This window comes from Anaerobacillus sp. QJM3NY_17, assembly GCF_056173665.1.
The window spans coordinates 3796346-3911688 of record NZ_CM149685.1; the positions used below are offsets into that span (position 1 = coordinate 3796346).

General features: G+C 40.8%; 103 protein-coding genes (2 of these 103 running past the window's edge). 29 read left to right on the forward strand and 74 right to left on the reverse strand.

Translation table 11 applies throughout. The features are described from left to right. Positions 1–928 carry the 5' portion of a serine hydrolase domain-containing protein gene (locus AC0VYV_RS19525; protein ID WP_475374132.1) on the reverse strand. It extends 749 nt beyond the left edge of the window, so only the first 928 of its 1677 coding nucleotides appear in the window; it begins with the start codon at positions 926–928; its stop codon lies off the left edge, out of view. Positions 929–1385: 457 nt separating this feature from the next. On the opposite strand from AC0VYV_RS19525, the gene AC0VYV_RS19530 reads away from it, so the two are divergent. The 3 genes from AC0VYV_RS19530 (at position 1386) to AC0VYV_RS19540 (ending at position 4444) form a co-directional block, all read left to right on the forward strand. Further along, positions 1386–2399 carry a tripartite tricarboxylate transporter substrate binding protein gene (locus AC0VYV_RS19530; protein WP_475374133.1) on the forward strand — a complete coding sequence of 338 codons (1014 nt, stop codon included), beginning with the start codon at positions 1386–1388 and terminating at the stop codon, positions 2397–2399. 62 nt (positions 2400–2461) lie between these two features. Further along, entirely contained in the window at positions 2462–2911 is a 450-nt protein-coding gene (locus AC0VYV_RS19535) for a tripartite tricarboxylate transporter TctB family protein (protein ID WP_475374134.1), read from the forward strand. A 15-nt stretch (positions 2912–2926) separates the two neighbouring features. Further along, the gene (locus AC0VYV_RS19540) at positions 2927–4444 is read left to right on the forward strand and encodes a tripartite tricarboxylate transporter permease (RefSeq protein ID WP_475374135.1); all 1518 of its coding nucleotides are present in this window, start codon (positions 2927–2929) and stop codon (positions 4442–4444) included. Between the two features lie 57 nt (positions 4445–4501). On the opposite strand, the gene AC0VYV_RS19545 is transcribed toward AC0VYV_RS19540, so the two are convergent. From AC0VYV_RS19545 to AC0VYV_RS19645, 21 genes are all read right to left on the reverse strand, one after another. Then, a complete protein-coding gene (locus tag AC0VYV_RS19545) occupies positions 4502–5200 on the reverse strand; it encodes a response regulator (RefSeq protein WP_475374136.1) in 699 nt (232 codons plus the stop codon). Continuing rightward, a complete protein-coding gene (locus AC0VYV_RS19550; RefSeq protein ID WP_475374137.1) occupies positions 5193–6800 on the reverse strand; it encodes an ATP-binding protein in 1608 nt (535 codons plus the stop codon). Before AC0VYV_RS19550 ends, AC0VYV_RS19545 begins: the two co-directional genes overlap by 8 nt. A gap of 139 nt (positions 6801–6939) precedes the next feature. Further along, the gene (locus AC0VYV_RS19555; protein ID WP_475374138.1) at positions 6940–7866 is read right to left on the reverse strand and encodes a nucleoside hydrolase; all 927 of its coding nucleotides are present in this window, start codon (positions 7864–7866) and stop codon (positions 6940–6942) included. Positions 7867–7942: 76 nt separating this feature from the next. Next, complete coding sequence (locus AC0VYV_RS19560) at positions 7943–9223, reverse strand: serine hydrolase (protein ID WP_475365942.1); 1281 nt, start codon at positions 9221–9223, stop codon at positions 7943–7945. A gap of 12 nt (positions 9224–9235) precedes the next feature. Continuing rightward, positions 9236–10423 carry a phosphopentomutase gene (locus AC0VYV_RS19565; RefSeq protein ID WP_475365943.1) on the reverse strand — a complete coding sequence of 396 codons (1188 nt, stop codon included), beginning with the start codon at positions 10421–10423 and terminating at the stop codon, positions 9236–9238. 2 nt (positions 10424–10425) lie between these two features. Beyond that, positions 10426–11580 carry a YhfX family PLP-dependent enzyme gene (locus AC0VYV_RS19570; protein WP_475365944.1) on the reverse strand — a complete coding sequence of 385 codons (1155 nt, stop codon included), beginning with the start codon at positions 11578–11580 and terminating at the stop codon, positions 10426–10428. Between the two features lie 49 nt (positions 11581–11629). Next, a complete protein-coding gene (locus AC0VYV_RS19575; RefSeq protein WP_303534964.1) occupies positions 11630–12724 on the reverse strand; it encodes an aminotransferase class V-fold PLP-dependent enzyme in 1095 nt (364 codons plus the stop codon). 2 nt (positions 12725–12726) lie between these two features. Further along, positions 12727–13644, reverse strand: coding sequence for a phosphotriesterase family protein (locus AC0VYV_RS19580; protein ID WP_475374139.1), 918 nt, complete (start codon positions 13642–13644; stop codon positions 12727–12729). A 14-nt stretch (positions 13645–13658) separates the two neighbouring features. Further along, complete coding sequence (locus tag AC0VYV_RS19585; RefSeq protein ID WP_475374140.1) at positions 13659–14954, reverse strand: YhfT family protein; 1296 nt, start codon at positions 14952–14954, stop codon at positions 13659–13661. 20 nt (positions 14955–14974) lie between these two features. After that, positions 14975–15334, reverse strand: a complete 360-nt coding sequence (locus AC0VYV_RS19590; protein WP_226615500.1) for a DUF2620 domain-containing protein — start codon at positions 15332–15334, stop codon at positions 14975–14977. 13 nt (positions 15335–15347) lie between these two features. Next, positions 15348–15710 carry a PRD domain-containing protein gene (locus AC0VYV_RS19595; RefSeq protein ID WP_283153507.1) on the reverse strand — a complete coding sequence of 121 codons (363 nt, stop codon included), beginning with the start codon at positions 15708–15710 and terminating at the stop codon, positions 15348–15350. A gap of 67 nt (positions 15711–15777) precedes the next feature. Continuing rightward, on the reverse strand, positions 15778–16710 hold the full coding sequence (gene yhfZ, locus AC0VYV_RS19600) for a GntR family transcriptional regulator YhfZ (RefSeq protein WP_475368032.1): 933 nt from the start codon (positions 16708–16710) through the stop codon (positions 15778–15780). Positions 16711–16998: 288 nt separating this feature from the next. Continuing rightward, positions 16999–18288 carry a TRAP transporter large permease gene (locus AC0VYV_RS19605; RefSeq protein ID WP_475374141.1) on the reverse strand — a complete coding sequence of 430 codons (1290 nt, stop codon included), beginning with the start codon at positions 18286–18288 and terminating at the stop codon, positions 16999–17001. After that, entirely contained in the window at positions 18285–18764 is a 480-nt protein-coding gene (locus AC0VYV_RS19610) for a TRAP transporter small permease (RefSeq protein WP_194218612.1), read from the reverse strand. The genes AC0VYV_RS19605 and AC0VYV_RS19610 overlap by 4 nt, the downstream gene beginning before the upstream one ends. A gap of 85 nt (positions 18765–18849) precedes the next feature. Next, positions 18850–19872, reverse strand: a complete 1023-nt coding sequence (locus tag AC0VYV_RS19615) for a TRAP transporter substrate-binding protein (protein WP_475374142.1) — start codon at positions 19870–19872, stop codon at positions 18850–18852. A 13-nt stretch (positions 19873–19885) separates the two neighbouring features. Continuing rightward, a complete protein-coding gene (locus AC0VYV_RS19620) occupies positions 19886–20551 on the reverse strand; it encodes a bifunctional 4-hydroxy-2-oxoglutarate aldolase/2-dehydro-3-deoxy-phosphogluconate aldolase (RefSeq protein WP_475374143.1) in 666 nt (221 codons plus the stop codon). Between the two features lie 11 nt (positions 20552–20562). Further along, positions 20563–21117: a 6-phospho-3-hexuloisomerase gene (gene hxlB, locus AC0VYV_RS19625; protein WP_475374144.1), complete on the reverse strand. Its 555-nt coding sequence runs from the start codon at positions 21115–21117 to the stop codon at positions 20563–20565. After that, positions 21089–21619 carry an orotidine 5'-phosphate decarboxylase / HUMPS family protein gene (locus AC0VYV_RS19630; protein WP_475374145.1) on the reverse strand — a complete coding sequence of 177 codons (531 nt, stop codon included), beginning with the start codon at positions 21617–21619 and terminating at the stop codon, positions 21089–21091. Before AC0VYV_RS19630 ends, hxlB begins: the two co-directional genes overlap by 29 nt. 125 nt (positions 21620–21744) lie before the next feature. After that, positions 21745–22701, reverse strand: coding sequence for a sugar kinase (locus AC0VYV_RS19635; protein ID WP_475374146.1), 957 nt, complete (start codon positions 22699–22701; stop codon positions 21745–21747). An 18-nt stretch (positions 22702–22719) separates the two neighbouring features. Then, on the reverse strand, positions 22720–23727 hold the full coding sequence (locus tag AC0VYV_RS19640; RefSeq protein WP_475365953.1) for a LacI family DNA-binding transcriptional regulator: 1008 nt from the start codon (positions 23725–23727) through the stop codon (positions 22720–22722). 204 nt (positions 23728–23931) lie between these two features. Then, positions 23932–24738 carry a histidinol-phosphatase gene (locus AC0VYV_RS19645; RefSeq protein ID WP_430243307.1) on the reverse strand — a complete coding sequence of 269 codons (807 nt, stop codon included), beginning with the start codon at positions 24736–24738 and terminating at the stop codon, positions 23932–23934. A 225-nt stretch (positions 24739–24963) separates the two neighbouring features. On the opposite strand from AC0VYV_RS19645, the gene AC0VYV_RS19650 reads away from it, so the two are divergent. The 4 genes from AC0VYV_RS19650 (at position 24964) to AC0VYV_RS19665 (ending at position 28964) form a co-directional block, all read left to right on the forward strand. After that, entirely contained in the window at positions 24964–25926 is a 963-nt protein-coding gene (locus AC0VYV_RS19650; protein WP_475365955.1) for a sugar kinase, read from the forward strand. Positions 25927–25939: 13 nt separating this feature from the next. Then, the gene (locus AC0VYV_RS19655; protein ID WP_283153496.1) at positions 25940–26599 is read left to right on the forward strand and encodes a bifunctional 4-hydroxy-2-oxoglutarate aldolase/2-dehydro-3-deoxy-phosphogluconate aldolase; all 660 of its coding nucleotides are present in this window, start codon (positions 25940–25942) and stop codon (positions 26597–26599) included. A 42-nt stretch (positions 26600–26641) separates the two neighbouring features. After that, entirely contained in the window at positions 26642–27403 is a 762-nt protein-coding gene (locus tag AC0VYV_RS19660; RefSeq protein ID WP_194218603.1) for an IclR family transcriptional regulator, read from the forward strand. Positions 27404–27608: 205 nt separating this feature from the next. After that, on the forward strand, positions 27609–28964 hold the full coding sequence (locus AC0VYV_RS19665; RefSeq protein WP_475374147.1) for a glucoamylase family protein: 1356 nt from the start codon (positions 27609–27611) through the stop codon (positions 28962–28964). 80 nt (positions 28965–29044) lie between these two features. On the opposite strand, the gene AC0VYV_RS19670 is transcribed toward AC0VYV_RS19665, so the two are convergent. Next, positions 29045–32350 (reverse strand): GH36-type glycosyl hydrolase domain-containing protein, encoded by a 3306-nt coding sequence (locus AC0VYV_RS19670; RefSeq protein ID WP_475374904.1) that lies wholly within the window; start codon positions 32348–32350, stop codon positions 29045–29047. A gap of 21 nt (positions 32351–32371) precedes the next feature. Further along, complete coding sequence (bglX, locus tag AC0VYV_RS19675; RefSeq protein WP_475368036.1) at positions 32372–34534, reverse strand: beta-glucosidase BglX; 2163 nt, start codon at positions 34532–34534, stop codon at positions 32372–32374. A gap of 278 nt (positions 34535–34812) precedes the next feature. Between bglX and AC0VYV_RS19680 the strand changes: the two genes are divergently transcribed. The 5 genes from AC0VYV_RS19680 to AC0VYV_RS19700 all read left to right on the forward strand — a co-directional run bounded on the left by AC0VYV_RS19680 (position 34813) and on the right by AC0VYV_RS19700 (position 40222). Further along, entirely contained in the window at positions 34813–36054 is a 1242-nt protein-coding gene (locus AC0VYV_RS19680) for a sugar ABC transporter substrate-binding protein (protein WP_475374148.1), read from the forward strand. A gap of 80 nt (positions 36055–36134) precedes the next feature. After that, on the forward strand, positions 36135–37034 hold the full coding sequence (locus AC0VYV_RS19685) for a carbohydrate ABC transporter permease (RefSeq protein WP_242057221.1): 900 nt from the start codon (positions 36135–36137) through the stop codon (positions 37032–37034). A gap of 23 nt (positions 37035–37057) precedes the next feature. Then, a complete protein-coding gene (locus AC0VYV_RS19690) occupies positions 37058–37888 on the forward strand; it encodes a carbohydrate ABC transporter permease (RefSeq protein WP_303534977.1) in 831 nt (276 codons plus the stop codon). A gap of 110 nt (positions 37889–37998) precedes the next feature. Continuing rightward, a complete protein-coding gene (locus AC0VYV_RS19695; RefSeq protein ID WP_475368038.1) occupies positions 37999–38991 on the forward strand; it encodes a LacI family DNA-binding transcriptional regulator in 993 nt (330 codons plus the stop codon). Positions 38992–39328: 337 nt separating this feature from the next. After that, the gene (locus AC0VYV_RS19700) at positions 39329–40222 is read left to right on the forward strand and encodes a glycerophosphodiester phosphodiesterase (RefSeq protein WP_475374905.1); all 894 of its coding nucleotides are present in this window, start codon (positions 39329–39331) and stop codon (positions 40220–40222) included. 50 nt (positions 40223–40272) lie between these two features. On the opposite strand, the gene AC0VYV_RS19705 is transcribed toward AC0VYV_RS19700, so the two are convergent. Continuing rightward, entirely contained in the window at positions 40273–41238 is a 966-nt protein-coding gene (locus AC0VYV_RS19705) for an ankyrin repeat domain-containing protein (RefSeq protein ID WP_475374149.1), read from the reverse strand. 154 nt (positions 41239–41392) lie between these two features. Here AC0VYV_RS19705 and AC0VYV_RS19710 point away from each other — a divergent pair, with 154 nt between their 5' ends. Next, positions 41393–41869, forward strand: a complete 477-nt coding sequence (locus AC0VYV_RS19710; RefSeq protein ID WP_194218595.1) for a hypothetical protein — start codon at positions 41393–41395, stop codon at positions 41867–41869. A 72-nt stretch (positions 41870–41941) separates the two neighbouring features. Here the strand turns inward: AC0VYV_RS19710 and AC0VYV_RS19715 are convergent, their stop codons facing one another. Beyond that, positions 41942–42583: an REP-associated tyrosine transposase gene (locus AC0VYV_RS19715; RefSeq protein WP_404683449.1), complete on the reverse strand. Its 642-nt coding sequence runs from the start codon at positions 42581–42583 to the stop codon at positions 41942–41944. 210 nt (positions 42584–42793) lie between these two features. Here AC0VYV_RS19715 and AC0VYV_RS19720 point away from each other — a divergent pair, with 210 nt between their 5' ends. Then, positions 42794–43747 carry a polysaccharide deacetylase family protein gene (locus AC0VYV_RS19720; RefSeq protein ID WP_475374150.1) on the forward strand — a complete coding sequence of 318 codons (954 nt, stop codon included), beginning with the start codon at positions 42794–42796 and terminating at the stop codon, positions 43745–43747. A gap of 98 nt (positions 43748–43845) precedes the next feature. Here AC0VYV_RS19720 and AC0VYV_RS19725 read toward each other — a convergent pair whose 3' ends face one another. Continuing rightward, entirely contained in the window at positions 43846–44805 is a 960-nt protein-coding gene (locus tag AC0VYV_RS19725) for a 2-hydroxyacid dehydrogenase (protein WP_475365963.1), read from the reverse strand. A gap of 167 nt (positions 44806–44972) precedes the next feature. Between AC0VYV_RS19725 and AC0VYV_RS19730 the strand changes: the two genes are divergently transcribed. After that, positions 44973–45404, forward strand: coding sequence for an acyl-CoA thioesterase (locus AC0VYV_RS19730; RefSeq protein WP_303534985.1), 432 nt, complete (start codon positions 44973–44975; stop codon positions 45402–45404). Positions 45405–45550: 146 nt separating this feature from the next. Beyond that, positions 45551–46887, forward strand: a protein-coding gene (locus tag AC0VYV_RS19735) for an IS3 family transposase (RefSeq protein ID WP_430241928.1) whose coding sequence is annotated in 2 segments (ribosomal slippage) — positions 45551–45935 and positions 45935–46887 — 1338 coding nt in all. Because the reading frame shifts where the segments join, the coding sequence is not laid out codon by codon here. A gap of 130 nt (positions 46888–47017) precedes the next feature. On the opposite strand, the gene AC0VYV_RS19740 is transcribed toward AC0VYV_RS19735, so the two are convergent. From AC0VYV_RS19740 to AC0VYV_RS19760, 5 genes are all read right to left on the reverse strand, one after another. Next, on the reverse strand, positions 47018–48256 hold the full coding sequence (locus AC0VYV_RS19740) for a Zn-dependent hydrolase (protein WP_430243286.1): 1239 nt from the start codon (positions 48254–48256) through the stop codon (positions 47018–47020). A gap of 365 nt (positions 48257–48621) precedes the next feature. Further along, positions 48622–48714, reverse strand: a complete 93-nt coding sequence (locus tag AC0VYV_RS19745) for a putative holin-like toxin (protein WP_242057220.1) — start codon at positions 48712–48714, stop codon at positions 48622–48624. Between the two features lie 195 nt (positions 48715–48909). Beyond that, positions 48910–50283, reverse strand: a complete 1374-nt coding sequence (locus tag AC0VYV_RS19750; protein WP_475374151.1) for a M28 family peptidase — start codon at positions 50281–50283, stop codon at positions 48910–48912. A gap of 389 nt (positions 50284–50672) precedes the next feature. Beyond that, complete coding sequence (panF, locus tag AC0VYV_RS19755) at positions 50673–52139, reverse strand: sodium/pantothenate symporter (RefSeq protein WP_475374152.1); 1467 nt, start codon at positions 52137–52139, stop codon at positions 50673–50675. After that, positions 52136–52420 carry a YhdT family protein gene (locus AC0VYV_RS19760; protein ID WP_427391179.1) on the reverse strand — a complete coding sequence of 95 codons (285 nt, stop codon included), beginning with the start codon at positions 52418–52420 and terminating at the stop codon, positions 52136–52138. The genes panF and AC0VYV_RS19760 overlap by 4 nt, the downstream gene beginning before the upstream one ends. 616 nt (positions 52421–53036) lie before the next feature. Here AC0VYV_RS19760 and AC0VYV_RS19765 point away from each other — a divergent pair. Beyond that, positions 53037–54065, forward strand: a complete 1029-nt coding sequence (locus AC0VYV_RS19765) for a glycosyltransferase (protein ID WP_475368043.1) — start codon at positions 53037–53039, stop codon at positions 54063–54065. 31 nt (positions 54066–54096) lie between these two features. Continuing rightward, on the forward strand, positions 54097–54702 hold the full coding sequence (locus AC0VYV_RS19770; RefSeq protein WP_475368044.1) for a polysaccharide deacetylase family protein: 606 nt from the start codon (positions 54097–54099) through the stop codon (positions 54700–54702). Between the two features lie 62 nt (positions 54703–54764). Here the strand turns inward: AC0VYV_RS19770 and AC0VYV_RS19775 are convergent, their stop codons facing one another. The 4 genes from AC0VYV_RS19775 to AC0VYV_RS19790 all read right to left on the reverse strand — a co-directional run bounded on the left by AC0VYV_RS19775 (position 54765) and on the right by AC0VYV_RS19790 (position 57958). Beyond that, positions 54765–55439, reverse strand: a complete 675-nt coding sequence (locus AC0VYV_RS19775) for an MgtC/SapB family protein (RefSeq protein WP_283153480.1) — start codon at positions 55437–55439, stop codon at positions 54765–54767. A 173-nt stretch (positions 55440–55612) separates the two neighbouring features. Further along, entirely contained in the window at positions 55613–56287 is a 675-nt protein-coding gene (locus AC0VYV_RS19780) for an MgtC/SapB family protein (RefSeq protein ID WP_194218586.1), read from the reverse strand. 174 nt (positions 56288–56461) lie between these two features. Then, positions 56462–57274 (reverse strand): YitT family protein, encoded by an 813-nt coding sequence (locus AC0VYV_RS19785; protein WP_194219568.1) that lies wholly within the window; start codon positions 57272–57274, stop codon positions 56462–56464. A 348-nt stretch (positions 57275–57622) separates the two neighbouring features. Further along, positions 57623–57958 (reverse strand): hypothetical protein, encoded by a 336-nt coding sequence (locus AC0VYV_RS19790; protein ID WP_475368045.1) that lies wholly within the window; start codon positions 57956–57958, stop codon positions 57623–57625. A gap of 314 nt (positions 57959–58272) precedes the next feature. Here AC0VYV_RS19790 and asnB point away from each other — a divergent pair, with 314 nt between their 5' ends. Both asnB and AC0VYV_RS19800 read left to right on the forward strand, forming a co-directional pair. Beyond that, positions 58273–60093, forward strand: a complete 1821-nt coding sequence (asnB, locus tag AC0VYV_RS19795; RefSeq protein ID WP_475374153.1) for an asparagine synthase (glutamine-hydrolyzing) — start codon at positions 58273–58275, stop codon at positions 60091–60093. Between the two features lie 303 nt (positions 60094–60396). Beyond that, a complete protein-coding gene (locus AC0VYV_RS19800; protein ID WP_194218583.1) occupies positions 60397–61818 on the forward strand; it encodes a peptide MFS transporter in 1422 nt (473 codons plus the stop codon). Between the two features lie 120 nt (positions 61819–61938). On the opposite strand, the gene AC0VYV_RS19805 is transcribed toward AC0VYV_RS19800, so the two are convergent. Together AC0VYV_RS19805 and AC0VYV_RS19810 are read right to left on the reverse strand one after the other, a co-directional pair. Then, the gene (locus AC0VYV_RS19805; RefSeq protein WP_430243270.1) at positions 61939–62673 is read right to left on the reverse strand and encodes a GntR family transcriptional regulator; all 735 of its coding nucleotides are present in this window, start codon (positions 62671–62673) and stop codon (positions 61939–61941) included. A 163-nt stretch (positions 62674–62836) separates the two neighbouring features. Beyond that, positions 62837–64327, reverse strand: a complete 1491-nt coding sequence (locus AC0VYV_RS19810; protein ID WP_475374154.1) for a plasmid pRiA4b ORF-3 family protein — start codon at positions 64325–64327, stop codon at positions 62837–62839. A gap of 158 nt (positions 64328–64485) precedes the next feature. On the opposite strand from AC0VYV_RS19810, the gene AC0VYV_RS19815 reads away from it, so the two are divergent. Beyond that, complete coding sequence (locus AC0VYV_RS19815; RefSeq protein WP_475374155.1) at positions 64486–65208, forward strand: zinc ribbon domain-containing protein; 723 nt, start codon at positions 64486–64488, stop codon at positions 65206–65208. 118 nt (positions 65209–65326) lie between these two features. On the opposite strand, the gene AC0VYV_RS19820 is transcribed toward AC0VYV_RS19815, so the two are convergent. The 6 genes from AC0VYV_RS19820 to AC0VYV_RS19845 form a co-directional block, all read right to left on the reverse strand. After that, positions 65327–66490, reverse strand: a complete 1164-nt coding sequence (locus tag AC0VYV_RS19820) for an FAD-dependent oxidoreductase (RefSeq protein ID WP_475368050.1) — start codon at positions 66488–66490, stop codon at positions 65327–65329. A gap of 11 nt (positions 66491–66501) precedes the next feature. Continuing rightward, complete coding sequence (locus tag AC0VYV_RS19825) at positions 66502–67104, reverse strand: TetR/AcrR family transcriptional regulator (protein WP_475368051.1); 603 nt, start codon at positions 67102–67104, stop codon at positions 66502–66504. Between the two features lie 247 nt (positions 67105–67351). Then, the gene (locus AC0VYV_RS19830) at positions 67352–67882 is read right to left on the reverse strand and encodes a chromate transporter (protein ID WP_159785525.1); all 531 of its coding nucleotides are present in this window, start codon (positions 67880–67882) and stop codon (positions 67352–67354) included. Then, complete coding sequence (locus AC0VYV_RS19835; protein ID WP_475368052.1) at positions 67879–68460, reverse strand: chromate transporter; 582 nt, start codon at positions 68458–68460, stop codon at positions 67879–67881. The genes AC0VYV_RS19830 and AC0VYV_RS19835 overlap by 4 nt, the downstream gene beginning before the upstream one ends. 32 nt (positions 68461–68492) lie before the next feature. Continuing rightward, positions 68493–70103, reverse strand: a complete 1611-nt coding sequence (locus tag AC0VYV_RS19840) for a gamma-glutamyltransferase family protein (RefSeq protein WP_475368053.1) — start codon at positions 70101–70103, stop codon at positions 68493–68495. 205 nt (positions 70104–70308) lie between these two features. Then, the gene (locus tag AC0VYV_RS19845) at positions 70309–71424 is read right to left on the reverse strand and encodes an NAD(P)/FAD-dependent oxidoreductase (protein ID WP_475368054.1); all 1116 of its coding nucleotides are present in this window, start codon (positions 71422–71424) and stop codon (positions 70309–70311) included. A 183-nt stretch (positions 71425–71607) separates the two neighbouring features. On the opposite strand from AC0VYV_RS19845, the gene AC0VYV_RS19850 reads away from it, so the two are divergent. Both AC0VYV_RS19850 and AC0VYV_RS19855 read left to right on the forward strand, forming a co-directional pair. Then, entirely contained in the window at positions 71608–72258 is a 651-nt protein-coding gene (locus AC0VYV_RS19850) for a cyclase family protein (protein ID WP_475368055.1), read from the forward strand. 117 nt (positions 72259–72375) lie between these two features. Next, entirely contained in the window at positions 72376–73026 is a 651-nt protein-coding gene (locus AC0VYV_RS19855; protein ID WP_475374156.1) for a DUF1796 family putative cysteine peptidase, read from the forward strand. Between the two features lie 111 nt (positions 73027–73137). On the opposite strand, the gene AC0VYV_RS19860 is transcribed toward AC0VYV_RS19855, so the two are convergent. Together AC0VYV_RS19860 and AC0VYV_RS19865 are read right to left on the reverse strand one after the other, a co-directional pair. After that, positions 73138–73506: a hypothetical protein gene (locus AC0VYV_RS19860; protein ID WP_475368057.1), complete on the reverse strand. Its 369-nt coding sequence runs from the start codon at positions 73504–73506 to the stop codon at positions 73138–73140. Between the two features lie 211 nt (positions 73507–73717). Then, positions 73718–74533: an alpha/beta fold hydrolase gene (locus AC0VYV_RS19865; RefSeq protein ID WP_475372985.1), complete on the reverse strand. Its 816-nt coding sequence runs from the start codon at positions 74531–74533 to the stop codon at positions 73718–73720. 290 nt (positions 74534–74823) lie between these two features. Between AC0VYV_RS19865 and paaK the strand changes: the two genes are divergently transcribed. Continuing rightward, on the forward strand, positions 74824–76164 hold the full coding sequence (gene paaK / locus AC0VYV_RS19870; RefSeq protein ID WP_475372986.1) for a phenylacetate--CoA ligase PaaK: 1341 nt from the start codon (positions 74824–74826) through the stop codon (positions 76162–76164). Positions 76165–76271: 107 nt separating this feature from the next. On the opposite strand, the gene AC0VYV_RS19875 is transcribed toward paaK, so the two are convergent. The 19 genes from AC0VYV_RS19875 to AC0VYV_RS19965 form a co-directional block, all read right to left on the reverse strand. After that, a complete protein-coding gene (locus AC0VYV_RS19875) occupies positions 76272–77315 on the reverse strand; it encodes a Gfo/Idh/MocA family protein (RefSeq protein ID WP_475372987.1) in 1044 nt (347 codons plus the stop codon). A 3-nt stretch (positions 77316–77318) separates the two neighbouring features. Further along, positions 77319–78422 carry a Gfo/Idh/MocA family protein gene (locus AC0VYV_RS19880; RefSeq protein WP_475372988.1) on the reverse strand — a complete coding sequence of 368 codons (1104 nt, stop codon included), beginning with the start codon at positions 78420–78422 and terminating at the stop codon, positions 77319–77321. A 25-nt stretch (positions 78423–78447) separates the two neighbouring features. Beyond that, positions 78448–79269, reverse strand: a complete 822-nt coding sequence (locus AC0VYV_RS19885; RefSeq protein WP_283153465.1) for a carbohydrate ABC transporter permease — start codon at positions 79267–79269, stop codon at positions 78448–78450. Beyond that, on the reverse strand, positions 79269–80207 hold the full coding sequence (locus tag AC0VYV_RS19890; RefSeq protein WP_475368062.1) for a carbohydrate ABC transporter permease: 939 nt from the start codon (positions 80205–80207) through the stop codon (positions 79269–79271). Before AC0VYV_RS19890 ends, AC0VYV_RS19885 begins: the two co-directional genes overlap by 1 nt. 55 nt (positions 80208–80262) lie before the next feature. Continuing rightward, positions 80263–81543, reverse strand: coding sequence for an extracellular solute-binding protein (locus AC0VYV_RS19895; RefSeq protein WP_475374157.1), 1281 nt, complete (start codon positions 81541–81543; stop codon positions 80263–80265). A gap of 42 nt (positions 81544–81585) precedes the next feature. After that, positions 81586–82341 carry a sugar phosphate isomerase/epimerase family protein gene (locus tag AC0VYV_RS19900; RefSeq protein ID WP_475374158.1) on the reverse strand — a complete coding sequence of 252 codons (756 nt, stop codon included), beginning with the start codon at positions 82339–82341 and terminating at the stop codon, positions 81586–81588. Between the two features lie 201 nt (positions 82342–82542). Further along, positions 82543–83547, reverse strand: a complete 1005-nt coding sequence (locus tag AC0VYV_RS19905) for a LacI family DNA-binding transcriptional regulator (RefSeq protein ID WP_475374159.1) — start codon at positions 83545–83547, stop codon at positions 82543–82545. A 302-nt stretch (positions 83548–83849) separates the two neighbouring features. Then, positions 83850–86798, reverse strand: a complete 2949-nt coding sequence (locus AC0VYV_RS19910; RefSeq protein WP_475374160.1) for a CDP-glycerol glycerophosphotransferase family protein — start codon at positions 86796–86798, stop codon at positions 83850–83852. A 394-nt stretch (positions 86799–87192) separates the two neighbouring features. After that, positions 87193–88251 (reverse strand): acyltransferase family protein, encoded by a 1059-nt coding sequence (locus tag AC0VYV_RS19915; RefSeq protein ID WP_475374161.1) that lies wholly within the window; start codon positions 88249–88251, stop codon positions 87193–87195. Between the two features lie 216 nt (positions 88252–88467). Further along, complete coding sequence (locus AC0VYV_RS19920; protein ID WP_475374162.1) at positions 88468–89706, reverse strand: multidrug effflux MFS transporter; 1239 nt, start codon at positions 89704–89706, stop codon at positions 88468–88470. A 214-nt stretch (positions 89707–89920) separates the two neighbouring features. Beyond that, the gene (locus AC0VYV_RS19925) at positions 89921–90175 is read right to left on the reverse strand and encodes a hypothetical protein (protein ID WP_475374163.1); all 255 of its coding nucleotides are present in this window, start codon (positions 90173–90175) and stop codon (positions 89921–89923) included. A gap of 167 nt (positions 90176–90342) precedes the next feature. Further along, positions 90343–91428, reverse strand: coding sequence for a plasmid pRiA4b ORF-3 family protein (locus tag AC0VYV_RS19930; RefSeq protein ID WP_475374164.1), 1086 nt, complete (start codon positions 91426–91428; stop codon positions 90343–90345). A gap of 239 nt (positions 91429–91667) precedes the next feature. Next, positions 91668–91859: a hypothetical protein gene (locus AC0VYV_RS19935; RefSeq protein WP_475374165.1), complete on the reverse strand. Its 192-nt coding sequence runs from the start codon at positions 91857–91859 to the stop codon at positions 91668–91670. A gap of 24 nt (positions 91860–91883) precedes the next feature. Further along, on the reverse strand, positions 91884–92420 hold the full coding sequence (locus tag AC0VYV_RS19940; RefSeq protein WP_475374166.1) for a DUF6241 domain-containing protein: 537 nt from the start codon (positions 92418–92420) through the stop codon (positions 91884–91886). Positions 92421–92435: 15 nt separating this feature from the next. Beyond that, on the reverse strand, positions 92436–93386 hold the full coding sequence (locus AC0VYV_RS19945; RefSeq protein ID WP_430243226.1) for a hypothetical protein: 951 nt from the start codon (positions 93384–93386) through the stop codon (positions 92436–92438). Continuing rightward, positions 93387–93914 (reverse strand): sigma-70 family RNA polymerase sigma factor, encoded by a 528-nt coding sequence (locus AC0VYV_RS19950; protein ID WP_475374167.1) that lies wholly within the window; start codon positions 93912–93914, stop codon positions 93387–93389. It abuts the gene before it with no gap. A 261-nt stretch (positions 93915–94175) separates the two neighbouring features. Further along, the gene (locus tag AC0VYV_RS19955; RefSeq protein WP_475372993.1) at positions 94176–95441 is read right to left on the reverse strand and encodes a LysM peptidoglycan-binding domain-containing protein; all 1266 of its coding nucleotides are present in this window, start codon (positions 95439–95441) and stop codon (positions 94176–94178) included. Positions 95442–95567: 126 nt separating this feature from the next. Next, positions 95568–97019 carry a cell wall-binding repeat-containing protein gene (locus AC0VYV_RS19960; RefSeq protein WP_475366000.1) on the reverse strand — a complete coding sequence of 484 codons (1452 nt, stop codon included), beginning with the start codon at positions 97017–97019 and terminating at the stop codon, positions 95568–95570. A 240-nt stretch (positions 97020–97259) separates the two neighbouring features. Next, positions 97260–98912, reverse strand: a complete 1653-nt coding sequence (locus AC0VYV_RS19965) for an alpha-keto acid decarboxylase family protein (protein ID WP_475367527.1) — start codon at positions 98910–98912, stop codon at positions 97260–97262. 166 nt (positions 98913–99078) lie between these two features. On the opposite strand from AC0VYV_RS19965, the gene AC0VYV_RS19970 reads away from it, so the two are divergent. Beyond that, on the forward strand, positions 99079–99564 hold the full coding sequence (locus AC0VYV_RS19970) for a MarR family winged helix-turn-helix transcriptional regulator (protein ID WP_475366001.1): 486 nt from the start codon (positions 99079–99081) through the stop codon (positions 99562–99564). Between the two features lie 118 nt (positions 99565–99682). Here the strand turns inward: AC0VYV_RS19970 and AC0VYV_RS19975 are convergent, their stop codons facing one another. After that, entirely contained in the window at positions 99683–100585 is a 903-nt protein-coding gene (locus AC0VYV_RS19975) for a DUF1672 family protein (protein ID WP_371017714.1), read from the reverse strand. Between the two features lie 119 nt (positions 100586–100704). On the opposite strand from AC0VYV_RS19975, the gene AC0VYV_RS19980 reads away from it, so the two are divergent. The 4 genes from AC0VYV_RS19980 (at position 100705) to AC0VYV_RS19995 (ending at position 104576) form a co-directional block, all read left to right on the forward strand. Continuing rightward, positions 100705–101370: a hypothetical protein gene (locus AC0VYV_RS19980; RefSeq protein WP_475366002.1), complete on the forward strand. Its 666-nt coding sequence runs from the start codon at positions 100705–100707 to the stop codon at positions 101368–101370. 388 nt (positions 101371–101758) lie between these two features. After that, positions 101759–102358, forward strand: a complete 600-nt coding sequence (locus tag AC0VYV_RS19985) for a hypothetical protein (RefSeq protein ID WP_194218544.1) — start codon at positions 101759–101761, stop codon at positions 102356–102358. Between the two features lie 4 nt (positions 102359–102362). Further along, positions 102363–104213: a DUF6792 domain-containing protein gene (locus AC0VYV_RS19990; protein WP_475366003.1), complete on the forward strand. Its 1851-nt coding sequence runs from the start codon at positions 102363–102365 to the stop codon at positions 104211–104213. A 24-nt stretch (positions 104214–104237) separates the two neighbouring features. Next, positions 104238–104576 (forward strand): hypothetical protein, encoded by a 339-nt coding sequence (locus AC0VYV_RS19995; RefSeq protein WP_475366004.1) that lies wholly within the window; start codon positions 104238–104240, stop codon positions 104574–104576. 64 nt (positions 104577–104640) lie between these two features. Here AC0VYV_RS19995 and AC0VYV_RS20000 read toward each other — a convergent pair whose 3' ends face one another. From AC0VYV_RS20000 to AC0VYV_RS20035, 8 genes are all read right to left on the reverse strand, one after another. Then, positions 104641–105357 carry a MurR/RpiR family transcriptional regulator gene (locus AC0VYV_RS20000; RefSeq protein ID WP_475366005.1) on the reverse strand — a complete coding sequence of 239 codons (717 nt, stop codon included), beginning with the start codon at positions 105355–105357 and terminating at the stop codon, positions 104641–104643. Between the two features lie 323 nt (positions 105358–105680). Then, a complete protein-coding gene (locus AC0VYV_RS20005; RefSeq protein WP_283153449.1) occupies positions 105681–106979 on the reverse strand; it encodes an MFS transporter in 1299 nt (432 codons plus the stop codon). 16 nt (positions 106980–106995) lie between these two features. Continuing rightward, positions 106996–108429: an FGGY-family carbohydrate kinase gene (locus tag AC0VYV_RS20010; RefSeq protein ID WP_475366006.1), complete on the reverse strand. Its 1434-nt coding sequence runs from the start codon at positions 108427–108429 to the stop codon at positions 106996–106998. Between the two features lie 10 nt (positions 108430–108439). Next, positions 108440–109912: an FAD-binding oxidoreductase gene (locus tag AC0VYV_RS20015; RefSeq protein WP_475366007.1), complete on the reverse strand. Its 1473-nt coding sequence runs from the start codon at positions 109910–109912 to the stop codon at positions 108440–108442. A 39-nt stretch (positions 109913–109951) separates the two neighbouring features. Next, a complete protein-coding gene (locus AC0VYV_RS20020) occupies positions 109952–110746 on the reverse strand; it encodes an SDR family oxidoreductase (protein ID WP_475367528.1) in 795 nt (264 codons plus the stop codon). 280 nt (positions 110747–111026) lie between these two features. Continuing rightward, on the reverse strand, positions 111027–112079 hold the full coding sequence (locus AC0VYV_RS20025; protein WP_475366008.1) for a M14 family metallopeptidase: 1053 nt from the start codon (positions 112077–112079) through the stop codon (positions 111027–111029). Positions 112080–112147: 68 nt separating this feature from the next. Continuing rightward, positions 112148–113335, reverse strand: a complete 1188-nt coding sequence (locus AC0VYV_RS20030) for a M14 family zinc carboxypeptidase (RefSeq protein ID WP_475366009.1) — start codon at positions 113333–113335, stop codon at positions 112148–112150. Between the two features lie 486 nt (positions 113336–113821). Further along, on the reverse strand, positions 113822–115343 hold the 3' portion of the coding sequence (locus tag AC0VYV_RS20035; protein WP_475366010.1) for a DUF2207 domain-containing protein. It continues 110 nt past the right edge of the window; only the last 1522 of its 1632 coding nucleotides appear in the window; its start codon lies off the right edge, out of view; its stop codon occupies positions 113822–113824.

Below are 115343 nucleotides of genomic sequence, written 5' to 3' on the forward strand. Positions count from 1 at the left end.
CATGACCAGCGACTCCGTCCAATGACCAGGCACTCTCATCATGAACTTCCCCCCAGACAAGCCCTCTGTTCGTCCATGGCTGGTATTCCGTAGCCGCAATTCGTTCCTTTAATTCAGCAGGAGGATTGTACATCGTATCCTTCATATCAAGCGGATTGGTGATTTCTTTTTTTACATATTCATCTAGACGTATCCCAGACAATCGTTCAATGAGAGCACCGAGTGTAATCATGTTAAGATCGCTGTATGTATACTCACTCCCCGGCTCTGATTGAAGTGGATAGTTAAAAACATACTCCAGGCGATCTTCTCGATCGCCTTCGATCGTATAGAGTGGAATCCATGGTTTGAATCCCGATGTATGTGTCATCAGTTGTTCGATGGTAACGCTTTCCTTTCCGTTGGCTGCAAATTCCGGAATATACTTCGCTACCGGATCATCCAACTTAAATTCCCCATCTTCATAGAGCGTCATTGCCGCCGTTGTTGTGAAAAGTTTGCTAATTGAGGCAAGATCAAAAATGGTTTCCTTACTCATCGGAATTGGGATGTTCATTTCAGTAAACTCATCATCTGTGTATTGCGCAGCATAACCGTAAGCTTCTTCCTTTACGATATGTCCTCTTCTCGCTACAAACGCAACCGCGCCAGGCATAACCTGTTCATCGATGGCGCCTTCAATCAAATCATCAATCTCATTAAGTGGTTCTTCTCGCATTCCGGCCCCTTTGACTGAACCAGGATGCAGCACAGGCGATGTCGGTCCAGGATTGTCCCACGAAAAAGTTGGATGACTTTTACTTTGACTCATGTTGATCTTACCCGCTTTCTCAATCGTTGGACCAGGTGCAGCCAAACCAGATCCAGGAGCTAAAAGTGACGTACCAAGCGCGGTGGTCAAAAGCAGTGACAGCGTTTTTCTTTTCATAGTGCCCTCCCCATTGTTATTGAATACAAGTAATAACGAGCTACCTCCTCAATGAAACAAAATAACATTCAGAATATTCTATTCAAATCGTAACCTCTTCCTTTATAGTCGTCTATACCACTTAAGTCATAGATAAGAGAAAAACACCCTGATTTATCTATCTTTATACCCGGGTCATTGGAATGATTTTGGAGTTTTATACCGTTTTATTTATTTTATTTCTGTAGCTTTATTTCAGAATATGAGTGTATACGTTAAATAAACGTTTGTTTAGTAGCGGTATATTAGGTGGTGCCTGTCACTTGCGAACTCATAATCTTTCATAAACTTTATGAACATAATGTACAAAATGAAACAAACCTTTCTTATTTCCCTTTTCTTAATCTAACTAAAATAATCAGGTATATTGTTGGTAGTTAATCTGTAAGCGATTACATTAAGGGGAGAGGTTATCACTATGAGACGAAAAATGAACTTGTTCATGTCCCTTTTGTTGGGGAGCGTTCTTCTATTGAGCGCTTGTGGAAGTAATGAAAGTGCGGGAAATTCTTCAGGCGATAATGGTGAATGGAGTCCAGATAAACCCATCGAAATGATTGCGCCGGCTGGAGCTGGGGGTGGTTGGGATACAACTGCTCGAACAATCTCAAAAGTAATGGAGAAGGAAAATATTATCGATAAACGTATGGCTGTTGCCAATAAACCAGGTGGTGGAGGTGCTGTTGGTTGGTCTTATGTCGATAAGAAAGGTGGCGATCATACACTTTTCATCACATCACCCCCGATTTTATTTGTTCCATTAAACGGACAATCCGAGCTTGGACACAATGATTTCACACCAATTGCGGGTGTAATTGCGGACTATACAGCTTTTGTTGTACCTGCTAATTCGCCATACGATAGTATGAATGATCTTGTTGATGCACTAAAAGAAGATCCAACCTCTGTGTCAGTTGTGGGAGATTCTTCTCCAGGAAGCATGGATCACATGGCATTCGTTAAAGCCGTAAAAGCCGGTGGTGTTGATATTAAGCAACTGAAATATGTTTCTGCTCAGGATGGTAGCGGAATGAGCATGCTGCTTGGGAATAAAGTAGATGTCTACTCAACAGGTCTCGCAGAAGCAACGGAACAGGCACGTGCTGGTAAAGTGAAAGTTCTTGCTATAACTTCACCTGAGCCACTTGAAGGCGAAACAGTATCCGAATTTCCAACGCTAAAAGAACAAGGGATCGATGACGAATTCATCGTTTGGAGAGGCATTATGGGACCAAAAGATATGTCGGCAGAAGCAGCTACATTCTATGAGCAAGCTGTCAAAGACATGATGGAGACGGATGAATGGAAAACACAGCGTGACAATTTTGGATGGAATGATAACTTTATGTCCGGTGAGGAATTTCAAGAATTTCTGGATCAAGAATACGAAACGATGGAAGAATTGATGAACGAAGTTGGTTTAGCAAAATAAGGATAGAGCGAAAGGTCAGTTCACGCTGACCTTTCATATTTATTAAAGGCAGGTGACTCGTCATGCTAGCAAGTGTTGAACGTAAAGTAGCCATTGTTTTATTGCTTATTTCCATTTTATATCTCTTCCTTAGTTTTGAGCTGCCAGCTTTTCCATACGCCATCGTAGATGCCGACGCACTACCGAAAGGACTGGGATTTTTACTCGCAGCGCTCTCGATCTTACTATTCATTCTGAACCCTACTGAAGATCGAAAAAAAAGTGACATTAAAAAAGATGAAGTGCTCATGTTACTGGCCGTTTCTGGCCTTATCTTTGTCTATATTCTCTTATTTGAGCTCCTAGGATTTGTGATTGTCACAATCTTATTCCTACTCGTTACGTCACGTATGCTTGGTTATACAAAATGGAAAACATTGATTGCTGTTTCAATCGGCTTTACGCTTGTCCTTTATTTTTCATTTAACTATTTACTTCAAATCTATTTACCGCAAGGCCTACTTCCCTTTTAGAAAGGAGGAAAGATGATGGACACTATTTCGAATATGTTATATGGCTTTCAGGTTGTCTTAACCTTCCAGAACATCCTTTTTGTTTTTATTGGCGTTCTTGCTGGCACACTAATCGGGATGCTCCCTGGACTGGGTCCTATCTCAGCGATCGCCATTATGATTCCTTTAAGCTATGGCATGGATCCAGCTTCAGCCCTTATTCTTATGGCAGGAGTTTACTATGGTGCCGTCTTCGGAGGATCTACCTCATCCATTTTATTAAATGCACCGGGTATATCAGGAACTGTCGCCACCTCCTTTGACGGTTACCCGCTCGCAAAACAAGGTAAGGCTGGTAAAGCACTCGCTATTGCTGCTATTTCATCTTTCGCTGGTGGTACCGTGAGTGTTGTTGCCCTTATGCTAGTTGCTCCTCTAATGGCTAGCTTTGCCGTCTCATTCGGTCCGACTGAGTATTTCGCCCTTATGTTGCTTGGTTTAACAGCGATTGCAAGCTTGTCCGAAGGCTCAACTGTGAAGGCGTTAATCTCTGCAACGATCGGTTTAATCATTGCTACAATTGGAGTTGACCAGCAAACAGGAACACAGCGTTTTACTTTTGGTAATCCGAACCTTCTTGAAGGAATCGACTTTTTAATCATTGCCCTAGGACTTTTCGCGCTTGCTGAGGTTTGCTCGCTAATTTTGTCCCGAAAATCAAAAATGATGGACGGTAACTCCAATGTTGGCTCATTGAAAATCACGAGGCAAGAAGCAAAAGAAATCTCTGGTCCGATCGCTCGTCATTCTGTGCTCGGATTTATTCTTGGCGTGCTACCAGGCGCTGGTGCAACTATTGCTTCCTTCATGTCCTATATCACAGAGAAGAAAATTTCTAAGGATCCTTCGTCTTTCGGAAAAGGAAATATCAAAGGACTCGCTGCCCCAGAAACATCTAATAACGCCGCAACGAGCGGGGCTTTCGTTCCCCTGTTAACGCTTGGTATCCCAGGCTCTGGCACAACCGCTGTATTGCTTGGTGCCCTCCTCGTTGTCGGTGTACAACCAGGTCCGTTAATGCTGACCGATCATCCGGACGTATTTTGGGGAGTGATTGCTAGTATGTATCTTGGCAACCTTTTCTTGCTAGTTTTAAATCTGCCGCTTATTCCGTTTATCGCCCGGATTCTTTACATTCCAAAAGCGCTACTAATCTCACTTGTTATTATCTTCTGTATGATTGGGGTTTATGGAGTGAGCTTCAGCACTTTTGACCTTTATCTCTTACTAGCATTTGGAGTGATAGGTTTTATAATGAGACTTCTTAACTTTCCAGCAGCACCGCTCATTCTCGCCTTTATTCTAGGAGGAATGATGGAGCAATCATTTAGACAGGCGCTAACGATATCAAATGGGAGTTATGTGACGTTTTTCGATAGTACAGTAACCGTCGTCCTCCTCATTCTGTCACTTCTTTCTCTTACGCTACCTATTATAAAGAGCAAGCTCAGTAAAAAAACAGCAGAAGAGGAAAAGGAACATTTAGCATCATGAAAAAAGCCGCTTCTAAAGTGAGATCTCCTTATGAGCTTCCACTTGAAGCGGCCCTTTTCACCTTTCATTCTTTACGGAATGATAGCGTCGTTCAGGACGACCCACTGTTCCATATGACAAGTCAGCATCCACCTGTCTAAGTGAAACCATGTATTCCAAATATCTTCTCGCTGTTGTTCTGCTACACCCCATCTCACTTCCGACTTCTTCAGCCGTCATGCCTTGAGGCGTGTGGCATAAAAGTACTTCTGTCAGCTTCGATAACGTTAAGGGATCAATTCCTTTTGGAGCGACTTGAGTCGCGACCGTTTCACCCGTTCCTTGTCTTGTAAATAAATGATCCACTTCCTCCTGGCTAACAACCTTCTGATGATTCATTCTTCCTCTCGTTTGTTTGAATTTTTCTAGAGTTTGCTTAAAGCGATCGAAGATAACCGGTTTAATAATGTAATCAATTGCCCCTCCACGCATTGCTTCCTGAACCGCCTCGATTTCTTTCGCAGCAGTAATCATCATCACATCTGTTTCTTTATAATTTTTACGGATGTGCCAAAGTAAGTGAAGTCCGCTTTCTTCAGGAAAAAAGATATCTAGGAGCACAAGGTCTGGCTCTACTATTTCTAGAAGTTCCTTCCCTTCCGTAATGCTTGAAGCAACTCCTATAACTACATATCCCGGTACATTTTCAGTAAATTTCTGATTGATTCTAGCAATTCGATGATCATCTTCTACAATTAACACTTCAATATCAGACATTCGTTTGTTCCCCCTTAGGAATCACAACTGTGAACGCAGCTCCACCGTAACGACTTGTTGATATGGTGACATACCCTCCAAGATATTCGAGTGCATTTTTCACGAGAGAAAGTCCGATTCCTCGATCTTGCCCCTCTTTATTACTAACTCCTCGCTCAAAAATCTGTTCCAATTCCTCTTCATGCACGCCATTACCGGAGTCTTCTATTTCAAAAATCAAATCTCTCCCAATGTCCGTCATAAATAAATGGACCACTCTTTCTTCATCTTGCTTTTCAAGAACAGCATCCATCGCATTATCAATTAAGTTCCCAACGATCGTTACAATCTTTTCTTGCTCCATCCGCTCAGGAAAGTCACTCATACTACTTTCCTCATCAATTAAAAATTGAATATGAAGCTCATGAGCCCTGTTATACTTCCCTAAAAGCAGAGCTGAAATAATTGGATTTGGCACAGCTTTCACCAAAAGCTGTACAACCTCCTGATAACCAATCGCTTCCTTATGTATTAATTCAATCGCCTCATCGTATGCTCCTAACTGAATTAATCCTAAAATGGTATATAGTTTATTGGCATACTCATGCGTTTGAGAGCGAAGAACTTTCGCATAGCTTTGAACTTGAGAGAGCTCTCGTGATAAAGCCTCAATTTCTGTTTTCCTTCTAAAGCTCGAAACAGCTCCTGTAATTTCACCTTTTTGAATGATAGGAATCCGATTTACAATCACATGATTATGACCGATGATGATTTCCTGATCATACTCTGACTCTCCAGACCGTAGTACTTCTGGCATTCTTGTGTTTGGGAGAACAGAGACGATGTCTTCTCCTTCTAAATTTTCATCTGCCTTTCTATTTAGCATACGATGAGCTTCTTGATTAGCAAGGGTAATCTCTCCCTTCGCATCAACCGCAATAATCCCTTCCCTGATCGTTTGAAGAATCGTATTTCGCTCCAGAAACATAGCCCCAATTTCTGATGGTTCGAGACCAAAAATGGACTTCTTCACATTCTTCGCGATAAAAAAACCACCTGCTAAACCAAGTAACAAAATTGTGCCTATTAAACTCATAACCTTTAATTCAAATTGATCTACTTTCTGTTCAATATCCTCCGTTAAAAAACCAACAGAAACGATACCGATAATGGCACCATCATCAAAAATAGGTGTTTTTCCTCTAAGTGAGGACCCAAGCGATCCTTCTGCTTTAGAAACATACGATTCTCCTTCTACTAAAGCCTGCTGGCTATCGCCACCAACCATATGTTTACCAATGCGATCAAGTAACGGATGAGCTACCCGAATACCATCCTTATCTCCTACTACAATAAACTCCGCTCCTGTTTTAGAACGAAGATCCTCTGCGATTGGCTGAATAGTATCGGATGGATGATTCGACTTCATCGCATTGATTACGGCCGGCATCATGGCCACTGACTGAGCGACATTGAGCGCCCGTTCTCCCATCTGTTCTTCAACACTTGTCGAATATAAACTGGTAAAAATCAAACCAAGAATAAGCAATACTGTAAATAATAGTCCCAATATCATTAAAGATAATTTCGTTTGAAGAGAAATTGTTTTCAGTCTATGCATACGCTTACACTTCCTGACTGAATTGTCTTACTATTATTCTAACGATGACTGGAGATTAGCACAAGAGGAGGTAATAGTGGTTCGTGGTGCCTGTCACTCGCGAATTCGTGAGTGACAGGCACCACGAATTCCGCCCTTCTCACTTCAACGCATTAATCAACAATCCCCAAAACTTCTCTTGATTAATGCCATGCGCAAACTTCACATTCGGCTTTCTTCTCGTCACATGCAGACGATCAACGCACGTTGTACCGTATGTAAATTCTCCTTTTGTCTCAATATCCACTCGAACCGTCTCGAATTCAAAAATCGATTCATCAATTAAATACGCTATCGTGCAGGCATCGTGAATGGGAGCTCCTTCAAAACTAAAAACCTCTTTATACGTTTTCGTGAAGAATACAAGAAGATCCCCCACAAATTTCGAAACATTCGTGCCAATAGAAGAAATCTCCTGAAGAATCGCTGGCGTTGTAATCGCCTGATGCGTAACGTCTAGACCAAACATTGTCACAGGCACTCCACTGTTAAAAACAACATCCGCCGCTTCGGCATCGACATAAATATTAAATTCCGCCGTAGGTGTCCAATTCCCAAACGTCCCTCCCCCCATCAGTACAATTTCACGAATCTTTCCAACGATCGCAGGTTCCTTTTCAATCGCTAAAGCGATATTCGTGAGGGGACCTGTCGGAACTAGCGTGATCTCTCCATCAGAAGCTATCAATCTCTCAATGATAAAATCGACAGCATGCTGATCGATCATCATTTTCTTTGGAACTTCCGGAAGCTCTGGTCCATCAAGACCAGAATCTCCATGAATGTCTGGTGCGAATTCACGCGTTTTAACTAGTGGCTGCTCAGCTCCACGAGCAACTGGCACGTCGAGCCCTATGAAATCACATACTTTTAACGCATTAAGCGTTGTCTTCTCAACATCTACGTTCCCCGCTACCGTCGTAATGCCTTCAATCTGAATATGATCACTAGAAGCTGCAAGAATAATCGAAATCGCATCATCATGGCCTGGATCACAATCTAAAATCACTTTTCTCTTTTCCCTCATTCAGCATCTCTCCTCGTTGTTAAAATAGAAGAACCCTGAGCACCTCCAAGAAAGGAAGCTAATCAGGGTTGAGTTATTATTGAATAGACTCGTATACGATATTCGCGATATGTTTCGAAAGTCCTCCAGTGCTTGGATAGGATCCAGATTCGAGAGGGCCGTTATTTTGTTTATTAGTTAACACAATAATTTGGAGATCATTAGATGGGTCAAAGATCACTTGGGTCCCTGTAAAACCTGTATGCCCAAAAGTCGCTTCTGAATGTTTGTCACCCATGTACCAGCTCTTGTCGAGTTCCCATCCATAGCCCTGTCCAAAACGCTGTGGGGTTGTGAAGTCTTCAATAACCTCCTGATCATATAGCTTCACTTTACCGTAACTCCCACCATTCAACATCGCCTGTCCAAGTACGGCAAGATCTCGTGCCGTGGAGAACAAGCCAGCGTGTCCAGCTATACCTTCGTTTGCATAAAAACTATTACCGTCATTAACTTCTCCAACAAGTGTTTCAGTTCGCCACCTTCCAAAATCCTCAGCTCGCTCAGGAACGTTGTAGCCGAAATCAGGATCATCCACCATTTTATATTCAAAAGGATTCCCCCATGAGGTGGCTGCGATTTTATCATCAAGGTGATCTAAAGGAGTAAACATCGTATCTTTCATTTTCAATGGCTCATAAATATTTTTCTGAAGATAATCATCAAGCTTCTCTCCGCTTATTTCCTCAATGATAAACCCTAGCGTCATAAAACTAAAATCACTATAGCGACGATCTGTACCGGTTTCGTATTCGAGTGGAAGTGCATTAATATAGTTTAGAACTTCTTCCGAATTCTTAGCATGAAAATAAGTCGGCTGCCAAGGAGTTAAGCCAGAGGTATGTGTTAAAAGGTCTGCGATTGTAATATCGTCCTTACCATTAGAAGCAAAATTAGGAATATATTTTGCTACTCGATCATTTACTGATAATTCCCCATCACTGACAAGCTTCATAATTCCTTGCGTTGTTCCCATTACTTTAGTTAAAGAGGCAAGGTCAAACATTGTTTTCTTTTTCATTTTCCTTGGTCTTTCTAATAGATTTCCCATATCATATTTTTGTGCATCTCCATAGGCAGACTCTTTTACGACTTTACCACTTTTAGCCACAAGTACCACTGCTCCAGGAGTTATATCATTACTTATAGCTTCTTGTACTACGTCATCAATTTCCTCAAGTGTAGTAGCATTCATTCCAGCACTCTTCGGACTACCATGACTCAGCTTCTCTCCGTTGGCAGTAGCTGAAGCTGTGGAAAAGACAGAGATATTCAACAGCAGAACCACGATCGGTATTATAAAAATTCGTTTCTTCATATATACTCCTCCTTAGTTTTTGAGGATTTGATTAAGAAAGCTAGTACCTGCTTCAGTGGATTCAATACGAAAATAATCACTCAAGGTTGCCCCTATATCTGCCATAGTATTTCTTGTCCCAATCGATACTGGCTTCACTTTAGGACCAGTAACCATAAGAGGAGTATACTCTCTTGTATGTTTTGAGTGTCCGATCGTAGGGTCATTCCCATGATCGGCCGTTACTATTAAAATATCATCTTCTTTAAGTAGAGGAATAAAATTCTCCAGCCAATCATCTACTTCTTCAAGAAGTGATGCATACCAATTCGTATCTTCTGCATGACCAGCAAGGTCCGTTTCTTGTACATTTACTAGAAAAGCCCCATGCTTTTCTTTACTAAATGCTTCTTTTAGTTGTTGAAGCACCTCCGCTGTATTCACAATAGAATAAGCCAAATGCTTTCCTTCGAGTACATCTGCCGTTTTCCCAATTCGATAAACTGGAATTTTAGATTCAGCTAGGGTCTGGAATTGTCTTTGTACGTTAACACCATATCCCAGGTGACGAACTTGATAGTCTGGCCCATACAAGCCTGCTTTAGGGCTATCAATTCCCCACTGCCCCGCTTCCCCTTTTTTTACTACTGATAGAAGTCGCTCGACCGAAGTGTGAGGACCGCCTAATGTAATAACTCGACTTGTATCAACGACTTTCCTTACAACGCTTCCTACTTTAAGCGCATACTCAAACGAAACCTTTGTCAGGTCTGCCGTAACATTAATAATATTTCCAGGGGTTGATTCAATGTTATCTGCAACAATGATTGCATCGTCAATTAACAATATTGGCAAATCTTTAAAAGGATAAGTTACTTTGAAATTTTCCCTTAGTAGACTCGTAGCTATATTCTTATGAACGTCTTTCATCAATCGTTTGGCAGGACGTTTCGGAAGACTTCCTACAATCTCTTGGTGTCCCATATAAGTATCAGCTCCGTAGTGTGCGAGTCGTGCTTTTCCGTAAGCTCCTTTTGGTGTTCCGGTTTCATCTACAAGTTGATTAAGTCCAAGCGAATACATGGTGGGAATGGCCATCGGTACTTTTTTTCGAATATGCTCGTACGTATTTGCTATGCAGTCCCCTGGCTCAAAATCTGCACAGTCATCCATTGCTCCAATCCCAAAACTATCGAGAACGAGCACTACGATACGTCCCATCGTTAACCTCTCCTTTCAAAATGTACAATTTCTGGAACACCATCATGTAACCCACGAACAAGGGCAACATTTGCCCTTGTTACAAACACTTGCGTCCGAAAAGCATATATTGCCGTATCACCGATAGATACTCTTGAGTCACGTTCAAGTCTTCCATAGTAATCAATGTACTCAGAATTTAAAGGCTTGCCTTTTAAAAATGTATCAAAAATACGTTCAGGGGAGCTTCCGACGTAAGCGCCTGTCATATTTCCCCTTTCATAAAACCCTCCTCCAATCACATAAAAATTCTCCTCGTCTTCATGAGAGACTTCAGATACATAGATAATAGCAGGATCCTCAGGAAGAGTTCGAACCGCATGAAGTGGGGTAGTCCCTGTTAGAGCATGTCCAGGTTCCCCATGTGTAACCCCGGCTTTTTTTAGCATTGGAATCGTTTCTGTACTTGTTGCACTTGGACCATTTACCTGACGAATGCGAAATCCCGATGCTTCAAGTATTGCTTTTGCCGAAAGTATTGTTTTCAGGTTTTCTGTAAATAATAGCTCCTTACGTTCTTTGTCCATTAGCAATAACGGAAATGAAGTAACGCCCATTACTTCGATTCCTTTCAGCTGCTTTAGCTCTGAAATAAAACCTTGAAGCTCCTCTACCTGAAATCCTCCCCACTGTCCAGGATAAATCGTGTCTGATGAATTGATTACTCGCAGAATGACCTCCTGTTTTTTTCCCAGTTTCATAGCTGCATCTGATACTTGTCTTGCTCGCTCAATCGAAAAAACCGTCACAACTTCTGGATCGAAACTAAGAACCTCATCCCACTGATGTTTCCCAGGTTGGACAAGATGACCCACGTTACCAATACTGACACCGGAATGATATAGTCGGTAAGCTTCTTCAAATTCAACGGCAACAGCTTTTTCAATTCCATGTTCCGCAATCCAATTCCCGAGATCGCCTATACGACCAAGCTGCTTACTCATAAAATACAATGTGAAATCATTCTCTTTAGCAGCTTGCGCCATTCTTCTGACATTGTGGGCTATTGTGTCAAGGTCGAGAACATACGTATTGGGAGGAATAAGCCCAGATTGGTGAAGTTTTACTCCCGCTTTAATGAGTTCTGGATTTCTCTTCTTTGTAAGTGAAAGAAACAATGTAGTAGCCTCCTAAACAACAGCGTATAGATTATGTCTTGATGTATACTTACTCTCCTCGCAATGATTCTCGAAGAATACGAATAACAGTCTCTGCTCCAGCCTTCATAGGGTTAATCCGTAAACCATATTCAAGTAATGCGGGTGTACTTTCGAGGAAACTACCAGAAACTCGATAAATCATTGGAACAAGTTCAAAACGTGATTCTGCTCCAATTGGATATGTTGCTGCTCCAAAGGCCTTACTTCGCTCGATTACTTCACGGGCAACTGGCTCTTTCAGTTCAACAATGACATTCTTTGATTGAGAGTTTGTAATATATGCCTCTTTTACTCCATACACTTCACCTTTATTTAACAAGTCACATAGAACTTCAACTTGCTGACTCTGAATAGCTAATGAGACAGGTGCAAAAGGTAGGGATCGAAGTAACTCCATCGCTTCTGGTCCCTGAACTTGACTGCCTCCAGAATAATTTCGCTGTTGAATTGTTTTAATGGCGCTCTTCCCTATCACTACTCCAATTCCTTCAGGTCCAAGTAGCTTAAATCCGGAAAAAGTGGAATAATCAGCGCCAGCCTCTACACCAATTCCATGCATTTTCAATGCACAATAATTATCATCAACAACTACAATCATTTCAGGGTTGATCGTCTTAACTAACTTAATCACTTCTTTAAGACGATAAGTGTCGATTGGTTGCTGCCTTGCATGTTGGATATAGAAAACCTTTGCTTCTGAATGAGGAAGACTTTGTTTAATAGCATCTAAATCATTGAAATTCACTTCTTCCGTTCGTAACCCAAGCATTCGGATCGTTTCTTTAGTCGTCATATAAATAGGTGCAGTGTGAATAATCATAGATTCTCCCGGTTCAAGGAGGGCACTTAAGAGAGATCGAATTGCACCGGTACCCGATCCTCGTACAAGTACTGCCTGATCACCTCCAAAAATACTAGCAAGAACGTTCTCAACTTTCGCAGTTGTTCTAGGTCGTTTATAGATCGGATGCACACCGCGATCGCCATCATGGAACATTTCATTGTCTTTAAATTCCTTTGTGATATAATCCACAATTTCAAATTGTTTATTTGTTGCTTCTGCAAGTGACATCTGAGGTATAACAGATTCCTGGTGTTTCAATGTTATGCAATCCCCTTTCGACTGAAAGCATGAGCAGGATTATCGATTAACATCATTCTGATATCCTCATCAGACAAGCCTGCTTCTTTTAAACGAGGAACAAATTCATTGAGAACATAGTCATATCCAATACCTCCGTGCTTATGCCAATGTGACTTTCTAGTTAAATCAGCTGATAATAAAATCTGCGCACCATATCCTCTTTCAAATAGATGACAAATTGTATGAATTCGCTCTTCATCAGGTCGATAATTAATTTTTCCAATCGTATCAAATCCTACAAATGCCCCTGCTTCCACAACAGAAAGTACTCGTTCATCATCTTGATTAAGGTCTTGATGCCCCACAATCAATTGGTTCATTGGCAATCCAAGGGCAGAATAAAGTTCAACTTGCTCGACTCCCATCGTTCCGAGCGTTGTATGTGTGGTGAGCGGAAGCCCCGTTTCCATTGCTGCGATTCCCGCACCAGTTAAGAGCTCTTCTTCAATAGGCTTGATTTCATAGTGACTGCTCCCTATTTCTCCAATAACGCCAGGATAAACGTCTGTTCCTTCAATTCCATTCTTTATTTCATCAATCATGTATTGTGCAAACTGATCGCGATTCCACTCAGTCGCTTGGTTTGGAAGGAATGGGTCTTTGTAAAAACCGGTACTTGCGATCAAATGCACTCCTGTCGTTTCGCTTAACTTTCTAAGGAGACTTGCATTTCGACCCATTCCGTCATTCGTAACTTCTATCATCGCCTGCCCACCTGAAGCTTTAAAATAGTGAAGTTCTTCTTCCATTCCGCCTATATCGTCAAGAATAGTGTCAGGATCATTTTTAATTCGTGATAAATCAATACAAAGATGTTCATGAGCGGAACAAATCCCGAGCTCAGTAGGAGCAATTGGTCCTCTAACCGTTTGAATCATCTTATCTCCTCCTTCTACTGTGGTATTTGCATGAGGCCAAGTACGACAAGAACATTCGCCAAGATACCAACTGCTATTGCGCCAATCGGTCCTACTGCCATTCGCACAATTGGACGGCCTGCAATCTCATTTAACAAATAGAACCCTGCAATGATAAAAAATCCAAGCCCTGGAGCAATAGCATTAGCTGCGTTTGCACCACCAATTAAAAGAGCCACTTCTAAAATTCGACTCATCGCTGTACGAATATTTTCTCCTGATTGTCGAACTCCAGGATATTTGTCAAGGAAACGTGCAATCTGACTCAATAACATAACCTCAAGAAAAACAGTAACAATACCAAGGATAGCCGCAACCCATACATTAGGAACAAGCAACCCTACAACGAAAATGATTGTAAACCCAACTGGACTATACACACCTGTTGCAATCGCCGTACTAGCAACAAGTGGGATGAATCCCAGCGCTCGGGCTCCAGCAGCGATGGCAGCATCTGTTACTTTTCCGTCTGCGATTAAATTTAATGATATCGGATCTCCAGCCATAATCAGAAGGTTCGTAGCCGCAGCAATCAGCCCCCCCATAATCATGAAATAAATTACATGCTTTTTAATGCGATTCACTCTCTCGCTAAAAACCGAAGCAAGATCAATACTGCTACCTTCTCCTTCAGGTTTTTGGCGCACAGCATATGTAATTAAGAAAATCATTCCAGTAATGAGAGCCATTCCTTCTTGATTTAACGTAACCGTCGTATCACCAAAAGCCATGGCACCGCTTTCATTTAACCATACAGCTAATTGCCGAATAATGGCTGATGTGATAAATGTCAGAACACCTTTTTTAACACTGAATTGCAACGCCACTGCTAGAGCTGGAAATGCCATAAAGGTGACAACAACTGGGGATCCCACTTGCCCCATCGCATCTAAGAAATTCAATGGTAGTTTTTCAAATAAGGTGACAAATCCTTCTAGTCCAACTAACAAACCTGCACCATATGCGCCACCAACAATTGCCGCAACAGGCGTACCCCATTTATTTCGCGGGGTAATTAATCCAATGATATCTGTTCCAAGCAGAATGCTATGGATAAGGATAATACTCGCAGTAATGGTAAAAGGAATCCCAAAACCAACTACAAGTCCAAAACTCATAGCAAAGGCCGTTAAACCAAGCTCTTTACGTCCCATTCGCCCTTCAGTATTTTCAGGTACAATTGGCCGTAAGCCGTCATTAAACACAGCTAAATTTAAATTTGCAAGAACAGCTGCCATAGCCCCGATCAAGATGACGAGAACCATTTCCATTTGACGAACCCCCTTCTAAATTAAAGTGCTTTAATTGCTCTCATAATCATTGGAACGACTGTTTCCATATGATCAGCAGTAAAACCAAATGCTTTCTTTCCGTCCTTAACAGCCTGTTGAATTTTCTCTTCACTCGGTTTTCTTCCTGGCATTGAAACAGTTTCACAGCTTGGTTTTCCAATAATAGCAATCGCCATCGCTAACGCACCTCCACCACCAGTGTGACACGCTCCAACATAGTATTCTGCCTGACCTGTTTTCACTGCCATTGCCGCTTCTACATCTGATTTAATAGAAGTTTCCACTCCATTTGGTCCATGTTCCTTCACTAGGGCTTCGACTTCCTTTTTATCTACCTGTCCACCAATAACAATTTTCATGAAAAATCTCCTCCTATTTCATTTCTTTAAAAATAGATACATAGTGCATTTTTAAAAAAGCGATCTCAGATTTTGGAATTTCATCACCCCAATTGGATTTAAGCCAATTAATCTCTCTATTCGCTAGATCAATTTGCTCAGATTTCTCTATTTCTGAAAAAAGCTCTTCCGGTGGGCCATCGACTGATTCACCGCGGGACATACGCGTTAAGGCTGATGCAAGATGAGTAACGAGCATTTCTACTTTATTTTGAGGAAGCGGCCTTTGCGTATGGGCACTTAATCTTTGCACCGCTTCCTCAGCGATAGTTGATGCTTCCTCACTAATCACATCGCCAGCTTTCAGAATATCTAGTCGTTCCTTAATCGTTGTCATAAAAACCACCCTCCAATATACAGGATTTAGTATATTAAAATCATAAGGATTCAAAATGGAATCCCGCCTAATATCGAGGATAAATTTCCCCCTTTTCTACTCGAACTTGTAGCTCCTTGACGTTAAATACTGACAGGTCGAGTAGTGCATCTCTAAGTTCTATCCTCTCCCTATTTAAGAGCATAGTTGCCTCATTCACCTTCCGACTTAGTTCCTGAGCTTTTATCGAACGAAACGATCCTTTGCCCATTCCTTCAGAATGAATAATTTCATCCTTATTCCAAACTGCTGCATCAATTTCATTGTTCTTAAGCATCTCCATCATCTGCATGTAGTTCACTTCAATTAGCTGAACATCAATACCTTCTATTTCATACTCCGTTAGAAGATGCTGATCAGCTGAAGAATAATCAATACCTACCCGCATGCCGTTTTGAATACGCTCTGTTTTAGAGTCTGAAAAAAAGATTTCATGTCCGGAAACATATGAGTTATTTCCAAATGTTTTTGCCATTTCGATACGAGCGTCATTCCGAACAGCAAGCTCAGCCGCATGCCTTGAAACAATCACAAAATCATATCTTCCAGCTTTCAATGCCTCTATTCTATTCGATGAGCCTCTCATGAAAGCCAAATTAAAAGGTATTTTCATCATTTCAAGCACCTGAACTAAACCAGTAGCAAGGCCTTCATATTTTCGCGAATATGGTAAAGGCATTGCCCCCATAACAGAACCAAGTCCTGCAATATCCCAAAGCAGTTCTCGATCCGTTCTAACAAGAAACGTACCAAGGTGTCCTCTTGCTTCAAGAACAATAGCTCCTATTTCTTCGAGTAGACGTAAGGCTCCCTGAATTGTCCCCCTTCCAAGTGATGTTTCTGTAACAAAATCACTTACGCGAGGAATACGGCTTCCTGGCTCGATCGCTATTAGATTAGCTGCAATTCTCCTAGCTGCCAGTCCATTCTTGCTGTATAATTTCTCCCATTTGCCTTCCATATCCTCACCTCAATATACAATTTTTCGTATTTTCACTTTAAAGAATAAAACAAAAATCTGAAAATTTCAACTGATTTCCTAAAAAAGAATGCGCGGTGTAATTAGTCACCTCGCATTCTTACTGTCTTTTTAACTATTCTATGCTAATAAAACTTATTGATTTCTATAGGTTTGACACCTTCAAATAAAATATAGATTCACTCGACTTTTAGCTTAATATAAAGGTCATAAATGAAATTATAAATTGAAATCTAATAAAGCAAAACCGTTCCATATTAAATTCTTGAATTAAAACAAATTAGAATTAATCACCTTTGGTAAGTAAAAAGCAACATCCGGTACAAATGCAACTACTAGCAGTACTACGAGTACTATAGCTATATATGGCATAACGGCACCTAGTGAACGTTCAACTGGTAATTTTCCAATTTTCGCAGCTAAGAGTAAACATAAACCATATGGGGGCGTCACTAGACCCACAGCTAATGTCATGATTGTAACGATACCTAATAGAATGGGATCAATCTCAAAGCCGATCGCAACTGGCAAGATCACTGGGATAAATAAAATCATTGCTGGTATAGCATCCATGAATGTTCCTACAAAGAGGAAGAATGCAATGATAATTAATAGAAAAACCCATTTACTATCGATGTTATTTGCGAAAAATTGTTCCGCCCATGATGATAATTGGTAGTAACTCATCAATTCTCCTAAAGCATTTGCTGCGGCTAAGGCGAATAAGGATAATGAACTAAGTGTTAACGTATCCACTAAAATTTTAGGGAAATCTTTTATTTTTAGTGTCTTGTAATAAAAAAGGCCAATGATGACTGTATAAAGTGAAGCAAATGCCGCTGCTTCAGTCGCTGTGAAAATTCCGGTGATAATCCCACCAATCAGAATCACGGGTGTCATTAGTGCAGGAATTGTGCCAACAAACTGTTTCAAGAAATTTTTCATTGAAGCTTTCTGATATGTGGGATATCCTCTCTTCCTAGCAAGAATATAAACAATGATCATCATACCGAGTCCTACGAGGATACCAGGGATAATTCCTACTAAGAACAAAGCGCCAACTGATACATTTGTTAGCCCCGCAAAAATGATCATCGGGATACTTGGGGGAATGATAACACCGATTGTAGAAGAGGCCGCTGTAATACCAACAGCTGTTTCAGTGTCATATCCTTGTTTTTTCATATTAGGAATTAGGATTTTACCAACCCCGGCCGTGTCAGCTTGAGCTGCGCCTGAAACCCCTGCAAAGAGCATAGATACGAGAATATTGGCGTGTGCTAATCCACCACGGATGTGCCCGACAATTGCTAGTGCTAAGTCTATTAACTTTTGGGAGATTTGGCCGCTATTCATCAAGTTAGCTGCTAGTATGAAAAGAGGAACGGCTAATAAAACAAACGAATCGAGACCGTTCAGCATTTTAACTGGTACTGTTACTTCAGGAATATAAGGTACGTTCATAATTCCTAGCAGGGCTACAATTTTGATTACGAAAGCAATAGGAATACCAAGAAACATCAGGATAATAAAGAGACCAACTAACAGAATACCAATCATTCGGTTACCTCCTTCTTAGAGAAGCTTCTTACGTTACGTAAAATGTGAGCAAACGTATATATCATCATCGTTCCACCCATAATCGGAATTGAAATCCATACATACCCCATTTTTAATTCCGGGATAGAAACCCAGGTATAGTTCCAGAAGTTTTGCACAGCTTCTATTCCTAAATAAAATAAACCTGTACTAAATACTAGAAGAATAAGATCATTAATGAGATATAGGCTGTTCTTACTTTTGCCAGTTAACTTATTCAATAGAAGATCAAATTTAAAATGCTCTCTTCGATTGAGCATGACGGATGCCCCCATAAACACGGCCCAAATAAAGGAATAAGTCGCAACTTCTTCCGTCCAAATAGCTGAAACCCCCATATACCGCGTAATAACCTGGATAATGATCGTGATAAAAAAGACAACTAGAAACAAGACACCAACAGTTAATTGAATTTTCTCAAGCAGCTTAACGAGCACGGCTAACTTCCCCTTTCTACAAGCGTAAGGCTAATGATTAGAATAAGAGCGAAGGTGCCGACTATACCCTCGCTTCACTCTTTACTTATTTCAAATCGCGAATTTTTTTCAAAAGATCCGTCGCACCAATTTCTTCTGCTGTTTTGTCTTGAATAGGCTTTGCTAATTCAATGAACGGTTTACGATCAATATCATTTACTTCTGCCCCTTCATCAATAGCTTTTTGTTTGTACTCTTCTTCTTGCTTGTGAAGGACCTCAATCTCTTTCTTTACTGAAGCTTCAGCTGCTTTTAATACGGCATCTTTTTGCTCATCTGTATAAGAATCAAATTTCTTTCCATTAATGAGTAATAAGCGAGTCGTGTAGTCATGCGCTGTTTCTGTGATGTACTTTCCATTTTTAGTTTTATGGTGATTTTGTTGAACGAAGTATGGATAAGCGTTCTCAGAGGCATCAACGACACCTTGTTGTAAAGCTTGATATAACTCTCCCCATGCTACCGATGTTGGTACAGCTCCAGTTTCTTCCCAATACTCTGCAATAGCACCAGAAGTTTGCGTCCGGAATTTCATCCCCTCAATATCCTTCATGGAATTCAATGGCTTTTTCCCATAGTAATGACGAACTCCAGCTGTCCAATAGCCCAAAACTTTGAATGTATTATCAGACTTCTCATTAATCGTTTCAGCAATTTGATCGCCAACTTCTCCCTCAACTGCTTTCTCCCAATGGTCATAACTATCAAATACGTAAGGCATAGCGAATAGATCAATTTCTTTAATACCTGTTTTCGACATAAAACCTGGAGACACAAGAACAACATCAGCGCCGCCAAGCTTAAGCTTTTCCACAAGTTCTGATTCACTTGTGCCCAGAGTTCCCGCATGTACTTCTACTTCAATATTGCCGTCTCCATTTTCTTCAGCTACTTTTTTAAATTCCTTCATCCCATATTGGTAAGGATTTTCAGGCGAAGTTTGGTTATGCGCTGCAATGATTTTAATCTTGCCATTTTCGTTTGCTCCAGCATTTTCACTGTTACCGCAACCCGTCAAAAAACCTAGAGATAAAATCATAACTAACAATAATGTAGATACATATTTCATAAAATCTCCCCCTTTATTTTCTGAATCCGCTTTCAAATAATGAAGTATGATTTGCTCCTCTTAGCTTTTCAACATATTGATTTGCCAATTCTTTTAAACTATTGAAATCGTCTTCTGATGTTAGATGATCACATTGAACAAGTTGGCCTCCAATCCCAACAACCTTAGCTCCAGCTTGGAAGTAATCAAACATATTTTCCTTATCAATTCCACCAGTTGCCATTATTTCAATTTGAGGTAGAGGACCGAGAATATTTTTTATATAACGAGCGCCCATTGTGTCCGCCGGAAAAACTTTCACCATATCAGCCCCTGATTCATAAGCTGTCACCATTTCCGTTGGGGTCAAGGCACCTATAATGCATGGGACTCCATATCTTTTCGCCACTTTAACTGTATTTAGATTCACCGTAGGAGAAACAATAAAATGGGCCCCTGCCATAATAACTGCTCTGGCTGTTTCACCATCGAGCACAGTTCCTGCACCTATTAATAACCCATCAAAACTATCTCTAACTTTCCTAATCAACGTTTCAACCTCTGGTGTTTCAGCTGTAATCTCGATTGCTTTAATACCACCCTCATATAAAGCTTGAGCAATTGGTAAGATATTGTTTTGGTTTGCTTTACGGATGACAGGAATAATTTTTGCCTCCTGTACTTTTAGCAGGTTAGCCATTTAGTACACCTCTACTCCATATTTGCGTGTTTGGAAGTCATTCTTTCGTTATCCGTTTGCTTTGATTGATTAATTGTGTAGATGATAATAGCGTCTAGGAGCAAGTGCAGCGATTGATCAAATTGGTTTCCAAGCGGCTGAATCGTACTAGGCTCTTCTGGTAATCTCTTTTTAGTTGCTGCAGGAACGACTAACACATGATCACTTATTCCAGCAAGCCTAGAGCTGTCATTCGTTGTAACCGCTGAAATACATCCTCCTATTTCTTTTGCTTTTTCTGCATAAAAACAGATAGACTGAGTTGAACCTGATCCAGAGATAGCGATTAACAAATCACCAGTTTCGATATTCGGAGTAACGGTTTCCCCTGTAACATATACCTCATATCCACCATGCATTAATCGCATAGCAAATGCTTTTCCCACTAGTCCAGAACGTCCCTCACCAGTCACAAAAATTCTTTTAGCTTCTTCTATATGAGTTGAAAGCTGCTTCGCTTGATCTTCGTTCACTTCTGATAACACCTGATTAACTTCATTAACTACAGTGTGAATGACTTTTTTCATATTCCTTGATCGCCTCCTTAATTTGTGCAGCCGCTTGTTTACGGTTATCCTGCTTCGTAATGCCTCCCCCAACGATTAAAGTATCGGGAGCGTAAGAAAGAATTGATGACAGAGAATCAAGGTTGATTCCACCTGCTACAGCAATTTCTATACCTGAGGATTCGCTTACAAGTTCAAAGAGATCACCGGTGATATTTCCTTTTTTCTGCATATCTTTACCAAAATGTAGACTAATGAGATCGACTCCAAGGTTTTGGAGCTGATTGATGCGCAATTTATTAGTAACGCCCAGTAAATCAACCATTACTCTGCCTTTATGCTCTAAGGCTACGTCTAACATATCGGAAATCGTTTGATCTGCTGCGAAAGCCATGACTGTCGTAATATCAGCCCCAGCTTCAAAAGCCTGAGCAGCTTCATGTTTGCCCGCATCACATGTTTTCATATCTGTTACAATGATTAATTCAGGAAAGGACTCTCTGATTTCCGTTACAATTGACATTCCGTATTATTTGATAACACCAGTTCCAATCTCAATCCAGTCGATGGAATCATATGTCTCTCCCAAAATGTCTAAACACTCTTCACGGGATAGCCTGTCCAATGCTAATTGAAGTTTCATCTATCTCACCTCTCAATAAATTCTCTTTCTCCAAGCTGTGTAAGAACTTCACTTAGTTCTGGCAACCCTTCATTATCTCCATAAACGCTCACTACCATAGAACCAATTGCATTTGAGAACTTAAGAGTTCTTTCAAGAGTCCAGCCATTTAGTAATCCATAAACAAACCCTGCATCAAACCCGTCTCCTGCTCCTACCGTATCGACCACTTTTTTTGGAGGTATTGCTGGCGCATGAACAAGTTGACCATTCTTATAAGCACTAGCTCCATGCTCACCTTTTTTGATCGCTATTGTTGAAATACCGTATCTTTGACAATCCTGCGCAATTTGTTCAGGTTCATGAACTCCAAAAAGTAATTCAGCTTCATCTTCACCAGTAAGCAGTACGTCTACATATGGAAGCAGTTCTGTTAAGCCGTACTTAGCTTCTTCGGGAGACCACAATTTCAATCGTATATTAGGGTCGAAAGTGATTATCGCTCCATTATCTTTTGCTATCGTGGCAGCTTTTTGGAGAAGTGAAATATTCTTTTCCGGATTAATTGCAGCAAAAACGCCAGTTATATGTAACACCTTGCAACGTCTCAGCATAGCTTCATCAAGGGTAGCTTCTGTCAGTGCTTCCGTAGGTGATTGATGACGATAATAGAACGTTCGACCATTACCGTCTTCTCTAATCTCCTTGAAATTCAACGAGGTTGAATATCGATCGAGCAATTGCACTTCTGAAACATCGATTCCCTCACCTCTAGCAAAATTACGAATATATTTTCCAAACTCGTCATTCCCTAACCTACTAATCCATCCTGTTTGTAACCCGAGCCTTGCACATCCAACAGCGAAATTAAATTCAGCTCCACCTGCTTTTCTTTCAAAATTGGAAGCATACCGCATTGGGCCATGATGTGAAGGATCAAATGTGATCATCGCATCTCCAATCGTAACAACATCTTTTTTCATGCCCGATCTCCCTTCTATTTAGTTAACTGATTCTCTTATCATCAATTTTGGTTCAAAACGATACTCTGGCTGATCATTTATCCTTGTCGTTTTGTTAATTTTATCCAACAAAATCTCAGCTGCCATTTTACCCATTTTAAAAGTAGGCTGCGCAACTGCCGTGATGGGAGGAGTAAAGAAACTCGCATACGGTACATCATCAATTCCGATAACAGATAAGTCCTCAGGAATGCGCAAAGATTGCTGCTTGGCAAAACGAAGCACTTCTTTTAGTACAAAATCATTTCCTGCAATAATACAATCTGGAGGTGAAGGAAGTGCTAACATCTTTTCAAGTGATGAAGCAATCAAATCTGGATCAACACATTGGATATAATCTTCTTTTAATTCAATGTTTCGTTCAATCAGAGCTTTCTTATAACCTTCTACTCTCTCATACCGTGAAGAGATGTTATCTATAAAAGATGTAGTCATAATGGCAATACGCTTATGCCCTTTACGAACAAAATGTTCAACAGCTAATTCGGAAGCTTTTTCATTGTTGAGCATTATAGAGGATGCTGGAATATCTGGAACTAGACGATCTAGAAAAACGAGCGGATATTCTTCATCCAACATTTGTTTGTAGAGTTCACGGTTGTTACCCGTTGGAAAGATAATCAATCCGTCCACCTGTTTGGCACGAAGCATTTCAATGTAACGCTTTTCTTTAACTGGATCATCATCAGCATTACAAATGATTGTATGAAAACCTTTTTCATGACACAAATCTTCTACTGCTCTACTCACTTCTGTTGAAAAAGTATGGAGAATATTAGCAACAATGACTCCAATTGTTTTCGTAGATTTTTGTTTCAAGCTCCTGGCTACAATGTTTGGTTGATAACCAAGCTCTTTAATCGCTTCTTCAATTCTTACTTTCGTTTTTTCACTCATATAGTCATATCGTTTGTTTAAATATTGCGAAACGGTGCTCTTCGATACTTGTGCTTTTTTTGCAACGTCTGCCATAGTTACAGTTCTCATAAATCATTCTCCACATCTAAAGTGATTTTACTAAACCGATTTAGTAAATCGATTTAGTTGTATTATAAAGGGGATGTAAGCGTTTTACAACCCTTGATTTTAAAATCGACAGATTATTTAGTCAATACTACGGTTACGGTACAAAAGAGAAGGAAAAAATAAAAGAGTGGGAAAGACATTTGTCTTCCCCACTCCTCTACGCCCTCACATCCCAACAAACTCCTTCTTCCTCTCTCGAAACACCGTCCAATTCTTAAATCCAATCTCCTTCAGCTTTGTTCGAACTTCTTCAAATTCTTCTCCAACGCGTGAAGGCCAATGAGCGTCAGATCCGAAAGTAACTCCCACACCATAATGGCAAGCCATTTCGAGCATGTCATTCGCTGGATACCAGCCGCCGCAGTCTTTATGCTTACCAGATGTGTTGATTTCAATCGTTGACTCAAGCTCTCCGAGTCGCTTCAATGCTTTTTCGACTTCAGGTGTTTGAACGTTTGCGAAGTCTGGATAAAATCCCTTCATGGCATCAATATGGGCTAGAATATCGAAGACGCGGCTTTCAGCTGATTCTACGATTAGCTTGTAATAATGCTCTTTTTCTTTGCGTATGTCTTCTTCAATTAAATTTTCCCATCGACTTTTATCAAAGATGTTAGTTCCATTACTAAAATGAACAGAGCCAATTATATAGTCAAACGGGTACTGATCATAAATGCTTTTATATAACGGGTAATGGTCTCGAAAAAAGTCAGATTCAACACCAAGCAAAACGTCAATCTTGCCACGGTACTTTTCCTTAAGCGAGAGCACTTCTTCTACATAAGAAGCGAACTCACTCTTGGCCATAGCAATGCGAGGCAACGCTCGATCCTTCTCACTTGCAAAAAACGGTGAATGATCAGAAATTCCGATCATCTGCAAATCATTTTGGATTGCTGCTTTTATGTAATCTTCAATTCCTGCTTCTGCATGACCACAGCGTTCATGGTGCGTATGGTAATCAAATTTCATCGTACCGCTCCTTCCCAATACTTGTAAGTCGTAATATCGTTATCCTACCATATTTGTCTTATAAGAGTTTACTTTCACGCAATGTATTTACAGAAAATTCATACTCATGATCTATATTTTTGAAAATTCTCACATAATTAAATTGACATCGTTTTCATAATTCAGTAAAGTGAAATCATAATGAAGAACACTGTTCCTTATTAAGGAACAAGAAGGAGGCAGTTTATGCAATCACAATTGGATGTCGTCACACTCGGTGAAACCATGGTGCTTTTTGATGCCGCTTCTACCGGCCCTCTTCGATATACGAATCAGTTTAACAAGCGAATCGGCGGGGCTGAATCAAACGTAGCGATCGGTCTTTCAAAGCTTGGTCACTCTGTAGGCTGGATCAGTAAGCTGGGCGATGAAGAATTAGGTCATTTTACATTAAATGCCATTCGTGGCGAAGGGGTCGATACAACGAATGTCCTTATGGACCCTGAAGAACAAACGGGCTTATATGTTAAAGAAAAGCGAACAGATCGCAATCAAGTTTACTATTACCGCAGTGGTTCCGCTGCAAGCACTATGACTACAGCAGACATCAACTGGGACTACATAAAAAGGGCGAGAATCGTTCACTTAACTGGCATTACTCCTCTGTTGAGTGAATCTTGTTATGAGCTAGTGAATGAGGTTTTCCACTTTGCTAAAAAACATGAAATTAAGGTTTCATTTGATCCTAATATTCGAATAAAACTGCTGAAGAATATTCCAAATGGACAAGAAAAATTGCTAGACCTCGCAAGACAAGCGGATATTCTTCTTCCAGGACTAGACGAAGCTGAACAATTGATAGGTACAAGTGATCCTGATGAAATCATTTCATTTTTTCTAGCCTCTGGCGTTCAGAAAATCGCGATAAAAAACGGAGCAATTGGGACCACCTTTGCCACAGCAAATGGTGAGAATGGATTTGTGAAAAGCTATCCTGTCTCTAAAGTGAATGATCCCATAGGAGCAGGAGATGGTTTTGCTGCAGGAGTTCTCTCTGGCCTTCTGAAGGGGAAAACATTTCAAGAATCTGTTGATCTTGGCTCATTAATTGGTTCCATCGTTGTTTCTGTATTTGGCGATATTGAAGGGCTTCCAACGATTCAAGAAATTGAATCTTTAAATGCAACGAAACAGGATGTATTAAGATAAAAGGAGTGGGAGAATGAAACAGGCGATCTTAACAAAAATGATTGACGGTGGTGTTGTAGCCGTCGTTCGAAAAATTGACCGAGATAAAGTGATGCAAGTGATTGAAGCGATCGTAGATGGTGGTATTAGTGGAATTGAAATCACACTTGATTCTGATGGGGCACTTGATGTGATTCGCGAAGCAAATCTTGCATTTAAAGGTCAGGCAGTTGTTGGGGCAGGTACCGTTCTTGATGCGCAATCAGCAAACATGGCGATTCACGCTGGTGCCGAATTCATTTTCTCTCCAACAATGAATACAGAAACCATTTTGACCGCTAATCGATATGGTAAAATTGTGATACCAGGTGTATTCACGCCGACAGAAATACTGCAAGCCCAACAAGCTGGGGCAGATCTTGTGAAAATTTTCCCTGCAAGCGTACTTGGACCAACCTTCATTAAAGATGTGAAAGGCCCTCTCGCTCACGTGAACATGATGCCAACCGGCGGAGTAAGTCTTTCAAATACAGCGGAATATATACGAGCTGGGGCAGCTGCCGTAGGTGTTGGTGGCTCCCTATTACAAAAAGATTTAATCGCAGAAAAGCGATACAGCGAACTACAATCCCTCGCAAAGCAATATTGTGATGAAGTACAAAAAGGCCGACATGCCCTTGTCAATTCGAATTAAATCGTTCTGATTGTCGTGATCGGTCTAGGAAAGGAAGATGTTATGATTCAGTCTGTCGATCGATCACTTCAAATTTTAGAACTATTGAAAGAAAAACCAGAAGGAATGGGCATTACAGAGCTCGCTAACAAGCTTGATGTGGCAAAAAGCACGATTCATCGACTTGTTTCTACCCTTGAGTCACACCAATATATCCAGCGCTCGGCTGATCAAACATCTTATCGACTTGGGTTGAAATTCATTGAGATGTACCATGTGGTTGTCGATGAGTTAAATATTTTAGAAGTCGCGCGGAATGTTCTTGAAGAATTAAGTGAACGAACTTCAAAAATCGCTCACCTTGTTATGATCGAAGAAGATCATCAAGTCATTTATCTTGATAAAGTGGAAACACAGTCCACGATTCGGATATACTCTCGTACTGGGCGAAAAGCTCCGCTTCATTGCACAGGTGTAGGGAAAGCGATCTTAGCATATTCGAGTGATAAGCAACTAAACGATTTCCTTTCAACTAAAGAGTTATTTAAGCTAACAGATCGGACCATCACGGACGCTACAGAATTTCAAAACGAATTAGAAAAAGTTCGTCAAAATGGCTTCGCTATTGACGACGAAGAACACGAAGAAGGCATTCGCTGCATCGCTGTTCCGATCTTTGACCATCTCGGAAGTGCAACGTACGCGATCAGCATTACAGGCACCGTTCCTCAAATGTCAGAAGAGCGTTTAGCTGAATATTTACCCATTCTGAAACAAGCCGGGAAAGAAATATCGAGAAGACTCGGGTATAAAGGAAGCCGATAGGAGTGATCCTATCGGCTTATGATGGTGCCTGTCACTCGCGGTTTATGTCGAATCTCTCTCCCCCTTACTATCCAACCTTTCTCCCATGTCTATCGGTCTGTTTTTAGTAAATTCTGATATTTTACATTCAATCCGTTTACTATCCTCCGTTCCTTATGTATACTAAAATCGAAACGTTTCACTAATTTTGAAAGGAAGTGGATTCATGAGAAAATTTCTTTTGTTTTTTCTTGTAGCAGCCATTGTTTTAACCGGATCCTTGCCAGTCACTAATGCTGAAAGTTCTACCAAAGGAAAGAATCATGCCTTTTCCAAACAATTGAAAGCGATTTCAAAGACGACGTATCGGTACTTTGAAGATTTCACGGATGAAAAGACTGGATTAACGTATGATGCCGTTCGAATGAAGAATGGTGAAAAGACAGTACAAGACTTTACATCACCAACAAACATCGGCATGTATTTCATGAGTACAATATCTGCTCAAGAAATTGGGATAATTTCAAGAGATGAAGCAGTCCACAGGATTCAAACTACACTTCAAACATTAGAAGAACTCGAGACGTGGAATGGTTTATATTATAACTGGTACTTCACTAAGGATGGTTCACTTATGACCGACTGGGGTGAGTTCATCTCAACCGTTGATAACGGCTGGCTATCCGCAGGTTTAATCGTAGCCGGACAAGCTTATCCTGAGTTAAATGATCAAACAAGTGAATTAGTGGAAGCGATGGACTATTCTAAGCTCTACGATTCAGAGGTTGGCCAAATGCGCGGAGGGTACGATGTAGCAACTGAAAGTGTTACAGAGCATCACTACGGAGCGTTTTATACAGAACCACGCCTTGCGAGCTATATCTCGATTGGTAAAGGAGACGTTCCTGTAGAACATTGGTGGAAAATGTACCGGACAATGCCTGGAAGCTGGGATTGGCAATCTCAAGTACCAGAAGGCTATACCAAAACATATGATGGGATTGATGTATTTGAAGGTCACTATACATACAATGACCAAAAGTATGTACCAAGCTGGGGAGGTAGTATGTTTGAAGCCTTGATGCCGGGTCTTGTCTTGAAAGAAAAGGAACTTGGCCGAAATGCCCTCGGCTTAAATAATCAAAAGCATGTGGATATCCAAATCGAGTATGCAAAAGAAGAGCTTGGCTATCCTGCATGGGGATTATCTCCTGCCGCAACTCCTGAAGACTATTCCGAATTTGGCGCAACTCCTCTTGGTATGGACGGTTATAGTGCAGAAGGAGCAATTGTAACACCACACGCGTCTTTCCTTGCATTAGAGTACGCACCTAAAGAAGTGTACAAGAACTTAAAAACACTTAAAGACTTTGGTACTTACGGGAAATACGGCTTTTATGATTCGGTAAATGTCCTAACTGGAGAAGTAACAGAAGCGTACCTCGCGCTTGATCAAGGAATGTCTATGGTTGCGATCGCAAACTACCTGGAAGATGGCATTATTAAGGAATACTTCCATGAAGATGGCATTGGCGAAAAACCAGAAGATTTATTAATAAAAGAGAATTTCTCAATTAAATAAGGTAAAAATAAACCGGGATATCGAAACGTATCGATATCCCGGTTTCATTATTTTATTCCACAATTACCTCAAATGTTACATCATAACCAAATTTCAATAGTGTTCATGCCGCTATTCAAATACTTTTCAGCAACTGCCTTTCGAACAACCATTCCGCCCTCACGATAACGATTAGAGCTAAGAGCTGTTTCAACTCGCTGACCGTTAATATGAACTTTTCTTTCTTCATTTGTTAGATGATACTGAAAAGTAACGTCCAGCCCCCAGAACTGATAGTGCAATTGAAGGCCATCTAGTCTATTAGGAAGGATAGGGTCAAGCACCATGTTTCCTTCTTCCTGGCGGATGCCAAGTGCATTTGTTACAAGCTGATTCATATAAATTCCTGGTCCACTTGAATAAATCCGCCAACCGCCTTTCACCGGAACTGATCCGCTTTTAAGATCATCAAACCGATTCTGCGCCTCGTAACGCGTATTGAATTTCCCATCTGAACTACTGAAGTAGGCATTACTTTGTCGTTTCTCTGCGTTTGACACCACATCCGTAATACCAACCGGATTAATAACTTGTAGCCCCTTCCAAACTTCTTCCCTTTGGCCAAGTTTCGCCATTGCCTCAATAAAACGAATATGTGCATGAACATATTGAAGTCCAATTTCTCTTCCAAAGTTCGCTGCTTGCTCCGCTCTTTTGAAATGAGTACTCACTCCACCTTTATAATTCGCAGGCTTATCCATTAATCGAACACCATCCGGGCATGCGAGCTTTTCTCTAATAATTTGGTAATGATCTCCTGCTTCCTCTGCAGATAAAAGCTCACTGATCATCCCTCGAATCATCGGTAATAAACGATAATGGATACCTGTCTTCTTATCCTCTGGATGAAGCATCTTTTCAGGACGCTCCTGATCTTCCATATATAAAAACCCTGGAAGAACTCCTGTATCGAGGAGAAATTTCTGATAGTCGCGTTCAATTCCAAGTGCAAGCTCCTGAAGATCCTTTTTCCATTCAGGCTCTACTAGTGCATCCGCAAACTTACGCACAGCCTGGTAAGTCAGCGCAACCGTCCAGCTACTCACCATGTATTTTTTTAATTGAGCGTTCGCAGGCTGAAGGGTATCATCCCAATCCCCATCACCATAAGAAGAAAGGAAGGTATCGTTGAGAAAATGTCGTTTCACATACTCAATCTGTTTTTTAATATGTTCCTTCAATGAATGTTTCTTTTCGCTAAATGTAAAATCTTCTCGCAGGGTATATGGTAATTCCATAGCTAAAATTTTATGATCACCTGTTACAGCAAGGTAGTCAGCGACGACTTTTAGCGGCCAAATCACAACATCCCCATGACTTTCCTCCTGCTGAACACCCCCATACTCATCAAACATAAACCACTGTGGCCAGTTACCTTCATCTTCATATTGATGAGCATATACTGTTTGAATAATTTCTTTCACAGAGTCATAATTCTGCGTCGCCATGAAATATTCAGTTGGCCCCTGGCAAACATCTCGTGTTCCCCAAGCTGCCCCAATCGATTGCTCAAGACCTCTTGGAACAGAATAATGCACAAGCATATTGTGCGTGTACCACCAAGCAAGTGCGTTCATTCTGTCTAACTCGGCATTCTTTTCTTTATGACTGAGATGAAACTGATTCATAACCTTTCCTATATAGTCCCGGTAGCGTTTAATTTCAGCACTTGCATCTCGTTCAGAAGGAGCATACTCTCCATCACGTGTCCCCTGTATATGTAATGAGAACTGTTGTGTAGATTGAATTTGAAGCACAACAAGCGAAGCATCCCCTTCTTCAATAGGATGAACGAGTAGACGCTCATCTCCCACTTCCATATCAGTACCGGAGACGGACAACTGATAAGTGAGGTTAGGATTGACCTTTGTACTTTCGGAACTATGTGGTCGGAACGTTAAAACACGACCTTTCTGCTCCACATCATAGACTTCTTCATATTCATGGTTAGCCATTGAGATTTGATTCGTAACCAAATAGCGATATTCTTTACCACTTTTCGAACTCACATCTAACTGCACTTGCTGAGAATCAACGGTTGTAAAATTTGTGATGATAATAGTGTCGTTCTCAAATTTGTAATACCAGCGCGCGTAATTAAATCCCATTTCAAATAATGAAGGCATTGTTAAAAGTCGATAGGTTCCTTCGTATTCCACATACAACCTCTGACCCGACGTTTTAAGAACATTAAGGGGATTACGCTGATTGCTCATCATCTTATGAAACGATGTATTTCCTAAAGAAATTTGGGAATTGAAAACACCATACATATAGGACGTTGTCGAAATAACATTCCGATTCAATCGATCATTTTCCCCAGACATCAAAATATGCCCATGTGGCCGCTCGACTAGAAGCTCTTTTTGCTTTAATACGACATGCTCATACGTATCGGTGAAAAAAGATAGTAGCGCCCCATTCTCACGCTCTTCTTGTTGACGATTAGGGAATAATTCGATGATGTCTTCCTCTGTCATATTAAGTGATTGCATAGGAGCTCCGACGTGATGCTGCACTCGTTCTTGTGCTTTTTCTAGGTGTGGGTCCAATTTAATCGAATCCCAAGAAGCGATAATGTTATCTCGACTAACAGGCTTTGAAGTCGAATGAGGATGATCATTTTGAAATAGTCCATAAAAAGTGAATTCTTTTTCTCCATTTAACATCACGCGATCTGTTTGAAGAGCTGTATAGGCGAATTCATATTGATAGATTTCATTTACTAGCGACTCTTCCTTCAACCTTTCTGGTTCATTTGTTTCCTTATAAGATAACCCGAAGAACTGAAAACCATCTGTAGAATAGCCTTTTGTATTCCCGAGTGAACCTTGTTGAAGGTAAGGAAATCCCCCCTGTTGTGGTTGATTTTGACGTGTACAAACGATGTAACCATCCTCTTCAAAAACGGTATGATCCATATACTGAGACGTGTATGCTTCATTTGTTCGAACACCGCCTTTTTCAGCAAGTCCAAGATCCTGTCCGTATACAACGTCTACTTCAACATCATTTCCTTCAAGCGTGACGTTCCAGAACCAAAGATTCTGTTCCGTAAGATGAAAAGCAACGGTATAGTGCACATCCGCAACTTTCCCTCTCCAAATTGCCTCAGACGTTCCAAATTGAAAAGTACTATTGGATTTAGTTCCGATTAAAGGGTATGTGCTAATCTCTTCATTCGTAAACACTCGTAAATATAAATTATTTAATGCACCATCAATAGCATTCGATAGCACTTGATTGATCATAATATTTCCCGTCGTTAATTCATAAAGATCTCCACTTTTTAGAAAAATGGCTTCCATGTCTCCAGCTCGTAAACATGCTTTTCCTCGATCGATCATTATCACTCGAGCCCCACTCCTTTACTTCACTAATTTAAATGGCAATTCTTGAACGTCATGACTGTTAGAACCAACAAAAGCAATATAGTTTCCTGGATCGCTTTCAAAAGATAAATCACTATGATGATAACGAAGTTGCGTCTCTGTTATTGTAAAGACAACTTCCTTTGTCTCACCGGGTTGTAACGTAATTTTCTTAAAATCTTTCAGCTCTTTCATTGGTCGTACAACCTCTCCAGCGATATCTCTTACATATAGCTGAACGACTTCCTCACCTTCATATGACCCAACATTTTCAACAGTCACGTGAACGACTAAATCTTCTTCACTCATAATAGAATCGGATAGTGTCGCATTACGGTAAGTAAAGTCTGTATAGCTTAATCCAAAACCAAACGGAAATACCGGTTCATTCGGAATATCAAGATATTGCGACACATAGCGAACTTGCGCATCCGGCGCATCTTTCGGACGTCCCGTGTTAAAGTGATTGTAGTAAACAGGTACCTGTCCAACTGAATGTGGAAACGACATCGCTAACCGTCCAGAAGGATTCGCATCTCCGTAAAGAAGATCAGCAACTGCCGCCCCTCCTTCCGTTCCTGGATACCACGCCTCAAGTAACGCATCAGCTTCCTCAACCACACCGTGAAGATCAAGCGGCCGTCCATTAAAGAGCACAGCAACGATAGGTTTATTCAGCTTCTTCATTTCAGCAATGAGCTCAAGCTGAACCTTCGGAAGACGAATGTCGCTTCGACAACCTGCTTCACCACTCATATCTGAATCCTCTCCAAGAGCGAGCACAATCACATCTGCATCCTTTGCAACCTCAACCGCTTCTTTTAACGCTTCTTTTGAGCCATTTTCGATATCGCACCCTTTAGCAACTTGCAAAAGAGAAGAGTCTATTTTTGATAACAATCCTTCCTTTAAAAGAACGGCTTCATCTCCTGACCCTAACCAAGACCACGGGCCAAGAATGTCATTACTTTCTCCAAATGGTCCGATAAGCGCTACTTTCTGCTCTTTCTTTAGAGGAAGCACAGAATCATTTTTTAACAGCACGCTTGATTTCTGAGCAAGCTTTCTTGCCACTTGCCGATGTTCTTCGCATAAAACAACTTCCCTTTCCCGTTCAACATCAGCCCCTCTGAATGGATTTTCAAACAATCCGAGCTTCTCCTTCAGATCTAGAATTCGAAGTACAGCTTCATCAATGACCTCTTCATCTATAGCGCCTTCTTCGACAAGCTGTGGTAGGTGGTGAACATAAGTCGAGGTCATCATCTCAATATCCACTCCTGCAGCAATCGATTTTAATGCAGCTTCTCGCTCATCTTCCGCAACACCATGAGGAATGAGCTCCTTCACGGCCCCCCAGTCAGAGATCACGACACCATCAAAACCCCATTCTTTACGTAGTAAATCGCGCATTAACCGCTTATTCCCACTTGCCGGGATGCCATCGACCGTATTAAATGCCGTCATCACCATTTCACAACCCTCATCAAGGGCAGCTTTGTACGCAGGTAAATAGGTTTCGCGAAGCTCTCGTTCTGATAAATCAACATAGTTATAATCACGACCGCCTTCAACGGCACCATATGCAGCGAAATGCTTCACACAAGCGGCAACTCGTTCAGCATCGTTTCTCAAATCTTCTCCCTGAAAACCTCTCACAAATGCCCGTGCATATTCACTATTTAAATGTGGATCTTCTCCAGTCGATTCCATCACTCGTCCCCACCTAGGGTCTCGAACAAGATCAACCATCGGAGCAAAGGTTACGTGAATGCCCGAAACGCCCGCTTCCCGAGCTGCCACTTTTGCGCTTTCTTCTGCAAGGTTCAGATCCCATGAGCATCCAATGGCAAGTGGAACCGGAAAAATCGTTTTATAGCCATGAACGATATCAGACATAAAAAGAAGAGGAATCCCTAATCTACTTTCTTCAAGATAAGTCTTCTGGATATTGCGGATATTTTCCGCTCCGGATGCTCCGAGAACAGAACCACTATGACGAACCTGTTCTTCATCAAGGTTTAGCTGTTCTAATGGACCCGTTATCTCCCCAGCTTCTTTCGCCCCTTTAAAGAAAGGCGTTGCGAGCTGCATCAACTGAGCTGTTTTTTCATGTATCGTCATTTGACTAAGTAAGTTCTTCAATTCATTAGGTTTCATTTCTTTCCTCCTCACCTTTTATCGAAACGTTTCAATTTTATCTTAGTTGAATTATAAGCATGTCTAAAATAATTAGTCAAAGAGTGATTTCATTAAATTTCTTCATAAAACCATATTAGTAAAGCTTCTAATAACCGTTTTCAAATAATTTTAACAAAAGTGTTGAAAGCGGATACACATTTGATTATAATCGAAATATCGAAACGTTTCAATAAGGTTTGTTTGTCAGTCGCAAGTTAGTAGGCATGGAAAATAGAGTGAAAAAGGAGATGGATTGCATGAAGAAGAAAACCGCAGCACTTTTGGCTACGTTCTTACTTACAATTTCAATGATTCTTGGAGCTTGTTCAAACGATGACAGTAGTTCAAGTGATGGCAAAAAGGAAATTACGGTATGGGCAATGGGTGAAGAAGGAAAAAAACTTAGTGAGCTCAGTGATAAATTCGAGAAAGATAATCCTGACATAAAAGTAAAGGTTCAGGCCATCCCCTGGGAAAACGCCCATGATAAGCTGCTAACGGCTGTCGCTTCCCAAAAAGGACCAGACATTGTTCAATTAGGAACAACCTGGGTACCTGAATTCGCAGATGCCGGTGCTTTACTTGATCTTTCTCCTTATCTTGAAGACTACCCTGAATTTAAGCCAGAGAATTATTTCGAGGGTGCTGCTGATTCCATGACATTCGATGATCAAGTCATTGGCGTTCCTTGGTACGTTGAAACACGCGTCCTCTATTATCGTACAGATTTATTGAAGGAAGCTGGTTTTGAAGAACCTCCTGCAACGTGGGATGAACTGAAAGACGCAGCAACAAAGCTTTCCGATCGTGGAGACGACTACTATGGACTCGATATTGATATGAACGATCAAATCACCCCGTTTATTTTTGCATGGCAAAATGGATACGAGATGGACGTTGAGAACAAAGATCTAAACTTCGACAGTCCAGAATTCCGCGAAGCAATGAAGTACTATAACAGCTACTTTAAAGAAGGACTCAGTCAAACAGCTGAAGGCGTTGATATTGTCCAGGCTTTCAAAGACGACAAGAAACCAATGTTTTTCAGCGGGCCATGGATGATTAACATTTTGAACGACCAGGCTCCAGATCTTGAAGGCAAGTGGGATGTAGCCGTTATGCCTGAGAAGGAAACAAATACATCAAGTATCGGAGGATCGAACTTCTCTATCTTCCATAACTCTGAAAATGTGGACGAAGCGCTAAAGTATCTTTCCTATATGAACGATGTGGATACACAATTGGAATGGCTTGATGTATCGAACACTCTTCCATCTCGAGTGGAAGCTTGGGAAGACCCTGCTTTAAGCGATAATGAAATGTACGCCACGCTAGGTGAGCAGCTTGAGAATACAGAAGGTGCTCCACAAATGAAGGAATTTGAAGCAATGGCTCAGGAACTACTAGCCTCAATTGAACGAATTAATGTTGGCGGTGCAGATGTAGATAAAGAGCTTGATGAATTTAGCAAAAAAGCAAATGAAATGCTAGAAGACTAATCACTGACGGAGTTACAGGCGTATATCGTCTGAACTCCGTTTTATCGAAAGAAAAGCGCTCTTCAGATAGGTGGGATAACATGCGCAGTATACTAAGAAATGCCTTTCAAGCAAGACATGGACTAATGTTCATCGCCCCTGCAGTTCTCATATTAATTGTCTTCAGTATTGTTCCGATTCTCATCGCATTTTTTATCAGCTTCACGGATCTGAACCTTAAAGGGCTTGCTGACTGGTCAAATATTAGCTTTATTGGATTCGAAAACTACGTGGATCTTTTCTCAGACGATCTGTTTCATAAATCTGTTTTTAACACGATTTTCTATGTGTTAATTGGGGTACCACTCGTCATTTTCTTCTCTCTCGGTATCGCCCTTCTATTAAACTACGGAACATCAAAACTGTTTACGTTCTTTCGGGCAGTCTATTACATGCCATCCATTACTAATATTATTGCGATCGCAGTCGTATGGGGCTACCTCTACAATACCGAGTACGGGCTCTTTAACTATATCCTTTCGTTGCTCTCTGTCGATTCGATTCCATGGTTAACAGAACCTACGATTGCAAAACTATCACTTATTATTCTTGCCGTCTGGAAAGGAATCGGGATTAACATGATCATCTTTCTTGCCGCTCTTCAAGGCATACCAAAATCTTATTATGAAGCGGCACAAATTGACGGCGCCAATCGGATTCAGGTGTTATTCAATGTCACCATTCCTTTACTGCGATACGCCACATTCTTTGTGACCGTAACAACATTGATTGGTTGGATGCAATTTTTCGAAGAGCCGTTCGTCATGACCGATGGTGGCCCGCTAGATGGAACCATATCAATGGCGCTCTTTATTTACAAAAACGGCTTCCAGTTCAGCGAATTTGGCTATGCAGCTGCAGGCTCATTTGTTCTTTTTATTTTCATTATCATTGTCACGCTTGTTCAATTTAAGGTGCGAAAATCGGATACAGAATATTAATAGACAGGATCGGAGTGAAAAGAATGGAATCAAGATCCTTTTTACAAAAAATCGAAAAGCCTTTTGTGACGTTACTGCTCATCGTAGGTGGCGTGGTTGTCTCCATCCCTTTTCTTTGGATGCTTTCAAGCTCGTTCAAGCAAGAAAGTGACGTCTTAAACATACCGCCACAACTCATTCCAAGTAATCCAACGTTAGACAACTATATAAACCTTTTTCAAAGCTTAAACTTTGGGCTTTATTTGAAAAATACGCTGATTATCGTACTCTTCTCTTTCCTTGGTCTTCTATTAAACGCAATGGCAGGATATGGATTTGCGAAATTTAATTTTAAAGGAAAAGAAAAGATCTTTTACATCGTTCTTGCTACAATGATGATCCCAGCCCAAGTGACGATGATCCCTGTTTACCTTCTATTAAATGAAATGGGGCTAACGAACACAATGACCGGAATCATTCTCCCCGGCCTCGCCGTCGCCTTTAGTATTTTTCTCTTCAGGCAATTCATGACGACGATTCCGACGGATTTAATTGAAGCGGCCCGCCTTGATGGCGCTGGTGAGTTCTATATTTTCTTTAAACTTATCATTCCTATCGCAAAACCAATCTTTGCTGTGCAGGGAATCTTAACATTCATTGGCGCTTGGAACAGCTTCTTATGGCCGTTAATTATCGCAAATGATGAAAGACTATATACGCTTTCTGTTGGGCTGTCACTACTGAAGGGACAATATGCAAATAACTACGCCCTCCAAATGGCAGGAGCTGCTATTATGGTCGTTCCGATCGTCATCATCTTCTCTTTCTTTCAGAAATACATTGTGGAAGGATTTACAATGTCAGGTCTTAAATAAAAGTGAGCTGGAAGAAGTCGGGCAAATGATTCACCTGACAATTGCTAACAATTAGTTGTACACTTAAAGTAAACATATTATAAAGTTGTCTAGATAGAGGATGTGAAAAGATGGCAACGATAAAGGACGTAGCAAAACGCGCAGGTGTAGCCGTCTCAACGGCTTCCTACGCATTGAATAACATAAAAAAAGTTAGTCCTGCAACGGTGAAGAAAGTGCAAGACGCCGCCAGAGAACTAAACTATCAAAAAAATGGCTTTGCTTCTGACCTAAAGCGAACAAAAACAAATACGATTGCATTGATTCTAAAGGATCTTTCAGGACCCTATTACTCTGAGCTGATTAAGGGCGTTCAAGAAGTAACCATGACAAATGGTTTTGACTTGATCGCCTGTAGCTCAATAGGTGGCGCTCAATCCACTGCGGTAAAATTTCTCACGGAAAAGCGCGTTGATGGGGCAATTATTTTAGCTCACAACATAACTGATGAAATCATCAGTGAAGCAGCTCGTGAAGGCTTTCCTCTGGTCGTACTTGATCGAACATTAAACAATGATCACGTTATTCAAGTAGAGGTCGATAACATTCAGGGTGGTTATCTCGCAACGGAACAGTTAATTCAGAATGGTCACAAGGATATCGCTTATATTAGCGGCCCATATAATTCTCATGACAATAAAATGCGCTTCAAAGGATATGAACAAGCATTAAAGGAACACGAGCTTCGTTTTCAAACGAGATGGAAAATCTCAGGTGACTTCACTAGAGAAGGTGGCTATCGTGCAACAAAAATGCTAATTGCTCAAGGCAACCTCCCCACAGCTGTTTTCTACGGAAATGATGAAATGGCGATCGGAGGCATTCAGGCATTTAATGAAAAGAAAATCTCTGTCCCAGATGATATTTCCATCATTGGCTTTGATGACATCCAGCTATCCGAATATGTCTCACCACCGCTAACAACGATTAAACAACCCAAATATGAGGCCGGCGCTCTTGCCGTTCACCTTATCTTCCAGCAGCTTTCACTCGAGAAAGTGGATCGCTATTATAAACTTCCTACAGAACTAGTTGAAAGAAAGTCTGTTGCTAGGAAGGATTAAAATCAAACCACCGCGGGGCGTGCCTGCGGTGGTTAAATGGTGCCTGTCACCCGCGGTTTATGTCGAAATTATTAATATTCTCATGCTAAAAGTCCTGATACCACGAGTGCTATTTTCCCCTCACTTTTGAACCACGTTACAGGTTTATTAGCCTCTTTCAAGAGACCTTCCCCTCATTTTTTCCTGTCCATCCCTCCTAACCTCCACTTCAACGCTTCTAACAAAACAATTGAATTCGCCCTTTTCTATTTAAAAATCCGCCTTATGTAAATCACCATTTACATTCATTGAATATACTATCAGTTGAATCGATTTTGAAAGGATGATAGTGATGAAGATGAAGCGGAGATTTAAAATTGCAGCATTATCAATGAGCATTTTCTTATTTGCAAGTATGCTCCCGACTGGAGCTGCCTCAGCAGTTGAAAAGGACAAGTCTCCAGGCATGAACTCTAACAAACTATTAAACGTAGCTCACAGAGGTGCTTCTGGACATGCTCCTGAACACACGCTTGCATCCTATAAACTTGGGGATGAAATGAAAGGCGACTACATTGAAATCAACCTTCAGATGACGAAGGATGGTAAACTCATTGCCATGCATGATGAATCAGTTGATCGGACCACAAACGGGACAGGCCTTGTAAAAGACTATACACTTGAGCAGCTAAAAGAGTTAGATGCAGGTAGCTGGTTTAATGAAAAATATCCTGAGAAAGCTAATCCTGCTTACGAAGGGCTTCAAGTGCCTACTCTTGAACAAGTACTCCAAACATTCGGGAAGGATGCTCGCTATTATATTGAGACGAAATCTCCCGAGGTATATCCTGGTATGGAAGAAGAGCTCCTTCGCATTCTTAACAAGTACAATTTAACAGGTGTTAATGAACGATCTAGTAAAGTGCTTATTCAATCTTTTAGTCAGGAAAGTCTATTGAAAATGCATAACCTCAATCCTAATTTACCGCTTATTCAGCTCATCTCATATAAAGAGCCAGCAACAATTTCTGAGGGAGAACTTCAAGAACTAGCTGAGTATGCAGTCGGCGTCGGAATGTCTGCTTCAAAAATTGACGAAACGTACGTACAAAAAGTAAAAAGCGCTGGTTTACTCATTCATCCTTATACAGTGAATGAGAAAGACCAAATGACGCGCTTATTAGACTGGGGCGTAACGGGGATGTTTACGAACTACCCTGATCGTTTGAGTGATGTACTTCATGGTAAATAATCACAAAAAAGGTATCAGTTGGTAACTACCAACGAATACCTTTTTGACGTTTACCAGCCATATTGCTGAAGCAGCTCTGCAATCGCAGAATGATCGCTCTCTTCCGCTAACGCAAATGCCTCTTCACTTTCCTCAATAGAAGAAGGAAGGGCTCCCGCTACGAGGAAAGCTTCAACAAGTGAAGGATTGTCTTGTTTGATTGCTTCAAATAGCAATGGATCTCCTTCGTAACGAGCATTCGCATCCCCACCTCTACCTAGTAGCAAAGAAACAAGTTCGGTAGACTTTTCTTTGGTGACTGCCGTAACTAGTGCACTTTCATCGTTTTTTTCTACCGTAAAGTTTGGATTTGCTCCAGAATCAAGGAGTAATGCACTTGTTTCTTCATTTCCTTGTGCGATGGAATAAGTTAATAAAGTATCATGCTCGCCTTCCACTTCTATTTCTAGGTTCGGATTATAACCATTGTGTAATAAAATTTTGATGAGCTCGATGTTTTCTTCCTTTACAGCTTTGACTAACATTTTCTCATTTCCGATTTCAAAATGAGCACCCATTTTTAATAGCAAGTCAACAATTTCGTTATTTCCTTGTTCGACTGCTACTTCTAGAAGGTTCTCATTTTTCTCATGATTTACTTCAGCATCCCCATCGTGATCCGATTCTTCATGATCATGTACCTCTACCCCATTCAGAAGTAGGAACTCAACAAGCTTGCTATCTCCTTCCATGACCGCATAAGTGATTGGTGATACGCCATCATTGTTTACTGTATCTGGCGAAACGCCCTCATGAAAAAGATCCTCCATCTCCTTTAATGTCGTTTCATCTGAACGATTCTGATAGAGGAGTTCCCACAATTGGTCTTCTTCTGTAAGAACGTCGGTGTCTGTTCCTTGATTTTCTGCACTAGCTTCTTTATGTGATTCAGACGTCGTTTTATCTCGATTTAATTCAGAACATGCCGCTACCACGATCAACATAGGCATGATCATCCAAAGTAACTTTCGCTTCATTGTTTCCCTCCAACTTTATAAAAAGTCAATTCCTAAACCATTATATCGTGAAACTCTCTGAGGAAAGATTAAAATTTAGTGAAATATGTCTTCGAATGGGACAACTTCCGCCCGTCATACACTTTAATAGTCAAGCTTCAGGGAGGACGAGACGTTGTCATACTTTAAAACGAGGAGGAAGCGCGGAGGTTCAGGAAAGGTTATTTTTAGCTTAATCGTCTTGCTGCTTCTCGGTGGCAGCATCGCTATTTGGATCTGGCAACAGCCTAAATCACAAGCCTTAGCAACTGTTAAGGAATTCTATTTATATGAGCAAAGTGGTGATTTCAAAAAAGCCTGGAACCTTTTTCATCCAGAAATGCAGAATCGGTTTTCAGATGAACAGTACAGTCAATTACGCTCACAGCTGATTACACAAGATATTGGCGCTACCTCGTTTACGTTCGATATTGGCAAAGTAAAAACAAAGAAAAATTGGCGTTCTGGAGTAAATGGAGTGATCATGAAAAAAGTTTACACAATGAAAGTCACGCTTCAGTTTCACGATCAGTTTGGAAATTTTGATCTCGTTCAGGAAGTGTTTGTAATAAAAGAAGAGGGAGAATACAAGGTCTTGTGGGATTACAAGTAGAAATAGAAGATTAAACAAACGTTTGATTAAGGGGAGGTGCCGGATAAAGTCGGCATCTTTTTTATTTTGAAATTAGCTTAAACCTTCCTTCTGTGATAAAAGGGATTGCACAATAACATCTCTTCGTGCCATCACGAACTTACAGTACTGCTTTTTCTTTTGATGGATAGTCCCAGGATAGCCTTCAATTAACGGAAGTAAATAAAGGTAGGGTTTATTAGGTTTATTACGTAAACGGTAGTAGTGATAGCTCGACCATGGATAATCTTCTGGGTCTGAGACAAGGTTTGCTTTTACGGGATTCAAATGAATATAACGGCTAACTTCAAGCATGTTTGATGAGCTATTTAACGGTTCATCAAAATAGCGTTTTTCAAAAACGTGGCCAGTTAACTCATATCTTCCATTGAAATAAGTCGCGTATCGTTTGTTAATGAGTGACATGATCTTTGAAATGGAATGTTCTTTGGAGCGAAGTTGAAGATGATAGTGGTTGTTCATTAAACAATAAGAAGCTAACTCAAACGGGTGTGTCTCGAAGACTTGATCGAGGATAGACAAAAACGTTCGATAATCTCTGTTATCGTAGAACAAAAGTTCTTTACGATTTCCTCGACTCACTATGTGATAGAAATGATTCGGAAGCCAAACTCTTGGTTTTCTCACCATACCATTAGTGTTGTTGCATGTGGATTTAATAGATTCCTGTAACAAAGTAGCTTCGTCATTTTTCTTCCTCCCTTGTCAGTAATCTTCTCTTTCTCCAAGAATAATCTTCCCCCTCTTACTCGTCAATCAAATTTTATCGACAGGATTCGGGGAGTGACAGGCACTCGCAAGGTTTTATATATTTGTAATTTTAATACCAAATTAAACCAAATTAATGGTAGTATAGGGAAGTATTCGGCAAAAAGGGGGATATAAATGAAAAAAATTCACTTATTTAGCTTTGTTTTACTAGCTATAATCGGGAGTTTAGTAGGGTTTGGATGGGGCGACATGGGCACTATTGATCTAGATCAAGTTACATTATCTACTAATGAAAGCAGTTCTACAGCTGAAGCTTCTCATCAAGAAGATCATGAAGAAGAAAAAATTAATGAGCAAGAACTTAGAATTCAAAAACTAGAAGAAGCTGCTGAAAGAGGAGCTGCTCCTCATATACCTGTGTTAACCTATCATAATATAATCTCCAAAGAAAATTTGAAAGAGAGACACTATGGCGATGATGGTAATCTATCAAGCACCATTGTTTTACTTGAAGACTTTAAGCAACAAATGAATGTTTTGCATGAAAATGGTTTTTTTACGTTAACGCTTGAGGAATTCGAAAAATATATAACTAGCGAAATACCTGTCCCTGAAAAAAGTGTTTTACTTACGTTTGACGATGGTCATAAGAATAATTACATAGAAGCTTATCCGGTATTGAAGAAATATGATTTTCACGCTGTTGAATTTTTGATTACGAATCGAAATAAAGACAAAACCGTTCCATATAATACTGATACAAATCAATATCTCAGTCATCAAGAAATTGAAGCAGCAAGCGACGTCTTCGAATATGCAAGCCACACCAACAGTTTTCACAATTTGGATAACGGCACACCTTATCTAATCTCAAAATCTCTTCCTGAAATTCAAGAAGATGTAGAAACAAGCATTGAATTAATTGGTGATACAAACGCACTTGCTTATCCTTATGGGGCTTACGATGAACAGACGATGGAAGCAATGGATGTTGCTGGAATCGACTTTGCTTTTACTGTACAAGCTGGCTACGTTCAGCCCGGAGATGACATGCTACAGATTCGCCGAAATTCCGTGAGACCTTATAATACAATTGAAGACTTTAAGAATGTGATGGAAATCAACTAACTTTATGCCATATAAAAGAACAGGCCATTGTGCCTGTTCTTTTATATAGCATTCGGCACCAATCCGGTGGTATCGGGTGGTGACAGGCACTATTGCCTCTACACCTTATTTGGCGCCTCTTCTCCTTCAAGTACTTTCAATAAGTTCATAGCAGCGACTTCTGCCATTCTCAACCTCGTTTTTACACTTGCACTCCCTATATGAGGAAGGGTAACGACGTTTGAAAGACGAAGCAAGGGATGATCAAGCGGTACTGGCTCTTCTTTAAAAACATCTAAACCCGCAGCCCATATAACACCATTCGTTAGGGCTTCATAAAGAGCATCTTCATTTACAATTCCTCCTCTTGCTGTGTTGATTAAAACAGCGCTCCTCTTCATCGTTTCAAGCTGCTTTACCCCAATTAAATTCTCAGTTTCAGGCGTTAATGGTGTCAAAACACATACAAAATCAGACTCCTTTAAAAGATCTTCAAACTCTTTAAACTGAAGATCTAATCTACTTTCTGCTTCCTGATTCCGACGACGGTTGTGATAAACCACATTCATATCAAATCCTCTAGCTCTTTTCGCCACAGCTTCCCCAATTCTCCCCATGCCTATAATCCCTAATGTCGCCCCATAGATATCCTGCCCTGTTAGCTGCATAGGTGACCAGGCTTCCCAGTTTCCTTCACGCAAATAATTGGATGCTTCAGGAATTCGGCGTGCGGTAGCCATTAGTAAAGCAAAGGTTAAGTCGGCTGTTGTTTCCGTCAGAACCCCCGGAGTATTCGTCACAACAATCCCGCATTCTTTAGCTGCTTCAATATCAATGTTGTTATAACCTACAGCCATATTGGCTACTACTTTCAGGTTGTTGGCTTTTTTTAGAAGTGAGTGATCTACTTGTTCAGTTAACATACAAAAAAGCCCGTCCACACGCTTAATTTCTTCTTCTAAGACAGCGTGCGGCACTGGTTCTTTATCCTTGTCCCACATCCTTACTTCACATGTTTCACGAATAGGCTTCACAATTTCATCTGGCAACTTCCGCGTAATATACACTTTGGGTTTCATCCACATTCCACTCCTTAACTCAAATTGTCTCTATCCTACATGTTTCACGAATAAAAACGAAATTCCTCTTCCACATAGAGACATTACCCGGGAAATTTCGAAGCGATACGCAAAATAATAACGGAATATTGTGATAAAATAAAGAAAATCGAAAGTTGAGGTAAACCATGTTACATAACTATCACTTTTCTTTTCCCATCCGCGTTCGTTACTCCGAAATCGACGGTCAAAAAATTGTATTCAATGCCCACTATTCTACTTATATTGACATTGCTACCACTGAGTATTTCCGACACGTCTTAGGTGATCGATTACAGAAACTTGCTGAAGATCGGTTGTTTGATCCGGTATTAAGGAAAATAACGATTGAATTCATCAAACCAGCAAAATTGGATGATCTCCTTGATGTGTACTGCCGAATTACTAAAATAGGTCAGAGTAGTTTTCAACTTGAGCACACTATAACAAGAAATGAGGAAACTCTTGTAAAAGCAGAGGTCATACAGGTGAATTTTGACTCAACTACCGGCCATGCAAAAGCGATCCCTCAAGAAATTAAACAAGCGATTACTATTTTTGATAAGATAAGTGATCATTAACCTTCTCATCATTTTGTGGATTTACAGAAAAAGTCGGCATGCCAATGTAATATGTACCCTATAGAGTAGACACTTAAAAAAAGTCTGCCCTATAGGGTACTTTTATGTATAATGAGGACAAATTCTACGATGGGAAATGATTATTAATGAGTAAGAAAGTATTCTCAGAGGAAGATGTCAAAACACTTGCCTCTAATAAATTTGTGAAATCAGTTAGTGAAAAAGGAATCACATACAGTGATGAATTTAAGCGAATATTCATTACGGAGTATGAAAAAGGAAAACTACCGAGTCAGATTTTTAAAGAAAATGGATTTGATGTCGATACTCTCGGACACGAAAGAGTACATTCTGCCGCGAGAAGGTGGAGACAGGGTTATAAAAACAAAGGGATTAATGGACTTACTGACACTCGTAAAGAAAGCTCCGGAAGATCCAAAGATAAGGAACTGTCTTTAGAGGAAAAATACAAACGTTTAGAAGCTCAAAATAACCTATTAAAAGCAGAGAATGATCTCCTAAAAAAGCTCGAAATGATGGAAAAGGGGATGGGAAAAAAGAGATAAAATTAGCTGCTTCTCTCAAGTTTGAATTAATCCGCCATATCATCCATGAGTATCAACTTAAAAATATGGTCCGATACTTATGTTCCGTAGTGGGTGTCTCACGATCTGGTTATTATCGTTATTTCACTGAAGGTGCTCGAAAGCGTCGAACAGAAAACGAGGCGCGAGACCAAGTTTTAAAAGACTGGATCCTAAAAGCCTATGCCTTTAAAAAGCGAAAAAAAGGGGCACGTCAAATCAAGATGACGCTAGCTAACCAGTATCAAATAACCTATAACTTAAAACGCATACGCAGAATCATGAAAAAATACGGAATCGTATGTCCGATCAGAAGAGCGAATCCCTATCGTCGTATGGCGAAAGCAACGAAAGAGCACAGCGTTGTACCAAACAAACTTGAGCGAAACTTCAAACAAGGCATCCCAGGGAAAGTACTTCTAACTGACATTACCTATTTGTTTTATGGAAATAAGAAGAAAGCGTATCTATCTACCATAAAGGACGGCTCTACGAATGAGATCCTAGCTTATCATGTGTCTGACCGAATTACGCTCGATCTAGCGACAGATACGTTAGTAAAACTTAAAAACAACCGTAAAGCAAAACTAGATGCGAATGCCTTTATTCATTCTGATCAAGGCTTTCACTATACTCACCCTACCTACCAAAAACAGCTAAAGAAATACGGTTTAGATCAGTCTATGTCTAGAAGAGGAAACTGTTGGGATAATGCCCCACAGGAATCTTTCTTTGGTCACTTTAAAGACGAAGCCTCAATAAAACCTTGTCAAACACTAATCGAATTAAAACGTGAAGTTAAGAGTTATATGATGTATTACAACCTGGATAGATGTCAGTGGAACTTAAAAAAGATGACCCCTGTTCAATACAGGAATCATCTTCTTAATGTTGCCTAGTCTTTTTTAAACTGTCCTTTACACAGGGTACATATTAATGAAAGCATACCGACTTTTCTATTTACTACGGTGACCAAAAAAGTTGAAAATGTGAAACTCCTTCATGAAACAACTTCATTATCTGCGAATTTTACTCCTTCTGAGCAATCCGCACTGCTGTTTGATAAAGCAATTGCACTCCTTTCTCAATATCATCCATTTCCGCAAACTCAAGCGGGTTATGGCTAATCCCCTTTTCACATCGAACAAAAATCATCCCATAATCACTGATATACGACATAAACAGAGCATCATGGAATGGTCCGCTCATTAAAACAGGGGATTCGAAACCGAGCGCTTTATCCTCTTCACTCATGATTTCTTTAATCCAGTCAGCACAATAGCGCGGCTCACTTCTTGTATCTTCGGTGATCGTATAGGTAAGTTTGTAAGTCGTGGCGGCTTCTTCAATGATCGTGTAAAGCTTTTTCTCAAGCATCGTACGGTGCTCCAGGTCGATGTCACGCAAATCCATTGTAAATTCAACTTTTTCAGGAATGATGTTACGTGAATTCGGAAATACCTGCACACTTCCCACAGTCCCAACCGTTGTTTCTTTCCCCTCTTCTTTTATTAACTGATCAAATTTCGTAATGATCTCACTGGCTCCAACCATCGCATCTTTTCGTAACGGCATCGGAACAGAGCCTGCATGTCCAGCGAATCCTTCAAGTGTAACGGTTAACCAGATAGGACCTGATATTCCCGAAACAATTCCTACAGGTTTGTCTTTAGATTCCAGAACCGGTCCCTGTTCAATATGAAGCTCGAGAAACGCTTCAATATCGCCTTTCTTGTATACCGGGCTTTGTGAAAGATCAGGCTCGACACCGAATTCTTTCAGTGCTTCTTTTCGTGTCATCCCTTTCTTATCTTTTCGCTCGAGTTCACCATCTTCTAAAAGGCCAGCAAGAGCCCGAACTCCGAAAACACCTTTATTAAAACGTGAACCCTCTTCATCAGAGAAACAAACCACTTCGATCGTTCGCTTTGGTAATACGCCGTTGTCCTTCATCGTATGTACAACTTCAATCGCTCCAAGAGCTCCAGCCGTGCCGTCAAAGCGACCTCCATAAGGTTGAGAATCGATGTGAGAGCCAAGCATGAGGATTGCCTTATCTTTTTCTGAGCCTTCTATTCTGCCAATTAAATTCCCAAAACCATCAATTCGAGCAGTTAGTCCAGCCTCTTCCATCCATCCCTTTACAACTTCCACAGCTTCCCGATCTTCTTTCGAGTGAGCAAGACGACAGACTCCTGTTTCCCCAATCTTTCCAATCTTAGCGAGTTCTTCAAGATGACTCTGTAAACGACTTCGGTTAATCCCCATTCACACTCATCCTTTTCGGCTTTTTATTCACTATAGCAAAGCAAATGCCATCGCACATTATACAAAACGTAAGGTATTAGCTGGTTATTATATATACTTCGTCTATTCAGGCAAGATATTGCCCCAAATGACATGGTATGCATTCGACATTATCCACCATAAAACGGGTGGTGACAGGCACCATCATACCATCACCCTCTTGCCACAGCACCCTTCATTGCATATAATAGAGCTAGATAACATAAAGTATAAAAAAAGAACGCCGGTGCTTTCGCACCAGCGTCCATACAGCTGCTCCGCATGACGAGCGGCGGCTCAAAAGGCAAAAAGTAACTCACCTTAATCCTTGGCCGGGGCAGGGTGGGTTACTTCTTTTTATTACTGGAAACAGTAATAATCGTGACCACGAGAGAAGCAAAACTGATCATCAATACAAGCGCCTCGTATGTGCTCATCATTATAGGCAGCACCCCCTTTCATAAACGGGGTACCGCCGCCCACCCTGCTTTGCAGCTGATACTATTCATTTTATCATAGACATCTACCCTATTTGGATAGACCATTTACCTATGTTAGTGTCAAAACAAAATATGCCAAGATTCTAAATAAGTCTTAACGATGCGGGGCCACCCCACCTCGTTAAGCCTTTTCTCTTACAATGGACGATCATCAAAATCATAGTCTGCTGGATTCGGCGCAACTCGCGCCTTCTCAAGTGCAGGAGTATCTGGTCGTGCAATCTGATAGACGGCTGCTCCTACAATTTCCGCAACATTTTGGAGTTTCTCTTTACTTATTTTATCAATCGTATCATCTGGAGAATGGTACCACGGCTCAAGCGGCGCATGAATAAAGAGAGCAGCCGGTATCCCTTTTAGAAAGAAAGGCACGTGATCGCTTCTTCCGAGTTCTCCATAATCAACTGCGCCTGAAATCCTCGCTCCAGCTGAAGCACCAAGATCGGTTACAAGATTCTTGTTCCCATCAGGCGTGAACATAATAAGTTCCCCAGCATCACGACTTCCCACCATATCCATTTGGAAATGAGCAACCGTGCTTTCTATTTCATCATCAGTCAAAGAGTCTGCATAGTGGTAAGAACCGACTAATCCTTTTTCTTCAGCACCAAATGTAACAAATCGAAGCTCTGTATCTGTAGGGGTTTTCGCCATGATTCTGGCTAATTCTAGCGTTGCCGCTACTCCAGATGCATCATCGTTAGCTCCGGGACCATTAGGGACGGAATCGTGATGCGCACCAATGCTGACAATTTGTCCATTATCCTTATTCGGGTGCGGTTCTTTTTTCGCAATGACGTTATAAGAGGTTTTATCAATTGTCCCAGCATTTTCTACGCTTACAGTAGCTTTCACGTCTTCATTATTCAGCTGCTCCACAAGTTGAAGGCCAGCTTCTCTTGTTATCGCTACCGCCGGGATATCCTGTCCTTCATAAGCGTAGCCAAATGAATTGCCAGAGCGTCCTTCTCCGTTAAACATAATGACGCCAATTGCTCCCTTATCATAGACGTTCTGAATCTTTTCATAAAAACTATAAGTCCCACGCTCAATTAATGCGATCTTCCCAGCAACTTCAACACCTACTTCATCCTGAGAACCAAGTCCTACATAAACAAGAGATCCTGTGGCGTGATCGTTAATGGATCCTTCAAACGTATAAACATCGCCAGAAAAGACTTGCTCATTAATAGAAAGCGATGAAGCTCCACCATCCCACTCCTGAATGGTAAAAGGCTGTAATTCCGTCTCATAGCCATAGCGTTCAAACTCACTTTTTATGTACTGTACCGCTTTGTATTCCCCTTCTGTACCTGATGCACGAGGTTGCTTTGATAATAAGGCAATGTTGTTATACATGTTTTCGCTGCTAATTTTCTTTATCACTTTGTTGTCAAATGCGTGGTCAGATTGTTCATTTGGAGCAGGCTTAGCTGCATCAACCGAGAAAGACATTGGACTTAGAACCAGACCTGTTGCCAAAGTAATTGTTAGCGCTCTCTTATTCAAATGGTATTCCTCCTTAGGATGAAGTAATCAGCATAATTATTCCATTAATTGAATGTTTAGTAAATTACTCATTTAATCCTAATAAGAGCTTAACAATCCAAAATATGGACTTTTCACCTACAAAAAATTGAGCAATCTCAACCTTTTTCAGTCGAAATTTGTATATAAGTGTAGAGAAAATGAGCATTCTCGGTCATTTTTTAATTGTTTTTATTTTTTTCGTAAAACACTTTTAATTACTGTCCCATTGCAGTTATTTGTCCGCTTACTATAGAATGCTATCCAAATATAAATAAAGAGCCCTCCAATGAAGAAGAGCTCCTAATTAATATTTCCTTATTTATCATTCGACAAATTCTCTCAAAAAGCGGGTAGTGACAGGCACCATTTCACACCTTCCATAACCTCAATACTACTTCTTCCTGAACCACAGCATGTTTCTTCTCCGTCATCAAACTCACGCTCACATAACTTAGAAACGAAAGCAGTACCGGCAACACAACCGTATGCATCCCAAATGCATTTGGCATAAATGTATTAAATCCAATATAGCTTCCAACTCCTACAAGAATGGAAGCCATTGCACCACTCGCATTTCCCCTCTTCCAATAAAGTCCCATCACAACCGGCCAAATGAAAGCAGCTTCAAGGCCTCCAAAGGAGAATAAGTTTAACCAAATGAGAAGGTCAGGAGGGTTAACAGCCATTGCAAACACCAATATTCCCAATACCATCGTCACACCTACGCTAATTCGCTTGATCGTTTGATCGCTCGCTTCAGGCTTCACGTAATTCAGGTAGACGTCCTTCACGATGGCAGAACTAACAAGTAACAACAGCGAATCCACTGTCGACATGATAGCAGCCATAGGAGCAGCTAAAACAATGCCCGCGAGCCAGGAGGGTAGCACTTCTAGAGCAATTCTCGGCATAACTGTATCTCCTACCTCAATTCCAGGAAGCACCGCGCGTGCAAACACCCCAGTGAGATGCATTCCGAGCATAATGACGCCAACTACGATCGTTCCAATTATTAAAGCACGATGCATGCCTTTTGAGCTTTTATAAGACATCGCTCGAACGGCAACCTGTGGCAAACCAACGACCCCAACGCCCACGAGAATCCAGAAAGACGATACATAAAGTGGTGTTAAAGATCGATCAGCACCAAAAGGAGAAATTAAGTCAGGATTCTCAGACGCAAGCGTGGTAACAATGCTCTCAACGCCACCACCCGCTATAACCGTTCCAATTAGGATAACAAGCGTGCCACCTAACATCACGATGCCCTGAACCGTATCAGTGATCGCAACCGCGCGAAATCCTCCGATAATAACATACACAAGAACAGACACCGCAAAAATAAACAGTGCTCCCGTATAAGGCAACCCTGTCAGCGATTCAATGAGTCTTGCACCCCCGACCCACTGGGCAGCCATCGCAGAAAATAAGAAAATAATGATACTAAGCGCAGATAAAATGACAACCGCTTTGCTTTGGTAACGTTCCTTTAAAAAATCGATCAACGTTACCGCCCGAATTTTCCGAGACATAATCGCAAATTTTTTCCCCAGAACAGATAATACAAAGTAACCAGTTGCAAGCTGTGACATCGATAAAAGCACCCAACCAAGCCCCATCGTGTAAGCTACACCAGGGCCTCCGATAAAACTACTGGCACTTCCATATGTAGCAATCATAGTCATCGCGAGTATAAGTCCACCAAGTTGCCGACTACCTAGAAAATACTCTTGCAAAAAGTTCGAAGTCGATTTCAAATGTGTTGAAGCATAAAAGCCAATAAGAAAAATAATAACAAGAAAAATAAGGAGAGGAATCACAACTTGCCAATTCATTCGTCCTCCTCCTCATCAAACGGAACTTCTTTAAACAAAAAGACAACCGCTAAAATTACGAGGACAATCACAATCCCAGTTCCAAGCAGACAGCTGTAGAAAAACCACGCTGGTAATCCCCATATATAGCTATACTCCTCTACTGGTTTTGAACCAAAACCGTAGGCAAATCCATACCAGAGTATAAAATTTATTAAAACAAGCCCAACGCCAATAAGCGCTTCACGATTGGCCACGAGGTATCGCGGATCATCTTTAGGCGTTTCTTCGTGTTGCTTCATGCTTTTCCTCCTTCAAAACAAACCTCGTTCTATTATAACCAGAAGGTCTTCTTCAACCATAATGAAATGTTTATCACAGCGGACTCCTTAATGAGTATAGCAGTGAAACATTATAAGGATAAAAGAAATAATAACATGCTGCCATGTTTTTCTTTATATATCTCAGTAAACTAGCTTAAATAAGTACAGGCAAGCTTAGCCTACGTTAAAAGAGTGAAGCGCCCTATTCATAGGACGCTTCACTCTTTTATTTTGATATTAAACAAACGTTTATTTAACACCCATTACGCCTTCCGATAAGCCCTTCTCTCCGCATAGGACACACATTTAAAACAAACCGGCTTCCGATTTCCCTCATCATCTAAATAATATTGAGGACGTGTAGGTTTCCTATGACAAATCATACATTTCTCTAATCCAATTAACCTTCGAAAAAACCCCTTCATATTTGTCACACTCCTAATCTTTAGTAAACTAATATACAGTACGAACCAAAATCACAACTGTTCCTTCAATCAAACTTTATCAGAAGGAAGTTGAGAATACATGATATGACAAATATCGGGGAGTGCCTGTCACCACCCACACAACCCAAACGAACAAAGGATGAGCATGCATGAAAGTAATCCTCGCTACCCCTTTCTTTCACCAGCTTCGTGGAAATACGATCACCGTTCAGCGTATCGCTGATGGATTGAATCATTCTGGTGTCGAAACGGAAGTGATCTCCATAACAGAGCAAGACGATCAGCATCATTCCCTTAAAGATGCTGATTTGATTCACGGCTTTAATGCTTATCGTTTTTATCAATTTATAAAAGCAATAAGCCTTCCAATCACAAATTATACCGTTACACTAACGGGAACGGATTTGAACCATGATCTAAAGAACCCAACTAGAAAAAACGATGTTATTGCCTGTTTAACAAATGCATTAGCAGTCCATGTTTTTGATGAAAAGGCTAGGCGCATTGTTCTCGATATTTTACCGAAGTTAGAAAATAAGCTTTATGTGATTGCTCAAGGAACGGTTACCTCAAGAAAAAGAAACGTACCAGAGAACACCACACCGGACACGTTCCATTTTCTTCTTCCCGCAGGTATACGAAAAGTAAAAAACATTCCGTTCGCAATTAACAGTCTACTGGAATTACGCAAAACTCACCCAAACATTAACTTAACAATTGTCGGCCCAATAATAGAGCCTAATGAGGGAGAGGTCGTTCAGCAGTTAGTTTTAGAAAACAGTGACTGGGTGACTTATAAAGGAGTAATTCCTCATAAAGAGATGGAAGCATTATACAGAAATGCAGATGGTGTGATTAATACATCTCATAGCGAAGGACAATCCTCTGCTATCCTCGAGGCGATGAGTTTCGGTTTACCTGTACTCGTCTCAAAAAACAAAGGAAACATGAGCCTCGTTTCGAACGAAGAGACTGGTTTCGTTTATGATGGCATCAATCAATTCTTAACATATGCTATTCGTTTAATCGAGAAAGCGTCTCTCCGAGAAGTACTAGGTGAAAATGCAGCTACGTATGTTGAAGAGCACCATTCTGCGACACAAGAAATCTCAGCAATGGTTAACATGTACGAAAAAAGTCTGGCAGAGCTAAAGAAAGGAGAAAACGATGATGATTAAAAGTCCATGAGTCGTTGACAGCTCAAGGGTCGTGTACGACTCTATTGATCAAAACGTCATTACATCAGGAGAAAAAGGAGCAAATAAGACAGTCATCTTAACCTTTGATGATGGTCCAGGACGTGTGCTTCCTAAACTTCTCGATATTTTAAAAAAGGAAGAGGTACAAGGCATGTTTTTCTGGCAGTCACGCCTCCTCTATAAAGAAAGACCTTGGAAAAGAGTACTAGATGAAGGTCACCTAATTGGCACCCACTCTTGCAAACATCCTAATTTAACAAAACTTAGTTATGCCGAGCAGTTTGAGGAGCTTGAATACAGCAAGCTAAAAATCCACGAAATCACCGGCTCACCTGTGACTTATTTTAGGCCGCCGTTTGGTCAATATAACCTTGATACAATTAAAGCAGCTAAGGATCTTGGCTTAACAACGGTGATGTGGCGAATTAGCTCAATGGATTGGGAACTTGCACGCCATCCGGAAGAAATCTTACAAAATGTGATTCAGAACCTTGAAAATGGTGCCATTATTCTCCTTCATGAACTACAACAAACTATCCAGGTGCTCCCAGATCTAATCAAAAAAATCCGCGCCGAGGGCTATGAATTTTCCTTACTACCACCGTTGAAAAAATAAAAAAGAGGAGGTGGCTCATAAATGGCTACCTCCTTCCCTTTTTAGATCACGCAACGACTCATTTACCCTTCAACCTCTACTTCATTTACGCCTTCCACTTTTCGAAGAAGCTGATAAATATCCGTCGTATGATTTTTTTCAAACGTCATAAGTTTCAACTCAACTTGCGGGTTTCTATCTTTTGTATCTCGCACACGAACGTGTCGAATCTCAAAATCATTTGCCACAATGGCTTTCATAAAATGAGTCACATCTACACTTTTCTTTAACGTGATTTTGGCACGCATTTCCCGCTGTCTAAGTGCCTTTGGTCCAATCCGTTTGATGATCCATGGAAGAATATTCACACTGAACAGAATCAATCCAGCACCAACAAAAGCTTCATAATAAAAACCGGCACCCGCTGCTATTCCTAATCCAGATGCTCCCCAAATAATCGCTGCAGTTGTTAAGCCAGAAATCGCATCATTATTACGCCGCAAGATTACACCAGCACCGATAAAACCAATCCCAGAAACAATTTGAGCGGCCAATCGCATTGGATCCGTTCGAATATTCGGGGAAAGCTCCGCGAACGTTTCCGCTGATTCAATCGACACGATCGTTAACAAACAGCTGCTTACTGCAATGACAATACAAGTCTTTAAACCGAGTGGCTTATGCTTTAACTCGCGTTCAATTCCAATCAGTAATCCAAGCAAAGCTGAAATACTTAGTTTAATAAGCACAACTACCATCGTTCGTCATCTCCAACGTCGTAAAATAGAAGTAGCGCACCTCTGTATTACTCTATTCAGGAGAAGGAAACATTAGAATACGACGAATGGCCACTCCGAAGCACTTAGTTTAGAGTTCGACAAAATGTGAGCTAAATCGGGCGGTGACAGGCACCTTCGTGCCCCGCTACGCGCTACCCCTCAACCTCCACAAACGTTGCGCCGTCAATGTCTCTTAACTGCTGATAAATACTAGTCGTATGATTCGCTTCAAAGGTAAGCAGACGCAAATCTATTTGATGGTTTTTTTCCTTCGTATCGCGAACGCGAACGTGCTTGATTTCAAAATCGGCCGCCTGGATTGTTTTCATAAATGCGGTAATGTTCGTTCCTTTTCGAAGCGTAATTTTTGCTCTCATCTCACGCTGTCTTAGCTGGCTAGGGCCAATTTTTTTGATAATCCAGGGAAGGATATTTACGCTAAACAGGATCAAGCTCGCCCCTACAAACGCTTCAAAATAAAATCCCGCTCCTGCTGCGATACCTAGTCCAGAAGCTCCCCATATAATCGCCGCAGTTGTTAATCCTGAGATGGCATCGTTATTTCGTCTTAAAATAACGCCCGCCCCTATAAAACCGATTCCAGAAACAACTTGAGCAGCAAGTCGCATTGGATCTGTTCGGATGTTGTCAGATATCTGAGAGTACGTTTCAGCGGATTCAATGGAAACAATCGTTAATAAACAGCTGCTCACTGCAATGACCATACACGTTTTTAAACCTAGAGGCTTATGCTTTAACTCGCGTTCAATTCCAATCATGAGTCCTAGACAAGCTGATATACAAAGTTTAACGACGATAACTACCACGCGACACACCTGCCTTCAATAGATATTTCTATTATTTTACCAATAAAAGGAGCAAAGGATCAAAAGGAATTAACACTCACCCACGAAATAAACCAAATGCGTGAATTACACCACAAAAAAAAGAGTCGCTAGAGGATCATCCCCCGCAACTCTCAAACGACTTTTATATCATCACTAATGTATATCTTTTTTCTTAAAGCGACCGCCTCTTACTTCTGCAATATCGGCCATCGCAAGGAAAGCCGAATCATCATGGTCAGCGACAATGTCTTTTAATTTCGCTTCTTCTAGTCGAGTGATCACACAGAAAATCACTTTCTTATCATCACCAGAAAAAGCACCCTCGCCGTGCAAATAGGTTACCCCTCTGCCTAAGCGGCTTAAAATAGCATCGCCGAGTTCTTTATGGTTATCACTAATAATCCAAACGGACTTTGATTCATCAAGACCTTTGATCGTAATATCGATCATTTTATAAGCAACATAGTAGGCGAGCAATGAATACATCGCGCGATCAAAGCTGAATACGAATCCTGCGCTACCAAGAATGAACAGGTTCGCGAACATGATAATTTCTCCAACAGAGAACGGAAGCTTTTTACTCGCAAGAATCGCAAGAATTTCTGTTCCATCAAGTGATCCACCAAAACGAATGACCATTCCGACCCCAATTCCAAGGACCACTCCGCCAAACAATGTGGCTAAGAGAATGTCATCAGTAAAAGCCGGGACAGGATGCAATAGCGCAGTCGATATGGATAAAATCACGATACCGTACAGCGTTGAGAAAGCGAACGTCTTGCCAATTTGTTTGTAGCCAATATAAATAAACGGAAGGTTAAGAACGAATAAGAAAATTCCTAAGCTAATGCCACTTAAATGGGAGAGCATAATGGAAATACCAACAATCCCTCCGTCAATAACCTGATTGGGTACTAGAAAAACTTCTAGACCAACAGCCATAATAACGGCACCTAATGTAATCATAAACGTTCTTCTCGCTTTTTCTTGAAGCGGTGTTTTTTTATGAATTTTCGTTTCATTAATTAACTCTTCTAACGGTTTACTTTCACTCAAAATATTGCCTCCTCTTTATCTATCAAAACATTGTACTTATTTAAAATAAGATAACACTAACTGCAGTACACGATGACTAGACAGTTCCCTGAGAGCTTAATCCTCCCCATAATTGGGAGGGTTAAAAGAACAGCCCATCCGAAACGTTCAAGCTTGCTTTGCCATCATTATTTCGCTCAACTATGGGCATTCACCATTTTAAAATTTTCAAGAAAATGACATAGTAGTTCGGCATCATTGCTATTAGTGAATGATTGTTTATAGAAGGTTGATGAGGTAATTAGAGTGAACAGCATATACATTCAGGAAGCCTCTCGCATCAGGAAAAGCTTCTATTTGCATCATGTTTTTTTGAGGATATGTAAGATGATCCTGAAAGTTCTGCTCACTCGTAAACGGAACAAAAGGGCCAATGAGCTTTTGTTTCTGAAGTGAAACTGACGTCGGGGGAGGAATCAACTTTGCATCTGGGAGATAAGCAAATTCACTGATCGTCGGTTTATCGGCAGAATGATAATCATATTGATTTAATTGCTGTGCTGGATATATAAACACGAGAAAACCAAATAACATCAGCAGTAGCACCTGTCTCATCTCAAACCCTCCTCTCCCTGTCATACTTATCCACATCTTATTAATTTTATCACTGCTTGAAATTAATTGTCCACAAGTAGGCAACGCACGGGAGAAGTGATCGACAAAACTTGAGTTTTTTCGGGCGGTGACAGGCACCATTATTTCCCACCTCTTCCTAAAGAGCAAGACTATTACACTACTGTTTTTCCAACCAAGGAAAATAAAACCATTTTTACAGGCTCTTTCACATGTTGACCCTCCCCAAATAAGAGGAATACGATTGGAAAGTACTTTAGAAATTCAAGCAATCTATTAAGAAAGAAGGAATTGTTATGTGTGGCATTACAGGTTGGATTAATTGGTCTGGTGACCTCTCAACGGAGCAAGATACGCTAAAGAAAATGGCAGATTCTATTGCTCACCGTGGACCTGATGAAGAAGGATTCTGGCTATCAGAACAGGCGGCACTCGCTCATCGTCGTTTGATCGTTATTGATCCTCGCGGCGGTAAACAGCCGATGACGTCATCAGATCAACAACTTGTTCTTACGTATAACGGGGAACTCTACAATTATCGAGAATTAACACAGGAACTACAGCAGAAAGGACATACGTTCACTTCTAACTCAGATACAGAAGTTGTCCTACACGCTTACATGGAATGGAAAGAAGAATGCGTGAAACATTTTAACGGCATCTTCTCATTTGCGATCTGGGATAAAAAAGAACAACAGCTTTTCCTTGGCCGTGACCACCTCGGTGTCAAGCCGCTTTTCTATTCAAAACAGGGCGATTCACTCTTCTATGGCTCTGAAATGAAAGCGATTCTCGCGCACCCATCCGTGCAACCACAAGTCGACCGTAAAGGCCTTGCTGAAGTTTTCGGAATGGGACCTATGCGAACACCTGGACAGGCTATTTTCAAAGGGATTGATGAAGTTCGTCCTGGGCATTACGTGATCGCAACAGCCGATTCCATCGAAGAGCACCGCTATTGGAAGTTAGAATCAAAGCCTCATACAGATGATGTTGATAAAACTACTGAAACAATTCGTGAGCTTTTAACAGATACTGTTCAACGTCAGCTCATCTCTGATATGCCTGTTGTTTCGATGCTTTCAGGAGGACTTGATTCTAGTGGCCTAACAAGTCTTGCCGCTCAAGAATTCAAACAATCAGACAAAAAGCTAGGAACTTACTCGATCGATTTCGACCAAAACGAAGATCACTTCCAAAAGGATTTCCTCAGACATGATATGGACGAGCCGTGGGTCAAACGAGTGTCTGACCATGTTGGAACAGACCATCATTCTGTCACGTTCGGAGCGGACCAGCTGCTTTCAAATCTCCTTGAACCAATGAGAGGACGAGATCTGCCCGGCGTCGGTGAAATCGAAACATCGCTCTATCTTCTTTTCACAGAAATGAAAAAGGATGCTACCGTGGCGCTTTCTGGTGAGTCTGCCGATGAGGTATTCTCAGGTTATCCATGGTTCCATCAGGAAAAATATCTGGATGCTGAAGTATATCCATGGCTCGTGAACCTAAAAGGCATTTCTTCCGTGCTTTCTGAAGAAACGAAAAAACAAATTCAACCTGAGCAATACCAGAAAGAGCGTTTTGCAGAAGCTTATGAAGAAATTCCATTTCTTGAAGGCGAAAGTGAGTTTGAAGCGAAACAGCGTCAAATGTCTTACTTTTTCATCACACGATTCCTACCGTTTATGCTTGATCGCAAAGACCGTGCAAGTATGAAAACAGGCTTTGAAGTACGCGTACCTTTCTGTGATTATCGGATCGTTGAATACCTGTGGAACGTTCCAATTGATTACAAAAACGTCGATGACATTGAGAAAGGAATTCTACGTCGCGCTCTAAAAGGAACGCTTCCAGATGATGTCCTTTATCGTAAGAAAAGTGCGTATCCAAGTGATAAAGACCCAGTTTATCTTGAGGGCGTACAAAATTGGATGATCGACATTCTCGACAATCCAGATTCCCCTATTCTTTCATTAATTGATACGAAAAAAGTTCGTGCGATTGCTTCGAATGAGGCAGAAGGATTGAATACCGATCAAGTGAAAGGTCTCCTCGACTACTTGATTCAAATCAACGCATGGCTTGATGAATACGATATTGAGCTTGTCAGCTAACCAAATATCACCGGAGAACGACTAGGTCGTTCTCCTTATTTTTTTAATTCAACTGTAATCGTTAGAATGCTTCGTCTATTTTTCATAAATCTTTACATTCCTTCTTAAATGCAACCAAATTAACGGTTTAAAGGCATTATTGAATCAAAAAACCTCCAATTATCGACAATGAATCCGTGATACCTCCTTCTGTTTTTTTACATATTTGCAAAGATTTCAAAAAGGTGCACTTTTTCATTAACGCTTTAAATTGACAAATAATTTGCTAAAATGGGGAAGTTATAAAAAATTGGAGGTTTGATTATGGACACCACCATAGACGAGAAGCCAACGAAAAAAGGGAAGCTAAAACACCCTCCTGGCTTGTATCTTTTGTTTATCACAGAAATGTGGGAACGCTATAGCTTTTATGGTATGCGTTCAATTCTCATTCTTTATTTAACCGCTGAGTTAATTAGCGGAGGACTGGGGATGGATCAAGATAAAGCACTACTGCTTTACGGTATGTACACTGGTCTTGTTTACTTCACACCATTAATTGGTGGTTATTTAACCGATAAATTCATCGGATTAAGAACGGCCATTACCATTGGTGGTATTACAATGGCCATCGGTGATTTTACACTGTTTGCTGTCCAAGAACAATGGGGCCTTTATACCGGGTTATTGTTACTGATTATCGGTAATGGTTTTTTCAAACCTAATATTTCCACTCTTGTTGGAGAGCTATACAGTAAGAACGATAAGCGAAAAGATTCAGCGTTCACCATTTTCTATATGGGAATTAACCTTGGTGGCTTGATTTCACCATTAATTGCCGGTCTTTTATACGCTAATGTTTTCTATACAAATACAGGCGGCGTTGAAACATTTGGATTTAAATATGCATTTCTAGCATCATCAATTGGGATGATTATCGGACAAATTACTTTTAATCTACTTTCTAAAAAATATCTTGGTAATATTGGAAGAACACCATCCAGTAACCGTGTAACACCAACGATTGAAGGAAAAGCTAAGCCGCTTACAAAAATCGAAAAGCAGCGTACTTCAGTCATTCTAATCCTAGCCATTTTCACCGTTACATTCTGGGCAGGATTCGAACAAGCAGGTGCTTCCTTTACGCTTTATACAAGGGATTTCATAGATAGAACGGTCTTTGGCTACGAAGTACCAGTATCCTTCTTCCAATCACTGAACCCCATGTTTGTATTATTGCTAGCACCAATCATTTCAGCCATTTGGCTAAAACTAGCAAAATCAAAACGCGGTGATTTTGCCATTCCTACAAAAATGGCATTCGGTTTAATCCTACTTGGTGTCGGATTCATGGTAATGGTTCCGGCGGTTATGATGACCGGTAGTGATGAAGGAAACATTGCAGTGAAAGCTAGCATGCTATTTATGGTTGTGACGTACTTCTTCCATACACTTGGCGAACTATCGCTTTCACCAATCGGACTTTCTCTAGTTAGTAAAATGTCTCCAGTGAAAATCGCTTCACTATTGATGGGTGTTTGGTTCCTAAGTAACGCTGCTGCTAACTACCTTGCAGGTTACATCGCTTCACTCACAACATCAGCGGGCTATCTTGAAATCTTCATTTATTTAGGTGTCGCTGCTCTAAGTTTAGGTGTGATCCTGCTCTTGCTTTCTAAGAAGCTACAAAAACTCATGCATCTTGAAGAATTTAATGAGGATCATGTTGCTAAGCAGATGAACTAAACCAATAAAATAGGCTAGTCAAAAAAGGGTTTGCTCTCCAAATGGAGAGCAAACCCTTTTTCATTTATCGTTCACAGTTATTACTATCAATAAGTGATGTATTTATTTCCTGACCTCACTCTACCTCTCAAGCTCAATATTATAGTGATATTGATCGCTCCGGTACTTCGTTCTCGTATATTCGATCGGATGATCATTTATACCAAGACTTAGACGCGTCATTTCCAGGAGCGCTTCACCAGGGCGAATACCAAGTGCGTCTGCTTCGTTGATCGTGGCGTTAATGGCCGTGATTCGCTCACTCGCTTTTTTGAGATAATAGTGATGTTGTTCAAGTACTTCATAATACATCGCCTGATTAAGATCAAATTTAATTAAAATCTCGCCAATTTCCTTTGGCCAGCACGTTCGTTCAAGAGCTATCGGCACCTCGTCCGCAAAACGAATACGTTCCACAAGAAGGATTGGCTCACCTTCCGTTACCTTCAGCATATCGTTCTCATGGTAAAGGTCATCACGAAATTCTGCTCTCAGCACCTTTGAATGGGGAGTTTGTCCACGTTCCAACACTTCTTCAGCGAAGCCCCTAAGCTTCCCAAGATTTCCGATCAAATTCTGTGGTTTGACTACTGTTCCGCGCCCCTGCTTTTTCTCTAACAAGCCATTCTGCACAAGAATCGAAATCGCCTGCCTGATTGTCGTTCGACTTACATCAAATTCTTTGATGAGATCCTGTTCAGTAGGAATCAACGTATTCGGCTTCCAGGCACCGGTTTGAATTCGTTTGATCAGAACATCTTTTATTTGAAGGTATAGTGCTTCACCTTTATTATGATTGAGTTTATCTGATGACATATAAGCCTCTCCTCTTGAGCCGCCAACTGTTTGGCTCGGTTCATACATTCATTATAGCTAAAAAGGAGCTCGCTTTAAAAGAGTAGTACCATTCTTGAGGCTAGGATCCCTTTCTGATATACCACCCGTTCGACAAAGAAGGACAAACATCGGGCGGTGCCTGTCACCGCCTAACCTCTTCCACATTAAGTAGACGATTAACACGCACTAATCTAATACCGAGTTTGGTTGTCAGAGCTGAGATCTTGAGTGCAATTCGTTCTGAATCCACACAGATTTCAGCTGGCAAGAAACCGAGTTTATTAAGCATTTCTACTAGTGCAGCCTGTAGCTGTTTTCCATAATCTACTCTCTCAAACACCTGATAATAAACGATCATAGCCCCTTCATCTTCAACCCCAAGAACAACATTCGGAAAAAACGGACGTTCTCCATCTCTTTCCTGAATCGCTTCTTCTTCAAAGTATGATGCAAACTCAAGACGCATTTTCACCTGTCTATATTTCTGAATCCGCCTCATTTCAATCTCGGAAATCAGCACCGCCTCTTCCTCTTCAGGGTGTATAACAGCATTCATCACGCCATTTACCCACTGACCTGATTCCAGCAACCGTGCACGCCACCGCCCATCATAACCTTCTAACAAGTAGGCGTCATTCTTCTCCGTCTCTTCTACCACGTGAATCGCCTGCTTTAAGATCTCACAAAACGTCCGTACTTCCTTTCGAGAGAAATGCCACGGATAATATCCGGATGACATACTTCTAAAAACCGGCCATTCCTGCCGACCACGAAAACGAAGCCCCAGCTTTTTAATCCACCGAAGATCCTCTGTCTTTAACTCATCGCGAGCCTGAAACGCCAGCAATAAGCTACGCTCATATTCAATTACAGTCTGAATATCATCACGGCCATCCCTTACCGCCATTTTATAAGCAAGACCGTCATTACCAAGGTGGACGCCAAGCCCAAAGTGCTGCCCATTCATCCCGAGCACCGAACAATAAGCAACTTCATCCGTTCCCGGTATTTCTACAATGAACATCTCGTTGCTATGAATCCACTTCCAAGGTTGAAGCTTTCTATAGGCCATCGTAAGTTCAAAAAGCTCTTTCCACAGATCATGCTCACCTACCTCACTCTCTCTAAAAACAGCAAGTTGCTCATTAATACGCTTCATCTCACCTGCAGAAGGCATTTTTCCTTGCTCATACTGATGTCGCTTCCCTTCTTCAGGTGCGCCTTTATAGACCATTAAACATGTTGGAAAAGTTGCATCCTTCCGACCGCTAAACGCTTTTTCCAGAAAAATCTCATGCCGCCAGTTCTCCTCCGAACCATAAACGTATGTTAATGAAACCTGCTCCTCATTTAAAACATCCGAAATCCGAACTTTACGTTCATCACGCATTTCCATTCCAGCGTTTTGAGAATCTACTTGTGTGGGACCAATGAATAATTCACTTTCTTCATCACCTAATGTAAATAAATCGCGATGATCTATAATAAAATAATGATGATGTGCGTTCGACCAATTAAAAGCAATTTGTATGTATTCATGTAGCTCACTAAGAAAGATCGAATCATCTACCTCAAGTCGTCTCCAAATCTTTGATTTCATCTCAACTAGGCTTACTTTTATTTGGAAAATCACCATCTCTCATCCTTTCCTTACACTCTTGTAAAATGACTTTTTTCACAGTATAGCATGTCCCTCCGAAACACAGACTCGCCATTTTATGTGATAAATGACCTATCCCAGCAATATACATAGGATAGTAGCTTACTAAGACATGTTCGGAGGAATGTGTGTTGAAAAAAGGCCTAATCCTTACCCTCTCCATTGGAGGCGTAATCGCAACCATCCTTGTCAGCGTTTTAATCGGAGTGTTAATTGGGAACGCGGATCTTGAAGAAAACTACACCGAGGATTTGAAGAAAATCAAAGCAGAGATTACTGAATCTGAAAAGGCAGCGAAAGAAGAAGGTGAGAAGCTTCTATCGATTCAAAATGAAATGAGCAGTGCAGAAGAGCAGCTTGCGACTGAAACTCAGAATCTAGAAGAAGCTAAAGTAAAAGCTGAGGAAGTAAAAAAGTTACTCGATGAGAAGGAAAATGTCTCTGCAGATATTGAAAAGCTAAAAAAAGAAAAAGAAAGCACGAAAAAAGAAATGAGCAAGCTTGAAGATGACATTAAAGCGAAAAAGGATAAAGTGAGCACACTAGATGACACAATCAAAGCAAAGAAAAAGGAGATTGATCAACTCGAAGAAACCATCGTAAAGAAAAACGAAGAACCTATTAAACTCAGCGCCGGCCAATATATTGTTGGCAGCGATATCCCAGAAGGTCGGTATCAAGTAACGAACGTTGGAGAAGGCACAAACTTCTTCGTTTATAACCCAAGTGGATTACCAACAGTAAACACCATACTAGGAGATAGCATTGTTGGAACGGGGGATTTCGTCTTCTTCACCAGTGATGGGGATATGATCGAAACGCTAGGGCCGGTGAAATTAATTCCAGTCGAATAAACAACACACCTAAAGCCCACGCTCACATGAGCGCGGGCTTTAGTTTCGACAATATGTGTGCTAATTCGGGCGGTGACAGGCACTCGCGACTACTCGCGACTTGCGAACTCACGCAAACTCACTTCGGCAGCCGCACCGTACTAAAGTTCACTAACTTCCTCACTCCCGGCCATACCGATACCCTCGTCAATACATCTCTAACAAAAATCCCCCACCAAGAAGAAGGCAAGAAGAAGCTCGCAAACCTTCTAGCCGACTTCTGAAGCTTATCGATATCTGGATGGAGAGACCGTTCATAATCCGTAAGCGCAGCTTCCAAATCATTTGGATGTTGATCAAGCGATTTTGCAAGCGTATATGCTCCCGCCATCGCCATGGAAGCACCCTGCCCGGCTAGTAACGAAATGCACTGACAGGAATCACCCACAAAAGTAATCCTGCCGTTTCGCCACTGGGATAATCCTACTTGCGACACCTCATCGAAGTAAAAATCCTTCGCCTCTTTGCCTGCTTCGAGCAAATCTGGAACAATCCAATTCATATGACCACAATATTCATTCAGTTGCTCCAGTGCTTTTTCCTTTTGCACATGCCCCTGTTGTTCTGGATAGCGATATAAGAAAAACGTCGCCACTTTATTGCCTCGAATCGGATACACAGAAACCTGGCGATTCGGTTCCGAATACGTATAAAAATTCTTATCAATTTTTTCAAGAAAAGCAGGGTCTTCAACAATATAAGCCGCTGTATAATAACCCATGTAGCGAATTGGCTCCTTCTCTTCCTTAAACGAAAGAGAGCGCACTTTCGATCGCATACCGTCCGCACCTACAACTAAATCACATGTAAGTTTCGTACCATCTGAGAGACTCACATGCGCCTTTTCCGCATCCTGTTCAATTCGCTCTGGAGATACCCCAAACCGAAACGTAACCTGTTCTCGAACCTTCTCATAAAGCACTGTCTCAAGATCTCCGCGCATAAAATTGAAGTGCTTTTGATTTAATAACTCACGCAGAGACTGATAGGAAACCCTGTATTTCTCCGAGCCATTTCCCTTCAAAAAAGAAAGAGAATCGATCGGATAATGAATACGACTTAAATCATCGAGCATGCCCAGCTTTTCAGCCACGTCATAACCTGCTCCAAAGAAATCAATCATATAGCCTTCCGTTCGTATCGAAGGAGATTTCTCAACAATCGTGACTTGATCTCCTCTTTCACTCAAACAATAAGCAAGGGTTAATCCTGCAATACCGCCACCCACAATACATACGTCCATCACGATTCACCTCACTTTAAAATAAATGTAAGCTTACGACCCGTTTGCTCTAACACTTCTTCAAGACTGCGCTCCTCCTGGTAAAGGTAAATAAGCGTTTCAAACATCACTGAGCTATAAATAAGCTCAGCGGCAATTTCTACTTCGAAATGATCCCGAAGCTTACCTAGTCGCCTTATTTCCTTAAGAAGTTCAACCAGCTCTTCAATAAACATAAAATCGAGCTGCATCAAGCTTTGCAGGAATTCTGGTTTACTTTGATAAGCATTCAATGACGCCACAATCAATTCTCGAAAAAGCTTCTTCTCTAGCAAACTGAAGCCTTCCAAACGCTTCGTTAAATAATTTCGAACGGTAGCTTCAGCTGTCTCCTGAACTTCAAAACTTAGATCCATCCTCTCTTCCATACCTGTAAATTCCGCTCGCATCACTTCAACGAGAAGCTCTGCTTTAGAAGGAAAGTAATTAAATAACGTTCCTGAACCGATCCCGGCCCTCCTTGCTACAAGCTCTGTTGATGTCGCTTCATATCCTTTTTCAAGAAAAAGACCTTTCGCTACCTCCATGATCGTCTTTCTCGTTGCCTGCTTCTTTTGTTCACGTAGTCCGCTCATCATAACCTCCTAACAGCTCAGTTAATTTATGACTGCGCTCATTTATGAGTATACTCATATTTTAAACCTACTCGTATGAAACTGCAACCTTGCGTGGCAAGACTTCCTTATTCTTATATCCAAATCCAAAAATGCGGAAGAACAATTCCTTTTTAGAAGGAATTGTTTTTCCGCAAAACTCGACTTTATTCGCGCTAATTCGGGCGGTGACAGGCACTCGCTAACTCGCGATCCAGCGAACCCGCTCCTACCCCAGAAACACTGCCCCATACGCCAGTGCCCCGACAATCACAAACGCTGGATGCACTTTCATCTTCTCCATCAGTACAAAACTAGCCACAATCAGAAAGATCGTTTGAACCAGCCCCGCACCTTCATATGAACTAGCAAAGAACTGAAACGCCATCACGCCAAGCAAGATCGCAATCGTCGGGCGAATGAGGGCCGTCATTTTCTTCACTTTTGGTGAGTTCTTAAACCGATTTAATAAACTCAGTAGGACAATCATCAGAACGAGCGAAGGTGCCACTGTCGCAAACACACCAACAAATGCGCCAAGAACCCCTCCCTGCTGAAACCCTATGTAACCTGCCATTTTCGTCGCAATTGGTCCAGGTAGCGCATTGGCCATCGCTAGCATTTCACTAAATTCATTCACACTCATCCAGCCGAACCGACCAACAACTTCATTTTCTACAAGCGGGATAGACGCAGGTCCGCCTCCGTAACCAACAATTCCAGGTATGAAAAACGCCACAAAGATATCCCAGTAAATCATGAGGACGGCCCCTTTCTCACCTGATCATCATCGGACTTCCCAGCATTACGAGTCGGCTTAAGCAACGCATAAAGCAGCAAACATCCTATTACAATCCCCGGATGTATCCCCGCAATTTCAATAAATAAAAAGGAAGCAACCGTCAACGCAATTGTTAAAACCCACCCTAAGTTGCCCTGTGCTTTTCTGAAAAAATCATACGTTAACACGGCTAGCATAACACCAACCACTGGAACAACGGCCTGCGTCATCCCCTGTACCCATGCTTTTTCTCGAAACGTGGATAGAAACGTTAGTAAGAAAATCATAATTGCGATCGTCGGCACAATCGTTGCCAGCACAGCATTCAGCATCCCCGTAATTCCTGCCACTCGATGCCCAATATACCCCGCCATTTTTGTCGCAATTGGACCAGGGAGTGAATTTCCTAAAGCGAGAATGTCCGCAAATTCATCGTCATCCATCCATTTGTATTTCTCAACTACCTCTTTATGTACCAGTGGAATAGAAGAAGGTCCTCCTCCGTACCCAAGCATTCCCACTCTAAAAAAAGCGAGAAAAAGATGCCACTGTTGCATGACTCACCACCTTCCGAAACCTCACGCCCCTTTTAATAAGCGGCGATCGTTCCGTCTGTTCTTGATTCTGTGCCTCCAAATAAAGTACCTGACTGCTGATCACGCCAGATAATTTGTCCGCGGCCGAACGCACCCTTTTCCAACTGAACTTCGATTTGATGACCTTTTCGGCTAAGCGCCTCGGCAAGATGAGGAGGGAAAGTCGACTCAACCCACACGCGCTTCCCGTCAACCCACTGCCACCTCGGCGCATCAAGGGCAGACTGCGGATTTAAATGAAAATCAATCAGATTCGTAATCACTTGTAAATGACCCTGCGGCTGCATAAAGCCTCCCATCACACCAAAGGGTCCAACCGCATTACCATCTTTACTGAGAAATCCAGGAATGATCGTGTGATACGTCCGCTTTCCACCTTTTAGCGCATTGTCATGCTCAGGATCCATCGAAAAATTATGCCCGCGATTTTGGAGTGCAATCCCGGTGCCTGGCACCACAAGTCCTGAACCAAAGCCCATATAATTACTCTGAATAAACGAGACCATGTTTCCTTCATCATCAGCCGTCGCTAAATAGACAGTACCACCTTTTGGAGGATGGCCAGGAGATGGCAAAAGCGCTTCATTACCAATTAACTGACGGCGACTTTCACCGTAAGCAGGCGAGAGCAAATCCTGAACCGCGACTGACATCTCCTGCTCGTCAGTAATGTACTTCTGTCCATCCGCAAAAGCAAGCTTCATCGCTTCAATTTGCTTATGATAGGTATCGACGGAATCTTTATGATCAAAATCAAACCCTTTTACGATATTCAGCGCAGATAACGCAATCAGTCCTTGCCCATTCGGCGGGATCTCCCAAACGTCATATCCGCGATACTGAACCGAAATCGGATCGACCCACTCAGGTGCAAACCCCGAAAGATCTTCCTTCGTCAAATACCCATTATACGCTTTCGAAAAAGCATCAATCTTATCTGCAATTTCTCCCTTATAAAAAGAAGCGGCATCGGTTTCTGCGATTTGCCTTAACGTCTCCGCGTGACCCATCGACTTCCAAACCTCGCCTACTTCAGGCGGACGACCGTCCGGTGCAAACGTTTCAAACCAGTGCTGAAACTCTTCTTTCTTTAACTCTTTTTCAAAATGCGCATAAGCATTCTTCCAAAACTTACTTAAAATCGGAGAAACCGGAAAACCTTCCTCAGCATAGTGAATCGCCGGCGCAAGCGCCTCTTTTAAGGAAAGTTTCCCAAATCGTTTCGACAAAGCAGCCCACGATGCCGGAACGCCTGGCACAGTAACAGGAATCCAACCGTATTTCGGAATTTCATTATACCCACGTTCTTTGACTGAATCAATGGAGATCGATTGTGGCGAAGGTCCACTTCCATTCAAACCGTGCAATTCACCCTTCGTCCAAACAAGAGCAAACGCATCTCCGCCGATCCCGTTCGACGTCGGCTCCACTACCGTCAATACTGCCGCAGTCGCAATCGCCGCATCAATCGCATTCCCTCCCTTTTTCAACAGATCTAGTCCTGCCTGTGCCGCTAGCGGCTGGGAGGTGGCCACCATTCCTTTGTTCGCTACTGTTGTCATGCGCTGAGAAGCATAGGGATAATGTAAGTAGTCAGTTGTCATTGTTATAAAAGCTCCTTTCGATTTATGTAGAGATGAATAAGCTAAGCACTATTTCCGAATCTCAAAAAATCCATAAAAAAAGAAACCTCTTCATACCTCAGAGATTTTCCCATTATATAGGAAGCTCCCTTGGATGAAAAGGTTTTCTTTAGAATATTTTTATTTTTCGGTCATTTATCAAATTCTTCTCCACAAACGAGACAGCTCACCCAAACGCACTCCCAGGATGATACTCTCCTAGATCCAACTCATTCCTCTCCCCAAGCACCAACCGCGCAAGCTCAGCGCCAAGAAACGGTCCACTCGTTAATCCCGAAGCTCCAAGACCATTCGCCACCAGCAGTCCTCTCACGCTAGGAACCGCTCCTGCAATCGGAACATTCCCTGGCGTAAACGGCCTGAAGCCTACCTTCGTCTCCACATACGTACTATCCGATAGACCCGGAGCCACTTTCAACGCACGATCAATAATATGCTGAACCCCCCCCATTGTAACGCGCAGATCAAAGCCAGCCTGGTCTTCCTGTGTGGACCCGACGACAATTCGCCCATTTTCAAATGGTAGGAAATACTGAATAAAAGGTGGCATGACGATTGGCCATTTTCCTGTATCCGTTTCAGGCAGATCGAGATGCACAATCTGGGCTTTTTGAGGTGAAACGAGGAACTTCATCCCAAGTGGCTGAAGCAGTTCACGCGCCCAAGCACCTCCAGTGACAATCACATTGTTCGCAAAATAGTTCTCGCCATTCACCTCGACTCCGTTGACCTTCGCATCAACCCATAAAAGTGAGGCATCCCCATGAATCACCTTCGCACCGTGATTTTTTGCTCCTCGAATGAGTGCATTTCGTAAAGCTCCGCCATTTACACGTGCTGCCCCACTCACATGAACAGCGGCGTAATGATCTGAAAGCGGAGGAAACAGCGCATTTGTTTCAGCAGCTGAAAGCCGTGACACCTCTCCCATTTCAGGCGTATCCTTCCGTCGCTCCATCGCAAGCGCAAGCTTTCTCTCAAGCTTCGCCTCACCTGAATAAATGTTAATCGCGCCAACGCGAGCGTAGCCCGTATCTATTTCGCCATCTTTTCTCAACTCTTCAATTAATTCCGGATAATAACGCGCCCCAGCTTCAACGAGACGATAGAAAGCCCCTCCACGTCGATTCGTTAGCCATGGACATACAATCCCAGCCGCCGCTTCTGTCGCCTGTCCTGCATCTTTCCGATCAACGAGCATCACATCCGCTCCCTGCTTAGCCAGATGATAAGCCGTTGACGCTCCTAAAATACCAGATCCAATTACAATCATTGATTTCATATCTTACACCTTTTCGTCGTTTGTCTGATTAGGTATTTTACAGGAATGTCGGAGGAGACTCAAACATGGCATAACTTGTGATCAAACAAACTTCATGACAAACTGAAGAAAAGGAAAGACTGTAGACGTATCCTGCTATTCTCACCTTTAATCAAACGTTTGTTTAAGAAGGAGGAGTCCCAAATGAATTTCAAAAAAATCATTGATCTCTCGATTCCAGTTCATAACGATACGCCTGTTTTCCCAGGTGATCCGAAACCGAACATCTATCCTGTAGCGGAGCATGACAAAGACGGATATCAGGTGACCCAAATGAATATCGGCACACATACCGGCACACACCTTGATGCCCCTTTCCACTTCCAGAAAGATGGCGATCCCATCGATCAATCAAGTTTAACGAAGGTGATGGGACCCGGCCACGTCATTGATGTAACAGGCAAAGAGCCAGGCGAACAAATCACATTAAACGATGTAGCACACCAAATCGATAGCATCGCTCCAGGAACGATCGCTCTTTTCCATACAGGTTGGTCTAAACATATAGGAACACAGACTTATTTTAACTACCCTTACCTATCTGTCGACATTATTAATACACTATTAGAAAAAGGCGTCACCACTTTCTTTGTTGATGCGCTTAATGTTGATCAACCAGGTGGTTCAACATTTCCAGTTCATGAAGCTATTACCTCCAACAACGGTATTATCGGAGAGAATTTATGTAACCTCGACCAGATCGATTTTGAAAATCCTCTCATCATTGCGCTGCCGTTAAAACTTGAAGGATTGGATGGATCACCTGTGAGGGCAGTTGCGGTGGAAGTGGAATAGAAATCTTCCTTTACTTCGATTTCAACATCCACTTATCAACATTTTAGGTACCAACACAAACCAACTCGGTCAATAAAGCATCTACTAGTAGTAATTCATTTTATAGGAGGTGCTTTATTGAATTTAGACGAGGTTAAAAAACCGTACGATCTTATCGTGAGTTTGGGTAGTTCATGCAGTCCTGCAGGTCATCTAAGAAGAAATCACTTAAGGAAATTTTCAATGCCTTTTGACTGGATAGTTACTCCGAAACTATCTGACATTAATCGAGTGATTCAAAATCAGTTTAAAGATTTCATGTTACTAGAAAATTTACAACGCATAGATGGACAAGCAAACTTCCTCGACGATAACGAAGTTGCTCAAAATTCAAAAGCTTATTTTGTTCAAGATACGCATAATAATATGCTGTCTGTTCATGATTTCCCCATTCTTCCTAATAAAGAATGGAGCGATACCTACCCGGCCTATCGACAGAAGCTAGAGCGACGGATTGAACGATTTCTTCTGCAATTACAACAGGCTTCCTCCATTCTATTTATCAGATGGTCTGGTAACTATGCAGAAGCGATCGAAATGCAACAAACGTTAAAGAAGTGCGTAAACGGATCAGTTCATATTCTCTTGCTCACCCCTGATCCAAACCTCGAAATCGTTCAGGATACACACCTTCCGATGGAGGATATTTGTATTCTGAAAGTGCCTAACCAACCAGATAACACGTTGATGTGGGACAAGATATTAGATGGCATCTTATTAAAGCCATAACTTATTCTCGCAATAGGTCGATCATACACAAACAGAGCCCTTCTCTCCCCGAGAGCGGGCTCTGTTTCATTCGACAAATAATTGCACAGTTCGGGCGGTGACAGGCACCTCTTAATTTAAATCGAACTCCTCAGCAATCTCCGCCATATGATAAGGCATCACTTCATCGTTCATAACGTTTTTAGCGTTCTTGAAGCGAGTGGGGTTTACTTTACGAACCTTCTCCGCACCCTTTCTATCGTTTAATTCTCGATTCGCTTCATAACCTACATACGAAGGATATCGTGGCACTTCGATATCATCTTCACTTCTCATAGTCGTTTTAGAAGCCTTCCCTCTCCATTGATCCGTTAAGTCAATTGCTGCATCCGCTCCTTTAAGAATGGCTTTTCTAGTTCCTCTTCTTGCTCTCGTAGAAAAAGTAAGCAATAGGAGAGCAGCAGTCACTAAACTCCAAAAACCGTTTCTTTTCTTCCACATCACTAAGAACCTCCCAACAAATGGTATACCTACCTAATTATTTTGCTACAAATACCATTACATTATTCCCCTATCTTCCGATCACATCCTAATCGTTTCTACCCCCAAATAAAAAGAGAGCCTCGATCAAACCGAGGCTCTCAAAATCATTCTATGAAATAAAATTCTTCCAAACATTAGATGGAGAATTCTCTCCATTAAGTATAAATATTTAAGTTCCCTGACGAACCTTCAATCTTACAAGATGCTTCTCCAACACTTTATTCACTTCCGGAGACTTCTCAAGCGCTACCGAATGACCCGCTCTACCTATAACCTCGCATCGTCCATTCTCAACTGCTTTCGCAATGTTCTCGGACAGTTTAATCGTATACGCATGATCTTGCTCGCCTGCAACAGCAAGAACCGGCACGGTTACGCCTTCCAGCTCCTCAAGCACACTCTTTCGATGAATAACCTGGTGAGCCGCATCCCCTATGGATGGCTCAAGTTTTTTCATATAATCTCTCCAGTAGGTACGCTCTCTTTCGAATTCCATCGACCCAAGCGATGCATCACCAAACATGATGTACATCAGCGTATCCACAACTTCCTCCGCCCCATTCTTCTGAAGCTGTGTAACAAGCGGCTGGAACTCCTCTTTCTTGTACTCTGCTTCACCAGAGCTTCCAAGAACAACGCACGAATGAAGAAGATCCGGCCTTCTAGCCGCAAGTCTTAGAGCTATGAAACCACCCATCGAATTACCGATAAAATGACACTTCTCAATCCCAAGACTTTCAATCAACGCAGCAGCATCATTTGTAAGCGTATCCATATCGAGGTTTGCTAAAGAAGACCTCCCGCTATTCCCTTGACCGCGGTGGTCATAGCAAATGACTCTATAGTCTTTTGAAAAATGCTCCACCTGATGTTGAAACATATCTGAGTTAAAAAATAACGAATGACTAAAAACCAAAACCGGTGCATCCTTTGGACCATAATCTTCATAATAGAGCGGTGTTTCGTTCACTTCGATAAACGACACGGTAAACCATCTCCTTTAATATGAATTTTGTTATGGTATAACTCCTACAAAGTTCGCTACTAAACAGCATATCCCTCTTTTATAACTGCCTAATATCAAAACAATAGTGAAGAGAGAAACATTCGACAAATTCTTTCATATATCGGGCAGTGACAGGCACCGTCCTCCACACCACGACCAAAGACACAATTCCACTAAATCTCATTGACCACGCTTCCATAAAAAGGTACCTTTAATATGACACTTATCCTCGCTGTCGTTTATTTTGTATCATACAAGGAGGCTACCGTATGGCAATTTATTCTGAACGAGAAACTTGGAGCACCGCTCAAATGCACGCCCATCAATTAGAAGGATTAAAACGAACAATCAGACACGCCTACCAGAACATCCCTTTCTACCACGAGACTTTCAAGAACATACATATAACCCCAGATGATATCCAGTCACTCGACGACCTGCAACGACTTCCATTTACAAAGAAACATCACCTAAGAGAAAATTACCCTTTCAAGATGCTCGCCTGTCCTATGGACGAAGTTGTCCGCATCCATGCTTCATCTGGGACGAGCGGTAAACCAACCGTAATCGCCTATACAAACAATGATATTCAAAATTGGGCTGATATTGTTGCAAGATCGATCACACTCGCAGGTGGACAAAAGGGAGACATCCTTCATAACGCCTACGGATATGGACTGTTCACGGGTGGTCTCGGTCTCCATGCAGGATCAGAGCGACTTGGCTGCGCAACAGTCCCGATATCAGGCGGAAATACAGCTAATCAAATTACCCTAATTCAAGATTTTAAGCCCAGAATTATTTGCTCCACTCCATCCTATCTCCTCAACATTGGAGAAGCGATGATGATGCAAGGCATTGATCCAGCTTCAACCTCATTACAATTCGCCATTCTTGGCGCTGAGCCTTGGTCGGAAGAAATGAGATTTCAGATCGAAAAATTATTTCACCTGAAAGCAACGGACATTTATGGATTAAGTGAAGTAATGGGACCGGGCATTGCAATGGAATGTGCAGAATGTCAGAATGGCCTCCACATCGCAGACGATCATTTTATCGCTGAAATCATTAACCCTGATACTCTCGATCAAGTCGACGAGGGACAATACGGCGAACTGGTTTTCACTAGCCTTACAAAAGAAGCTCTTCCAATAATAAGATACCGAACAGGCGACATTGCATCCATTACGAGAGAAAAGTGTCTTTGCGGCAGAACAACCACAAGAATGAGCCGTGTAAAAGGACGTATTGATGATATGCTCATTATCAGAGGAGTTAACGTTTTTCCTTCTGAAATCGAACGGTATATTTGTAATCTAGAAGAACTCGTCCCGCACTATCAAATCCACTTGCAGAAAAAAGGCCACTTAGATCACGTAACCTTGCATGTCGAAGTAGAGCAGGAGTTTTATAAAAAGCTAGAAATGAATTTTAACCATCCTATGGCGGTGAAGCTTGTTGAGAGTCTTGGAAAAACTCTTAAAATCAAAACGCTTATATCAGTGGATATCCAATTGAAAGAGCCACACTCAATACCTCGCTCCGAAGGAAAAGCAAAGCGAGTGCTAGATGCCCGTACAAAAATTATTCCTAAAACTTCTATCCATTAATTCAAAACAGGCTGACAATTCCTCTCGTCAGCCTGTTCGACATTTAGCGACATAGTTCGGGTGGTGACAGGCACCGCGCAACCGCGCACCAACATACCACCTACCCCCTAAATAACCGCCCGCTCACCCTCTACCTCAACCACTCGCTTCGTTTCATTCGCTTCCAGTGCAGCTAGAATCACCTGCAACGATTTCATTCCTTCTTCACCACTGACGGCTGGTACAGTATCGTTCGCAATGCAATCCACGAAATTCTCAACCACGTGCGTCGTTTGCTGTCCCCCCGCTTCATTCGTTTGGATTTTCTGAAGCTCATAATTCACGACATCACCGTTTTTGTACTGAACAACCAGTGAATGCTCCGGATCATCCTCTAGGCGAAGCACCGCATTTTCCCCATAGATTATGGTTGAATTATCACCGCCAGAAACGTAAGACCAGCTTGCTGTGAGTGTGCCAATCACTCCCGTCTCCATTTTAAGAATGCACACCGCGTTATCATCCACATCCGTGTTATCCTTCGCCTTCGTTTCTACAAACGCGCCTACCTCCACAATTTCTCCAAGCAAATAGCGCATGAGATCTGATTTATGTACGCCAAGGTCTCCCATCGCTCCGATAAACGCTCGCTCTTTATCGAAGAACCAGCTACCCGCTCCATCAATACTCCACCGTTCAGGTCCAGGATGACCAAACGTGGTGCGGAAGCTGTAGATCTTTCCAATCTCGCCGCCTTGGATCAATTCCTTCGCTTTCACGTGTGACGCGACGAATCGCTGATTATGAGCAATCATTAGCTTTTTGCCATTTATCTCCGCAGCTTCATTCATTGCTTTCGCTTCCTCAATTGAAGTCGCCATCGGCTTCTCACAGAGAACGTGCTTCCCTGCTTTCAAGGCCGCAATCGATACAGGTGCGTGCAACGCGTTTGGTAAACAAACGCTCACCGCATCAATTTCATCATCTTCAAGTAACGTGAGATAATCAGTATATGCCGTGCCGCCATACAAACTAACCATCTCCTCTGCGCGCTCTTTCACCACATCACAAACCGCTACAATTTCCACATTTTCCTCTGCATTGTACTCTGGCAAATGACGCCGTCTCGCAATACTTCCACAACCGATAACCGCTACTTTCAATTTTTTCATTCCCTATCCCTCCATCGTCTCAGATAAACTGTCACTTGGCATTGCATCAGGTTGCTTGCACTTACTCGTCATCTCATAATGCTTACCTTTCACTGAGGATTCATGTATACCATGCATCGTTTCTAGTACATGATAAGCAAGTTCACCATTTGCCCGTGGTTTCCGCTCTTCTCGTAAAGCGTTCACCATGTCCACCACACCAAGCCCACGGCTATTTTCAATCGATCCATGCGTAAGGGAAACTTCCTTCCATTCAACTTCTCCCGCATTTCTTACTAGTACCGGACCGCCGAACGTATTCGGATCAGGTACACTTAACGACCCATTCGTACCGTAGATTTCTAGAAAAGGAGTTTTCGCTCCCCATACATCAAAGCTCGTGATGATCGTACCGATCGCACCATTTTCAAAATCCAAAATGCCTGCAACGTGCGTCGGCGTTTCAACCTTAATCGTCTGTCCAGACTTCGGTTCGCTTGTAATCATCCGTTCAGGCGAGGTGATCCTTGTCGATCCAGTCAGTCGACGAATCGGGCCAATTAAATGAATGAGAGCAGTTAAGTAATAAGGACCCATATCAAACATCGGCCCCGCTCCCTCTCGATAGAAAAAGGCTGGATCAGGGTGCCAGCTTTCCGGTCCGTGACCCATCATGAAGGCGGTCGCAGCAACCGGTTCCCCGATTGCGCCATCCTCGATTAGTTTCTTGCACGTCTGAAGTCCACCACCGAGAAATGTATCAGGTGCAACACTTACTAAAAGACCTTTTTCCTTCGCCTTCGCTAGCACCTTTTGCCCGTCTTCAAGCTTTATCGCTAGCGGTTTCTCAGAATACACATGCTTTCCTGCTTCTAATATGCGTAAACTAACTTCCGCATGTGCCGCAGGAATCGTTAAATTAAGAACGAGTTCTATGGTCGGATCTCCCAAAAGGACATCCACATCCAGAACACGAGCAATCTCATATTTCTCTGCTTTCTCAACTGCTTTTTCGTGATTCAAATCAGCTACTGCAACCACTTCAAGATTCGCATACTCGCGAAGATTCGTTAAATAAATGTCGCTAATGTTGCCACAGCCGATGACACCAATTTTCATTTTCTCCATAATCTCCCACTCCTTTCCAGGTTCCCTAACCTTTCACTGCACCACCCGTTAGTCCTTTTACTACTTTTTCTTGTGAGAACAGGTACACAACGAGCATTGGAAGACTCGCAAGTGTTAATGCCGCCATCAAACCAGGGACATTTACTGAAAACTCTCCATAGAAATCTTGCAATCCTAATGGTAGGGTCATGTTCTCAGGGCTAGATACGAGAACGAGCGCAAAGATAAATTCATTCCACAAATGAATAAAATTATAGATAAAAACCGTCATAAGAGCCGGCGTTAACATCGGCAGAATTATGCGCCAAAAAATACCGAAATGAGAACAACCATCGATCTTCGCCGCTTCTTCTAATGACTTCGGAATTTCTTGCATAAATTGCGTTAAAATAAAGATCGAAATCGGTAAACTGAAAGCAATATAAGGTCCAAGTAAAGCTAGCAATGAATCATACAAACCCATATTTTGAGACAGCTTAAAGATTGGGATAAGCGTGGCATGAATTGGTAGCATCATTCCTGATATGAAAAGAAGAAATAAACCACGGTTAAACTTGAAATTCATTCTACTTAATGGATAACTTGCTAGAGCAGCAATTAACATAACCGCCACAACTGCCACAACCGAAACTAGGATACTGTTTAAAAAATAACGAGTTAGCCCCATCTGGAATACATCCGCGTAGTTACCCCACTCGATCGAGGTAAAAATAGCGAATGGTCTTTCAAAAAAAGTGCTCTGATCTTTTAATGAGGTCGAAATCATATAAACAAATGGATAACCTGTGAAAACCAAAAGCAATAATCCGATTAGATACAAAGGCATCTTCCTGAGTGATTGCACCATTAGAAAGCTCCTTTCTTCTTGCGGTTATAATCAACGATTTGGATAAGTACAGTAACAACGAGCGCAATGAGAAACATTAGAAACGCAATCGCACTTGCATAGCCCATATTGAAGTTAATAAAAGCCTGCTTGAACATATAAGTGCCCATCAGCTCTGTTGCGTGATTCGGTCCACCACCAGTCATAATATAGAAAATATCAAAAGCCTTTAAGGATCCAACAATGGCTAGAATGGATGAACTCACAATGGTTGGCATAAGCAAAGGTAACGTGATGTGGAAGAACTTCTGCCAGGAATTCGCTCCATCAATTTGGGCAGATTCATAGAGTTCCTCTCCTATCCCAACCATAGCTGCCTTAAATAGGATCATATAAAAAGGTGAGAACTGCCAAACGACTACTAATAAGATCGCAATCAACGATGTGTTTTCATCACTAAGCCATGCTACATTTTCAAAGCCAAGTAAATTCACAATCTGATTAATAATCCCGTTGATTGGGTCAAACATATACACCCATAAGAGGCCGATCGCAACCGTAGACATTAAGAATGGAAGAAAATAAACGCTACTAAACAAGCGAATGCCTCGTATAGGCGCAAACAGCATCAGCGCCATGATCATGCCGAGTGGAATTTGCACAAAGACAGACGTCAGAACAACCCATGCATTGTTCGTAAGCGAAGTCCAAAAGACGGCATCGTTAAATAATTGAATGTAATTATCGAGCCCAATAAACGTTTTGTCATTCGTTCCATCCCAGCTGTAGAAGCTATAACCTAATGTAGATAAAATGGGGTAAATCACATAGACAAGATAAACAATAAGGGCTGGCGCTGTGAATAAACCAATCGTGACCGCTTTTCTCATATTGCGCTTCTTCGTTCCGTGAGCCACTCTCGTCGTCTCGCTTCTTCTCGCCACTTCAGCTGTTTCCATATGTAAAGCTCTCCCTTCTGTAGATAAGAAAGAGGGGACTCATCCCCTCCTTCACTTATTCAAGAAGCTCTTCTGCCTTGGCTTCCATTTTGTTAGCTGCTTCTTCTGGCGTCATTGATAGACCGAATAGTGCCTGCGTCGTATCTTTATGAAGTTCAGCAAGCTCTGGAGGAAGTGTCTGGTCATAAGGCATTTGAATATGAGAAGCATTCTGAGCTACATCATAGAACTGCTTTACAAATTCATCCTCAGGAACAACATCTTTTACAGCTGACAGCGTTCCCGTGCGATCCGTGAATTTCTGTGCTGTTTCTTTACTCGTTAACGCTTGAATAAACTCAGCTGCTAAATCAGGATTTTTAGATTCTTTCGCAACTGACCAAACCGGTCCAGTGGCACCACCGACTTGCGTTTCATTTCCTTCCCCACCTGAAATCGTCGGGAATACGAAGAAACCAAGTTTCTCCTCGAACTGTGGAGCTTCTTCTCTCACGTTATTTAAGAAAGAGATCGTCATATCCATCATCGCAGCTTGCCCGGAGTACATGAGCTGTCGACCGCGGCCTTCATCGTAAGGAATACCGTTAAATCCAGCATTAAATGCATCCATCTTGACGAGATCTTGAATATACTCACCCGCTTCAACATAAGCAGGGTCATCAAAACCGCGTCCTTCGCGATTAAATGCGCTCTCGAATAAATCTGGTCCACCAATGCGACTTGCAAAATTCATTAAATAGTACGCTCCTGGCCATTTCGTTTTATTCGTTAACGCAAGTGGCGTCACATCATTCTTTTTCAGCGTCTTAATCACTTCAGTAAATTCCTCATACGTCTTTGGTTCTTCAAGATCATACTCTTCAAAGATTTCTTTGTTGTAAAAAATCACATCGAGCGATAAACCTAATGGAACGCCATACACCTTTTCATCGAATGTCCCATTATTTAATGCCATTTCTAAGTAATGTTCTTGATCGATATTTTCAGTAATATCCTGCACATTTCCCTGATCAACAAAATGCTTCAACCAGCCGCCACCCCAGCTCTGAAAGATATCTGGAGGATTTCCACCTGACATCGAGACAGCTAATTTCTGTTTGTAAGCATCGTTTGGTGTTTGAAGTAACTTCACCTTCACACCATCATGTTCTTCTTCAAACTGCTTCGCTACTTCCTGAAAAAGCTTTTCCCGTTCACCCGTTTCAATGTGCCAAACTTCAATTACCTTCTCATCCCCGTTGCCAGAATCAGAACTTCCAGATGCTCCCTGGTTCCCCCCACATGCCGCTAACAGCAACAACACCAAAACCGATAATAAAGCCGTTACTTTCTTCATGCTTTACCCCCTAATTTGTAGTAATGACTAGATAGCAACTGATCAAGAATGCTTACTAAGGAAATAGTTCATACTCATTTCAATACTTTCGATAGGAGAGCGCTTACATTTATCTTGTTCAACAATCCACCAGTCAACGTTAGACACATCGCCTTGATTGAGGACTCCATTAAGGTCAACCCCTCCTGTGCCGAGCTCAGCGAAGAATTGCTCCCCATCCGTGGTCATGTCTTTCAAATGAACAAGAGGCGTGCGATCTTGATATCGCTTCATCCACTCTACCGGATTTTCCCCAGCCCGAGTGAGCCAATAAATATCAAACTCCGCCTTCACCCACTCTGGGTTCGTTTCATCTAAAATGGTCTCAAGCGCCGTTTTACCATTCGACAGCCTCTCTAATTCAAAATCATGATTGTGATAACATAACGTGATCCCTTCTTTCGAGCACTCTTGTCCAATGTCATTCAAGCTTCGAATGAGCTCCGAATACCCTTCCTCTGTTCGCATTTCAGGTGCAAGAAACGGACAAACAAGCTTGGTACTTCCAATTTCATGCTGATACGCTATCACACTACTTAAATCTTCCAATAGTTTATCGAGAGGAATGTGGCTAGAAGCTGCCATTAATCCAAGATCATCCATTACTTTCTTCAAATCCTTTGCAGACATATCGTAATACCCAGCAAATTCCACACCCTGGTAACCGATGTCCGAAACCTTTTTCAAAGTACCAATGAAGTCCTTTTTACTTTCCTCTCGTAACGTATACATCTGTACTGCAACAGGTATATTTGCCATTTACTATCTCTCCTTTAAAAAGTTGATTTGTTTACCTCAGCCGATAGTCCGTTCTTCACCTCCTGGAAATAGTAGACTGCATAAATGTAATGGATTACATTTATGCATATGATAAAGTGTTAAAGTGTTTATAAATAAAGGTTTCTCCACCTCTCATAAAGTAAACGATTACATTTTAGTGAAACAGAATAGTCATCAAGACTAAACCTGCTTTTTATAACCGCATGACTCTCTGATAATAAGTTTCGTATCAAGCACGTGCTGCTTTTTCGTTAAGGTTTCACCATTAATTTGCTTCAAAAGGAGTTCCATAGATCTTTGTCCCATTTCCATAAAAGGTTGCGCTACTGTCGTAAGCGACGGCTCAAAGATATCTGAGAACTGAATGTTATCAAAACCAACAACTGCAATGTCTTCCGGTACTCGAAGCCCGTGAGCTTTTACCGCTTTAACGGCCCCCATCGCCATGCTATCATTTGCAGCAAATATAGCTGTAGGAGGGTTTTCCAATGCAAGAAACATATTCATCTGATTGTAACCAGAATCGTACTTATGATCTCCCTCTTGAATAAGTACACCATCAACTCCTATGCCGTGCTCAAGAAGCGCCTGTCGATAACCTTTTAACCGATCCCGACTTAACGAAATATCTAACGGACCTGTAATCATTCCAACTCGTTGATGTCCAAGCTGCAGCAAATGCTCCACAGCATTACGTGCACTGCTAATATTATCAATGGCTACAGTAGGAACGTTGAGACCTGCAATAAAGTCAGATGTAAGCACAACAGGATATTTGTCAGCAATGTCGGTAATAACGTTGTTATCCAACCTCGTTGTTAATAATATCACCCCATCTACCTGTTTCTGCTTCAACTCTTCAAGATAACTGTAAGCTTTATCCGGATCTTGATAGGTATTTCCAAGAAGCACTTTGTAACCCGATTGATGGGCGATCAAGTCAATTCCGGCAATCATTTGCGGAAAAACATTATTCTCAATAGAAGGAACCATCACGAGGATTGTCTTTGTTTCAGTCCTTCTAAAATAACGAGCCAGAACATTTGGCTGATAGTTTAATTCTTCAATTGCCTGAAGCACTTTCGTTCGCGTCTTTTCTTTTACAGCATCAGGATTTTGAATTACCCTGGACACAGTAGCTGTTGATACATTCGCAAGCTTTGCTACATCTGTCATATTCGCCATTTCAATTATCTCCCTAGTGTTTAAAATAGTATCTTTATTTTAAACTATAAATGGCTGATAGTGAGAATTCAAGCAAAAATGTAATGGATTACATTTATTGAACCGATTATCTATTTCCTGCAACTGATGCTCATTATAGAGAATAAATAGGCAAACTTCAATAGATTTCAGAAAATTTATTCTATTAAATTAATTAGAATGCATTTACGATACTTTGATCCCCCTCTCCTCGGATCTAAAATTCATTCTAAACAAATCCACAAGAAAGAGCCCAATGTAACCTAACCATTGGACTCACTTAATTAATGTGACCTTAACGTTGCGAGAAGTTTGCCACCTACTTGATTAACAATAGGGTATTTTTTATACCTTCTCCACATTGTGGAGACAGCATCGCTGCTCTTCAACACTTCTTTGAGCGTTTTTCTTCTTGTTACTTCTTTCTCTTTTTTCTTAATTTCAGAAAAGATCCTTGAGCTGTTACCATCATCAATATAGTTAAAGTACTCAAATCGCTTGCTGCTAATTTCAGGTTTTTCAGCGAAATTCGTGCTCGCATACTCTTCGAATTTTGAAACTAACGCTGCGGAAGAGTATGCGACATCTCCAAATAATTCTTTGTTAAGATCCATATAACTTCCCTGCAATTCATTATACTTACTCAAATCAAAATGGAAAAATAGCACTGGCTTCTTTTGATAATACATTTCCCAGGCGACACTGGAATAATCCGTAATTAACATACTGGAACGCATCAGAAGATCATTGATCTTTTCCTCACCGAATTGAATGACTCTTACATGCTCATTTTCACTAGTAAAATGAGAGACATAGGGCATAAACTTGGGATGAACATAGAAATTGAGAAGCAAATTATTTTTCCTTAGCGTGTCATGTAGCTCATTAGAGTTTAGCAGAGCATTATAAGCTTTATAGTAATCGGATAGCACAAATTCGCCTTCTTCTACTTCATCAAGCCAATTCCGCCAGGTCGGCATAAGAAAGACCTCTTTCTTACCGCTATCGGTTAGCTCTTGGGAACGATCTTCTACTACATCCCATCTTGATAAGCCCGTCACAATAATGTTCTTCGCTTTATATCCAAAGTGGTCCATGACGATTTGCTTTTCAAAATCTGAAGACACAACGAACAAATCAGCTGAATTCGCCGAACCAACCTTAAACGTATTTTCTACCTTCTTCAGACCTAACACACCGTGCTGTAGAAACACGTAGCGCTTACTATTCACATAATCACGAATCGGTCCACGAGCTACCCTCCAGGCATAACCGTGTCCCTTCGATTCAGATGAAACAATCACTTTGGAAGATAGGATTAAGAAAAGGTGTTTAATGCTCATGAAATAAACGACTCGTTCCTTATAAGGAATTAAATTACGTTCATCTTCAGACCCTTTTTTAATAACATAGTAAACCTTCTTATCTTTATGTTCTTCAAAGCAATGTTTAAAGAAGTAATAGGCATTATCTTGCGCTGTTTCTGAATATTTCTCATGAATTAACCAGGTAGGTTTCCAAAACGCATTCCAGTAGAAAAGGATATACAAATAGTACGCAATGTACTCATTCATTTTGTACTTTATGCTCTCATATTCGCCTTTATAGCGATAAGTGATACTAACCCCACCATTAATCGTGATATAGGGATAGATCATGTAGCCATTGGATTGATTTAAAGTGTATTTCCACATCCGATGTTTCAATTGCTTATGAATAAGTAAATTATCACTAACTACTCTAATTAATCTCGTCTCGTGATTATTTACTTTTACTGAAATAAAAAAGTCCCAATAAAACTGTTCAAATTCAACTTCATTTAATTGAATGCGGAAACTTACTTTTTGTTTATTAGCGGACGTTTCCACCACTTTATGATAAGGTACACTTACTCGTTTGCTCTTATCACTTCGTAACCTTAAAACAAGCTCCTTCACTTCAAAACTTTCTATCCTTTTCATTGAAACGGTAGCTGTCAATTGCAGTTCACCATTTCGTTTGAGATTCAAACGATGTAGCGAAACATTACCAGGGTACTTACTTTTTAAATATTGCTCCTCAGTACTAACGTAAAATGAAAATTCATGATCATTTGTTAAATAAGGTGAGAGATAAAGATCCTCTGTTATAGGAAGGTGGCCCACATGCCGTTCAAGGTGGTTAAGAGGGTTATTATACTCGCCGACTCTTCTTACCTCAACTAGGTTAGCGTACCGAATTTCAACAAAAAGATCCCAGCGGCTTGTGTTAGTAAATAATCCATTGAATTGGCTTATAGATACACCGATTTCTTCCACTGAACCATGTAAATGACGGGAAACTTCCAAATTCACGATTTCATCTCTTTTACGTTTCTTCAAATAAAATTGAATTTCACTCGCATATTCGATGAAATTCGTAGAAACATCAAATAAGATGCGATCGTGCGTAACACGTAAGTTCTGAGCATGAAGCTGTCCCTTCACTATTTTAGTAAACGAAGGTTGCACGAGTGGGGTCACTAGACGACTCTCAAAAATTAACGTATAAACTTCGAGGATATTGCCTCGCTTAAAATGAAGCTGAAGCTCACCGTCTCCATTTAGTAATTCATTCTTGTTTTCACTATAAATTCCTAAAGATTTATCTTCTGGATGATAAGTTGAAGGGATCTTTCGAGAAGTTAAACCGTTCGTGTGAACCACAACTGGTGAAGAAGGAAAGTACTGATCGATATGGAGAATAAGGCGGTTGTCTTCTTCTTCCATGGAGATGACCTGACTCTTGAAATCAACAACTTCAAAACTAACTTTTTCTAACTCACTTATACTTCCTATATGTAAAGAAAGTTCATTCCGGTCCGTAAGATAAGGAATCCAAGATTGCTCCTCCATGTCAACAATCGGTTTCAAATACCTGTGTGCTCTAGAAGCTATCGGGGCTTGATAGACACCAATTCTCTTTCTATCCACGCTCTTACTTCGGCCATTTATGATAAAGAAATCCCATTTCCCGGAGCTTAGCCCACTGAAATTCTCTTTAAATAAGCTGAAATTGATAAAAGAGCCGACACTTTCTTGTTTAAAATCCAGCCATATATATTCTTCGTTCTTTCGATTTATAAGACATAGATTGAGAGATTCTAAATCATGAATTTCTTCATTTTTTATCTGGAAGCTTAACATCTCTCCATCCCATCGCACATCGTTCACTGCAATATTTTTTCTTTCAACTTGATGACGTTTAACAAGCATTTATCTCTTCCTTTATACCATTAATTTTCCTTTTAATTAGGCAAAACAGCTATTTATTTTCAAAAAAAAAAACGTTTGATTGAAATAACGTTAAAGAACTCTACCCCCTTAAAAGAGACGTAAAGTCGACTGATTGAATAGCGCTTTCTGAATTCCGTTTATATCCATTAAAAACCAATGATAACCAACACATAACGTTAATATTACCACTTATAGATTCGTTTTCAAGCATATCTGACTAAAAACTAGTCAATTAGTCATGCATGTGTCTATTCTCATAGATTGAGATCCGCTTCTTATCACACTAATTTTAACGGAGATATTGATACAAAAAAAACCCATCACCTAAATATGATGGGTTCTTTACGTTCATTGGAATGGATTAATCAAACGTTTAATTAATTCCAAGTTCCTGTTGATTCAGCATCTTTGTTTTAACAACAGGGCCTTTTATCCCCTCGATGTTGATGACAATTAACCTTACTAGCTTACTAATGAAAACCGACGTTCCAAGCACTAGGGTGAAGATAAGTACAATATATTCTTTTTGCCATACCGCATCTGGCAAAATACTTGAATACGCGAAAATCATGAATGGAAAGATAAAATAGAGGCCTATTGTGTTTTCCCCAATGGAGTGCAAGAAAATATCCAACAGCACCACTTTTCTAACTGATCGATAAATCCCTACCAAGGTTATCGTTATCACAGGCACCGTTATCATAAGAAACCATTCTGCCTGATAGATAGAGCCATTCATCAAATAGTAGGTAACCTCGAAAACAATTAATCCAATCAATGGTACAAGTCCGAATCGATTGAATTTCTCTAGAAAATTCTGTACAGAATCCCAGTGCCGAGCTAAGTAACCTCCAAGAACAAAGAAGAAAAGCCATTTCAAAAGCAAACCGTCTTGGGCCAGAAATGCATTACCTTCCGTTAAGACTGGAGATACGAAATAGTAATGAACCAGTCCAGCAATAACTAATAGAATCGACCAACCAACTTTAGTTTGAACAAGCTTCAGTAAAGGGAGAAATAGAAGAAATTGTAGAACGACTGAAATAAAAGACAAGTGATAAAATGAATCCCCCATGGCAAAAGTAAGAATAGAATCTTTCCAACCGGTAAACATCTCTACGTTCGTGGCTACTTTTGCAAGAACAAGATAGAAAAGGCTCCAGAGAACGAATAGAAGAATAACCTTAGAAACTTCAAAAGCACCTAATCGCTTCTCCTTCTTCGGCGATGGTTTAAATAGATATAAGCTAACGATCACTGCAAACATCGCAATCCCAAATTGACTGAGTTGATAAGTAATAGAGCTAATCTCATTCAATGACTGTCCTTCTCCAAAGAAAAGCATTTCCAAAACATGAACGAGTATTAGAAATAAACAAGTAATCGCACTTAGAAAAATGATTTCGCTTTGACCTTGATTCGTTCTCTGCATGAGCTCACATCCCGTTGTGGTTTGACTTGATACCTCTATTATAAGGATGTGACTCTCGCTGTGGAGGGATAATAGCTATTCTTTACAAAACATTAATAGAGCTGACATGATCCTTACAATGCCTTCATCCGCACTAAATAATATTCTCGAAAGAGCAAGAATAGCCTTCGACAAATAACGGGGAGTGACAGGCACCAGCAGTCTTACCCCATTCCATCAACTCGCTTCATTCGCAACAAGATACACTTTCTTGTTCCTTTTAACAAGAAAGACATATGCTCCTACGGCAATCAGTTCACATGCTGCAATCACAAGAGCCATTGATAAACCACCTTCCCCTAATCCTACAATTGGGGCAACAATAGCACCGAGAAGAAATGGTAATAAACCAAGTAATGCTGAAGCACTTCCGGCATGCTCAGCTTGATTTTCAAGTGCTAGTGAAAATACGGATGTATTCACCACACCTACACTTGAGACGGTGAAAAACAAAAGAATGCAAACATAGATAACAGGTGCATCCATTGCAATCACCATTAGCAATAAAATACTGCTGATCATAGCTTGCGATAAACCGTAAACAAGCAGGCGACTCTCTCCTACTTTTCCGGCAAGCCTTCCTGTAGTTTGGGTCGCGATGATTAGTCCAACGCCGTTCAACGCAAAAACAAGACTAAACATTTGAGCAGAAAGTCCATACACTTCTTGAAGCACGAATGTGGAACCTGAAATGTACGCAAACATCGCACTCATCACAAATCCTTGTACGAGCACATAACCGAAAAAGACTTTATCTTTAAAAAGAAGTCCGTACGTCTGAAGAACCTCTTTGAACCCTCCTGTTTTTCGCTTATTAACAGGCAGTGTTTCTTTTAATCCAAATAGAACCGCAAAAAACATAATGGCGCCGATCACAGTTAATACGCCAAAAACACCACGCCATGATAAAAATTGGAGAAGCTGTCCGCCTGCAACTGGCGCAGCTATTGGTGCAATTCCATTCACAAGCATAAGTAGGGCAAAGTACTTCGTCATCTCTGTTCCTGAGAACTTATCACGTAGACTCGCTCTTGAAATCACCATTCCGGCTGCACCTGAAAGTCCCTGAAGTAAACGAAGGGCAATGAATGGCCAAATCGACGTCACAAACAGACAAAGTAACGAAGCGATCGTATAAATAGTTAGTGAAATGATGAGTGGCTTACGTCTTCCCTGTATATCACTAAATGGTCCAACCACGATTTGCCCCAACGCTAAACCAATTAAACAAGCTGTTAAACTTAGCTGTGCCATAGACGCATTGGTTTGCAAATCATCAGCCAACGTAGGAAGTGCCGGTAAATACATATCAATTGTTAAAGGACCAAACGCACTAAGAGCACCAAGTATAAAAATAAAGAAATAAATGGATTTCTTTGAGCCGCTTGAGGTCGCTGTTAATTCTTCTTGTTTCATAATTGCTCTCCCCTCAATATCTTATAACAGAACAATCATAAACCCTCCAGTAACTGGAGGGTCAAGTTTTTTATTATCTTGAAGAAGAATTTAGTGGGAAGAGTAACTGAAAAGAGCTAATGAATTTGTGAGTTCAGCGTATCCTTAACCCCTACTTATGTAGAACCGACTCACTCTTTCAACTCCTTAGCACTCATATATGAACTAACCATCTTCATTCCTGCCGATCTTTTATCATACGTTTTAGTTCTTCTGTTTCACTTAGCTGTTGCTCCTGGTAAGTCATGATCTGAGACAGTCCAAGCAGAATAACCCCAAAGAATAAGCTACTCCCAATAACGTTCAAACCACCAAACCAGGATTGAGATACATTCCACACAATGATGCCAGTGATTACTCCAAAAATAAGAATCATCCAACCCACTAAGAAGGCGGCCACTTTAATCCCACTGTCTCTCTTTGTATTCATGATAGCACCTCTTTTTTGTTATTATTTTAACACGAACTGGTAATTAACTGGATGTGAATAACAACCTTCTAACACGAAAGAAGGCACTAAGGACTCGTTTCTATCAAACTAAAAAGCACCCCTGGAAGTGACCCAGAGATGCTTTAATATACCTTTTCGAATTGTCATTATTTCTTCAACAACCGATTAATAACATCTTTATCAAACGACTTATACCCCTGGGATATAGCCCAGTCCATCATATCCTTACGATCAGGATGATTCACATCATTAACAATTTGGAGGAATTCTTCAAATCCACCTTCTCCACCTACATCTTCAGGAGGAGCATTCCCTTCCCCATCAAGGCAGACAGAATAATTTAAATCTGAATTTTGAATGATTCGTTCTACCTCAATTTCATGCACCCAGTAATCTCCATAATCGTAGGTATACACCATGCGAGCAGGCAGATAATCCGAAAGTTTCTTTCCTCCCTCTAATGCCATTGGCGTTTCTCCTTGAAAGTCAAAAGCATGCTTACTACTGACTAAGTTCATCAGTGGACGATTATTATGTTTATCTGCTTCCAAAGGATAAATCATGAAATCATGAAGATGAGCATTCATCCACCCAAAAGTGGTTTGTAAAATTCTATGGAAACTCGAAAAGGTTGTATTCGTCGGTACTCTTAACCTTCGCCATACATTATAATCCCTGAGTTGCAGCGTTACCTTCAGAACTACCGCCTCTATACTAAAAATCTCCCCACCTGAAAGCTCTTCTAAGTCTTTGTACAATTCCTCATTTGGTACAATGTAGCTATTCTTTCCGTTTCCATACAACGTATTGCTAACCCATTGACTCAATTCTTCTTGGATAATTGTATCAGGGTCAATCATATCTTCACCGAATTCCACGTTTTCACAAGCTTTGTTTAATCTCGCAACCGTCGTGGGATTTTTAGTTTTGGCATAAGTCGTCTGGCCTGCGTTCTGAACGACTTGATTAATAATCTCTTTCTTAATCCCTTCTGCCGCATACACTCGTTCAATTCCTTTAAGCAATAGCTGATCCAATTGCTTAAAGTCTTTCGCTTTTACACCATATAGTACAATTGCATAGCGATTTTGATCATTAACGAGAACCACTACCTTTTTCCGTCCAAGCTTAATGACGTTAGCATGCCAAGAATGTAAAGGTTCCTCATCTACATCTATCGCTACGTCGCCTTTCACTTCATCTAATAGTTTTTTGGTGCATTGAATTAGCATGTAAGAGCTCCTTTTTAAAGTTCATTTAGAAAAAGACCCACTCAGTCAGTAAATCTCGCTTCATGTATTCATTCTCTAACTCCAGAAGTGTTTCGTCAAATGGCGAATGACTTATATCGTTATGAATGAAACTAGTATTCCGCTCTAACTCCCCCTGTAACTCAAACCAGTCCACTGCTTTACATAAAATAAAACGGCGGGAGTTAAACAAACGTTTGTTTAACTCCCGCACCATTCATTTAATCGTCTTTTGAAACCCTCTGAACCTCTTGAAGCAACGGCTCATACAGGTCTGAACCTTTTTTTACATAATGAAGTTCCTTCACCCCAGGTACCTTCAGGTGTATTGCTCCGCTTTCCTTGTTGTACCACAACCTTAATCCATCAAGAAAAACGGACTTTTCTGTTTCGGAAACTTCTAGTTTCATCATTTATCTCTCAATCCTTTCTTTAGTTTAGTAGTGCTCATCAACAAATACCTGCTCTTCATCAGCAGACAATAACCGACTCGCCTTTCCGACTGACCCGTTATTCAATCTCCAGAGCTCGTTATGAACGTAGACCGCATTTTCAAAATTTCCGTTTTTCCATTTCATTAACGCTTGCTCATATAAGTCGTAATGTTCATATTCTCCCTTACCTTCGACTTGATCCAGAATGGCGAGCATGTCGTCAATACGCTCATCGGTCATTTCAACAAGCGTCCATTTTTCATCAGCAAAAACTTTCTGATGTGTCATGCCGTGAAGAGTGTTCATAAAATGTTGTTCACTCGGTATATCATTATTCGCTGTTGAATCCGATCCATCATCAATATAGCGTTCATGATCAATCTCATCTGCCGCTTCTGCTGAGCCCTCATCAGATGCTTCAGTTACGCCTTTGTCTTCTAGTAAAGTTGTATTCATATCTGAGATAAACCAATAGCCAAGTCCAAGAGCCAAAAGGACGATTGATACGATTGAAATCAGTATTGTTTTAGTGGATGGCATGTTTGGGACAACTCCTTAGTATGATTGTTCGTTCAATTTATCTTTTCGTGCTAGATCTATGATTCCAGCCAGGTTAACGATACTTTGCTTAAGGACGACATATTGTTGTTCAATTTCTCTCGCTTTTTCAATGCTATCGTCTTCAAGAGATGCGGAGTCGTTTGCAAGAGTGTCCGCTTTTGTATAGATTTTATCTATCTCGCTTTTTAATGCCGGAAGTTCATCCGAATAGTTCATCGCTAGTTCCATCCGATCTCTCACTAACGCACTCCGATCATGGATTTCTTTAATACCATCAACGTTCACAACCCACCTAAAATCAACTTCATTATTATAGACTCCCACGACAGGAGGCGATAAAAGTTCGACTTCTATGTCAGCTGCCTTTTCATTGATATATCCCATAACGACGCCCATATATTGATCTTCTGTCGGAAGAGGTTGATCGTCAACTTCAGGGTCTCTTTGCCCCCAATTAATACTCGAAATATATCCAGTATCTTTCGAAAAACTATAACCATTCTCGTATTCAATATTGGACGGAATTTCTGAATCCTCCAATGAAATGCGATTTTCTTCTGGCAACTCCCATTTCAATAAATAGTCATAAATTTTTTGGTAATGCTCATCAGGAAATTTCCTTTTATCAAATTCAGCTTGTTCATTCTCCATTTTTTTCTCTACTTCATCATCACCAACAGATAAATCTGGTTGTTCTTGTTCTTCTTTTTCCAGCCCTTGTTCTGTTCCAAAATAATTAGCAACTCCATTAGACCCAAGAATAAATACCAAAAGTAAACAAGTAACGAAAGATAGAGCTGGGACCAATCGTCTTGGTTTCCGCTTGGAAGAACGACTATGAATTACGGTGTAATAAATCCGCTCCTTCTCCCTCTCACTCACCTCGCCCTTCTTCAATACCGTTCCATCCATATCCTTACGAAGATTTTTCAGCTTGTCCTCCATCTACTCAACCTCCTTATAAAGCTCACGAAGTTGCAATTTAGCACGCCTTAATCTTGTTTTAACCGTCTCTGTTTTAATACCTGTTAATTCTTCTATTTCCTGAAGACTTAAATCCTCATAATAGAACAATATAATCACTTCTCGATATTTCACCGAAAGCGAAAGAACCTTCTGAGAAATCTCTTCCCCTTCGCTCTTTTGAACGAGTATCTCATCAAGCCCAGTGGCCACCTCCACCTTTTCATCCTCGCGAAAAGGTACTATCGACCTGAACCACTTACTTTTCAAATAATCTTTGCATCGATTGACCGTAATTTTAAACAACCAGGTTTTATAGCTACTTTCTCCCCTGAAATGATCTATGTTTTTAAAACAAGAAATAAATACTTCTTGCGTAATATCATCCGCTACCGCCCAATTTTTCACATATGTATAAGCAAGCCGCTTAATCTGCTCGGCAAAGTCATCAATCAACTCCCTAACGATTTCATTTTTCTCAAACTCATTGTCTGTTTTTTTCTCCCCCAACTAGCTCCCCCCTGGATTCACCTGTATGATAGACGACTTACCTTTCGTTATCGGTTCAAAAATATACCATCTTTAGCAGTTTACGACCAGAATTAATATCAAATTTTATCTAGCTAAAGATATTCAACACAAAAAAGAACCGCAGGAAGTTCGGGGGTTCCTGGGGTTCTTGAGTTGATATTTCGTTTTCAAGTACTGACATTCTTTCAACCAAATGATCAGCTCTTCAAAGAACGAATGATACAATTTTGAATAGCTCTTTTATTTTCGCACAAGCATATTCTTCTTCACATACGCCCAGTTCTGCGGAAACGAAAAGCGAAGCCTCCAGTAAGTCGTACCCAGCAAACCATAAACTTGCATTTGTTTGTATTTGGCTGTGACGCTTTGGATATCTTCATACCAAACTGAGTGCGACGTATTTGCAAAGGTGTAGCGGTAGTTTGGCGCCTGTGCGGTTTGGTTGTATTGAATCGGAATCCACGCATTGACTGCTCGATTCTGGGCTATTTGCGCAGAAATCATTTGAGCTGGTTTAGACTGAATCGGCACCGTCCAGTCATATCCATACAAACTCATCGCCATCATGACTTTGCGAGCATCGATCTCCCCAGTGGCGTAAGTTAATACCTGTTCGATCCACCACACAGGTGAGATCGGGTCAGCTGGACCAATCGCGTAACCGTAGTCAATCGTCATAATGGAAACTATGTCCACAACCTCACCAACCGCCCTGTAGTCAAGAAAACCGACTAAACGGTTTGTTGGTATGTCGCTGCTTTTGGCATGCGCATTGAGTTGGAGTGTTAGATTACCCAGCCCTTTCTTTAACTCCATTAAAAAGGAGGTAAAATCATTTCTTCTCTCAGGTGGAACGAATTCGAAATCAATACTAATTCCTGCATAGCCTTTTTCTTTTACTTTCGCAACGAGATTTCGAACGAGTGTTGCTCTTCTTTCTTTATTTTGAAGAACCGTAGCGGCTAACTCCGCACTAAACATTTGCACGTCATAGTTACTGATGACAAGTAATGGCTTAATGTTCAACTGTTTCGTTTGCTTTAAGATTAGATCATCATCGATTGTAATAAGCTCGCCTTCAGTCGTGAATGAGTAAGTGAAGATAGCTAAATAGGTTATAGAATCTGCTAATTCATTCAACGTTTCTAAGTAAGGTGAGCCTTCTATTGCATCAAAGAAGACGAGGGTTTCCATAGGATATTTCTGCATAGTAGGAATCCGAATTCTTGCACCGATTGGAATCGTTGTCGGATTAATATTAGGATTAGCCGCAACGATTGCTAGCACGGATGTTTTATATTTTTGAGAAAGGTTCCAAAACGTATCTCCCTCTTTAATTTGATAATATCGCTCAGGTAACTCCTGATCGGGGATATACAAATTCAAGCCAGGGACAAGCCGATCAGAAACGAGACCGTTCACTGTCTTCAAAGTGGAGATTGGGACACCATAGGTCATTGAAATGCGCCAAAGATTATCCCCCATTATTACTGTGTGGACCGCCATTGAATCTCCTCCCAATTATGCAGCAGACTATACTGTTAGTGTATTTTGGGAAGGAGAAGTTCATGAATCATCCTATATTTCGACATAACTTTTCATACTTCGGGCGGTGACAGGCACCATTCACCATCAATCCAACGAAAGAATATCATCCTCTACACCAGGTCCAACAGCACTTGTTCCACCTAAAATAATATAATCAGTCGTTTGCTCTTCTTTGAAGAATTTATAAGTAGACTCTGGTAGTTGATTTTTCTTAGTTAGAATCGTAGGTGCACCAAACTTGGCTGCTAAGACAGACCCAGTCAAAGCATCAGCAAATCCTTCACCCGTCGCTACAAAGACGCCGTATGTGGGTAGCTTCAGCTTCTTCGTAACAGCTATTGATGTTTCATAACGATCATTTCCTTGTATCCTTGTTGCCGATGGAAGTTGTTTTTTCACTTTCTCACTAATCGCATTCGGGCCGCCAATCACGTACGTTTTCGTATAACTTGCCATCGCATCCTTTGTTGCTTTTGATAATTCATTTGTATCCGTTAGAAAGATTGGGTGACCGTACATAGCTGCATATGGAGCCATGGAAAGAGCATCAGGGAAGTTCCCACCATCAACTACGACTGCCGTTCGATTTGGTAGAAGCGTCTCCGCGATCGCAGCTGCTGTTTCGTATCGATTCTCTCCTTGAATTCGATTAACGGTTAACTTCATATCTTTTTTTAATTCATTTTCTACCGCTGACGATATAGCATTCGGTCCACCAAGAATCGTTACCTTCTTCACGCCGAAATCTTTCATTAAATTCCTTACGCGCTTATCAAGCTTGGCTTTTGGAGTTAGAAGAATCGGTGCATCCATTTGGAATGCTAGCGGTGCCCCTGCTAGTGCATCTGGAAAAGTAGAACCGGTCGCAAGAACCACATTATCTGCTCCATTTGGCCACCCTGCTCTAGCAATCTCGATCGCCGTTTCATAGCGATCGTCACCTGAGATGCGATCAATATACTCCATATTCATGGCAGATAAAGCATACATGCTATCTGAACCACCGCCATTTAAATCAAGAGCTCCTATATAATAAGTTCCTTCTGGAATCACATATAGTTGAATTTGAACTCCGTCGTAAACCTCATTAACATCTGGAGTTAACCAGTCCCCATGTCCATCAGCAAGAAGGAAACCGAGGTCAATCCCACGTTGTGAAGCGCCTGAAACAACCAATTCTATCGGATTTTTCACTTCAATTTGATAGACGTCAACATCATCCCATTCAAACGTGCCATACACCGTATCATCGAGATTTAATAGATTCGCTCGATCCAACGTATCATTGGGTTCATTCTCCCAGTAATCCGTTAGAGTTTTTACCTTATTGGGATCAGTAGCAAGCTTGTCTCTTACTTGTGATTGAATTTTCTCAAGTTCTTCTCCAGTAAAAGTCGTTCCTTTCTTCTGCTCCACCTTTTTAATTTCATTTTTCAACTCGTCATGACCATCGTTGATTGCATAACCTTTTCCCGGAAACGTTAATCCACTTAATATTAAAAGACTAGCTACTAGATAGAAAACCACTTTCCTCATTCAACCATCCCCCGTTTTTCCCAAATAGTGTCATAAGCACCACTCTATTATATAGGCACTAGGAACCAGAAACCATGGGAGGTTCTGTCGAAGCATAGGAAATATGAAAGAGGAATAAGGGTGACCTAGTGTCAATCTATGTCAGTTAGATGAGCTACTAAAATATGAAAAAAAGAGCCCGAATCATCAATAACAATGATTCGAACTCCCTATCATTCATTCCTTACGTTTTTCATTCCATCAATTATTCTGCGCCGCAAACTTCTTCGTTAACTTTGATAGCAGCTCCGGCGTATCGTCACGATGCATGACAACTTCGATAAAGCAAAGCTTCTCATCTTCTGCATTAGCACTAGCGAGCACCTGATCAAGCTCTTCCTCCGTCACTGCTTTAAACGTCGTGAAGTGCTCCTCCGATCCAAACGCATGCGGAAGTTTTTGATAATCCCAAGTCGCAATATCGTTATAAACTTGCTCAGGTCCATGAATCGCGCGTTCAACCGTATAACCATCATTATTAATGAGGAAAATGATTGGCTTTAAACGATGACGCATGATCGTCGACAGTTCCTGTGCTGTTAGCTGGAATGAGCCATCCCCGATAAACAAAAGATTTCGTCGCTCAGTGTCTGCGAGCTGTGAGCCAAGTAAAGCGGGCAATGTATAACCAATTGAACCCCAGAGCGGTTGACCGATAAAACGCGCCCCTTCAGGTAAAGGCATCGTCGCTGCACCGAAGAAAGACGTTCCTTGCTCAGCTAGAAGGACATCGTTTTTCTTCAAGAATTTAGCCATTCGCTCATAAAACCACTTCTGCGTGATTTCATTTGAACTTGAAGAAACCTCATCCTCTGCAAATCGCGTTGCCTCCGCTTCTCCCTCATATCGATCCAGACGAGCAGCTAGTTCATCCATCGCCTGAATCATCGAAATTGGAGCGTATTTTGCTTCCTTCCACTTCACGCCATACGGATTGATCTCGACAACCTGTTCTTCCGTAAATTGATGAGAGAAACCACCCGTAATCGAGTCACTTAGCTTTACACCAATCTGGAAAATAACATCGGCTTCATCTACTCGTTTTTGTACCTCCGGAGAGCTCAGTTCACCGTTATAAACCCCGTTGAATTGAGGATGAGATTCTGGGAAGACTCCTTTTCCCATGCTTAACGTCGCAACAGGGTAACCTGTTTTTTCTGCAAAACGAAGCAATGCTTCACGTGCTCCGAAACGGTCCACTTCATAATCAGCTAAAATGACTGGCTGAGTCGCTTCATTTGCTTCTCTCGTAATCTCACGCACCATTTCATCCAGCACTTCAGCATTTCCTTCAAATGATAAACTCAATGGTGAAGCTGGTCTGTTAACCGGCTTATTGTACACATCAATTGGAAGATTAATATGTACCGGACGCTTTTCCATCCAGCATGTTTGCAGGACGCGGTCGATTTCCTGTGCCGCATTTTCTTCCGTTAAAGTCGTTTGCGCCACCGTTACTTCTTCATACATTCTCGCAAAGCGATCGAACTTCCCATCACCAAGCGTATGGTGAACAAGCGATCCATTATTCATGACAGCTGTTGTTGGAGTGCCTGTTATTTTCACCACCGGCACGCGTTCAGCATATGCGCCAGCAATTCCGTTCACTGCACTGAGTTCTCCAACGCCAAATGTTGTGACAAGTGCACCCGCACCATTCATTCTTGCATATCCATCCGCAGCATAAGCTGCATTCAGCTCATTAGCATTTCCGACCCACTCCATTTTTCCATCTTCAAGAATCGTATCAAGAAACGCAAGATTATAATCTCCGGGTACGCCAAACATATGACGAATCCCTAATTCAGATAATCGATCTAATAAATAATTCCCTACTGTATATGTTTGTTGCATCATTGAACACTCCTTAAATAACGTCAACTATGTTGACTTAATAAAAGGGTATCAAACAAAATGATATAGGTCAAACTTGTTGACTCTTTATTGGTGGCAAAAAGGACGCAGTGGTATACTAGGAAATACAATCAATGCGATATGTTCAAAGCTTCAGGGGGTAGTGATGAAGGAAAAAACGAACGAACAAATGAATGAAGTGTTAGCCATGTTTTACTTCGCCTACAAAACATTCACAGAAGAACCGGATATTATGATTGAAGAGTACGGCATCCAACGCGTTCACCACCGCATTCTTTTTTTCATCGCACGTTTTCCTGGACTTAGCGTGAATGAATTATTATCACTGTTAGAAGTAAGCAAACAGGCGCTTCATCGACCAATGAAAACTTTAATCGAAAAAGAACTTGTCACAACATCAGAAGCGGAACACGACCGCCGTGTTAAACAGCTGTTTCTAACGGATAAAGGCGAACATTTAGAGGAAAAGCTGAGCAACACACAAAAACAGCACCTCACTTCCATTTTCCAAGAACTAAAGCCTGAACAAGTCGATGCCTGGCAAACGATTATGGAGAAATTATCGGTCGAGCGGGATGGGTTTGAAGCGTGGAAGAACAAGTTAAAAAATGAACCAGATAACTCTAAATGATGTTGTTTTGAGTAAATTATTTGAGAGATAAAATAAGCGGCTAGCTTTATGACAAACTCATAAACTAGCCGCTTTTAAGATATTTGTTAAAATATACAATTGATCAATAAAAACACCTTTACCTCTTTATTATATAATTCGGAGCTTTTCTTTCCAGGGTGTTTTCCTTATTATTCTGTCCATTCGTTTTATCAACTGTATTATCATGCAGTAAAAAACTATACTTTCCAATCGGTAGTCCGTCCATATCGGATAAATCACTCACGATTTGATCGAATATTTCCTTGTTTGGTTCAACACCAGGTTCCTCCATATACAGTTGAATAAGAACACTAACCATAGCCGGATTGATTGATTCCCCTTCTAACATATTGACCCATTCATCTTTTGGGAGATCCGAATTTTCAAGATACTCGTTCAAAAGTTTTTCTTGCACAACACCACCGTAAATGACTACTTTATAATAAGGGGTTGTATGATAATTACCCACACCATTTTGGTTAGCTTCTTCAGAGATACCTACTACAGGATACTCTTTCACTTTTCCATCTAAATACTGATCAAGTTTCTGAAATTCATCTTCATAGATCCACGTGTATAATCCACTACTAATAGCAGCTCCAACCTGACCTTCTTGCGACCAAACCCCAGTAGAATCTACTGTCTCTGATTGCTGATCGACAGAGATAATTGCATAGGAGTAGAAATGTGGTTTGCCCACCGATTCGACAAAAACAATTGCACCGTCTACTGCTCCCACGATGCTATGTACCTTTACTTTGGTTTGATAGTTTCTCTTAAAATACTGCTTTACTGCCCGATCAACCTCTTCGCTATGTTCTTCCGCAATCTCACCGTTTCTTTCACCTTTCGCAAGCGTATAACCTTCCCCTGTATATTCTTGAACAGAGAGAAAGTATTTTTCTTCTACTCTATCTTTTATGGTGCTGCTTTCTTTATTGGCACACTCACTTATGAATAACAGACTAAGAATCCTGAAGAGAAAAAGAAAGTTTTTCACTAATTACTCCTCTCGTATAAATAAAATAAAAGTAGGATTAGCACTATTCATTCCAATAAAAGTAAATCTATTGTATCTTTTAATAGAAGAGACATATAACCTTTAACTTGGAGGTATCAATGAAACAACCAATTACTCTAATCATTCTTCTCTCTTTTCTTATAACAGGTTGTCAAATAAGTAATGAGATCAAAACAACTGATCCTGAAAAAGTTGATCCTAAAGAACTACCTAAAGTAAGAGCTTTTAAAGATGAGTTTACGAGAGGTTTCTTACAATCCATTAAAGAGACAAGGGAGGGATACTATCTTTTTCGATCAGATACCAACCACTACACAATGGACTTCCCTTCCGGAGGAGTAATAGGTGAGATGGGATATTCCATACAAAAAGTCTCTGAAAGTTTCCTTGTTGGTGTAGAAGGTAAAAATACTGATTCTGAAATATCTATAAAATACCTTGAATTTATGAAGAAAGAATTGAGAGAATCAAGAATTGAAACGCTAATAAAAAATTCAAAATCCCCACTTAATTTTGAAACAAGGGAATTGGATGATCGTACAATAAGTACAGCTTACTTCGAGACTGATAAGGGTTATTATGGATACGTGGCCCTAGTCCAAAATACTAAAAGATACGGGGCTGTTGAGGTAACTTACACTTCAGAATGTAAAGTGGACCTATCAAATTGTGAAGAAGTGATAAAAAGTAAAAAAAATTCCTTCACTAACTGGATTGAAAGCATTCATTTTATTAATCAAGAAACACACGAAACATCCAATTAACCACAAATCAAAACACCGCGAACGTTAACAGGCATCTCACTATAATAATGGGGAGGTTATCGCCAAACCAACTAACCTCTCTACTCTAAGAGTTCTCTCATTAGTCTAAGCAAATACTCCAGATTGTACAGAAAGCAATAGGAGAAAAAACACTTAACAGAAAAAATCCATTCATCAAAACGACAATAAATCAAACATAGCACAGCTAGTACTAATGTCTCTACTTCGCTGACCAAACAAAAAAATCTCTCAGTTACATTCCAAGAAAAGGATATCTATTGTATCTTTTAATAAGAGCCCTATAACAACCATATGAAGCTGGAGGATCACAATGAGATTAATTATTAGTCTACTCATGGTTTTATCTATATTTTTAGGAGGCTGTCAAATGAGTGAAGAAAATCAAACAACGGATCCAGAGAAAGTAGATACAGAGAAACTGCCGAATGTAAAAGCATTTGAAGATGAATTTACTAAGGGGTTCATTCAATCAATTAACGAAACAGAAGAAGGATTTTATCCTTTTCTTTCTGAAACTGGTGCTTATAGTATGAATTTTCCTCAAGAGGGCGTTATAGATGAAAGAGGATATTATGTACAAGACGGTACTGAAAAATATAGTATTGGTCTAAAAGATAATAATGTCAGTACCAGAATCAATATTAAATACTATCAATTTATGAAAGCTGAATTTATGGAGTCTAGCTTGCAAACGCTTGAAGAAAATTTTGACCTCCCTCTTCAATTTCAAGAAAAAAAACTTGATGGACGCACTATACAAAGAGCTTTTTATGAAGATGAAGATGGTTACTTTGGAGTAGTCGCCATGGTTCAGAACACAGAAAATAATGGAGCTATTGAAGTGACAACACTTTCAGAGTGTAGTAAGGGTAATGCCGACAGTCACTGTAATCAAGTTAAGAAAGATTACAAAACCACTATCTATCATTGGCTAGAATCCATTAAATTCATTACGGAAAGTGAGTAAACTTATGACGATTCAACTATCAAATTCTCGCGAGTTTCGTCTAAGAATAACAGAATTGGAGTATAGCAATCTTTCCGATAAAGAGTTCATTCAAGAAGTACAACAAATTTATCTTGAAGAATTCGGGGAAGTTCTTCCTGCTAACATAGATATCTTCCACTCATCGGAGTCTGTCAGACTTGAAGGAGATACTTCAGGTTATGACGGTACAGCAATTCATTTTAAATCAAAAGAAAATGATATCAATGAAATATATGTTATTTCACAGGGCTCCCAAGGAAATGACGATTGGACTTATAACATTAAAGCTATGTTTGCTGGTAAAGATTATTCACAAGCGCAGATGACAAATGAATTTGTTAAAGATGTAAAAAATGAATTTCAAATTTCAGAGAAAGACAATACTGTCCCGATAATCGGACTTTCTCATTCACTAGCACATAACAATAATACAACTGCTCTACTTTTATACAACACATTTGATGAAGTCTATAGTGTAAATGGTGCACAAACTAATTACTATCAGTTATTTGAGGCTGATACTAATTTCCAAAGAGAACTTGCAAAAACATTTTCCATTTCGCCTGATAACCGAAATGCTATCTACACTATAGACCCCAAAGCCCTCGAAGCCTTCACCAAAGATTACTACAGCCAAAAAGCAAAAAGGGTTCATCAAACCATCTCCTATGATGATCCGTTATATGGGGCAAGTGGTGTAAGAGGATTTGTTACTCTTGGGGAAGTAGACATGATCGATACAAACCCAACTTATAAAGGCATTCGTGAATTGGTTGATGAAATTCCTGACCATGTTATTGAAGACTTTCAGCAGCTTGCCATTAATTATACGGTTGCCTCTAAAAAAGATGGAAATGATCAAGTGATTAAGGATTTGGTAGGTTTCGATCCTGAACTATTAAACGGCAACCCAATCGCAAATATATCGGGCACATATCTGCTCGACCAATCAAAATTTAGTGATATGGTCGAAAGCATGAACGAAAAAGTTCCTGACCTTCTCGATAATGTTCAGGTCATTACTCAAAACGCCGACACTATTTTCGGAAAGTTAGTAGAAGCCAACTATATTACAACTGCCCAAAAAACCGAGCTTGTGCATGTCTTTGAGAAAGTAGAGAAAGATTTACAAGACATTGAGGATATTATTTGGAAAATGGATCAGATTCGCTTCGATTCAGTGATTCTCCAACCACCGCCTATCGCTGGAGATGCAATCTTGGCTTCCAGACTTTATCATAATTACATGCAAATTCTCTCGCAGCTTGAGACTTTAAATAAAGAAGAATACAAGAAACTTATGGATACGATCGTATCCAGTCATAGTATAGCTGAAATGCTTGAGGCCATTAGGTCTGGTAATAAATCCTATCAGGGTACAGATATGGTTTACTCCACAAGTCAAAATGGTGAGACCATCTTGGTGAATATATCCGCGTCTCTTCGCATGTATCGGGATGGAAAAACTGTTATTCAAGAAAAAGAAGAGGCAATCCGAAGGTTTGAGCTCGCTGTGAATAGAGAGATCGAGGAAGAATACTTAAAACAAAAGCATCAAGTTTTTACGAAAGTAAATGATATTGAGCAAAATCCAGATCATTATAGCATGTATCTTCGAAAGCACATCTATTTCAGTCGACTCAGTAAAACCATTCGTCATATCTCTGTTCACGAATCTATTCCTCCTCTTCAAGGTGTTGATTTCGACTATGAACTGTCTGCTCTTCGTAAGCAAGTAACTAAGGGGTATGACTATATCGAAAAGTATCGAAAAGCTATTGAAGATTTGTTTCACGAAGATGACCGAGTTTCTACGCTTTTTTCACTCATTTAATGAGTTGCCTAAGGAGGTATTTTCTTGAAAGAACTACATTCATTAACAGTAAGAGAACGAATTCTTGAATCCACAAGTCTATTACATAAGCAAAAGCAGCTTCAGGATGCCATTGACGACATTCATCATATCGATGAACAGTTTCTAAATTTGGTACGGACTATTATCATTAGCGAAGATCAGCAAGGCGAAATTGTTAAAGCAATGGTAGAGGAAACCGAGCGTTATACAATGACAAAGCGCACTCTGCTAACAGCTTTAGAAAATCAGTCTGAACAGGCTGTCAAATCTTTAGACAGACAAGCAGATGATCTAAAGGTTCAGAGTCTAACGATTACTTATGAAGATACTCCTTCTGCTTAACTTGTACACAAAAAGCGTCTCACCTCATTCCCCTATGAAGTAAGACGCTTTTCTAATACCGTATTCATCGTGCCCCTCCCCCACTAATCCTCGCAATCACTTCTTCAATAAAAATAAAAAACACCGTTCTCGTTTTTTCAAAAGGAAGCAGGCTGTTATCCTGATTAAACTTCGATAAATAGAAAATATAGTCCGCCATCGAATTTAACGTGTTCACATACTCTTCTAGAATCAGCATGATATCTGCACCGTTTTGCTTTGTTTCTGTAAATAAATTTTCAAACGATGAGAATTTCCCTGTAACGGAAAGAACGATCAGAAGCGTATCTTCATCTGCCAGTCGGCTCGCAAAGTCTTCACTTTGTGCTACGGTGATATTTTTATTTGTGACAACTGTCAACTTGTACGCAAAGTACTCTGCACTAATAAAAGATGGTCCAAGACCGTAGATAATCACCTTCTTATACTTTTGAAAAACAGAAACAAAATCATCAATAAGGGCAGGATCGAAGTTTTCCAAAAACTGCATCAATCGCTCAATTTCATTTGATTTTTTTTGTTTTTCAAGGTTAATTTGCTGGCCGCTAAAGTAAAGCTTGTACTGCTTAAAGTTATCGAAGCCTAATTTCCGAACGAGCTTCGACACTTTTGAGGGAGAGACTTCACATAGCTCAGCGGCATCGATGATTTTCAACTTATCGTTTGTAGCAACAACATCCGATAATTTGCCGTGAACTTCTTCTTCTAATTTCGTTAAATTAGCCGTATCTAATTTGATCATTTAATTGCCATTCCCTTCCTTTCTTGCTCCAGTCCCTAGGCCATACCGATAAGACTGGTTGCTAACTACGAATAATCGTTATATCCTATTAACATTGATGAAATAAGTCAGCTAATACGCCTTTCATTCTCTTTCAACTGATAGTTGGAACCTGATTTCATTCCAACTCGTTTTTCTTTTCCCTATAAGTCTATCCCCTTAAGCTTTTAATTTCTACTATCACTAAGCAAACTATATGAATAAAATTACTATAAAATAAACAATCGTAATTTCCTCATCGAAAATTACGATTGCCTGTCTATTATTGGAATAGATTCCGCTTCTTATACTGCGCTTTGGTGTGACTCTTGCTCAGTATATTTCACGTTTCGATTAACTGTCGTTTTAAAGATTAGCGTAATGATGATACCTAATACACCAGCTACTGCACTAAAGATGAAGTATGCATTGTAACCCCCTGCATCTCCAAAGGATGAAAGCATCAAGCTCATAACGAGCGGTAATAGAATGTCTGGTAAGTAACCAATAAATGAAACTAAACCAATTGATAGACCAAGTACTTCGTCATCAATGTCACAATCGCCTAGTAGCGCCCAATAAAGACCTCGGATCGTATAGACAGATAAACCACTTAAGATAATCAATGCACTAAAGTAAAAATTCGGCAAAGTTGTTGGTAATATTGCAACCGCTGTCAAAAAGAGGGTCGCTAATCCCAAGGCTATTATAAGGATACTGCTTTTCCCAAATTTATCTCCTAAAAACCCTCCGACAACACCACCAATTGGCCGCATCCAAAGCATTGTCACTGTGATGGTCCCTACAATAGATGCATTCATTCCAACATTCGTTTCTAAAAACCCTCCAAAATAATACACGGTCCACGTCACAATGTAACTCATAAAAATGATGCCACCAAGTAACCAGACAAATTTGTTAGCAAAAACTTTTTTCAAAGTCGCTAAATTTAGGGGTGGTCCTTTTTTCACATCTTTTTCTGTTTTCTTAGTAGAGTTATCTTCAACATCCACAAAAATCATAATCAGAACAGAAACTGCAATCAGTACGCCTGAATACAGATAGATAACATTCACCAACGCGTCTTGTTTATCCGCTACAGCTGTACTTGTTCCAAGTACTCTTGAAAAGATAAACACTGCGATACTCGCTAGTGTTGCTTCAACAACACCTCGACCGCCATCCAAAATCCCAAAAAAGCGTCCTTCTTCTTCTTTTTTTGAAATGAGCTTCACAAGTTTTAAATGGGCTGCCCAGAAGGTTAAAACAGAGAAGATCCCCCAAATTGCAAAGATGAGAATGACAACTGGATAGCTTGGCACTTGAGCAAACCAAATACCAGCTAATCCTACAAAAAATAAAGAAACAGAAATGAGTTTCTTAGCGGAAAACCGATCCGAAATCCACCCACTTGGAAAGTAACCGATTATAAACGCGACACCTAAAACGGAAAAAATGCTATTTAATTGCGATAAACTCATCCCATACACTTCTAATATCGTCCCTTGATAATTTGTTCGAAGGTAAATGAGTGGAAAAATAGCACCTGCCGCTAACACTATAAGCATAAATTGAAAATATCGTTTCAGATTATTGGATTTCATAAGGATCATCCATTTCTTATTTAAAAATCGGATAAGAAAGTTTAAAAATTTCATCCGTATGCTTTCTCACATGCTGTACAACCGTTTCGTTTAAGGTCTTATAAAAATTGTAATTCTCCGCATTCGGCTCAAACGTTTTTTCCGTTTTCACCATTTGCTCAATCGCTTCAGAAAAATCATCGTAAACACTTAAATACTTCGAAGCGCTAATGGCTGCCCCTAAACAGGCACTACTGCTTCCCTTCCGCCGATGCACGGGTAACCCAAATAAATCGGACAGGATTTGCATGATGACATCACTCTTGGAACCCCCACCGATCACGACTAATTCATTCAGCTCCACATCAATTTCATCTAACATCTCATCAATGTTGTTTTTAATATTAAATGCAATCGCTTCCAGGATCGAACGATAAATATGGTACCTAGAATGTCGTTGATCGAAGCCTAGCATTAACCCTTTTCGATAAGGCTTATCAGGTGAAGCTAACCAATCTAGGATCGTAATCAACCCTTCACTACCAACAGGAACTTCTTCCGCCTTACGATTCAAGAACTCTTCTTCCGAGATCCCTAACTTTTCTGCTTCCGTTACAAGCTCTTCACCGATTAACTTCTTAAACCAGCTAACCGTCCATAATCCACGTCGAATACCGTTAGATTCATAGACGTATTTAAAAGGAATGGATGCAAAGGTTGGAAAAAAGTTTTTCGCGTCCTCATAATAGTTGTCTCTTAATAACATGGAAGAAATAAAGGTACCCAATGAAATCATGATTGAACTGTCGTTCTGAATACCTGATCCAAGCACTTCCACCGCTTTATCGTTCGAAGTAGCAACGACTGGAATGCCTTCGCTTAAACCAAATTCCTTTGCAAGCTCATTACGAATGGAACCGAGCTTTTCACCTGGTTTCACAAGGTTAAACAGCATATCTCTTCGTAAGCCGTTCGCTTCAATTACGGCGTCATCCGTCGACCAATCTAACGTTTCACGGTCAATCGGCCAAAATACTTCCTGATTACCAGCCGTATCGTTGTATTCTCCCGTCAGCTGTAATCCTAAATAGCCAGAAGTTGTTGTCACATACTGTACGCGATCATCTTTGTGCTCATACGGTTTTGATAATCTAGCATCCATCCAGCTAATCGCTGGATGGGCTAAATCACCGTCTTCATTAAGTAAAACGCGACAGCATCGGATTGTACATAACCCGATTGCTTCGATTTCTTTCAGATTACCGTCGAAATTTGCTAAACAGTTTTTCACACCGTAATAAACACTATCCCATAAGTCATCGTCTGGGTGAATGACGACGCCTGGTTCAGGTGTTAAGGTTTCCCTTAACGCCTGTGAACCATAAGCGACTTCATTTCCTTCTAGGTCAAAGATCACTACTTTTGTACTTTGTGATCCATTATCAATCCCCATGATGTATCGATTCGCCATGATTTCCCTCCTAGCCTCTAATATACTTTTTCACTTCGCTAGGTTGAGGGAAAATCGTTCCGTGATTCATGATGCCTTTTGGATCAAACGCTTCTTTCAACTTCTCAAGCATATAGTATGCAGAACCGTGCTCTTCTTTTGTCCATTCAGAACGATACTTCCCAATACCATGGTGGTGACACATAGAGCCGCCAAGCTTCAACGTTTCTTCAATAATGATTTGGTGAATCGGGTGGTGATAAATGCGCATTTCATCTTCTGGTGCACAATTAATTGTGTAGTTGTAAACAAAATACATATTTGTTCCGTTCAAGTAGCTATGAGAAGAGTGACCGCCAAGCATCGTTAGCTCATCTGCACGATCAAACTCATTTTTAATCCGTTCGATAACATTGTTATAAAGTTTCGGGATACTTTCCCAGTCAGCCGACACTTCTGTTGTAAACCCATCATGAGTATTGTGATCAATCATATCTTGGATTTCGCGCTCAATGCGGCTTTCATCCCAGTTCAAGTTATTGAACCAGTTTTCAATTAGCGACGAATCTACTTTTTCAACAATTCCTGACTGGAACTTTTCAACTGCTTCTTCAATACCTGCGTTAGTCGCTTCCACGATTCCTTTTGGACCTTCCGCCATGAAAATCAAAACGCACTTATCATTATAAAAATGTTTAAAATGCTGTCTTGCATCTTCTTCAGAATAAACGCGCGCAACAGATGGACGGTAACCATTCACCATGACTTCACGTAGCACTTTGATCCCAGTTTCAACATCTTTAATCAAGTAGCCGTGGAACGCATTATTCTCTGGATTGTGCTTAAAGATTTTCACCGTTACTTCTGTGATATAACAAAGTGCACCTTCATTCCCAATCGCAATGTGGCGAATATCCGGGCCGCCAGAACGTCTTGGAACGTTCTTAATCTTTGAAACTTGTCCTTCAGGAAAAACACATTCTAGGCCAACAACCATATCCTCAATCGCACCATACAAAGTGGAAAGCTGACCAATACTTCTTGTGGAAACAAGGCCACCATATTGAGCAACTGGCTTGGACTGCGGTGAGTGACCAGTCGTATAGCCCAATTTACGTAGCTCATCTTCAAGCGTTTGAAGCTTCACCCCAGACTGAACCGTAGCCTGCATGTTGTACGTATCCATTTTAATAATTTCATTCATCTTAGAACCGTCAATGACGAGCGTCGTTTCTTTCCAGTTCTCAAGTCCACCCTCAGTGCCTGTTTTCCCACTTCTAGGGATCACGTTAATATTATTTTCATTACAGAACATGAGAAGCGTTTTAACTTCTTCCGTTGAATGAGGAAACACGATCGCAAGTGGTGCTGGAACATCAAGTACATTTTTCGTTTTTGCGTATTTCTTATAGCGATCAGCTGATGCATCGTAGAGCGCCTCTTCATTTGTTACGATTTGATCCTCAGAAAGTAGAGATTTTAATTCTTCTAATAGGTTTTTCATAATTGATTCTCCTTTTTTATTATGATAGTTTAATAGAATTTATCGTACGAGGTAACCACCATCGACATTAAGTAACGTTCCATTTACATAGTTAGAAGCGTCAGATGCCAAGAAAACAACCGCTCCCATGAGATCCTGAATGTTTCCCCAGCGATTCGCTGGAATGTGATCCAGTACGCGCTGATTGCTTTCAGGATTTTCTCGCGTGTTCTTTGTTACGTCTGTTGCAAAGTACCCAGGCGCAATGCCATTCACTTGAATGTTATATTGAGCGAGTTCATCGCAATACGCTTTTGTAAATCCAGCCAAACCATGCTTTGTGGCTGCATAAGCTGGCGACCATTGTCCACCAAGATAAGAGAACAGTGAGCACGTATTAATAATTTTTCCGCTTTGTTGTGGAATCATATGTTTTGCTGCTTCGTGTGACAGTTCAAACGGAGCATTTAAATTGACAGACACCATTTTATCCCACTGAAGTCTGGAGAACTTCGTAACATCTGGTTCATTGATGTTAATCCCGGCATTATTGACGAGAATATCAATCTTTCCAAAAACACTTAAACATTTATCAATAATATGCTTGCAGACGCCTTCTTCAGTTAAGTTTCCAAGCATTAAATGATATTGAACGCCCTCTGCTTCAATTAATTTCTTCGTTCTGTCGTCATCTTCTTCCATACTAACCGCAAAGATATTAGCTCCTGCCTTCGCTAACGCAAGCGCAAATCCTTGCCCTAGTCCTGAATTACCTCCAGTGATAATTGCAACTTTTCCTTTAAGATTAAAAAAATCCATATTAAAATCAGTGATCTTATTCATTTCCGGGTTCATACTCAATATTGCCACCCTTCAGATTATTTTATCTTTTCTTCAACTAGGTTCATTCTAATCCTCCACAAAATGAAAATCAAGCGTTTTCAGAGAAATTTCTCTTTTTATTATAAATAAATTATAATAAAAGGAAAATTTTCTTGTCGTGCAAGTGGGATTCATTACCCTCTCACCTCTTTTTTCGTTAAAAACAAGAAAAAAGAGACAAACCTATTAAATCTCTAATAGGTTTATCTCTCACATTTAAACTATCTTTTTCTTATATCGTAGGTTTTTTTACTTACTCCCCATCATAATTACTTTCCGGAAGCGTATCCCAGAAAGTAGTATCTGCTGAATCAATCGAATCATCTGCCAGTGCATTTAGACTCGCTTTCATTGCCGTAACCGCTTGTTGGATTAAATAACCATTACTCTTCTGCCCGAGAACGTAATCATCGCGATAATGATCGGCCATACCACGCATTTCAAAAAGAAGTGTTGCAATACCGTATTCCATCGCGAGTCCGTTTCGACTAATTGTTGGCGCACTTCCTCCCGGATACTTCGACAGTAGGCCATATCCTTTTGCTTCAACCGCGTTATAAACAACGGATCCGAGTTCTTTAGACTGCTCCACCACTTCTGGATCAACGTCTCCGTTTGTAGGATAAAGAATAGAACCAGACACAAGCTCGCCCGTGTGGCCTAACGTTGTTTGCGTCCCCTGATGATGAAGGTCAATCATATAATCCGGCGAATATTTTTGTAGCACATTCTCGTGTAGCGCCTGTGTTTCAGGCTGCTCGCGATCCACATGATCACGGTTAAGATCAACTTCGTTGGCATTATAGCGTGTATGCGTACCAGAAACATAGTCTTCTAATGAAAAATTCACATCACCTTCTGCCCCATCAACATTAAGTCGCGGTGCAATCAGCACATTCACGTTATCAAGGATATTCTGCACATTGTTTCCGTTCGAAGATAAATACTTAATCATCTCAAGAGCGCCTTCCGTCGTTAACGTTTCATTTCCGTGCTGCTGTGTTAAGAATAGAATTGTTGGATTATCTGGGTTCATGGTACCAAACTTAGCAAGGTAAAGATCTCTCCCTTTAACCGACTGACCGTACACTTCAAGCTCCAACGCTTCAGAGCGCTTATCGACTTTTTCTAAAAAGCTCACCATTTCTTCATAAGAATGCAGGCGTTCATTTTTTATCGTTTCATTGCCACCATAGTTCGGTCCATTCGGTCCGTTATCTCCAGCTAAAGCCGTATTCCCTGTTAAAAACGAACCAGACACAAGCATCGTTCCTGCTACTGTTAATGTAAGAATTTGTTTTTTCATATATATCCTCCTCTAAATCATCAATGATTGGTTGTGTTTCCGCTTATAAAACTCTGTATCTAACTGGACTATCGTTCTGTTAATGGGATGCTATCATAATCCTCAGGGTCAATTTCATAAACATCTTCGCTCACTACGCTGTCAATAATGCCATTAAGTCCAATTTCAACGGCCTTAATCAGCCTTCCTTTTTCCTTCTGACCATAGCTTTGCGTTTGACCAGTTACCTCAAACAGCACTGCGCCGCTTCCATTAAGTGCAAAGGAACCAAGTGCAGTACCAGGTAAATCAAGATTCTGTGGATACAGGCTAATATGATCAAATGGGGAATTCCCTCGTTCTTGCAGAGCGTTATATGCAGCAACATTTAACTGCTTTGAAAAATCACCATCATATGTATCAGCATACTCACTGTATTTCGAGCCTTCTTCACTTTCAGGATCAGGAACAAAATCCCCTGAAATCGAAAGCGTCACTTTATCATCTGTGCCTTCAACAAAATATTCGCCTTGATGATGCAAATCAACGAACACATCGACTACTCCATACTCACTCAACAACCCTTTGTAAACATCACGAACCGTTTGGGCTTCAGGAGTAATGTACCAGCCTGGATTTGAAGAGTTATTTGGAAAATCTTCAGGTTGTGGCACATAGTTAAGATTTGGATTAAAATCTCGGTTCACATCAAATCCCGGATTCGAATCATAATCCCAATATTGGTTCGTATACGTGTAGTAATTCCAGGATGGCAACGCACTAGCGAGCTGAGGGAAATCTTCCACAACTTCACTCCAGGACATATCATTTCCCCGTCTGTTTAACTCTGTCGCATCCGGGTTCACCATCGGCATGGCAACAATCGTCACTTCATTCCTGATTTTCTTTGCTTCTGGCGAATTCGAGCCAAGCTTCTGCAGTAAATTCAATAGTGCTGCCGTACCCGTTTTTTCATTCCCATGAATTTCGCTTTGTACTAAAATGACTTTGTCACCCGATCCAACTGTCGCCTTATAAATTTCACGGCCTTGATTGGAGTAACCTGCAACCTCCACATTAACCTGTCCCTGACTGCTTTTATCAATTTGCTGAAGTTTTTTACTTAGCTCCGCATGACTAATAAAACCAGAGATCGAGTATTCTTGGCTTTGCGCTTGCACTGGTTTGGCGTTCGGCGCTGCCATCGTAGAGCTAGCAAATACTGATGTCAATATCAGCGTGCTACACAACAACGTTACCTTTTTCTTTCGATTCATCTCATTCCTCCTCCGTTTTTAAAGACTCTACCACTCCGTCATTCTCGATTTCCATCTCCTTCCCTTTTAAATCTGGCGAAAACGAAACGTTTGGACTAAGGGTTATGGAGAAAATAGGTCGATTTACATGGGGGATTTTAACATCGTTATAAAAAAGAAAAGGACATTTGACGGTGATTGTGATTTCTTCAACACCAAGCAAATTTCAATGCTTTCATCACCGTGTTCTTCTTCGTTGTCATTAGGATTTGCTATCATATTGTTAATGGAAGGGTTCCGGTTTTACGGTTTCAGGTAGCTAAAAAGTGATCTCCATCTTTCTTTTGTCTTTCAACACATAAAGCAGATAAACGAAAGTTAATAAATGAATTTCAAAAATCCACAAAAAAACCAGGTAAACTAATCAATTAACAGATTAGCCCCTGGTTTTTCTGTATAATCTTGTAAGTTAATTTTAAAGACGATTTCTTTTTCAGCGGGCTTTTTCTAAAACGCCCCTGAACCTCCTCCCCCACCTCCTACGCCTGATCCACCGCCACCGCTAGAACCAGCTGCTGATACGGCAGTATGTTGATCTGCTTTTTCAAAGCCTGACTGAAACGTTTCAGCTAAAAGTAGGTAAATCATCCACTCATTATTTTGTGACGTAGAAGCAAATTGAGCGGACACCTTTCGCTTTCCGGCTCCAATTTGGTATAGAAGAGCCGGAACTTGTTCATTCTGATCCCACTCTTTCCATTGATCGCTGACCTTTAGCGGCGTCACTGTTTCCATAATTCTTCTTCCCTTTTCATTTAACGGTCGGTAGGCGATGGGAAAGATGAGAAAGAAAAGGAAAAGCAAACTAACCAGAAGCATCCAGAGAAACAGTTCATGATAAGCAAACAAGAAGATGCTTATGAAGGATCCAAGTGCGGCTAATCCTGAAATCCAACGGGTTTTCACTGCTTTTTCAGTCAGGTCATACTGCTTATACTCTCTCCGTACCGCTTCTTTCCAGCCTGAAAAGCTTTTTTGATATTTCTCATGATTTTTCTTCTCTTCCACATAGCTTTCCAGATCCTTCACGTGAAAGATATGACTTGAAGCAATATCATCAAATAGCCATTCGATTAATCTAGTTTCATGCTTAAAATCAGTATCTCTATTCACTAGTTCAAACTCTTCATCTGATATCTTTTTGATATTTTCTTTTCGAACAAGTTCAAGTAACGAAGCAATAACCGCTGATGCTTTAAGATTACCTCCTGTAAACAATAGAATTGCTGGCAAGCTCATTTCTGTATCTGGAAAGCGACCATTTCCGCTAATCTGCCGTTCAATCTCAATCTCAGTCAACCTCTTTCTTCTGATTGCGTGAACGAGCAATCCAATTACAATTAGAAGCAATCCACCAACAATCACAGGAGCAACCCCACCCCAACGCTCTCTCGCCTCCCTTTCGGCAGCTACTTCCGCGTCCATTTTCTCTTGACCAGAAAGAATGTCACCAAGCATTGGCATTTCAGCTGTCAAAGTTGCTTCTGAAAAAAGTGAGGCATCATATGCAACGCGAATATCGCCGTTTTCCTCACTCGATACTTCCCCGAGATTGAAAACGACTGTCCCCTCATCAATCGTTTCAACAGCATCATAAGCTTCATCATATCCGTACGCTGCCTTCACATCAGCAGGTATGGGAGGTACAACCGTTATCGTCATATTTTCGTATGTCGTTTCATTGCTTTCGTCAAAAAAAGGATAATAAAACTGGGCGACGTCTTCGAATCGTTCCACTCCATTAGTAATCGTATAGGTGATGTCGACAGTTACGGTTTCATCAGAGCCACCACGGTATACTTTATAAACATCACCATCTTTCTCTACCTTAAGTTCCTTCCCATTTTCAGTAGCTTGGAAGTTCTTAATTGTCGTCTTTTCTTTCGAGATAAGTCTCCTTGTGATGCCGTTAAAATCTCCATCAAATTCATACGTGTGGCTTTCTTTTACATCTACCTGACCGTCCTCG

Bases quoted from the DNA above. Each gene is read 5' to 3' on its own strand.
- AC0VYV_RS19925 (WP_475374163.1), bottom strand. From the start codon at position 90,175: ATGAATACAAAGAGAGACAGTGGGATTAAAGTGGCCGCCTTCTTAGTG.
- AC0VYV_RS19820 (WP_475368050.1), bottom strand. From the start codon at position 66,490: ATGGACGTATGTATTGTGGGTGGCGGTATTGCAGGATTAACCCTTGCT.
- panF (WP_475374152.1), bottom strand. From the start codon at position 52,139: ATGAATTGGCAAGTTGTGATTCCTCTCCTTATTTTTCTTGTTATTATT.
- AC0VYV_RS19895 (WP_475374157.1), bottom strand. From the start codon at position 81,543: ATGAAGAAAGTAACGGCTTTATTATCGGTTTTGGTGTTGTTGCTGTTA.
- AC0VYV_RS19990 (WP_475366003.1), top strand. From the start codon at position 102,363: ATGACGATTCAACTATCAAATTCTCGCGAGTTTCGTCTAAGAATAACA.
- AC0VYV_RS19760 (WP_427391179.1), bottom strand. From the start codon at position 52,420: ATGAAGCAACACGAAGAAACGCCTAAAGATGATCCGCGATACCTCGTG.
- AC0VYV_RS19905 (WP_475374159.1), bottom strand. From the start codon at position 83,547: ATGGCGAATATGACAGATGTAGCAAAGCTTGCGAATGTATCAACAGCT.
- AC0VYV_RS19660 (WP_194218603.1), top strand. From the start codon at position 26,642: ATGATTCAGTCTGTCGATCGATCACTTCAAATTTTAGAACTATTGAAA.
- AC0VYV_RS19745 (WP_242057220.1), bottom strand. From the start codon at position 48,714: ATGATGAGCACATACGAGGCGCTTGTATTGATGATCAGTTTTGCTTCT.
- yhfZ (WP_475368032.1), bottom strand. From the start codon at position 16,710: ATGGAAGGCAAATGGGAGAAATTATACAGCAAGAATGGACTGGCAGCT.
- AC0VYV_RS19665 (WP_475374147.1), top strand. From the start codon at position 27,609: ATGAGAAAATTTCTTTTGTTTTTTCTTGTAGCAGCCATTGTTTTAACC.
- AC0VYV_RS19805 (WP_430243270.1), bottom strand. From the start codon at position 62,673: ATGTCATCAGATAAACTCAATCATAATAAAGGTGAAGCACTATACCTT.
- AC0VYV_RS19670 (WP_475374904.1), bottom strand. From the start codon at position 32,350: ATGATCGATCGAGGAAAAGCATGTTTACGAGCTGGAGACATGGAAGCC.
- AC0VYV_RS19635 (WP_475374146.1), bottom strand. From the start codon at position 22,701: ATGAAAAAAGATGTTGTTACGATTGGAGATGCGATGATCACATTTGAT.
- AC0VYV_RS19590 (WP_226615500.1), bottom strand. From the start codon at position 15,334: ATGAAAATTGTTATTGGTGGACAGGTAGATAAAAAGGAAGTCGAAGCC.
- AC0VYV_RS19700 (WP_475374905.1), top strand. From the start codon at position 39,329: ATGAAGCGGAGATTTAAAATTGCAGCATTATCAATGAGCATTTTCTTA.
- AC0VYV_RS19875 (WP_475372987.1), bottom strand. From the start codon at position 77,315: ATGAAAAAATTGAAAGTAGCGGTTATCGGTTGTGGAAGTATTGCGAGA.
- AC0VYV_RS19530 (WP_475374133.1), top strand. From the start codon at position 1,386: ATGAGACGAAAAATGAACTTGTTCATGTCCCTTTTGTTGGGGAGCGTT.
- asnB (WP_475374153.1), top strand. From the start codon at position 58,273: ATGTGTGGCATTACAGGTTGGATTAATTGGTCTGGTGACCTCTCAACG.
- AC0VYV_RS20030 (WP_475366009.1), bottom strand. From the start codon at position 113,335: ATGAATCGAAAGAAAAAGGTAACGTTGTTGTGTAGCACGCTGATATTG.
- AC0VYV_RS19790 (WP_475368045.1), bottom strand. From the start codon at position 57,958: ATGAGACAGGTGCTACTGCTGATGTTATTTGGTTTTCTCGTGTTTATA.
- AC0VYV_RS19940 (WP_475374166.1), bottom strand. From the start codon at position 92,420: ATGCCATCCACTAAAACAATACTGATTTCAATCGTATCAATCGTCCTT.
- AC0VYV_RS19730 (WP_303534985.1), top strand. From the start codon at position 44,973: ATGTTACATAACTATCACTTTTCTTTTCCCATCCGCGTTCGTTACTCC.
- AC0VYV_RS19685 (WP_242057221.1), top strand. From the start codon at position 36,135: ATGCGCAGTATACTAAGAAATGCCTTTCAAGCAAGACATGGACTAATG.
- AC0VYV_RS19930 (WP_475374164.1), bottom strand. From the start codon at position 91,428: ATGCTAATTCAATGCACCAAAAAACTATTAGATGAAGTGAAAGGCGAC.
- AC0VYV_RS19775 (WP_283153480.1), bottom strand. From the start codon at position 55,439: ATGGTAGTTGTGCTTATTAAACTAAGTATTTCAGCTTTGCTTGGATTA.
- AC0VYV_RS19850 (WP_475368055.1), top strand. From the start codon at position 71,608: ATGAATTTCAAAAAAATCATTGATCTCTCGATTCCAGTTCATAACGAT.
- AC0VYV_RS19920 (WP_475374162.1), bottom strand. From the start codon at position 89,706: ATGAAACAAGAAGAATTAACAGCGACCTCAAGCGGCTCAAAGAAATCC.
- AC0VYV_RS19885 (WP_283153465.1), bottom strand. From the start codon at position 79,269: ATGGTGCAATCACTCAGGAAGATGCCTTTGTATCTAATCGGATTATTG.
- AC0VYV_RS19860 (WP_475368057.1), bottom strand. From the start codon at position 73,506: ATGTGGAAGAAAAGAAACGGTTTTTGGAGTTTAGTGACTGCTGCTCTC.
- AC0VYV_RS19740 (WP_430243286.1), bottom strand. From the start codon at position 48,256: ATGGGGATTAACCGAAGTCGTTTACAGAGTCATCTTGAAGAACTCGCT.
- AC0VYV_RS19915 (WP_475374161.1), bottom strand. From the start codon at position 88,251: ATGCAGAGAACGAATCAAGGTCAAAGCGAAATCATTTTTCTAAGTGCG.
- AC0VYV_RS19960 (WP_475366000.1), bottom strand. From the start codon at position 97,019: ATGAGGAAAGTGGTTTTCTATCTAGTAGCTAGTCTTTTAATATTAAGT.
- AC0VYV_RS19605 (WP_475374141.1), bottom strand. From the start codon at position 18,288: ATGATTGGTATTCTGTTAGTTGGTCTCTTTATTATCCTGATGTTTCTT.
- AC0VYV_RS19595 (WP_283153507.1), bottom strand. From the start codon at position 15,710: ATGACAACGATTAAGGAACGACTAGATATTCTGAAAGCTGGCGATGTG.
- AC0VYV_RS19550 (WP_475374137.1), bottom strand. From the start codon at position 6,800: ATGCATAGACTGAAAACAATTTCTCTTCAAACGAAATTATCTTTAATG.
- AC0VYV_RS19720 (WP_475374150.1), top strand. From the start codon at position 42,794: ATGAAAAAAATTCACTTATTTAGCTTTGTTTTACTAGCTATAATCGGG.
- AC0VYV_RS19560 (WP_475365942.1), bottom strand. From the start codon at position 9,223: ATGAAGAAACGAATTTTTATAATACCGATCGTGGTTCTGCTGTTGAAT.
- AC0VYV_RS19840 (WP_475368053.1), bottom strand. From the start codon at position 70,103: ATGACAACTGACTACTTACATTATCCCTATGCTTCTCAGCGCATGACA.
- AC0VYV_RS19845 (WP_475368054.1), bottom strand. From the start codon at position 71,424: ATGAAATCAATGATTGTAATTGGATCTGGTATTTTAGGAGCGTCAACG.
- AC0VYV_RS19725 (WP_475365963.1), bottom strand. From the start codon at position 44,805: ATGAAACCCAAAGTGTATATTACGCGGAAGTTGCCAGATGAAATTGTG.
- AC0VYV_RS19910 (WP_475374160.1), bottom strand. From the start codon at position 86,798: ATGCTTGTTAAACGTCATCAAGTTGAAAGAAAAAATATTGCAGTGAAC.
- AC0VYV_RS19655 (WP_283153496.1), top strand. From the start codon at position 25,940: ATGAAACAGGCGATCTTAACAAAAATGATTGACGGTGGTGTTGTAGCC.
- AC0VYV_RS19680 (WP_475374148.1), top strand. From the start codon at position 34,813: ATGAAGAAGAAAACCGCAGCACTTTTGGCTACGTTCTTACTTACAATT.
- AC0VYV_RS19630 (WP_475374145.1), bottom strand. From the start codon at position 21,619: ATGTCAATTGTAACGGAAATCAGAGAGTCCTTTCCTGAATTAATCATT.
- AC0VYV_RS19785 (WP_194219568.1), bottom strand. From the start codon at position 57,274: ATGATTACATTAGGTGCCGTTATTATGGCTGTTGGTCTAGAAGTTTTT.
- AC0VYV_RS19765 (WP_475368043.1), top strand. From the start codon at position 53,037: ATGAAAGTAATCCTCGCTACCCCTTTCTTTCACCAGCTTCGTGGAAAT.
- AC0VYV_RS19650 (WP_475365955.1), top strand. From the start codon at position 24,964: ATGCAATCACAATTGGATGTCGTCACACTCGGTGAAACCATGGTGCTT.
- AC0VYV_RS19580 (WP_475374139.1), bottom strand. From the start codon at position 13,644: ATGATTCAAACGGTTAGAGGACCAATTGCTCCTACTGAGCTCGGGATT.
- AC0VYV_RS19540 (WP_475374135.1), top strand. From the start codon at position 2,927: ATGGACACTATTTCGAATATGTTATATGGCTTTCAGGTTGTCTTAACC.
- AC0VYV_RS19690 (WP_303534977.1), top strand. From the start codon at position 37,058: ATGGAATCAAGATCCTTTTTACAAAAAATCGAAAAGCCTTTTGTGACG.
- paaK (WP_475372986.1), top strand. From the start codon at position 74,824: ATGGCAATTTATTCTGAACGAGAAACTTGGAGCACCGCTCAAATGCAC.
- AC0VYV_RS19565 (WP_475365943.1), bottom strand. From the start codon at position 10,423: ATGGGACGTATCGTAGTGCTCGTTCTCGATAGTTTTGGGATTGGAGCA.
- AC0VYV_RS19545 (WP_475374136.1), bottom strand. From the start codon at position 5,200: ATGTCTGATATTGAAGTGTTAATTGTAGAAGATGATCATCGAATTGCT.
- AC0VYV_RS20000 (WP_475366005.1), bottom strand. From the start codon at position 105,357: ATGATCAAATTAGATACGGCTAATTTAACGAAATTAGAAGAAGAAGTT.
- AC0VYV_RS20005 (WP_283153449.1), bottom strand. From the start codon at position 106,979: ATGAAATCCAATAATCTGAAACGATATTTTCAATTTATGCTTATAGTG.
- AC0VYV_RS19955 (WP_475372993.1), bottom strand. From the start codon at position 95,441: ATGGCGGTCCACACAGTAATAATGGGGGATAATCTTTGGCGCATTTCA.
- AC0VYV_RS20010 (WP_475366006.1), bottom strand. From the start codon at position 108,429: ATGGCGAATCGATACATCATGGGGATTGATAATGGATCACAAAGTACA.
- AC0VYV_RS19830 (WP_159785525.1), bottom strand. From the start codon at position 67,882: ATGATTTACTGGGATATCTTTGTGGCGTTTTTCATACCTGGAATTGTT.
- AC0VYV_RS19555 (WP_475374138.1), bottom strand. From the start codon at position 7,866: ATGAGGGAAAAGAGAAAAGTGATTTTAGATTGTGATCCAGGCCATGAT.
- AC0VYV_RS20025 (WP_475366008.1), bottom strand. From the start codon at position 112,079: ATGAAAAAACAAATTCTTACATTAACAGTAGCAGGAACGATGCTTGTG.
- AC0VYV_RS19900 (WP_475374158.1), bottom strand. From the start codon at position 82,341: ATGGCAAATATACCTGTTGCAGTACAGATGTATACGTTACGAGAGGAA.
- AC0VYV_RS19945 (WP_430243226.1), bottom strand. From the start codon at position 93,386: ATGGAGGACAAGCTGAAAAATCTTCGTAAGGATATGGATGGAACGGTA.
- AC0VYV_RS19620 (WP_475374143.1), bottom strand. From the start codon at position 20,551: ATGGCTAACCTGCTAAAAGTACAGGAGGCAAAAATTATTCCTGTCATC.
- AC0VYV_RS19640 (WP_475365953.1), bottom strand. From the start codon at position 23,727: ATGAGAACTGTAACTATGGCAGACGTTGCAAAAAAAGCACAAGTATCG.
- AC0VYV_RS20020 (WP_475367528.1), bottom strand. From the start codon at position 110,746: ATGAACCCGGAAATGAATAAGATCACTGATTTTAATATGGATTTTTTT.
- AC0VYV_RS19535 (WP_475374134.1), top strand. From the start codon at position 2,462: ATGCTAGCAAGTGTTGAACGTAAAGTAGCCATTGTTTTATTGCTTATT.
- hxlB (WP_475374144.1), bottom strand. From the start codon at position 21,117: ATGAAAAAAGTCATTCACACTGTAGTTAATGAAGTTAATCAGGTGTTA.
- AC0VYV_RS19890 (WP_475368062.1), bottom strand. From the start codon at position 80,207: ATGGAAACAGCTGAAGTGGCGAGAAGAAGCGAGACGACGAGAGTGGCT.
- bglX (WP_475368036.1), bottom strand. From the start codon at position 34,534: ATGAAACCTAATGAATTGAAGAACTTACTTAGTCAAATGACGATACAT.
- AC0VYV_RS19965 (WP_475367527.1), bottom strand. From the start codon at position 98,912: ATGCAACAAACATATACAGTAGGGAATTATTTATTAGATCGATTATCT.
- AC0VYV_RS19880 (WP_475372988.1), bottom strand. From the start codon at position 78,422: ATGGAGAAAATGAAAATTGGTGTCATCGGCTGTGGCAACATTAGCGAC.
- AC0VYV_RS19705 (WP_475374149.1), bottom strand. From the start codon at position 41,238: ATGAAGCGAAAGTTACTTTGGATGATCATGCCTATGTTGATCGTGGTA.
- AC0VYV_RS19615 (WP_475374142.1), bottom strand. From the start codon at position 19,872: ATGAAATATGTATCTACATTATTGTTAGTTATGATTTTATCTCTAGGT.
- AC0VYV_RS19695 (WP_475368038.1), top strand. From the start codon at position 37,999: ATGGCAACGATAAAGGACGTAGCAAAACGCGCAGGTGTAGCCGTCTCA.
- AC0VYV_RS19970 (WP_475366001.1), top strand. From the start codon at position 99,079: ATGAAGGAAAAAACGAACGAACAAATGAATGAAGTGTTAGCCATGTTT.
- AC0VYV_RS19825 (WP_475368051.1), bottom strand. From the start codon at position 67,104: ATGAGCGGACTACGTGAACAAAAGAAGCAGGCAACGAGAAAGACGATC.
- AC0VYV_RS19645 (WP_430243307.1), bottom strand. From the start codon at position 24,738: ATGAAATTTGATTACCATACGCACCATGAACGCTGTGGTCATGCAGAA.
- AC0VYV_RS19980 (WP_475366002.1), top strand. From the start codon at position 100,705: ATGAAACAACCAATTACTCTAATCATTCTTCTCTCTTTTCTTATAACA.
- AC0VYV_RS19800 (WP_194218583.1), top strand. From the start codon at position 60,397: ATGGACACCACCATAGACGAGAAGCCAACGAAAAAAGGGAAGCTAAAA.
- AC0VYV_RS19935 (WP_475374165.1), bottom strand. From the start codon at position 91,859: ATGATGAAACTAGAAGTTTCCGAAACAGAAAAGTCCGTTTTTCTTGAT.
- AC0VYV_RS19585 (WP_475374140.1), bottom strand. From the start codon at position 14,954: ATGGAAATGGTTCTCGTCATCTTGATCGGGGCTATGGCAGCTGTTCTT.
- AC0VYV_RS19985 (WP_194218544.1), top strand. From the start codon at position 101,759: ATGAGTGAAGAAAATCAAACAACGGATCCAGAGAAAGTAGATACAGAG.
- AC0VYV_RS20015 (WP_475366007.1), bottom strand. From the start codon at position 109,912: ATGAAAAACCTATTAGAAGAATTAAAATCTCTACTTTCTGAGGATCAA.
- AC0VYV_RS19835 (WP_475368052.1), bottom strand. From the start codon at position 68,460: ATGCAACAGTGGCATCTTTTTCTCGCTTTTTTTAGAGTGGGAATGCTT.